At 33.5% G+C, this 115,343-nt stretch carries 107 protein-coding genes, 3 pseudogenes and 1 riboswitch (1 of these 111 running past the window's edge); of the genes and pseudogenes, 46 read left to right on the forward strand and 64 right to left on the reverse strand.

Annotated features, from left to right (window positions below):
* Positions 1–80 precede the first annotated feature (80 nt).
* From HMPREF3265_RS07210 to HMPREF3265_RS07235, 6 genes are all read right to left on the reverse strand, one after another.
* Entirely contained in the window at positions 81–842 is a 762-nt protein-coding gene (locus HMPREF3265_RS07210; RefSeq protein WP_037552600.1) for an alpha/beta hydrolase, read from the reverse strand.
* Between the two features lie 194 nt (positions 843–1,036).
* Positions 1,037–1,720, reverse strand: a complete 684-nt coding sequence (locus HMPREF3265_RS07215; protein WP_037552602.1) for a Crp/Fnr family transcriptional regulator — start codon at positions 1,718–1,720, stop codon at positions 1,037–1,039.
* 34 nt (positions 1,721–1,754) lie between these two features.
* Complete coding sequence (arcD, locus tag HMPREF3265_RS07220; protein WP_011274694.1) at positions 1,755–3,185, reverse strand: arginine-ornithine antiporter; 1,431 nt, start codon at positions 3,183–3,185, stop codon at positions 1,755–1,757.
* 168 nt (positions 3,186–3,353) lie between these two features.
* Positions 3,354–4,589, reverse strand: a complete 1,236-nt coding sequence (arcA, locus tag HMPREF3265_RS07225) for an arginine deiminase (RefSeq protein ID WP_011274693.1) — start codon at positions 4,587–4,589, stop codon at positions 3,354–3,356.
* Positions 4,590–4,945: 356 nt separating this feature from the next.
* Positions 4,946–5,410, reverse strand: a complete 465-nt coding sequence (locus tag HMPREF3265_RS07230; protein ID WP_011274692.1) for an arginine repressor — start codon at positions 5,408–5,410, stop codon at positions 4,946–4,948.
* A 186-nt stretch (positions 5,411–5,596) separates the two neighbouring features.
* Complete coding sequence (locus HMPREF3265_RS07235; protein WP_070440563.1) at positions 5,597–6,172, reverse strand: immunodominant staphylococcal antigen IsaB family protein; 576 nt, start codon at positions 6,170–6,172, stop codon at positions 5,597–5,599.
* A 385-nt stretch (positions 6,173–6,557) separates the two neighbouring features.
* On the opposite strand from HMPREF3265_RS07235, the gene HMPREF3265_RS07240 reads away from it, so the two are divergent.
* Entirely contained in the window at positions 6,558–6,971 is a 414-nt protein-coding gene (locus HMPREF3265_RS07240; protein ID WP_070581021.1) for a YolD-like family protein, read from the forward strand.
* A 110-nt stretch (positions 6,972–7,081) separates the two neighbouring features.
* Here the strand turns inward: HMPREF3265_RS07240 and HMPREF3265_RS07245 are convergent, their stop codons facing one another.
* Positions 7,082–7,612 carry an immunodominant staphylococcal antigen IsaB family protein gene (locus tag HMPREF3265_RS07245; RefSeq protein WP_011274688.1) on the reverse strand — a complete coding sequence of 177 codons (531 nt, stop codon included), beginning with the start codon at positions 7,610–7,612 and terminating at the stop codon, positions 7,082–7,084.
* A gap of 201 nt (positions 7,613–7,813) precedes the next feature.
* Here HMPREF3265_RS07245 and HMPREF3265_RS07250 point away from each other — a divergent pair, with 201 nt between their 5' ends.
* Complete coding sequence (locus HMPREF3265_RS07250) at positions 7,814–8,338, forward strand: hypothetical protein (RefSeq protein WP_070678306.1); 525 nt, start codon at positions 7,814–7,816, stop codon at positions 8,336–8,338.
* A 93-nt stretch (positions 8,339–8,431) separates the two neighbouring features.
* On the opposite strand, the gene HMPREF3265_RS07255 is transcribed toward HMPREF3265_RS07250, so the two are convergent.
* A complete protein-coding gene (locus tag HMPREF3265_RS07255) occupies positions 8,432–11,248 on the reverse strand; it encodes a YhgE/Pip domain-containing protein (RefSeq protein WP_070861210.1) in 2,817 nt (938 codons plus the stop codon).
* Positions 11,249–11,457: 209 nt separating this feature from the next.
* Here HMPREF3265_RS07255 and HMPREF3265_RS07260 point away from each other — a divergent pair, with 209 nt between their 5' ends.
* Positions 11,458–13,620, forward strand: a complete 2,163-nt coding sequence (locus HMPREF3265_RS07260; RefSeq protein WP_070581027.1) for an amidase domain-containing protein — start codon at positions 11,458–11,460, stop codon at positions 13,618–13,620.
* Positions 13,621–13,700: 80 nt separating this feature from the next.
* On the opposite strand, the gene HMPREF3265_RS07265 is transcribed toward HMPREF3265_RS07260, so the two are convergent.
* From HMPREF3265_RS07265 to HMPREF3265_RS07275, 3 genes are all read right to left on the reverse strand, one after another.
* Positions 13,701–15,275: a YfcC family protein gene (locus HMPREF3265_RS07265; RefSeq protein WP_016930623.1), complete on the reverse strand. Its 1,575-nt coding sequence runs from the start codon at positions 15,273–15,275 to the stop codon at positions 13,701–13,703.
* Between the two features lie 363 nt (positions 15,276–15,638).
* Positions 15,639–17,732: a hypothetical protein gene (locus HMPREF3265_RS07270; protein WP_080497793.1), complete on the reverse strand. Its 2,094-nt coding sequence runs from the start codon at positions 17,730–17,732 to the stop codon at positions 15,639–15,641.
* Between the two features lie 116 nt (positions 17,733–17,848).
* Entirely contained in the window at positions 17,849–18,460 is a 612-nt protein-coding gene (locus HMPREF3265_RS07275) for a metallophosphoesterase (RefSeq protein WP_016930621.1), read from the reverse strand.
* A 151-nt stretch (positions 18,461–18,611) separates the two neighbouring features.
* Between HMPREF3265_RS07275 and HMPREF3265_RS07280 the strand changes: the two genes are divergently transcribed.
* The 5 genes from HMPREF3265_RS07280 (at position 18,612) to HMPREF3265_RS07295 (ending at position 24,873) form a co-directional block, all read left to right on the forward strand.
* Positions 18,612–19,484 carry a LysR family transcriptional regulator gene (locus tag HMPREF3265_RS07280; RefSeq protein WP_070440538.1) on the forward strand — a complete coding sequence of 291 codons (873 nt, stop codon included), beginning with the start codon at positions 18,612–18,614 and terminating at the stop codon, positions 19,482–19,484.
* A gap of 330 nt (positions 19,485–19,814) precedes the next feature.
* Positions 19,815–19,982 carry a hypothetical protein gene (locus tag HMPREF3265_RS12605; RefSeq protein ID WP_174165701.1) on the forward strand — a complete coding sequence of 56 codons (168 nt, stop codon included), beginning with the start codon at positions 19,815–19,817 and terminating at the stop codon, positions 19,980–19,982.
* Positions 19,983–20,283: 301 nt separating this feature from the next.
* Entirely contained in the window at positions 20,284–22,965 is a 2,682-nt protein-coding gene (locus tag HMPREF3265_RS07285) for an MMPL family transporter (protein ID WP_070861211.1), read from the forward strand.
* Between the two features lie 23 nt (positions 22,966–22,988).
* Positions 22,989–23,933 carry a glycine betaine ABC transporter substrate-binding protein gene (locus HMPREF3265_RS07290; protein WP_070861212.1) on the forward strand — a complete coding sequence of 315 codons (945 nt, stop codon included), beginning with the start codon at positions 22,989–22,991 and terminating at the stop codon, positions 23,931–23,933.
* Between the two features lie 349 nt (positions 23,934–24,282).
* Positions 24,283–24,873: a TetR/AcrR family transcriptional regulator gene (locus HMPREF3265_RS07295; RefSeq protein WP_070678308.1), complete on the forward strand. Its 591-nt coding sequence runs from the start codon at positions 24,283–24,285 to the stop codon at positions 24,871–24,873.
* A 40-nt stretch (positions 24,874–24,913) separates the two neighbouring features.
* On the opposite strand, the gene HMPREF3265_RS12610 is transcribed toward HMPREF3265_RS07295, so the two are convergent.
* Both HMPREF3265_RS12610 and HMPREF3265_RS07300 read right to left on the reverse strand, forming a co-directional pair.
* On the reverse strand, positions 24,914–25,087 hold the full coding sequence (locus HMPREF3265_RS12610; protein WP_174165700.1) for a hypothetical protein: 174 nt from the start codon (positions 25,085–25,087) through the stop codon (positions 24,914–24,916).
* A gap of 65 nt (positions 25,088–25,152) precedes the next feature.
* Positions 25,153–26,322 carry an MFS transporter gene (locus HMPREF3265_RS07300; protein WP_176743863.1) on the reverse strand — a complete coding sequence of 390 codons (1,170 nt, stop codon included), beginning with the start codon at positions 26,320–26,322 and terminating at the stop codon, positions 25,153–25,155.
* Between the two features lie 234 nt (positions 26,323–26,556).
* Between HMPREF3265_RS07300 and HMPREF3265_RS07305 the strand changes: the two genes are divergently transcribed.
* The gene (locus HMPREF3265_RS07305; protein ID WP_070581034.1) at positions 26,557–27,609 is read left to right on the forward strand and encodes an LLM class flavin-dependent oxidoreductase; all 1,053 of its coding nucleotides are present in this window, start codon (positions 26,557–26,559) and stop codon (positions 27,607–27,609) included.
* Positions 27,610–27,627: 18 nt separating this feature from the next.
* Positions 27,628–27,987 carry a DoxX family protein gene (locus HMPREF3265_RS07310; RefSeq protein ID WP_037538195.1) on the forward strand — a complete coding sequence of 120 codons (360 nt, stop codon included), beginning with the start codon at positions 27,628–27,630 and terminating at the stop codon, positions 27,985–27,987.
* A 69-nt stretch (positions 27,988–28,056) separates the two neighbouring features.
* Here the strand turns inward: HMPREF3265_RS07310 and HMPREF3265_RS07315 are convergent, their stop codons facing one another.
* From HMPREF3265_RS07315 to HMPREF3265_RS07330, 4 genes and pseudogenes are all read right to left on the reverse strand, one after another.
* Entirely contained in the window at positions 28,057–28,896 is an 840-nt protein-coding gene (locus tag HMPREF3265_RS07315) for an SDR family oxidoreductase (RefSeq protein ID WP_070581036.1), read from the reverse strand.
* Between the two features lie 141 nt (positions 28,897–29,037).
* Positions 29,038–29,514, reverse strand: coding sequence for a peptide-methionine (S)-S-oxide reductase (locus HMPREF3265_RS07320; protein ID WP_070581038.1), 477 nt, complete (start codon positions 29,512–29,514; stop codon positions 29,038–29,040).
* 74 nt (positions 29,515–29,588) lie between these two features.
* Positions 29,589–29,941 (reverse strand): annotated as a pseudogene (locus tag HMPREF3265_RS07325) (hypothetical protein).
* Between the two features lie 67 nt (positions 29,942–30,008).
* Positions 30,009–30,953 carry a DUF4352 domain-containing protein gene (locus HMPREF3265_RS07330; protein ID WP_240565814.1) on the reverse strand — a complete coding sequence of 315 codons (945 nt, stop codon included), beginning with the start codon at positions 30,951–30,953 and terminating at the stop codon, positions 30,009–30,011.
* A gap of 217 nt (positions 30,954–31,170) precedes the next feature.
* On the opposite strand from HMPREF3265_RS07330, the gene HMPREF3265_RS07335 reads away from it, so the two are divergent.
* The 3 genes from HMPREF3265_RS07335 to HMPREF3265_RS07345 are packed head-to-tail and all read left to right on the forward strand — an operon-like array spanning position 31,171 to position 33,042.
* Positions 31,171–31,362 (forward strand): hypothetical protein, encoded by a 192-nt coding sequence (locus tag HMPREF3265_RS07335; protein WP_037538190.1) that lies wholly within the window; start codon positions 31,171–31,173, stop codon positions 31,360–31,362.
* Positions 31,363–31,383: 21 nt separating this feature from the next.
* On the forward strand, positions 31,384–32,040 hold the full coding sequence (locus HMPREF3265_RS07340; protein WP_053036069.1) for a response regulator transcription factor: 657 nt from the start codon (positions 31,384–31,386) through the stop codon (positions 32,038–32,040).
* Positions 32,041–32,043: 3 nt separating this feature from the next.
* Positions 32,044–33,042 carry a sensor histidine kinase gene (locus HMPREF3265_RS07345; RefSeq protein ID WP_037552131.1) on the forward strand — a complete coding sequence of 333 codons (999 nt, stop codon included), beginning with the start codon at positions 32,044–32,046 and terminating at the stop codon, positions 33,040–33,042.
* Positions 33,043–33,369: 327 nt separating this feature from the next.
* Here the strand turns inward: HMPREF3265_RS07345 and gtfB are convergent, their stop codons facing one another.
* Together gtfB and HMPREF3265_RS07355 are read right to left on the reverse strand one after the other, a co-directional pair.
* Positions 33,370–34,509 (reverse strand): accessory Sec system glycosylation chaperone GtfB, encoded by a 1,140-nt coding sequence (gene gtfB / locus HMPREF3265_RS07350; RefSeq protein ID WP_240570485.1) that lies wholly within the window; start codon positions 34,507–34,509, stop codon positions 33,370–33,372.
* Between the two features lie 827 nt (positions 34,510–35,336).
* Positions 35,337–35,819, reverse strand: coding sequence for a GNAT family N-acetyltransferase (locus tag HMPREF3265_RS07355; RefSeq protein ID WP_070861213.1), 483 nt, complete (start codon positions 35,817–35,819; stop codon positions 35,337–35,339).
* A 208-nt stretch (positions 35,820–36,027) separates the two neighbouring features.
* On the opposite strand from HMPREF3265_RS07355, the gene HMPREF3265_RS07360 reads away from it, so the two are divergent.
* Entirely contained in the window at positions 36,028–36,765 is a 738-nt protein-coding gene (locus HMPREF3265_RS07360; RefSeq protein ID WP_256323921.1) for an LPXTG cell wall anchor domain-containing protein, read from the forward strand.
* 129 nt (positions 36,766–36,894) lie between these two features.
* Here the strand turns inward: HMPREF3265_RS07360 and HMPREF3265_RS07365 are convergent, their stop codons facing one another.
* The 5 genes from HMPREF3265_RS07365 to HMPREF3265_RS07385 form a co-directional block, all read right to left on the reverse strand.
* A complete protein-coding gene (locus tag HMPREF3265_RS07365) occupies positions 36,895–37,272 on the reverse strand; it encodes a magnetosome magnetite crystal formation protein family (protein WP_070440521.1) in 378 nt (125 codons plus the stop codon).
* 458 nt (positions 37,273–37,730) lie between these two features.
* Positions 37,731–38,558, reverse strand: coding sequence for a phosphonate ABC transporter, permease protein PhnE (gene phnE / locus HMPREF3265_RS07370; RefSeq protein ID WP_048667839.1), 828 nt, complete (start codon positions 38,556–38,558; stop codon positions 37,731–37,733).
* Entirely contained in the window at positions 38,555–39,355 is an 801-nt protein-coding gene (phnE, locus tag HMPREF3265_RS07375; RefSeq protein WP_011274649.1) for a phosphonate ABC transporter, permease protein PhnE, read from the reverse strand. The genes phnE (HMPREF3265_RS07370) and phnE (HMPREF3265_RS07375) overlap by 4 nt, the downstream gene beginning before the upstream one ends.
* Before the next feature lies 1 nt (position 39,356).
* Positions 39,357–40,130: a phosphonate ABC transporter ATP-binding protein gene (phnC, locus tag HMPREF3265_RS07380; protein WP_011274648.1), complete on the reverse strand. Its 774-nt coding sequence runs from the start codon at positions 40,128–40,130 to the stop codon at positions 39,357–39,359.
* Positions 40,131–40,406: 276 nt separating this feature from the next.
* On the reverse strand, positions 40,407–41,366 hold the full coding sequence (locus HMPREF3265_RS07385) for a phosphate/phosphite/phosphonate ABC transporter substrate-binding protein (RefSeq protein ID WP_070581044.1): 960 nt from the start codon (positions 41,364–41,366) through the stop codon (positions 40,407–40,409).
* A 309-nt stretch (positions 41,367–41,675) separates the two neighbouring features.
* Here HMPREF3265_RS07385 and HMPREF3265_RS07390 point away from each other — a divergent pair, with 309 nt between their 5' ends.
* Positions 41,676–43,217, forward strand: a complete 1,542-nt coding sequence (locus HMPREF3265_RS07390; protein ID WP_070861215.1) for a bifunctional metallophosphatase/5'-nucleotidase — start codon at positions 41,676–41,678, stop codon at positions 43,215–43,217.
* A 73-nt stretch (positions 43,218–43,290) separates the two neighbouring features.
* A complete protein-coding gene (locus tag HMPREF3265_RS07395; protein WP_070861216.1) occupies positions 43,291–43,854 on the forward strand; it encodes a hypothetical protein in 564 nt (187 codons plus the stop codon).
* Positions 43,855–43,922: 68 nt separating this feature from the next.
* Here the strand turns inward: HMPREF3265_RS07395 and HMPREF3265_RS07400 are convergent, their stop codons facing one another.
* Entirely contained in the window at positions 43,923–45,092 is a 1,170-nt protein-coding gene (locus HMPREF3265_RS07400; protein WP_016930609.1) for an MFS transporter, read from the reverse strand.
* A 362-nt stretch (positions 45,093–45,454) separates the two neighbouring features.
* Positions 45,455–46,375 carry a DMT family transporter gene (locus tag HMPREF3265_RS07405; RefSeq protein WP_016930608.1) on the reverse strand — a complete coding sequence of 307 codons (921 nt, stop codon included), beginning with the start codon at positions 46,373–46,375 and terminating at the stop codon, positions 45,455–45,457.
* Between the two features lie 155 nt (positions 46,376–46,530).
* Here HMPREF3265_RS07405 and HMPREF3265_RS07410 point away from each other — a divergent pair, with 155 nt between their 5' ends.
* From HMPREF3265_RS07410 to HMPREF3265_RS07440, 7 genes are all read left to right on the forward strand, one after another.
* Positions 46,531–47,013 (forward strand): RrF2 family transcriptional regulator, encoded by a 483-nt coding sequence (locus tag HMPREF3265_RS07410; RefSeq protein ID WP_070581048.1) that lies wholly within the window; start codon positions 46,531–46,533, stop codon positions 47,011–47,013.
* Between the two features lie 144 nt (positions 47,014–47,157).
* Complete coding sequence (locus HMPREF3265_RS07415; RefSeq protein ID WP_053030654.1) at positions 47,158–47,361, forward strand: helix-turn-helix transcriptional regulator; 204 nt, start codon at positions 47,158–47,160, stop codon at positions 47,359–47,361.
* On the forward strand, positions 47,358–48,077 hold the full coding sequence (locus HMPREF3265_RS07420; protein ID WP_070440511.1) for a DUF3169 family protein: 720 nt from the start codon (positions 47,358–47,360) through the stop codon (positions 48,075–48,077). The genes HMPREF3265_RS07415 and HMPREF3265_RS07420 overlap by 4 nt, the downstream gene beginning before the upstream one ends.
* Before the next feature lie 90 nt (positions 48,078–48,167).
* Positions 48,168–49,013 (forward strand): ABC transporter ATP-binding protein, encoded by an 846-nt coding sequence (locus tag HMPREF3265_RS07425; protein ID WP_037537568.1) that lies wholly within the window; start codon positions 48,168–48,170, stop codon positions 49,011–49,013.
* Entirely contained in the window at positions 49,013–49,648 is a 636-nt protein-coding gene (locus HMPREF3265_RS07430; RefSeq protein WP_053016247.1) for an ABC-2 transporter permease, read from the forward strand. The genes HMPREF3265_RS07425 and HMPREF3265_RS07430 overlap by 1 nt, the downstream gene beginning before the upstream one ends.
* 164 nt (positions 49,649–49,812) lie before the next feature.
* Positions 49,813–50,598, forward strand: a complete 786-nt coding sequence (locus tag HMPREF3265_RS07435; protein ID WP_070440509.1) for an arylamine N-acetyltransferase family protein — start codon at positions 49,813–49,815, stop codon at positions 50,596–50,598.
* A 48-nt stretch (positions 50,599–50,646) separates the two neighbouring features.
* Positions 50,647–52,905: an ATP-binding cassette domain-containing protein gene (locus tag HMPREF3265_RS07440; RefSeq protein ID WP_070581050.1), complete on the forward strand. Its 2,259-nt coding sequence runs from the start codon at positions 50,647–50,649 to the stop codon at positions 52,903–52,905.
* A 61-nt stretch (positions 52,906–52,966) separates the two neighbouring features.
* On the opposite strand, the gene HMPREF3265_RS07445 is transcribed toward HMPREF3265_RS07440, so the two are convergent.
* Positions 52,967–54,742 (reverse strand): oleate hydratase, encoded by a 1,776-nt coding sequence (locus tag HMPREF3265_RS07445; RefSeq protein ID WP_070581052.1) that lies wholly within the window; start codon positions 54,740–54,742, stop codon positions 52,967–52,969.
* 196 nt (positions 54,743–54,938) lie between these two features.
* On the opposite strand from HMPREF3265_RS07445, the gene HMPREF3265_RS07450 reads away from it, so the two are divergent.
* On the forward strand, positions 54,939–55,445 hold the full coding sequence (locus HMPREF3265_RS07450) for a TetR/AcrR family transcriptional regulator (RefSeq protein ID WP_256323922.1): 507 nt from the start codon (positions 54,939–54,941) through the stop codon (positions 55,443–55,445).
* 167 nt (positions 55,446–55,612) lie between these two features.
* Here the strand turns inward: HMPREF3265_RS07450 and pbp4 are convergent, their stop codons facing one another.
* The 4 genes from pbp4 to HMPREF3265_RS07470 form a co-directional block, all read right to left on the reverse strand.
* The gene (gene pbp4 / locus HMPREF3265_RS07455; RefSeq protein ID WP_070581053.1) at positions 55,613–56,764 is read right to left on the reverse strand and encodes a penicillin-binding protein PBP4; all 1,152 of its coding nucleotides are present in this window, start codon (positions 56,762–56,764) and stop codon (positions 55,613–55,615) included.
* A gap of 213 nt (positions 56,765–56,977) precedes the next feature.
* On the reverse strand, positions 56,978–58,117 hold the full coding sequence (locus HMPREF3265_RS07460) for a polysaccharide deacetylase family protein (RefSeq protein WP_011274631.1): 1,140 nt from the start codon (positions 58,115–58,117) through the stop codon (positions 56,978–56,980).
* Between the two features lie 404 nt (positions 58,118–58,521).
* A complete protein-coding gene (locus HMPREF3265_RS07465) occupies positions 58,522–60,168 on the reverse strand; it encodes a phospho-sugar mutase (protein WP_070861217.1) in 1,647 nt (548 codons plus the stop codon).
* Between the two features lie 260 nt (positions 60,169–60,428).
* On the reverse strand, positions 60,429–61,406 hold the full coding sequence (locus tag HMPREF3265_RS07470) for an SMP-30/gluconolactonase/LRE family protein (protein WP_070861218.1): 978 nt from the start codon (positions 61,404–61,406) through the stop codon (positions 60,429–60,431).
* 276 nt (positions 61,407–61,682) lie between these two features.
* Between HMPREF3265_RS07470 and HMPREF3265_RS07475 the strand changes: the two genes are divergently transcribed.
* Together HMPREF3265_RS07475 and HMPREF3265_RS07480 are read left to right on the forward strand one after the other, a co-directional pair.
* On the forward strand, positions 61,683–62,645 hold the full coding sequence (locus tag HMPREF3265_RS07475; protein WP_011274628.1) for an oxygen-dependent tRNA uridine(34) hydroxylase TrhO: 963 nt from the start codon (positions 61,683–61,685) through the stop codon (positions 62,643–62,645).
* A 401-nt stretch (positions 62,646–63,046) separates the two neighbouring features.
* Complete coding sequence (locus tag HMPREF3265_RS07480) at positions 63,047–64,021, forward strand: choloylglycine hydrolase family protein (RefSeq protein WP_070581059.1); 975 nt, start codon at positions 63,047–63,049, stop codon at positions 64,019–64,021.
* A gap of 51 nt (positions 64,022–64,072) precedes the next feature.
* On the opposite strand, the gene HMPREF3265_RS07485 is transcribed toward HMPREF3265_RS07480, so the two are convergent.
* Entirely contained in the window at positions 64,073–65,449 is a 1,377-nt protein-coding gene (locus HMPREF3265_RS07485; protein ID WP_070581062.1) for an MFS transporter, read from the reverse strand.
* A gap of 568 nt (positions 65,450–66,017) precedes the next feature.
* Here HMPREF3265_RS07485 and HMPREF3265_RS07490 point away from each other — a divergent pair.
* The 4 genes from HMPREF3265_RS07490 to HMPREF3265_RS07505 all read left to right on the forward strand — a co-directional run bounded on the left by HMPREF3265_RS07490 (position 66,018) and on the right by HMPREF3265_RS07505 (position 68,880).
* On the forward strand, positions 66,018–66,722 hold the full coding sequence (locus HMPREF3265_RS07490; protein ID WP_016930593.1) for a DUF969 domain-containing protein: 705 nt from the start codon (positions 66,018–66,020) through the stop codon (positions 66,720–66,722).
* Positions 66,715–67,641, forward strand: a complete 927-nt coding sequence (locus HMPREF3265_RS07495; protein ID WP_070581064.1) for a DUF979 domain-containing protein — start codon at positions 66,715–66,717, stop codon at positions 67,639–67,641. Before HMPREF3265_RS07490 ends, HMPREF3265_RS07495 begins: the two co-directional genes overlap by 8 nt.
* 24 nt (positions 67,642–67,665) lie before the next feature.
* On the forward strand, positions 67,666–68,304 hold the full coding sequence (gene pcp / locus HMPREF3265_RS07500) for a pyroglutamyl-peptidase I (RefSeq protein WP_070581066.1): 639 nt from the start codon (positions 67,666–67,668) through the stop codon (positions 68,302–68,304).
* A gap of 192 nt (positions 68,305–68,496) precedes the next feature.
* A complete protein-coding gene (locus HMPREF3265_RS07505) occupies positions 68,497–68,880 on the forward strand; it encodes an ABC transporter substrate-binding protein (RefSeq protein WP_053036103.1) in 384 nt (127 codons plus the stop codon).
* 87 nt (positions 68,881–68,967) lie between these two features.
* Here the strand turns inward: HMPREF3265_RS07505 and HMPREF3265_RS07510 are convergent, their stop codons facing one another.
* Positions 68,968–69,630: a CPBP family intramembrane glutamic endopeptidase gene (locus tag HMPREF3265_RS07510; RefSeq protein WP_070861219.1), complete on the reverse strand. Its 663-nt coding sequence runs from the start codon at positions 69,628–69,630 to the stop codon at positions 68,968–68,970.
* A 157-nt stretch (positions 69,631–69,787) separates the two neighbouring features.
* Here HMPREF3265_RS07510 and HMPREF3265_RS07515 point away from each other — a divergent pair, with 157 nt between their 5' ends.
* Entirely contained in the window at positions 69,788–70,606 is an 819-nt protein-coding gene (locus HMPREF3265_RS07515; RefSeq protein ID WP_070581070.1) for a CPBP family intramembrane glutamic endopeptidase, read from the forward strand.
* Between the two features lie 134 nt (positions 70,607–70,740).
* Here HMPREF3265_RS07515 and HMPREF3265_RS07520 read toward each other — a convergent pair whose 3' ends face one another.
* From HMPREF3265_RS07520 to HMPREF3265_RS07535, 4 genes are all read right to left on the reverse strand, one after another.
* Entirely contained in the window at positions 70,741–71,349 is a 609-nt protein-coding gene (locus HMPREF3265_RS07520; protein ID WP_070581072.1) for an NDxxF motif lipoprotein, read from the reverse strand.
* 164 nt (positions 71,350–71,513) lie between these two features.
* Positions 71,514–72,332, reverse strand: coding sequence for a CPBP family intramembrane glutamic endopeptidase (locus HMPREF3265_RS07525; protein ID WP_070581074.1), 819 nt, complete (start codon positions 72,330–72,332; stop codon positions 71,514–71,516).
* 103 nt (positions 72,333–72,435) lie between these two features.
* Positions 72,436–73,968, reverse strand: coding sequence for a sodium:solute symporter family protein (locus HMPREF3265_RS07530; protein WP_053036111.1), 1,533 nt, complete (start codon positions 73,966–73,968; stop codon positions 72,436–72,438).
* A 51-nt stretch (positions 73,969–74,019) separates the two neighbouring features.
* Positions 74,020–74,901 carry an N-acetylneuraminate lyase gene (locus tag HMPREF3265_RS07535; RefSeq protein ID WP_053036113.1) on the reverse strand — a complete coding sequence of 294 codons (882 nt, stop codon included), beginning with the start codon at positions 74,899–74,901 and terminating at the stop codon, positions 74,020–74,022.
* 242 nt (positions 74,902–75,143) lie between these two features.
* Between HMPREF3265_RS07535 and HMPREF3265_RS07540 the strand changes: the two genes are divergently transcribed.
* Positions 75,144–76,007, forward strand: coding sequence for an ROK family protein (locus HMPREF3265_RS07540; protein WP_070861220.1), 864 nt, complete (start codon positions 75,144–75,146; stop codon positions 76,005–76,007).
* Positions 76,008–76,068: 61 nt separating this feature from the next.
* Here HMPREF3265_RS07540 and HMPREF3265_RS07545 read toward each other — a convergent pair whose 3' ends face one another.
* Positions 76,069–76,875, reverse strand: a complete 807-nt coding sequence (locus HMPREF3265_RS07545) for a MurR/RpiR family transcriptional regulator (RefSeq protein WP_070581078.1) — start codon at positions 76,873–76,875, stop codon at positions 76,069–76,071.
* A 173-nt stretch (positions 76,876–77,048) separates the two neighbouring features.
* On the opposite strand from HMPREF3265_RS07545, the gene HMPREF3265_RS07550 reads away from it, so the two are divergent.
* Positions 77,049–77,720, forward strand: coding sequence for an N-acetylmannosamine-6-phosphate 2-epimerase (locus tag HMPREF3265_RS07550; protein ID WP_070581080.1), 672 nt, complete (start codon positions 77,049–77,051; stop codon positions 77,718–77,720).
* Positions 77,721–77,744: 24 nt separating this feature from the next.
* Complete coding sequence (gene nagB, locus HMPREF3265_RS07555) at positions 77,745–78,473, forward strand: glucosamine-6-phosphate deaminase (protein ID WP_070581082.1); 729 nt, start codon at positions 77,745–77,747, stop codon at positions 78,471–78,473.
* Positions 78,474–78,541: 68 nt separating this feature from the next.
* Here nagB and HMPREF3265_RS07560 read toward each other — a convergent pair whose 3' ends face one another.
* A complete protein-coding gene (locus HMPREF3265_RS07560) occupies positions 78,542–78,790 on the reverse strand; it encodes a hypothetical protein (protein ID WP_070581083.1) in 249 nt (82 codons plus the stop codon).
* Positions 78,791–78,920: 130 nt separating this feature from the next.
* On the reverse strand, positions 78,921–80,078 hold the full coding sequence (gene nagA, locus HMPREF3265_RS07565) for an N-acetylglucosamine-6-phosphate deacetylase (RefSeq protein ID WP_070581085.1): 1,158 nt from the start codon (positions 80,076–80,078) through the stop codon (positions 78,921–78,923).
* Between the two features lie 218 nt (positions 80,079–80,296).
* Between nagA and HMPREF3265_RS07570 the strand changes: the two genes are divergently transcribed.
* Both HMPREF3265_RS07570 and HMPREF3265_RS07575 read left to right on the forward strand, forming a co-directional pair.
* Complete coding sequence (locus HMPREF3265_RS07570; protein ID WP_070861221.1) at positions 80,297–81,919, forward strand: BCCT family transporter; 1,623 nt, start codon at positions 80,297–80,299, stop codon at positions 81,917–81,919.
* Positions 81,920–82,192: 273 nt separating this feature from the next.
* Positions 82,193–82,978, forward strand: a complete 786-nt coding sequence (locus tag HMPREF3265_RS07575; protein ID WP_070861222.1) for a putative hydro-lyase — start codon at positions 82,193–82,195, stop codon at positions 82,976–82,978.
* 64 nt (positions 82,979–83,042) lie between these two features.
* Here the strand turns inward: HMPREF3265_RS07575 and HMPREF3265_RS07580 are convergent, their stop codons facing one another.
* Positions 83,043–84,242, reverse strand: coding sequence for a DUF819 family protein (locus tag HMPREF3265_RS07580; RefSeq protein ID WP_070861223.1), 1,200 nt, complete (start codon positions 84,240–84,242; stop codon positions 83,043–83,045).
* 191 nt (positions 84,243–84,433) lie between these two features.
* Between HMPREF3265_RS07580 and HMPREF3265_RS07585 the strand changes: the two genes are divergently transcribed.
* Positions 84,434–85,852 (forward strand): anion permease, encoded by a 1,419-nt coding sequence (locus tag HMPREF3265_RS07585; protein WP_070861224.1) that lies wholly within the window; start codon positions 84,434–84,436, stop codon positions 85,850–85,852.
* Between the two features lie 135 nt (positions 85,853–85,987).
* Positions 85,988–86,608 carry a hypothetical protein gene (locus HMPREF3265_RS07590; RefSeq protein ID WP_070861225.1) on the forward strand — a complete coding sequence of 207 codons (621 nt, stop codon included), beginning with the start codon at positions 85,988–85,990 and terminating at the stop codon, positions 86,606–86,608.
* A 374-nt stretch (positions 86,609–86,982) separates the two neighbouring features.
* Here the strand turns inward: HMPREF3265_RS07590 and HMPREF3265_RS07600 are convergent, their stop codons facing one another.
* The 3 genes from HMPREF3265_RS07600 to HMPREF3265_RS07610 all read right to left on the reverse strand — a co-directional run bounded on the left by HMPREF3265_RS07600 (position 86,983) and on the right by HMPREF3265_RS07610 (position 90,970).
* Positions 86,983–88,185, reverse strand: a complete 1,203-nt coding sequence (locus HMPREF3265_RS07600; protein ID WP_070861227.1) for a hypothetical protein — start codon at positions 88,183–88,185, stop codon at positions 86,983–86,985.
* Between the two features lie 395 nt (positions 88,186–88,580).
* Positions 88,581–89,546 carry a biotin synthase BioB gene (gene bioB, locus HMPREF3265_RS07605; RefSeq protein WP_070861228.1) on the reverse strand — a complete coding sequence of 322 codons (966 nt, stop codon included), beginning with the start codon at positions 89,544–89,546 and terminating at the stop codon, positions 88,581–88,583.
* 230 nt (positions 89,547–89,776) lie between these two features.
* Positions 89,777–90,970, reverse strand: coding sequence for an NADH-dependent flavin oxidoreductase (locus HMPREF3265_RS07610; protein ID WP_070861229.1), 1,194 nt, complete (start codon positions 90,968–90,970; stop codon positions 89,777–89,779).
* Positions 90,971–91,208: 238 nt separating this feature from the next.
* Here HMPREF3265_RS07610 and HMPREF3265_RS07615 point away from each other — a divergent pair, with 238 nt between their 5' ends.
* The 5 genes from HMPREF3265_RS07615 to HMPREF3265_RS07635 are packed head-to-tail and all read left to right on the forward strand — an operon-like array spanning position 91,209 to position 95,303.
* The gene (locus HMPREF3265_RS07615) at positions 91,209–92,210 is read left to right on the forward strand and encodes an LLM class flavin-dependent oxidoreductase (protein ID WP_083327736.1); all 1,002 of its coding nucleotides are present in this window, start codon (positions 91,209–91,211) and stop codon (positions 92,208–92,210) included.
* Between the two features lie 21 nt (positions 92,211–92,231).
* The gene (locus HMPREF3265_RS07620) at positions 92,232–92,573 is read left to right on the forward strand and encodes a glycine cleavage system H family protein (protein WP_070861230.1); all 342 of its coding nucleotides are present in this window, start codon (positions 92,232–92,234) and stop codon (positions 92,571–92,573) included.
* On the forward strand, positions 92,574–93,371 hold the full coding sequence (locus HMPREF3265_RS07625) for a protein-ADP-ribose hydrolase (protein WP_070861232.1): 798 nt from the start codon (positions 92,574–92,576) through the stop codon (positions 93,369–93,371).
* The gene (locus tag HMPREF3265_RS07630; RefSeq protein ID WP_070861233.1) at positions 93,355–94,269 is read left to right on the forward strand and encodes an SIR2 family NAD-dependent protein deacylase; all 915 of its coding nucleotides are present in this window, start codon (positions 93,355–93,357) and stop codon (positions 94,267–94,269) included. Before HMPREF3265_RS07625 ends, HMPREF3265_RS07630 begins: the two co-directional genes overlap by 17 nt.
* A gap of 11 nt (positions 94,270–94,280) precedes the next feature.
* Positions 94,281–95,303 (forward strand): lipoate--protein ligase, encoded by a 1,023-nt coding sequence (locus HMPREF3265_RS07635; RefSeq protein ID WP_070861235.1) that lies wholly within the window; start codon positions 94,281–94,283, stop codon positions 95,301–95,303.
* Positions 95,304–95,555: 252 nt separating this feature from the next.
* Here the strand turns inward: HMPREF3265_RS07635 and arcC are convergent, their stop codons facing one another.
* The 3 genes from arcC to HMPREF3265_RS07650 all read right to left on the reverse strand — a co-directional run bounded on the left by arcC (position 95,556) and on the right by HMPREF3265_RS07650 (position 98,809).
* Positions 95,556–96,485, reverse strand: coding sequence for a carbamate kinase (gene arcC / locus HMPREF3265_RS07640; RefSeq protein ID WP_053024404.1), 930 nt, complete (start codon positions 96,483–96,485; stop codon positions 95,556–95,558).
* 18 nt (positions 96,486–96,503) lie between these two features.
* On the reverse strand, positions 96,504–97,502 hold the full coding sequence (argF, locus tag HMPREF3265_RS07645) for an ornithine carbamoyltransferase (protein ID WP_037550791.1): 999 nt from the start codon (positions 97,500–97,502) through the stop codon (positions 96,504–96,506).
* Positions 97,503–97,807: 305 nt separating this feature from the next.
* Positions 97,808–98,809 carry a PTS sugar transporter subunit IIC gene (locus HMPREF3265_RS07650; RefSeq protein ID WP_371106709.1) on the reverse strand — a complete coding sequence of 334 codons (1,002 nt, stop codon included), beginning with the start codon at positions 98,807–98,809 and terminating at the stop codon, positions 97,808–97,810.
* Between HMPREF3265_RS07650 and HMPREF3265_RS13135 the strand changes: the two genes are divergently transcribed.
* Entirely contained in the window at positions 98,748–98,885 is a 138-nt protein-coding gene (locus HMPREF3265_RS13135; protein ID WP_370591667.1) for a hypothetical protein, read from the forward strand. The genes HMPREF3265_RS07650 and HMPREF3265_RS13135 overlap by 62 nt on opposite strands.
* 647 nt (positions 98,886–99,532) lie before the next feature.
* Here the strand turns inward: HMPREF3265_RS13135 and HMPREF3265_RS12255 are convergent.
* The 7 genes from HMPREF3265_RS12255 to HMPREF3265_RS07685 form a co-directional block, all read right to left on the reverse strand.
* The gene (locus HMPREF3265_RS12255) at positions 99,533–99,937 is read right to left on the reverse strand and encodes an NINE protein (RefSeq protein ID WP_080287549.1); all 405 of its coding nucleotides are present in this window, start codon (positions 99,935–99,937) and stop codon (positions 99,533–99,535) included.
* 152 nt (positions 99,938–100,089) lie between these two features.
* Complete coding sequence (locus HMPREF3265_RS07660; protein WP_070861241.1) at positions 100,090–100,947, reverse strand: CPBP family intramembrane glutamic endopeptidase; 858 nt, start codon at positions 100,945–100,947, stop codon at positions 100,090–100,092.
* An 18-nt stretch (positions 100,948–100,965) separates the two neighbouring features.
* On the reverse strand, positions 100,966–101,820 hold the full coding sequence (locus HMPREF3265_RS12440) for a CPBP family intramembrane glutamic endopeptidase (RefSeq protein ID WP_141764275.1): 855 nt from the start codon (positions 101,818–101,820) through the stop codon (positions 100,966–100,968).
* A gap of 96 nt (positions 101,821–101,916) precedes the next feature.
* Positions 101,917–102,471 (reverse strand): NAD(P)H-dependent oxidoreductase, encoded by a 555-nt coding sequence (locus HMPREF3265_RS07670; protein ID WP_053024403.1) that lies wholly within the window; start codon positions 102,469–102,471, stop codon positions 101,917–101,919.
* Positions 102,464–102,874: a MerR family transcriptional regulator gene (locus HMPREF3265_RS07675; RefSeq protein ID WP_053024402.1), complete on the reverse strand. Its 411-nt coding sequence runs from the start codon at positions 102,872–102,874 to the stop codon at positions 102,464–102,466. Before HMPREF3265_RS07675 ends, HMPREF3265_RS07670 begins: the two co-directional genes overlap by 8 nt.
* Before the next feature lie 76 nt (positions 102,875–102,950).
* The gene (locus HMPREF3265_RS07680; protein WP_053024401.1) at positions 102,951–103,787 is read right to left on the reverse strand and encodes a CPBP family intramembrane glutamic endopeptidase; all 837 of its coding nucleotides are present in this window, start codon (positions 103,785–103,787) and stop codon (positions 102,951–102,953) included.
* Positions 103,788–103,823: 36 nt separating this feature from the next.
* A complete protein-coding gene (locus HMPREF3265_RS07685; protein WP_070861245.1) occupies positions 103,824–104,162 on the reverse strand; it encodes a helix-turn-helix domain-containing protein in 339 nt (112 codons plus the stop codon).
* A gap of 179 nt (positions 104,163–104,341) precedes the next feature.
* A riboswitch (TPP riboswitch) is annotated at positions 104,342–104,445 on the forward strand.
* Between the two features lie 58 nt (positions 104,446–104,503).
* Here HMPREF3265_RS07685 and HMPREF3265_RS07690 point away from each other — a divergent pair.
* Positions 104,504–105,415, forward strand: coding sequence for an ABC transporter substrate-binding protein (locus tag HMPREF3265_RS07690; RefSeq protein WP_070861248.1), 912 nt, complete (start codon positions 104,504–104,506; stop codon positions 105,413–105,415).
* 51 nt (positions 105,416–105,466) lie between these two features.
* Here HMPREF3265_RS07690 and HMPREF3265_RS07695 read toward each other — a convergent pair whose 3' ends face one another.
* The 9 genes and pseudogenes from HMPREF3265_RS07695 to HMPREF3265_RS12930 all read right to left on the reverse strand — a co-directional run bounded on the left by HMPREF3265_RS07695 (position 105,467) and on the right by HMPREF3265_RS12930 (position 114,319).
* Positions 105,467–108,670 carry a choice-of-anchor I family protein gene (locus HMPREF3265_RS07695; RefSeq protein WP_070861250.1) on the reverse strand — a complete coding sequence of 1,068 codons (3,204 nt, stop codon included), beginning with the start codon at positions 108,668–108,670 and terminating at the stop codon, positions 105,467–105,469.
* A 127-nt stretch (positions 108,671–108,797) separates the two neighbouring features.
* A pseudogene (locus HMPREF3265_RS07700) lies at positions 108,798–109,229 on the reverse strand (mannose-6-phosphate isomerase, class I); the annotation flags it as partial.
* Positions 109,230–109,274: 45 nt separating this feature from the next.
* Positions 109,275–109,376: pseudogene (locus HMPREF3265_RS13140) on the reverse strand (hypothetical protein); the annotation flags it as partial.
* Positions 109,354–109,665 (reverse strand): helix-turn-helix domain-containing protein, encoded by a 312-nt coding sequence (locus HMPREF3265_RS07705; RefSeq protein WP_070861252.1) that lies wholly within the window; start codon positions 109,663–109,665, stop codon positions 109,354–109,356. The pseudogene HMPREF3265_RS13140 and the gene HMPREF3265_RS07705, both read right to left, overlap by 23 nt.
* A gap of 224 nt (positions 109,666–109,889) precedes the next feature.
* Positions 109,890–110,228 carry a nucleotide pyrophosphohydrolase gene (locus HMPREF3265_RS07710; protein ID WP_037550799.1) on the reverse strand — a complete coding sequence of 113 codons (339 nt, stop codon included), beginning with the start codon at positions 110,226–110,228 and terminating at the stop codon, positions 109,890–109,892.
* On the reverse strand, positions 110,221–111,951 hold the full coding sequence (locus tag HMPREF3265_RS07715; protein ID WP_070861255.1) for a DUF2075 domain-containing protein: 1,731 nt from the start codon (positions 111,949–111,951) through the stop codon (positions 110,221–110,223). Before HMPREF3265_RS07715 ends, HMPREF3265_RS07710 begins: the two co-directional genes overlap by 8 nt.
* Before the next feature lie 228 nt (positions 111,952–112,179).
* Complete coding sequence (locus tag HMPREF3265_RS07720) at positions 112,180–112,785, reverse strand: stage II sporulation protein M (RefSeq protein ID WP_070440457.1); 606 nt, start codon at positions 112,783–112,785, stop codon at positions 112,180–112,182.
* 239 nt (positions 112,786–113,024) lie between these two features.
* Positions 113,025–114,137: a CDP-glycerol glycerophosphotransferase family protein gene (locus HMPREF3265_RS07725; RefSeq protein ID WP_371106710.1), complete on the reverse strand. Its 1,113-nt coding sequence runs from the start codon at positions 114,135–114,137 to the stop codon at positions 113,025–113,027.
* Positions 114,119–114,319, reverse strand: coding sequence for a hypothetical protein (locus tag HMPREF3265_RS12930; RefSeq protein ID WP_070440454.1), 201 nt, complete (start codon positions 114,317–114,319; stop codon positions 114,119–114,121). The genes HMPREF3265_RS07725 and HMPREF3265_RS12930 overlap by 19 nt, the downstream gene beginning before the upstream one ends.
* A gap of 247 nt (positions 114,320–114,566) precedes the next feature.
* Between HMPREF3265_RS12930 and HMPREF3265_RS07735 the strand changes: the two genes are divergently transcribed.
* On the forward strand, positions 114,567–114,755 hold the full coding sequence (locus HMPREF3265_RS07735) for a hypothetical protein (RefSeq protein ID WP_070440452.1): 189 nt from the start codon (positions 114,567–114,569) through the stop codon (positions 114,753–114,755).
* 232 nt (positions 114,756–114,987) lie between these two features.
* Here the strand turns inward: HMPREF3265_RS07735 and rarD are convergent, their stop codons facing one another.
* A protein-coding gene (gene rarD, locus HMPREF3265_RS07740; RefSeq protein WP_070440450.1) for an EamA family transporter RarD crosses the window boundary here: on the reverse strand, positions 114,988–115,343 show its 3' end. 550 nt of this gene lie beyond the right edge of the window; the window shows 356 of its 906 coding nt (coding positions 551–906); the start codon falls outside the window, past its right edge; its stop codon occupies positions 114,988–114,990.

Consider the following 115,343-nt stretch of genomic DNA (forward strand, 5'->3'; position numbering starts at 1 on the left):
ATAAAGTAGGCTGAGACATTTTATTTTGTCCCAGACTCCTGCTATTATTCATCATTTGGATTCCAAATTCTTTTTCATTCCTATTCTTCTACTAACCATTCAATTGTGCGTTTGATGGCTTTATCCCAGAACGCATAATCATGTTCACCTGGACCTTCTTCATATTGATAGTCAATTCCTTTATCATCCAAATATGTCATAAATTGTTGATTATCTTCATATAAGAAATCTTCTGTACCACATTGAATCAACAACTTAGGTATGGTCAATCCTTTTTCGATTGCTTCATCAACTAAATGATATGTATCGAGTTCAGTACCCTTGATAGTTGTATCTTCCCCAGTAATTGCTTTTGGTGCGAAATCAGGATAATCAAGTTCCATTAACCCTTGCGCTTGAAAGACAGAAGACAATGGCGATGCTTTAGAGAAGAGTCTTCCTTGTGTTAATGCAAATTTCATCGTGCCGTAACCACCCATCGAATGACCTGCAATAAAATTATCTTCACGTTTTGGTGATAATGGAAGTAGCTTATGTGCGTAGTGATACACTTCCAATATATGGTCATAATAACTATGACCGTACGTCATATTTGCATAGCCACTATGATCTGCATTCGGCATAATAATGGCTAATTGATGTTCATTTGCATATCGCTCAACACTGGTAAAGCGTGTATACGACGTTGCATCACTTGATAATCCATGCAATAGCATAAGTGATTTATAAGATTTAGGTGATTGTGTTTCGTCGAAGAAACTGGCGTCTTCTGGAATAATTGCTACAAATGATTGTTGCATACCTAAAGATGGTGATAAGTAATTGATTGTCATGAGTGCCATGTTGATTGTCGCCCCTTCTAATAATAAATGATTATATCTATTTTACACTTTTTCTGAAAAAGGTGTTACCCAAACATACAAAAAGACGTTAGTAATGTCACCAACGTCTTAAGTAGCAATTATTGTGTTTATATCGGTTTGGTAGTTTAATATAAACGCTTTTTGTATATAAAGGGGGCTTTGTGTCTTATTTATTACTTTATAACCATCCAGTTTTTGCCATTTTTTATTAATTTTTTCTCTTCTTTTAATTCATGTACAATATGGCCAGTTGTTTCACGTGAAATACCTGCTAAATCACTCAGTAATTGAATGGTCATGATATGTTTAATTTCGTAGAATTCATCATGATCGTATCCTATTGCATGACATAAATAATATAGTACTTTCTCAATACGTTCTCTCGCCAACTTTGTGGTTAATGCCATATTGTATTCCCTTAGCAGTTCAAGTTCGTTATTTAACTTTTCGAACAGTGTAACAAATATGTCGTCATGATTTTTACAAAGATATTCCAACATATCTTTAGGTATTCCTATTACATTACATGGTGTTATAGCTGTGCACATCTCGTTTAATTCAATTTTACGAAAGAGATGATTTAACGGAAATAATAGTTGCTCTTTATTAAGCTTACGATAAGCGTCCCCATCTTCATTAATTGTTTCACGCAAAACAATACCGTCTAGTAATAAATACACATAGGTGGGCTGATCAGATGAATAATATATGATTTGTCCTTTATTGTAACGTCGCACGAAACATTCACTCTTGAATGCTTGAATGACACCCGTTGGAATATTTAAGTAAGACGCTAATTGTTTGAGCCCTTCACTTAAATCATTGTCTCTGTTGTTGATATATGTCTTTCCGGCCATTGAGATACACTCCTAAATCTTTTAAAACTTTTTATTAGAATACTGAAACGCTTCCCATCGCTAAGCGAATGATACCTATTATTGCAAGTATGATAATGACTGCAAACAAGATATAGTCACCTTTCGTTAATGGTTTATGGTTATTACGTTGTACGAAACGATAAACAAATAGACCAGGGATGTAGAGCAACATGGTTAATAACAAGTAATCAATACCTGCAGCGTACACAAGCCATATCGCATAGATTGATGCAATAATACCGATTGCCCATTGTTTCACTGTAGCGTGTCCTTTATGCTCAATTGTGTATTTCAATTGATAAAAGGCACTAAACATATACGGAATTAAAATCGCGCTTGATGCAAGTGAAAACGCAAATTGATATGCACTGTCTGTAAATAACATGCTAATTAAGAATATTTGTACTAGAATGTTTGTAATTAATAATGCATTGATTGGTGCTTTATTTTTATTTTCTTTAGCAAACCATTTCGGGAACAAGCCATCTTTAGCCACTATAAATGGTAGCTCACCAGCTAGTAATGTCCAACCAAGCCATGCACCTAAAACAGAAATAATTAATCCAATGTTAACGAGTACTGAACCCCAATGACCAACGATATGTTCTAACACTTGTGCCATTGATGGGCTTGCAAGATCAGCAATTTGATTTTGTTGAATGACGCCTTGTGCCAATACAGTCATTAAGAAGTAAATAACAAGTACTGAAACAAGTCCAATTACTGTAGCAGTGCCTACGTCTTTTTTCGATTTAGCACGACCTGAGAATACCACTGCACCTTCAATACCAGTGAATACCCATACGGTTACAAGCATTGTACTCTTAACTTGAGACATTGTATCGCCCCAACTAAATATACCTGTACCACCGCTTGTCATTCCGTAGAACCCTGCTTTAAATGTATCGAAATTAAATACTACAATCATACAAATGATGACTAAGAATATAGGAATTAACTTTGCAACAGTTACAATACTATTGATAAAAGCTGCGGTTTCAACACCTCTAAGTATTAAGAAGTGCACACCCCATAATAAGAAAGAAGCGACGATAATACTTGGTAGCGTATTACCACCTTTGAAGATTGGGAAGAAGTTACCTACTGCTGACATCAATAATGTTGCATAGGCTACGTTACCTAGAAACGCAGCAAACCAGTAGCCCCAAGCACTTGAGAAACCAATAAAGTCGCCAAATCCAGCCTGTGCATAACTGTAAATTCCACCTTCTAAGTCCGGTCTTACATTAGTGAGATTTTGGAAGACAAATGCGAGTGAAATCATTCCGATTGCGGTGATAATCCATCCAATCATAATTGCTAAACCACCGGCTTGACCACCCATATCAGAAATGATATTAAATGCACCGCCACCAATCATAGAACCAATGACTAAGCCAATAAGTGACGTTTTACCAAGTTTGTTTGTGTCTGATTCATTCATAATTCATTTCCCCTTCTAAGGAGGATTACTTTTAAATTAAGGGCTTGAAGCATCATTATTCAATTGTCTGGTAACCCTGCTTCAAACCCTTCTCCTTGTGTTATATTTCTACATCACTTTCCCTGCGATGTATTTTTCAAAAAAGTCCTTACGTTTGCTCGAAATACTTTAAATATCTTCTCTAAATAATGGTTGGCTCATACATCTTGGGCCCCCACGTCCACGAACAAGTTCACTACCAGTAATTTCAAGCACTTTAATGCCTTTATCACGAAGTAATTGGTTTGATACGTAGTTTCGGTCATAAGTAACGACCACACCTGGGCGTATACATAGCGTGTTTGAACCGTCATTCCATTGTTCACGTGCGCCGTCTATCACGTCACCATTACCAGTTGGGATAAACTCGATTTTTTCAACGCCAAGTACGTCTGCTAGCGTTTCACGTAGTTTATTAGAATGTGTAATTTTGATATCATCTTTTGCTTCATCGTATTCAATCGTAAATAAATTCATGTTATTTTCTTCTTTGAAAATAGCTGAATGCACTGTGAATTTATCGTAGTCAATCATTGTGAATACTGTATCTAAATGCATGAACGTACGACTATTTGGAATTTCAATCGCAATTACTTTCTTGAATGTCGTAGATTCATCTTTAAATATATTACGTGCTAAGCGTTCAATTGCTTGTGCTGATGTACGTTCAGATATACCAATGGCTAAAGCTTCTTTAGATAGAATTAATTCATCTCCACCTTCGATATTAAATGGTGAGTTTCGGTCTAACCATACTGGTACATCTGCATCTTTAAATCTTGGATGATATTTTAAAATGTATGTCATAAATAGTGATTCTCTGCGACGTGCTCTCCAATACATTCTGTTAATTGTCATACCTCTACCTACTGATGCTTGAGGATCACGTGTAAAGTAAAGGTTAGGCATTGGGTCTAAATAGAATGGATATCTATCATCCATGTATTCAACGAGATGTGTTGTTTTTAGTTCAATTTCTTCTTTTCTCACACCAGCCATAATTTTATCGATTAATTCTTGATCTGATAACTTCGCAAAAAACGTTTTAATTTCAGCTTCATGTCCTAATACTGTTTTTTGAGATTCTGCAAGAATATCGTCAATGAACTGTTCTCGCACATCTTTATCTGCAATTGCTTCAGCTGCTAGTTTTTCTAAATAAACAACTTCCACACCTTCATCACGAAGTGTTTGTGCAAATTTGTCGTGCTCTTCTTGCGCCACTTTTAAATAAGGAATATCATCGAATAGCAAGCCACTTAAGTGATCTGGTACTAAATTTTCTAATTCTTTACCAGGTCGTTTGAGTAATACTGTTTTTAATCTACCGATTTCACTGTTTACTTGAATAGGTCCTTGTGTCATATTCATTTCCTCCTTTATTTATCTACAATTAGAGTATAAAGCGCTTTCAAAAAAGTTTATGTGATTGTTTTCACAATATGAACGTGTGCTAGTTCATGCTTTCTGGTTATTCAATGCATATTTGTGATTGAATATACAAAATCATTGGGCATTTGGTGCTTTTTATGTATATTCCATTTATTTTCGTATGATAATATTTTTAAGAAAAGTTTTTTATGCATTATTCTGTATTTATAAACACCCGTGATTTGTATCTACAATTATATAACCACTTAGGTTATGAACATTATAAATTAGGTGTGTTACACTCTATTATAGATAATATAAAAAAGTAAATCCACATTATATTTTATACATTAATTTGAATATTTATGATTAAATAATTTATAATGCACATATTTAGCCATTTCTTCAGAATTAGTTAGTACCATCAATGTGTCATTGCCACCTACTGTCCCTAATATTTCATTAATATTCATTCGATCAATGAAATAATTAATGCATTGCGCAAATCCTGGAGATGTTTTGATAAGTATGTAGCTATCTTTTATTATGATACTTTTAATTTCACTGTCATAATAATGTAGCAGTTTCGTTTTAGCATCCATTTGTTGCGTATTATCTAACTTCTTATAATAGGATTGATTACTTACAGCTGGAACTTTAAAAATCTTTAATTCTTTCAAATCTCTTGAAATCGTAGTTACGCTATAGCGCACCCCGAAATGCGTATCAATGTAATCTGCAATCTCTTCCTTTTTGTTAAATCGGTTATTCTTAACTACCGTTGCGATGAGATCTAGACGTTTATTCTTTTTCATATTATAAACTCCCTCTATCCCTATACAGCCTACTGCTATATTTATGTTTTACTTTTAACGTATCATTTTTTTGTCTTTCTTTGTGTGGGGTATTTCATAAAATCTGTTATAAATTTAATTATTTACATAAAAACGCCCCAAAAGTAAGATTTATCATCCAACTATTGAGGTGTCTTTCAAGTTATGCTATTTTGATTCTTTCATAGCTTGTTTTACAGTGCTATAGCCCATTACCACGCGATCAACTTTACCGTTATCTACATCAAACCATACCGTCATTCCTTTTGAATTTGGTTGGTAGAAATAGATACCTGTTGTATTATGCTTTTGGTTATTTACCTTTTGTAAATCTTTACCGTAAGTTTTATTTAATTGATCCAATGTCATTTTACCCGTTACGTTTAAATCAAGTAATGATGCTGTTTTACCATCTTTCGAAACGTTTCTAAAATATTGATCATATTTTTTCACATTTTTAGATGATGTTGTTGCTTTCAATTTAATACCGTTGAATGTGACATTTTCAGCTTTTACCGCATTTTTAAAATGTTTATCTAATACAAAAGATACGTCTTGACCTGCATATCCTTTATAATTGTAATATGCAGATGTCGCATTCGCTTTAGAATGAGTAGTGTTTGTTGTAGCTTTAGATTCAGCATGTGCAATAGATGTTTCCGTCAATGCACTCGTAACACCTACACCAAATAATGTGCTTAGTGCTAATGTCGTTGCGACTAATGTTTTTGTAGTTTTTCTCAAATTAGAAGCCTTCTTTCTTTATAACTAAACATATCATACGCCATTCTTGATTGTTATACAATTTTGGTTAACTAATTAGAAGTGTTTAATATTTGATGTAATGTTGTTTATAATTACACAAAATTAAATTTCACAAATAGTTAAATAATTTTTTATATAAATTATGTTATACTAAATATAGGAGTAACATCCCCATTAACTCCTTCACAAAAAGTTATATTATGTAATAACTATAGCCATAAGTTTACTTCCCCTTTGTTAAACTTATGGCTCTTTTATATAGTCTTTTTCACTTTTCCAAAATAAATATAAAATTACTTTATATTGTAGAAAACCACTTCCAAAATGCGAACATATGTTCTATAATGAATTTGAGGTGGTTAACATGATTCCAAATCCTAATGCGCCAGATGAGTATAAATATGAAACAGATTATCGTAAAATACCAAGACAATATCTAGACGCTAACATTCCTCAAGGACGTGGCATGGTGAAGTGGGCTCCCTTTGCGACAATGCCAGAACAATATCAACGATTGAATGATTTTATTGAGGAACAGAATAAAATTGCCATGCCTTCATTGTCAGATGATCAATTCGAAGATATCAATCGACAGCTCACTTGTAAATTCACACAGCACCAACTGGCAATGATTAGTTATTGGAGAAATGGCTATATCCAATCAATTGCAGCGTATATACGTCGTATCGACTCGCTAAATCGCTGTATCACAATTAGTAACGAGAACGGTTCACAAACGATGAAACTCGATTTTGAGGTTATTTGTAATGTAGAGTAAGTGTGCTGCGTAATTAGTGACTCATATCATTGAAACATGAGTTTTATTTTAACTAGAGATAAATTAAAGCGCATAGATGAGGAAGTCCCATTTATGCGCTCTTCTAAATATTATTTACTTGTTGTAAAGCCTACGTAACTAATATCTACTTCTACAACTTTATTGTTATTAAGAACAAATGATGTTGCTAAACCATCTTTATTTGGTTTATAAACGTAAATACCGCTACCTTTAACATTATTGTTGCCTTTTACTTTTTTCAAATCTTTACCATAAGCTTTTTTAAGTTGACTGTACGTTAAATCGCCTTTAACTATAAATTGTAATTTATTCGCTTTTTTGCCATTGCTTGTTACGCCAGTAAATTTCTGATTATACTTTTCTTTTACAGTTGTGCTATTTGTTTTAGCAAGTTTGATACCATTAAATTTAATGTTGTCGTGTTTGATTGCGTTAATAAAGTTCTTGTCTGTTAAGAATTTAGCGTCTTTATCAACGTAACCATTATAAGAGTAGTAATACCCTTTAGTTTGCGTTGCTGCATGGGCAGTATCTTGTACTGGTAATACAGCGCTACTCACTCCTAAAAGTGTTCCAAATGCTAATGTTGTTGAGGCAATAGTTTTAACTACTTTATTCATGTTAGTCCTTCTTTCTATATTAGAATTACACTTCATTTATATTATCGCACAATACATACAAACATTCACTGTACTTAAGACCTATTTATCAAAAATTTTAGTAAACAAAATTTAATATTATAAAATTGTGTAAATACTATCTATTTTATGAAGTTTTATTATAATAAGATAAAGAAATGAATTAAGGACGGAGGATACACCTTGAAAAAAGTATTGGCAGGTAGCGTCATTTTATTACTTGTTGTTGCTTTAGGTTTTTCAATATTCTTTGCAGCAACTGGTACTAAACAATCAAATTCAAGTGATGATCATAAAACTGAGAAGCATGATAAAAAAGAGAAGAAAGATAAAACGAAAGAAGAACAAACTGATGAGCAATCTACTACATCTGATAATGGAGAAAATGCACAATCAGACCCAACGTCAAACAACACTGTAAACACGCAACAAAGTTATTCTACACAACAAAATAACTCGACGACAACTCGAACACAAGAATCTAAAACAAAAGAAAGCAGTTCAAGACAAAAGAGTTCAGAAAGTGCTACTTCAGAAAAAAATACTAAAGAAACTCAAACAACACAACAACCAAGTACACAACAACCTTCTACGCAACAGCCATCAACATCACAACCTAGCACACAGAATAAAACGACAACTAATAATAGTTCAACACAAAGTTCAAGTAGTTCTGGTAGTTCAAGTGATTCTAAAGATAAAAATTAAACATAGTAACAATAAATATATAGCACATAAAAAGCATTCTAGCCCATTTATAAGGTTAGAATGCTTTTTATAGTACAAATATCGTTTCCGTAACTACTCAGTTACTTTACTTTCAGCCACGCGCTTAGAAATTTTACGCATAATTGGATCTAAGACTGGTTTGACTAAGATACCTAAAATAAAGAATCCTAGTCCAAATAGTATTAAGATAATCATTTTCGTAATTAAAGTTTCTGGTACAATGCCACCTACCGTTTCACGTAAAGAATCTATCACATACGTGAATGGTAAATATGGTGAAATCGTTTGGAAGAACTTAGGTGCAGTTACAACTGGGAATGTTCCTCCACCACCAGCAATTTGTAATACTAGTAAAATGATTGCAATAGCTTTACCTGGGTTTCCAAGTAATGACACGCATGTATACACAATCGTATTAAAGACAATAGCACCACACAGTGCGACTAAGATAAACAATGTCGGCGATTCAACCTGCGCTTTCAAAATAACCAAGTCACCAATCGTTACAATCAATGCTTGAATGATACCCATCATTATAAAGAAAGCACCTTTACCTAAATAAATTTGACGTTTCGTTAACTCATCTTCCAAGGCTTCATGTTTATTATCTACAGACAATAAACTTACTAGTAATAATGCCCCTACCCATATAGATAATGACGTATAGAATGGTGTCATACCTGAACCATAATCTTTAACTGGGAAGACATCTACTTGTTTCTTATGAATAGGATTCGCAACCACATCGGCTTGTTTCTTCAAGTCATTCTTCAACGCATCAATCACTTTATCTACCGCATCATCTTCATCTAATTTTTTAAATATTTTATTCGCTTTGTTTAAATCTTTTTCAATATCTGGCAAACGGTTTTCAGAGAAATTAGCTAAGTTTGCTAACGCTTCTTTCGCACGTGGTTGATTTTGATTTAATAAATCAACGGCATTGTCATACTTATTGAACAATGTCGGTAAGTTCGTATTTACTGTTGCTGTAGCATTCGCAAGTTGTTGCTCTAAATCTGGCAAATCATTACGAACAAAGTCAGCTGCATTCGCTACGTCTTTTTTCACTGTAGGGAAATATTTCTGAGCAGTTTGCATAGCATTAATATAGGTTTGTTCTAAAGCAGGTAATTCGCTTTGAATGTTAGCTATACGATTCTGTCCATCTGTAACTATATCCTGACCAGCAATGATAACACGATTAATCGTATTTAATTTAGATTGAACGTCTGATAACGTATTCTGACCTCTGCTTAATTCTTGTGTAATTTGATTAGATACAACTAACAAACGATTGTTTAAGTCGTTTTTAATGAAATCACGATAGTTACCTAACGCTTTATTTAAATCTGGTAACGAACGCAATACGTTAACTGCTTCTGCTTTACCTGAACTACCATTTTTTAGTGCATCAATGAGTTGATTCGTTGAACGTAATGAATCGCTGATACGATTATTGGCACTCTCAACTTGTTTAATTTGAGACGATAAATCGACATGTTCTCTTTTTTCTAATTCTTTTAACACGTCTATCAATTGTTGATTACTTTTCGAGCTATTTTCAAGACGTGTTTTTAAGTTACGTAACATATCATTAAATTCAGTCGGTCGATTAGAACCAATAACACCATAAGATATATCTTTCAAGGCTTTAATGTCTGACTGTGTTGCTTTCGCTTGATTATCAGAATTACTTGAAAGTGTTAATAATGCTTCTGCAAGCGCACTATTCATAGACTTCACGTCATTGTTTGAGACAATTTGATTATCATTCACAGTGTCCTGGCTACTATCTGTGCTCAACTTCTGAATTTGATATTGAGGAAGTCCCGACGTACTTTGTTGACGCAATGCACTATTGGCTTGGTTATTTACTTCTTGAGCACGCCCTGCCGCTTCTTGATAATCACCTACACGTTGCTGAGCAGATGTAAGATAACCTTGTGCATCATTTAAACGCGTATTCGCTAAATCAAGCCCCTCACTAGCAATATCCACGCCTCTATTAATCTTAGGAAATTGTGACGGTATATCATTAGAAGCTACATCTAATAGTTTCTCAATGTTCGGCATATATTCATTAAGTGCTAAGATGAGTTTTGCCTTTTCGTTAAGTGACGGAATGGCTGCATTCACATCATTAAGCTTTTGTTGGGCGTCTAAAATATCGCCTTTGTAATTACCTAATTCACGGAATTGATTTGCATATTTATCAAGATCATCCTGATGATCATTCAAATATTCAATACGATCCGCAATTTTATTGATTTGTGGTAATGAGTCATGTGCCGCATAAACTGCATTTTTTATTTTATTAATTGTAGGTACTTCATCTTCAAGTTGAATACCCACTTTATTCGCTTCTTGTAGTAACGCTTTCGTGACGGTTTCATTGAACTGTTTATTTGCTTCGTCAACGATGACCGTTGAACCTGTATCGGTCATTTTCGGTGCGACGGCATTGATTTTTTGATTAACTTTATATTCGATATCGGCTTTTTGTGGTTTATTTCTTAATGTGCCAGTAATTTGATGCGAGAATTCTTTAGGTATGTATATGCCAGCATAATATTTACCCATTTTAATTTCATGGTCTGCCTTTTCCCGGCTAACGAATTGCCAATCAAATTTATCGTTTTTCTTAAGATTGTCTTCTAATGTATTACCAACATTAATTTTCTTGCCACGAACTTTGTCACCCTTGTCCTCGTTCACAACGGCAACCTTGATATGACCTGTATGACTATAAGGATCCCACATAGCCCATAAGTTGAACCAAGCATAGAAAGACGGTAATATCGCAAGTCCTGCTAGTATAACCCAAACTGCTGGCGTCTTAGCAATTCGCTTCAAGTCCGTTATAAATAATTTTAGTGCGTTTTTCATTTTCACACTCCTAAAAATGAAATATTAAGATTTTATCTCAAAATGATGTTAAGTATTGTTTTTTTCTTTATAGAGTTAGTATAATACTTTTATTAAGCAAAGTAATAATTAGTTGATACTTATCAACTAAAAATCATAATAAATATTATATCAAATTCTGATATATTCGCATACCACCATAATTAATTTGATAGGAGGAAAAGAGCGTAATGTCGAAGCATAAATTCATGATTTACTTTTTAACAACAACGCTAGTATTACCAACATTTACGACTAGCATTGCACATGCTGAAGACACAAACGAAGATGCTAAGATGAAATCATCTAGCACACAAGAGGAACAGACTGATCATAATGAAGATGTAAATGACAATAATATTAATGAAGCATCTCAACCAGACGATACTCAGTCCGATAACACATCTTCTGAAGCACCTACTAAAGAAGATTCGAAGAACAAGATAAAACGAGAAAAGTCTAAGTCATCAAATACGTCATCAGAGGAGAAAGATGATGACAACACAAGCGTATCTCGCAGTCATCAAAAGCGTGATAAAAATACAAATAACACTTACCGTACACCCCTTTCTCCAATCTTTGACGCAACTCATTCTAGTGGTTTACCTGCTTCTAACTTTTTAAATCCTGATTTATATCAAAATGGATTTAGCCTAACTCATTTAATTGCATCATTATTTAATTTCGATAGTGATATTTCAGATTATGAGCAACCCGCAAGCACTAATGAAGCAGATGATGACACGCATTCTACAAATGAGCAAGATACTGATTCACAAGACCAAGATCAAACAGAACATAGCGCTTCATCTTCTGACACAACGGATCGCGAACATGATGACATACAGCAAAGTAGTGAGCAAGCTAACCAATCAGATAAGACTTCACGACAAGATGATATAGATACAAATCAACAATCAACTGCCAATCAAGATAAGGACGATGCAAGTGTTAGTAAAGCGTTAGATGCCATTGATGATTTCGTCTCAGATGAAACAGATGATGATAAAGATAATCAAGGAAGTAATAATACAGATACCACTAATCATCAATCAGATAATGACGATACAAGCACTGACTCAAAAAATGATTCTAGTAAAACATCATCTTCTGATAGTAATAGTCTATCTGAATCTGCCTTAGACACTGTGCTCGATAAGTATAGTGAAGATGCTAAAAAGACGCATCAAGATTTCGAATCATCTAAAAAGGATAACGAAACAAACACATCTAAGGGTGAAAAAACAAAAAACAACACGACTAAAGCAAGTAACCCTCAGTTGCCAACTAAGAAGGAGCTTGAACATAAAACTACACCTTCACAGTCATTTGAAGATGACTTTAAGCAAAGTAATACGCGTTCAACTAGTCTGTTCCAAACATTACCTCAACTTAATGGTAGTGATATAACGGATGGCGATATAACAGTTGTTGAAAATAAAGGTACGCGTGACTTTATTAAGTCTATCGCTAAAGATGCACATAAGATTGGTCAAGATAAAGATCTTTATGCCTCAGTTATGATTGCTCAAGCTATTCTTGAATCTAGTTCAGGAAACAGTACCTTAGCACAAGCACCTAATTATAATTTATTTGGTATTAAAGGTAGTTATAAAGGACAATCTGTAAACTTTAATACGCTAGAAGCTGGTAATGACAACAGTATGTTTAGTATTAATGCTGGGTTCCGTAAATATCCAAGTACTAAAGCATCATTGGAAGATTATGCTGATTTAATTAAAAATGGTATCGACGGTAATCCAACAATTTATAAACCTACTTGGAAGCATGAAGCTATAGATTATCGTGATGCGACACGACATTTAAGCCGTACGTATGCTACAGACCCTAACTATGCTACTAAATTAAATAGCTTAATCAAACACTATCACTTAACTGATTTTGATAAGAAAAAAATGCCAGATTTAGATCAATATACTAAACAAACATCTAGTGGAGAAGATACTTCAGGTAGTGAGTTTAAATCATTTGAAATCACAGATTCGTCATCACCTTATCCTCAAGGTCAATGTACATGGTATGTATACGAACGTGTTCAACAATTTGGTAAGAAAGTAGGTAGCGACTGGGGAGATGCCCATAACTGGGATAATCGTGCAGAACGTGACAACTATGATGTCAGTCAAACACCTTCTACACATAGCGCAGTCGTCTTTGAAGCAGGACAAGCTGGTGCGCATGATGTATATGGTCATGTTGCCTTTGTTGAAAAGGTAAATAAAGATGGCTCTATCGTCATCTCAGAATCTAATGTCAAAGGTTTAGGCATCGTGTCATATCGCACAATTGATGCTAGCACAGCTGAAGCCTTACACTATATTCAGCCTAAATAATGCTGATGTGAGTTAAATAAGATAACATATAAAAAAGGTGGTGCACCCGATTTGGGTGAACCACCTTTTTAATTCATCTATTATGAATAAATTAATACTTGAGTGATAAGCATGCCACCACCGAAGATGAATACGAAGGCAACGACTGGCCATACGAATTTCAACCAGTGAGAGTACTTCATGTCTAACATTTGTAATGTTGCCATTATCAATCCTGTTGGTGCTAAGAATAACATTGCATATTGACCAAATTGATATGCTGTTACGATAACAAATCTAGGAATACCTACTGTATCAGCAAGTGGTGCAAAGATTGGCATTGCAAGCACTGCTAAACCAGAAGATGATGGAATAATGAAACCTAGGAAGAAGAAGATAATCAACAATATTACAATGAAGATTGGTCCACTTACACCTTGTACAAGTGATGAACTGAAGTTCAAGATTGTATCTGAGATTAATCCATCATTCATAATCATATTGATACCACGTGCCAAACCAATGATTAGTGATACCCCTACCAAACTTGATGCACCTTCTACAAATGCATCGACGACCACTTTCTCGCCAAGTCCATCTTTACCTAATGCTACCATTAACATGATTACAATTGTAAATGCTAAGAACATTGAGGCCATGATTGGGAACCACCAACCTTGTGTCATAACGCCCCATACCATGATTGGGAATGGTAAGATGAATAAAATTAAAATGATTTTTTTGCGTAGTGTAAATGGTTTTTCTCCGCCATCATCGTTAATAACTGACCATTGATTTTCAAATTTAGTTTTATCTTCATATGTGTAAGATGCTTTAGGATCTTTTTTAATTTTTTTAGCGTACCAGTATAAATAACCTACTGTAAATATTGTTGCCACAATTAAGCCAACAATTCTCCAATATAAACCATCTACGAATGTTGTACCTGCTGCATTTGATGCGATAACAACTGAGAATGGGTTAACTGTTGAGAATGTACTACCTACAGAACTTGCTAGGAAGATTGCCCCAACACAGATAATTGAGTCATATCCCATGGCAATAAAGATGGGTACGAGTATTGGATAAAATGCTACCGCTTCTTCTTCAATACCACAAAGCGTACCACCTAGTACCATTAATACTGACACCATGAATACAAGTAAAAATTCATGACCTTTAGTTTTTTTAGTAAGTGCTAAAAGTCCTGATTCAAATGAACCACTCTTTTGTACAACACCAATGAGTCCACCTAATACTAAAATAAATACCATTACATCGACTGCTTCAATTGTACCGTTAACCATGCTTGATGTAATTTGATCTGGTCCAGCAGGTTTTTGTTCTAATCGTTCGTATGTTCCAGGAATTGAGATAGGTTTATTGATGGCACCTGATTTAAATTGGTCTACATCAATTTTTACACCTAATTTATCTAATTGTTCTTGTGTTCCAGGGACTGTTTTTGATTTATTATGAGCATCGACAATTTTAAATTCATGAGCACCGCCATCATAGGATAACTTAGAGTATGCACCAGCTGGTATCATCCACGTTGCCATAACAGCGATTACAGTTAAAATAAATAAAATTGTAAATGCGCCAGGCATCTTAAGCGAGAATCGTTTTTTCCGTCCTTTGCTAGTACTATTAGTAACTTCGTTAGTGTGTGTCATGCTTTTCAACCCCTTTAAGTATTTTTTATCTATGAAAATGCTATACACATTTAAAACGTATACTTTGTGAAAATTTGTTAATTAAGCAACTTTGTGAAAAATTTCTCAATTTCTTTTTCCACTATTAGTGTATGTCTAATGCACTTTACAATCAATATGAATATTAAATAAAATGTAAATATTTTAGATTATTCCATAATTATTTCACATAACTTTACCAATAATTTCTCAAAATTCACTTGCTATTTTCTAGGAATTGTGCAAGCGCTTTCCTAACCGATGTTGAGCCTCTTTTTCAAAAAATAGGCGTAGATAACATAAGTAAGTAATGATTACTCAGTTATCCACGCTTTAAGTTTGTATTTAATGTTTAGTGTTTTGTTGTTTACGACGACCTAACCCTATTAAAGTACCCCCAGCAATCACTAATAACACTGTTACTGGTAGCCAAGACTTTTTAACTACTTCTCCAGTATTTGGTAAAGATAGATTCCCTTCATCATCAAATAAGCCACTTAAAAATCCATCATCATCGCCTAATTGTCCCAATGATAATCCTTGTACAGGATTAGGAATATCTTCAATATTGTCTAACAGACTTCCTCCTGAATTAAGACCATCTAATAGACCACCACCAGTTAGTCCATCTAGTAAATGAGACCCTTGATTAAGAAGATTAGAACTTGATGTACTACCATTAATGCGATCAAATAGTGAAGGTCTATTGGTAATAGGATCTAAGATATAATTCAAATTATTTTTTGCAGTGTCGAGTTTATTTTGCAACTGTAATAAATCTCCACCTGTACCGTTTAATGCATTTTTCACTAAATCTAACGCATCAGCTTTATCCGTTTGAACTCTAGCGATAAGATCTGCCAACGCCTTCGCTTGTGTTTGATTTAACTTTGTAGCTAATAACGTTTCAATGGTTTGTTTAGGGGCTGACGATTTATCTAGTACGTCTTTAAGAATATCATCAGCTGTTACTGACTGATTTGCATTAATTTTTTGCTTCACTTGATTTACTAATTCTGAACTAGATAAATTCTCTTTAGCAAGCTGTTTAGCTATTTGTGATGCTTCATTATTTCCTAAACGTGTTGAAAGCAATGTTTTGATTAAAGCCTCTTTATCAGGTGTTTGATCAAACATGGATGCCAAAATATCATCACTTGTTGTCGTTTTGAGGTTGTCGATATGTTTCATCATTTGATCTGCTATTTGCTTATCTGACTGACCGTTAGTTTTAATCTGCTTGGCTATCTTTTGAGCTTCGTTTTTACTAAAGACACTTCTTAAGATTTGTTCGACTGTTGCTTGCTTATTTGAAGATTGTTCTAAGCGGCCACTTATTTGATCTCGGTTCGCTTTAACATTTTGTCGAACATTTCTAATATCTTTTTCAACATTTTGCTTTTGCTCATTAGTCAAATTGTTGTTTTGCTTTACTTGTTGTTCTAACTGTCTCAATTGCTCAAGTTTATGGTCACTGTAACGTTTCGATGTGTTATTTTGTTTATTTTCAACTTTTGTAATGGCTTGATCAATTTTTTGATTAGCAGATAATTCGTCAGTTAATGCATCAATATGACCCTCTTTTGAATCAATCTTGTTTGACTTATGGCTGATATCATCTTTATCTATCTGTTTGATACCACTTAGAATACTTTTATCTGATGCAGTATTAGTATTATCTTTTGAATGCGATTCTGTTGAATTGTCATCTTGAATGGATGAGTCAGTTTGATCTCGAATATCTTCTACAGATGAATGTGCACTTTCTTTAGTTGATTCTATGTCATTTTTAACATTATCCATTTCATCCAATATTGAGGTATCATCATTTTCTTCATTCATGTGATTCGTAATGTCTTGAGAAGATGCTGATTGTCCACTACTTATTTGGCTATTTTCACTATTATTTGTGGAACCTTGTTCCGACTTCATATCTTCACTTTGTTGATGGGTATCAACCTTTTCAGATAGAGAATCTAAATCGGCTATTATTTTATCTAATTCATCTAGCTTATCTCCTTCATTCGTTGATGATTGCTCAGCAGTTGAGAGTGAAGATTCATTAGAAGTGCTTGCTTTTTCACCAGTTTCTCTAGTACTTTCCTCATTTGATATACGGTCTTCTTCCTGTGCATCCCTTAAAATTTGATCAATTTCAGACTGATTACGTGCATCTTCAATATCTTCTTTATAACTTTTAATATCAGTGGCTTGTAGGTACTTCAAACGGTCAATTTTTGTTTTCGCTTTATCTATCGCTTTATCAAGTTTATTTTGAACAGATGTCATTTCACTTGAAACGTTGTCGATGCGGTCATTTGATTGTGCAACTCCATCTTTGGTAAATCCATAACCCACTAATGTTCCACTCATTAACAACACTGAACATGACACTTTTAAATACGAATTAAATTTAGAATGTTGTCTAAGCTTCTTCACGCATATCACCCTTTTTATTAATATTCCACTTCATTATATAACATTTAATTTAAAACTTATACTTCTGTTTTTTGAAAATTAATTAAAGGTTCCAAACATTGACCAGTCATAGATTTTTATAGTTTTATACGTTTAGTGTTGATTTTTTTAGTATCTGTAACCTTAACAGAGTATTGGTACGCATTAGTTAAATCAATAAGAGATAAGAATTTATTATGACCAGCACCTGTATCAATATCTAGTATATTTTTCTTTTTATATAATTCATCGTTTTTTAACCCATAGCGATAATTAGGAATATGTCCATGTATCAAATATTTATTTTTAGGGATGTTTCTATTTAAATTATGGTTATAATGACCAGTAGTATATTCCTTAATCTGTTTATTTAAAGGTTTAGACGTATCTATACCAGCATGCGCAAATATGTAATTATCTATGACCTCGATTGTCGACAATTCTCTTAAAAATTTGTGCCAGCGTTTGATTTTTTTATCTTTACTTTCTAACCAACGCATCTCATGATTGCCAGCCAAGGCAAGTGCACCTCGACGTTTTAAGCGTTTCACTAACTTCAAAGTCCCAAATGAATCGGGTCCATTATTAACATAATCTCCCATTAAAACGAGTTGATCTTTTCTCACATTAAAATTAACTGCCTTTAAAAGAGTGACGAGTGCCTTCCGATGACCGTGTATATCAGAAACCACAAGTATCCTTTCTTTCATACTTCCTTCTCTCCTAACCTACGACTTATTGCATATTAATATAAAATCACTGTTTAACTAACTTTAAACAAATTATTAACGTGTCCTCAAAATTCTTTATTTATTATAGAAAATAGTATAAACAAAATATATATTTTGGGGAAATCAATTTATGAATACAAAGCAATTACTCATCTTTAAACATTTCGTTGAGGCACAAAACGAAAACGCCGTCGCTGAAAAACTTGGTATCACACAACCAACGGTAACTTTTCATTTGAAAAACTTAAGCAAAGAATGTGGGTTACCTCTATATTTCAAAAAAGGTAAACATTTCAACCTCACTGAAGCTGGTGAATTACTCTATCGGAATGCGAATAAAATGCTTAATTTAATAGAAGAAACAACAGATATGATGGAAGATTTCAAACAATCTAAACGAGGAACTTTAAGAATTGGTGCGAGTCACGCTCCAATCTATAGCATTTTACCGTCAACATTTAAAAACTATATGCATGAACATCCAAATATAGATATTAACTTAACAGTAGATACTGCGCCAATTATTATCGAGAAAGTTAAAGACCGTAAGATTGATATTGCTGTCATAGCTGAAAAAGGTTTTAACGAGGGTGAACTACAAGTCAAACGTCTTCATGAAAATCCATTAGTGCTTGCTATGGACAAACGTCACCCACTTGCTCAAAAAGATCATCTTACTTTAGAAGATATTAGTAGTTACCGTTTTATCATTCATAATAGCGGAGCAACTCGAGACAGTATAGACGAATGGCGTAACAAGAACTTTATCAACTTAGACGTTCACATGGAAACCAATAGTATTAGCAGTATCCTTACAACAATAAAAGATTCAAATTACTTAAGTTTAGTCAGTGAAAATGCTATAAGTCATCATCCAAGCATTATTAGTAAGACTTTGCCTAATGCCCCAACCACAAGTTACATCTCACTCATATACCGTAATGATAGACATCTCACTTCTATTATCCAAGATTTCATCACATTAATATATAACACTAAATAGTTCCTGCAAATTTGAGCAATCACGTTGATTAAATATTTATTAACATGATTGCTCTTTAATACTATCCGTCCTTCTACAGTTGCTTTCTGTTTCTTTTCTCAAAATAATTCAAATACGTATAGTTTGAAAAGTCAGTTTATTATTACCTTTATAAAATATTAAGAATGTATAAATTTTGTTAATAAACTTTCCAAAAAGTTATAACAATTTTACAATATATTAATAAATCGCTATAAAAAAATACGCTTACATAATATAATAGATTTGAAAGAAAGATATACATATTAATCAATTTGCTATTTGTACTTTTTTGATTAGGAGGTACGGTTAATGCTCGTTCTTTCCATCATTTTATTACTTTTAGGTCTAATTTTAATCGGTATTAGTAGATTTGTTGCATACCAACATGACATTGACCTCAGAGAAAAAATTTATATTCCTGGCGTAATTTTTGTCTTAATAGGTGCATTACTTCTCCTGTTTTATTTAATGAACTAACTACATCGCAAGTCTACATACCAAATTATTTTCAGGTATACCATCATCACGAGGTTACCTGTTTTCTTATATATCCCCTTAATACACGCTATTTTCACCAACAATTTTTCCAAAGTGTTGCATTTTCCAACGACGTAAAACTTTTAATGGTACCGAACGTGGGTATAACTTGTTACATTATCAAATGTAACATTTTAAATATGCTTAATTTGAGGTATCGATTTAATGTAATTGCTCACAAATCATCAACACATTACCCATACTTTAAGCGATATAAATTAATGAAATAGGGGGAAATGTCTTGGCAAAGCTATTATACAAACTAGGAAAATTTATAGCTAAGAACAAATGGCTAAGTGTTATAGGATGGCTTGTTATACTAGGTGTCATTATCATGCCATTAATGATAAACTCACCGAAGTTTGACAGTGACATCACTATGAACGGCCTTAAGTCATTAGACACAAACGATAAAATTAGTAAAGAATTTCATCAGGACAGTGAGAAAGCCTCGATGAAAATAGTCTTCCATTCTAATAAGAATGATGGACTCAATAATAAAGATACGAAGAAAGATATTGAAGATGCTTTAGACAATATCAGACAAAATGATGATTATATCCAAAATATCTCTAATCCATATGACAGTGGACAAGTTAACGATGAAGGCGATACCGCTATCGCTAACGTAAGTTATGTAGTTCCACAAACTGGATTAAAAGATTCTTCTAAACATATCATCGACAAAGAATTAAAAGATGTAACTGACAACCACAATGTGCAAATTGAAAAAACTCAAGGTGGCGCTATGAATGCTGAACCTGGTGGTACATCAGAAATTGTCGGTATTGTCGTAGCATTCGTAATCTTACTTATTACCTTTGGTTCACTTATCGCAGCTGGTATGCCAATTATTAGTGCAATCATCGGTTTAGGTTCAAGTGTTGGTATCATCGCATTATTAACATATATCTTTGATATTCCAAACTTCACTCTTACACTAGCTGTAATGATAGGTTTAGCTGTTGGTATTGACTACTCACTCTTTATTCTATTTAGATTTAAAGAACTTAAGAAAAAAGGTGTCGATACTGTAGAAGCTATCGCAACAGCAGTGGGTACAGCAGGTAGTGCTGTAATATTCGCTGGTCTTACAGTTATGATTGCTGTTTGTGGTTTATCACTTGTAGGAATCGACTTCTTAGCGGTTATGGGATTCGCTTCAGCGATTAGTGTGTTATTTGCAGTATTAGTATCATTAACACTATTACCTGCCCTAATCAGTATCTTCCATAAAAGTATTAAAATTAAAGATAAACCATCTAAAAGTAAAGACCCTAAAGATCATCCTTGGGCAAAATTTATTGTTGGTAAGCCAGTTATCGCTGTTATTGTAAGTTTAATTATTTTAATTTTAGCTGCTATACCAGTCAGTGACATGCGTTTAGGTATTCCAGATGATAGTTTAAAACCAACTGACTCATCAGAATACAAAGCCTATAAATTAATCTCAGATAATTTTGGCGAAGGTTATAACGGACAAATTGTCATGTTAGTAAATACAAAAGATGGTGGAAGTAAAAGCACTATCGAACGTGACTTAAATAATATGCGTAGTGATTTAGAAGACATTGATAATGTTGATACAGTTTCAAAAGCACAACTAACTGACAACAACAATTACGCATTATTCACAATCATTCCTGAAAAAGGACCGAACTCACAGTCAACAGAAAATCTAGTATATGATTTACGTGATTATCATAGCCAAGCGCAAGAAAAATATGACTATGACACTGAAATTTCAGGACAAAGTGTTATTAACATCGATATGTCAGAAAAACTAAACAACGCTATTCCAGTATTTGCAGGCGTTATCGTTGTATTAGCATTCTTCTTATTAATGATTGTGTTCCGTTCAATCTTAGTTCCATTAAAAGCAGTACTAGGCTTTATCCTTTCATTAATGGCTACATTAGGTTTCACAACATTAGTCATTCAACATGGCTTTATGGGTAGTTTATTTGGTATTGAAAACACAGGACCATTACTTGCATTCCTTCCAGTAATCACAATTGGATTGTTATTCGGACTTGCCATCGACTACGAGCTCTTCTTAATGACACGTGTACATGAAGAATACAGTAAGACTGGCGACAATGATCATTCAATCCGTGTAGGTATCAAAGAAAGTGGACCTGTTATCGTAGCTGCTGCACTTATTATGTTCAGTGTATTCATCGCATTCGTCTTCCAAGATGACAGTGCAATTAAGTCAATGGGTATCGCATTAGGTTTCGGTGTGTTATTCGACGCATTCGTCGTACGTATGACATTAATTCCAGCATTGACGAAACTCTTTGGTAAAGCTTCATGGTACCTTCCTAAATGGTTAGGTGCAGTATTGCCAAACGTTGACGTTGAAGGTAAAGCTTTAGAAGAAGATAATCATCACGACACATATTCTGAAAAAGGTCATGTCAACGATAAAAATAATGAATACGCTAGACAAGACAAAGATAACTATGTTTATCAAAATGACAAACGTAACCACAATCGCAATTATAATGACGAAGATTATAACCGTTCTGTGCATTTAGATAATCATCATGACCAGCATCATCGCCAACATCATTATGATAATCAACCTGATGATATCGACTATGAATCACTTTATACTCAAGATGGCGACCATACTCATCATGATGAACGTAATTATAATGATCGACACTATCAAGACATTTACGATAGAAACGATGATTATCGTCATAACAATCATGATCAACAAAATGATAACCATGATTATCATGATTCAAATTTCGATAAAACAACAAACTTATACAAAGAATTAACTGATAGCAATATTGATCAAGATGTATTATTCAAAGCATTAATGTTATACGCTCGTGAAAACAACAAAGGTGTTTACGATAGATATAACCGATCATCTCAACATCGTCATGATGACGAACTTAGAGACTAATATTAAAAAGGAGGAAACACGTTATGTTAAAACGACGTAGTTCGAAATTCTTAGGACTGCTAGCCACACTAGCCTTAGCCATAGTGTTAAGTGCTTGTGGTAATAGTGGTAGCGGTAGTGGTTCATCAGACGATAGTCAAACATCACTTGGTAATAAAGAAATCGAAATACCTTATATCGCGAGTGATAATTCAACACCACGTTCACTAGTTATAGCAGAGGTTTTGAAAAAAGCAGGTTATGATGTAACAACTACACCAGTAACAGCAAGTGGCCCGTTATATGCTACTGTATCAGAGAACTCTGATTCATTCCATGCATCAGGTATCTTCCCTACTACTGATAAAAGTTACTACGATAAGTTCAAAAGTAAATTAACAATTTATGATGATAAACATTTAATTGATAACACAAAAGTAGGTTTAGCCGTACCTAAGTACGTGCAAGATGTCGACTCAATTAGTGACTTAAAAAACAGTGACTTCGGAAAATCTGTAGATTGGACAATTCAAGGCACAGACGCACGTAATGGCGTTATGCAAGAAACTAAAGATGAACTTGATAGTGACAACTTGGATAAATATAGCTTGAAAGAAAGTTCTGACCAAGACCAATTCAAGAAAATTCAATCTGCTTTTAAACAACAAGAACCTATCGTCTTCACATCAATGGAACCTAGCTGGTTCTCTAAAGAATTAGACGTTAAAATGTTGAAAGATCCAGACAACATTTATGGTAATAATAATCAACATATTGACTTAGTATTTAACAAAGACTTTAAAGAAGCACATCCAGCTGCATACACAATTGCAACACGTATGGCAGATGATTGGAGTAAATCTGAAGAAGACAAATTAGCTAAAAAAATCTTTGTTGATAACAAAAATCCAGAACAAGTAGCTAAAGACTATGTGGATGATAATGATAATAAAGTAGATGAATGGTTAGAAGGTATTGAGACTAACTAATTACAAAGTTAAGAAAGATAAATAAAGAATATGCTCGTTTGGTGTAGCATATTTAAAACTCATAATGCAAATTTACAGTAGCAAACCGAGTTGAGAAGGCACTTAAGACAAACTCTTCTCAATCGTAGCTATTATTGCGAGGGAGTGAAACTAAACTCAGTTTCGCTCCCACTTTTTTATATCGCTCTTATAGTATTAAACGTTTCAAATAACTTATTTACTCTTTTTTTATAAACAAATTTAAACGTAGTATCAGTTGTTATGTTTGGAAAAATCAACTTTATTGTGATAAATTACTCTTATTACGTCAAGCTATCTGACTAGATTAAATAAATAGGAGAATCAGATAATGCCGTCAGCAAATCAAAAGCGTATGATTAAACATATTCATGAAACTGTATTTATACTTTTACATGATTATCATTTTGATGAAATCACCGTACAAAAAATATGTGATATTGCAGAAATCAACCGCAGTACGTTCTACAGATACTTCCAAGATAAATATGAATTACTCTACACTTTACCTGACTTTATTACACAACAAATTATAGCTAAAGGTGACACATCAGCAGACATTACAACCCCTGAATCATTTGAAGACTTTATCTATTACATTGGTAATAATAAAAAGATTTTCAAACATCTATTAGTTTCGTCTCGACAGGCAGATGTATTTAGAAGTTTAACGAATGTGAGTCGCGAAATGATGTTAAATAACTCAACTCGTAAGCGTGACCCCTTAGCGCAAAAGATTAGAGAAAGTAAACATCCTGAAATTGTAGCTGATTTTTACAGTAGTGGCGTAATAGAAGTACTACGACGTTGGGTAGAAAATGACTATAACTATACAGTTGAAGAAGTGTTTGAAACATTAAATAAAGTGTTTGAAACATTAAATAAAGTGCTTGAAACATCATTATATTGTTATGATAAATAAAAGCAATCTCACATAAATTAAGAGTGAGATTGCTTTTTTGTCATTTGCGTTTTTTAACGTCTACTGTCTTGTAAACCATAAAAATACTATTAGCTATGATTAATAATGCTAGAATGACCATTGGCCAAATACCTATATTAATCATATTAAATATAATGAGTACTATCATCAAAATAAGATTTAATGCGTTTGAAATCATTAATGATTTATCCACTGAAACCACCTCTTATTACGTTATAACCTAATTCACTAAATTTAATTAGAAATTGGTTACCTCAATTAATATTTCCTACGTGGCATGCATAGTGCAATCATAATAGCGATAATACCAATCATAGCTATAATATTAAATTGTACTGTGAAACTTGAAATCGTATTTAAGACAATGCTTAGAATAGGTGCAATCGCAGTACCTAAGAATAAAATAAATGTGTTTACTGATAAGAAGAACCCTTGGTTACCTCGAACAGTTAAGCCTACTTTAGAAATTGTTGATGGAATTGCGAAGGCGATACCACTTACAAACAGCACACTCCAAATAATTAGTAACACGATGTTTGTTGTTACAGACATTAAGATAAGTGCTACTGTACTCACAACTAATGAACTTAAAATAAGATTTTTAACACCTATGCGATCACTGATTCGTCCTGCAATTAGGGACAACAACATACCAATAATACCAAACAGTTTAGCATTAATCGCAGTTGTTTCATCCCCACCAATTGTATCGGAAGTGACGTAATGATTAAACACTGTATACATACTAATAAACATCGTCAACAATGTTAACGACACCCCATAGCATAAGAGCACGGATTTATTCGTTTTAAAATCACTAAAATTATTAAAGAATTTAAGTAATTGGATGTTGGGGTTCTTCACAGGACTTTCAGGAATTTGTCTATGAATAACAAAAGCTAAGATGATATATAGCACCGTTAAAGTGAAATAAACCATATGCCAATTTGAAAAACCTACTATGATCTCACTTAAATTTTGACCAATAATCCCTGATAACATGAAACTCGTACTAATGAAACTAATCGCAGTCATACGTTTGACCGATGAATAAGTTTCTGTCACGTATGTGATAGATACTGGTGAAAAGGCAGCAGCAAATATACCTTGTATCGCTCTTAAAACGACCAGTATTGCGAAAGAATGTACAAAACCTATGACCATACAAATCATTACAAGCCCACAAATTCCAAATAATATGGTGCGAATTCTCCCATATTTTTCTGAAATAGTCCCATAAAACAAACAACTTACTGAATATGTAACGGAAAATGCAACACCATTTAAAGTTGCAACTGATTGTGGAATTTTAAAGTCTTTAGCAAACTCTGCAGTTAATGGAATAGCCGTATATAAACTGCTCATTACTATAATTCCCGCAATAAAGAATATGGTTGTTATTTTGTTGTAATTCATTGTTTTTTGGATAGACATTTGCTTCTCCCTTCTTTCTATTTTCTACAACATTCCTATTATGACACTTTCACTTATTTTTCAAAAGACTATTTGAAATTGACAAAATACTTTTAAAGTTCTTTCATTTAAAAATCACATATTCGCTTTTTAAAATAAAAAATCTCTAATTCGAAACATTTCTATTGACTAATCTTAAAATAAGGACTACAATTCTAGTATAAAATTTATACCAATGGAGGTGACGTGTTGAAAATAGAATTAGGATTGACTTCATTTGCAGATAATGGGGATATGGTTATGCCTGATGGTACACAAGCTGCTGTTTCAAATGCTCAGAGAATTCGCGATATTGTAGAAGAAATTGAACTAGCTGATCAATTAGGATTAGATATATATGGATTGGGTGAACATCATCGTCCTGATTATGCTGTATCAGATCCAGTGACCGTACTTGCTGCTGCAGCATCAAGTACTAAGCATATTAAATTGTCATCTGCAGTAACTGTGTTATCATCAGATGACCCAGTACGTGTGTATCAACGATATGCGACATTAGACGCCGTATCTAATGGACGTGCTGAAATTATGATTGGACGAGGGTCATTCATCGAATCTTTCCCATTATTCGGTTATAATTTAAATGACTACGAAGACCTATTTAATGAAAAGTTGCAATTATTACTAAAAATCAACGAACATGAAGTTGTAAGTTGGGATGGTAAATTACGTCCAAGTTTCGACCCAACAGGTATATATCCACGTGTCGAACATGGTAAGTTACCTATTTCCATTGCAACTGGTGGTACACCTGAATCATCATTAAGAGCTGGTGCCTTTGGGTTAACAATAACGTATGCGATTATTGGTGGTAATCCTAGACGATTTACACGCAATATTGAGATTTATAAATCTGTCCCAGAATCTTACGGTCATAATCCAGACGAATTATCCGTATCGGTACACTCATGGGGGTACATCGCTGAAACAGACGAGAACGCTAAGAAAGAATTCTTCCCTTCTTTAAAAGCACACCATGATATTTTAGGTCGTGAACGTGGATGGCCTAGCTTTGACGAGAATATGTTTGAAAGAGAAGTAGGAAGTCAAGGCGCAATCTATCTGGGTAGTCCTGAGACGGTTGCTCAAAAAATTATTGAAACTGTTGAAACGTTAGGTCTTAACCGTTTTATGATTCATACACCTGTAGGTTCAATGCCTCATGAGTATGTAATGAAATCAATCCGTCTATTTGGCGAACGCGTTAAACCTATTGTTGATAAATACTTTGAAAACAAATAAAAAGGAGTTTTTTAAATTATGATTTTACGTTATGCTGCAAACTTAAAACTTGCTAAAGAATTATACACTGCTTCAAAACCTAAATTAAAAGGTGACCAAGAAATGAAAGATACATTCCAAAATGTATTCGGCTTACCAGAAAGCTCAGTTAAATTAGCTGGTACTGTAGAAGCTGCTGCCGCTGCTTTTTATGCTGCTAGTTTCTTAAACAAAAACTTATCACGTTTAGGTTCAATTGCTACTTTCGGTGTATTAGGCGTTGCTGCTTACAAACACTTTGAAGCTGGACATGGTAAAGAAGGTGCTCAACACGCTTTAGACTTATTAGGTTTAGCTGCATTAAGCTTTGCTGATACTTTCGATTGCGATAACAAATAGTATCGTTAAACTTTATAATGTAAAAGTAGGACGTGCGATGACTATCATCACACGTCCTATTTTTAATGTTCACTTTTTTAAAAATTCTGGGAAAGTTTTTGGTTTATCATGCACTAGTTGTTCAAAATCATTTGAATGTTGATCAAGTAACCCTCTTGCACCTGCTTCGTACATTGATGCAAGCAATGCACCAAACCCTTTAGGTTCATCATACATTTCTGAGAACTTTTCCAAAGAAACAGGACTATATTCAATCTTAGAACCTGCTGCTTCAGACAAAATTGCTGCTAATTCTGTCATAGAATAACTATAGCCAGAAAGTAAATATCTGTGTCCAAATTTATCTGGTTGTTGTAATAATGCTACGATACCTCTAGCAATATCATCTCTAGAAATATAATTAATACGGCCATCACCCGCTGGATAAATGAGTTTCCGCATATCTGCAAGTTCTGGTAAATAAGGTTTCAATGGATCCATATACATCGCCATTCTGACATAAGTATATTTAAGACCACTAGATGCAAGTAAACGTTCAGCGTAGCCAAAGTATGGACTCATATGGAAAGGATTATTATGTTGATCTGCATAGTATCCAATAAACATAATATGTGAGACATGTGCTTTATGAGCTGCACTAACTAAATTCTCCACTTCTGGGAGTCGCTTAAATGACGGATGAATAATACTCGGAATAAATATAACCGTATCAATACCTTTGAATGCACGAACCATACTTTCCTCATTAAAATAATCTAATTCTCTAACGCCTACTTTATCTTTCCAGTGTGATGGCATTTTATCTGGATTACGTATCCCAATATTAAAATCAGACACCTGTTCTTTAACTGCATGTTCAGTGATATGTGACCCAAGATGCCCGGTTGCGCCTGTAAGTAAAATTGTCATTACTATCGCTTCTTTCTTTTATAATTTAATTACTTTCTATAGTACTGTATTGCCCAAATTTGTCTGGATATACGTATTCTTAATGACATTGTTTCGAACTAACCTACACAAAATAGTGATTATTGTAACAGCTCATATTTTTCAAAGATATTTTTTCAACATGTCAGGCGTAACATGACAGTATGAGATATCCTCTGGATGTTTATCGAGTCTGTCTTGATGTTCCTCAGCACTTGCAACGTAATTATTTAAAGGTAACACTTCTACGGCAATTCGCTCTTTATCAGGTCGTTTTGAGATGAAGTCGCGTGCTTCTTCAAGATGCTTCTGTTCATCACTATAAATACCTGTACGATATTTGGGGCCTTCATCAACACCTTGTTTGTTAATACTATATGGATCTATAATCTCAAAAAGATAATTCATTAAGTCAGTAATTGATGTCTGCATAGGGTCGAATGTCGTTTTGGCACATTCTGCATAGCCGTCATATTTGTCACTAAGTGTTTCAGATATCCCATTTGCACGTCCCGCTTCAGTCGATAAGACACCTGGCAATGTTTTTATAAACGCTTGAACTCCCCATAAACATCCACCTGCAATGTACACAATTTCCATCTTTAACACCTCATTTCGAATCATAATTAAAAAAATAAAAGGAACTTTGTCATAGTTCCTTCTATTCTATCAAATTATTTCCTAACTAATGCGATAATTCCAGCAACGAGGATTAGAATACCTGATAAATAACCAAAAAATCCTAATATATATGAATTATTGCAGCAACAATAAGTATAATACTAATTAAAACACGTCTTTTATTAATTAAACAGCTTAATGTTAAAGTTATTGCTGATAAAATAATAGAGCTGGTTGCCACAATAGTCATTAATCCAACTAGTTCTGAACCATAACTTTTATCATAGTTTGTTAGAATTAGTGCAATCAATCCACCAATAATTCCAAATATATTTCCTGTTATTCCAAGAATCATTTCAATAATTCTGTTAGTTGGCTTAGGTTCATTCATATAATTATGTTCCATTGTTGTCTCCTTTTCTATGCTGCGTCATCTTCAGAAGAAGTATCTTCTGTATCTTCTGTTCCACTGTCTAATGATGAATCATCAGAACCAGGACCATTTGAAATGTCATCAGATTCAGATGCTTCATTTTCAGCTTATTCTGCTTGTTGTTGTTCATATTCTTCTTGAGCCAATTGGTCTTCATAATCTTGCATTGCTTTTTCGTATTCTTTTTCGCTTTAGCATTTTCTTTCTCATACAATGCTTCTACACGATCTTCTAATTGATTATACTCAATTTCTAACACATCTTTAGATACATGGTTCATCTTTTCACCATCAGTGAGTGAATTATATTCATCTACTAAAGCATTATACATATAAGCAGGATATGTCACGCCCAAGCCCGCTTGATCAGAATCATCATTTTCTTTTTTACTAGAAGATGTTGTATCTGATTCGTCCTCAACATCTGTAGTTGAGCTAGCCGAAGTATCTTTAGTGACATTTAAATTCTTAATTTCTGATTTATTAATAATCCATTGTGCCCTAACTTTGTTGAAATTAGGTACGGTATCTAATTCTAAAGTATAATGATCACTATCCGGTACATCATAAGTAATGTAGCCTGATGCAGTGTTATGCTGATTTAATTGGTGGCTAAATCCTTCATGCATATCTTCACTACCATACCATTCTTCATAATTCTCGTTATTTACTTTCATACTGAAATCAGTATTATCCATTAAAACTTGATCATCGTTATTATTTCTAAACTTTATGTATACTCTCAAGGCTTTGCCATTTACAGGCGCACTATACTCATCATGGTTATCTACGAATTCTACTTTAACTACTTTAATATCTACACCGTCATCATCCACGACTTGACCTATTTTAAATTTTTTCATTTTGTCTGTAGCTTTAGCCTTGTTATTGGCTTTTTCACCTTCTGCTTTATCTTTGTTGTCACTGAAGGAACATCTTCCTAAAAATACTAAAAATATAATACTTATAAAAAATAATCTTTTCATATTAGCCTCCTCATCTTTTTGTAAATTGAAAAGATACTATTTACATATATTTTTTTATACTTGATTTAAATTTTTTAGTGACATAAATAATTAATTGTTATCCCAACCTTTCATACTCTTTTATATGAATTTAAGAAGATAATACGAATTATTCATAACTTTTTCAGAATTAGTTTTTAAACTGGAATTACAAATTCAGATAAAGGAGTGCATATGAATGACTGGTATCATATCATCAGTATTATTACTCATTTCAATGGGGAGTTTAGCAGTAGCTTTTTTAACAGGAATATACGAAATACTTTCATGGTTAAGAGATAAAGATTATTCTCCTACATTTAAAATTCCCGTATTATTCTTTGGTTTATACGTGCTATTCTATATACCAACATTTATATTAATTAATTAATAAAACATGGAGGTGAAATATATGGAGGGGTTTCATATTTTATTAGTAGAAGACGATGAAACCATCGCTAAAAATTTAAAACAAATATTACAACAAAAAGGTGCACAGGTGACATTAGATAGAACTGGAGATAGCGTTTTTAACGTATTGAATGACGTTCATATCATTATTATGGATATTATGTTACCCAATAATGATGGTTTGTCTATCACTGATGGGATAAGAAGCATTTCTACTATACCTATTATTTATTTATCAGCAAGAGTTGATATCGATTCTAAAGTTAAAGGTTTGAATAATGGCGATGATTACCTTACCAAACCTTTCAATCCGAGAGAACTTATTTCTAGGATTAATAATCTTTTAACTATCCATTATGCTGATAAAGAGGCTCAATTTTATGAGTTTAAAGTTAATGCTAAAGACAAGATAATCAAATCTAATGATGGAAAGCAATTATCTTTAACTAAAACGGAACGTCGATTATTTTTCTATATGTATGAAAACAGAGATTTGATTTTAACTAAGGATCAAATTATTGATTACGTTTGGCAATTTGAATCCGCTTCTGAAAATACTTTGAACGCTTATGTAAAAAAATTAAGAACTAAGTTATTAGATTCTGGAACAATTATTGAGACAATTTATGGTATTGGTTATAGATTAAATGGGGGCTAATTTATGAGACTATTAAAAAAATACTATATGTTCATGGGATTGGGTTTATTATCGATACCTCTAGTTTTTTTAGCTATCAATAGTATGATACTACTATGTATTCTATTTATTGAAAAAGTCTTGGGTTATCCAATCGGTTTAAATTTTAAATCCAGTGGTCTTACAATAATTTTTTATATCTTTTTCTTCTTAATTCTAATTACTTTAGTTATTATTGCTTCACGCTATGTATATAAAATTGTGGATCGTTTACGTTTACTTAATGATAAATTATTAGACATTGCTAATAGTGACAAATTACCTAATAAATTAGACATACCTACTCATATAAATGACGAAATTGATGAAGTTGGCCAATCTATAAATATCTTAATAGACAGACTAAGATATAGAGAGTTAGAAATCATCGAAAACAAAAAGCAAGAACAAAATTACATTAATCAACTTGCCCATGATATTAATACGCCTCTAACTGCATTAAATTTAGAGTTATACCAACTCGGATTTCAATACCAAATTAATGATAATGATATAGAGTTATCTTATGAAAAGATAAACTATATTTCTAATTTAATTAAAGCATTACCTAACAAAGATGATATTTCTAGATTTTATACGTTTAACCACCAAGTTGATATACAAGCATGTATAAACACAACAATTGATAAATGGCACTATCTATTAGATTCAAAGAACATTCTAACCATTCTAAATGTTGAAGGTAACCCTATTTATTGGCTTGGTGACCAATTATGGTATGAGCGCTTATTTGATAACATTATTTCTAATATTTATAAACATTCTGATTCATCGCGTATTACCATTTTTCTAAACGAGGATTATATTACTATTCAGGATAATGGTATTGGCTTTAATGATATGTCTACTAAATCTAAAGGTTTAACTATTATTAAAGATATTTGCGAAAGATTCTCTTTAAAATTAAATATTAAATCTGATTCTAACGGTACTATAATCACTATTGAAAACAACAGAGAGTAATTATTTATATAAATCATTTATTTGTTAAAACTAGATATACTTTCTTAAAAATTGTTTTAAATTAAAACTACATAAGAAACATAAGCGTTCACATTCTTTCGTGTGTAGTTCTAAGATAGATTACGAAACATAGTTGCGAAGACTCCTAGGGGAGCATCCCAACTAAAGTGGAATGATGAACCTAAGTGCTATGACACACCAGGAACGCGTATCAACTTATTTGAGTAATCATCTATCTAAGAATACCTTTACAAAACAAAAAAGCTTTTGAGTAAAAGTAGACTTTTTGTAAGTCTTCATTTATCTCAAAAGCTTTATTATCCTCATTTAATGATTTAACGCATTCGTAATGACATTTTTAAACGTAGTTTCTTCAATACGATTATTCTGTTCTTGTTGTGCATTGACTCGCTCTTTAAATACACTTGGTTCCTTAACAATTTCATTTAATATATCAATTAATTGTTGAGGTTCGTCTTGCTTTGCAATATTCTTTTTAGCAATAAATGAACGACTATGCGCAGTTTCATCATAAGCCAAAATTAATTGATTATGGAGCATTGCACGTTCAATAGCATTAACGATTTCTCCACCTTTATTGATATCTAAATAAACATCACATGTTTGGAATAATTGATCAATCTTCGCTTGGGTGATTGTTGGATAAAGTTTAACGTTATCATATTTACCCAAGCCCATTAATTTAGCTGACATTTCGGTAATAGCACCAATATGAAATTCATAATCTTCACACTGTCGTATAATTTCTTCTAAATTGGGAAGATCATCAGAATTCGTTAAATTAAGTACTTGCTTGTTATAATTATTAGACTTCTGATAATCATACAAGTAGCCCAATTGACTGATGAAAGGACGATACTGCGCCTCAACATTTGATGTAATAGCCTCAAATTCTGCACTATCTGGGATAATTACTTTTGAATTCAGCGTCTCTTTATCTAACAATAACTTCATATTTCCCGGGACATTACTATGACTTTGTTCTTGCCAGAATAACACTGCATTCGACATATGATTCGATTGATATAACACGAAAAATGGTGTTGCCAATGAATTGATGAAGACAGTTGAAGTATCAACATCTATTTGGTCTAAATAGAAGCTAATGAAGTCTTGTTTTGACGCAAAGAAATGCGATTGACCTTGCCAATCTAATATAATATCTTTTGTGACAAAGTTTTCATATAATACTTCTTTCCCTTGACGATCGACGTAAGTCTTCAAGATGGGCTTTTTATTTAAATCATATACCGTTTCCGCAAATTTAAATCCATCTTTGTTATAAAAATCGACCGAACGCAAACGGTCCTTTGTATCAAACCACTCCACAAAACTCACAATTCGATTTTTAAAATGCTCGCGATAAAATATTCGCCCTCTTACATTACCATTATCTATAATTTCTGCATGATTATAATTACCTTTAATTTCCCATAATGGTGGCACTTGAACCTCATTAAAAAAGCTGGTTTATCGTCATCGTTTCGTTTATAATTTGCAAAAAATTGATACGGCGTCATGACGTTATCGGGTAAAAAACCGTCATCATCCATTACAATGGTCTCATGTTTAAATCCTGCAAATTGAAGTGATTGTTGAAGTTTTTGTGATGCTTCATCAAATATTTCAAATAAATTACACTTACTTCCCAATTGACTAATTGACCACAATTAATTTGAATGTACATCATTATAATTCACTTTACATGTAAATTGCAACAGAATTAGAACATCTATATATATAGTTTTTCTAGGTTTCATTGCACAAAACTCAATAACATTCAATCATCTATTCAAAATTGATTTTAGTGTTAATCTTGCAATACGTATATGAAGCTTGATTTAATAAGATATAATGGCAAAAATAACCTCAACCAATAAACATAACCACTTCAATGATTAGGGTTAAAATTCATTAAACTGCATGTAAATACATAGAATTAAACTATATAACAATTTTGTAACTATCCTAATTTTATTCATCGTATTTAAAATAAGAATGTATTGAAGAATTATTATTGAATACAGAATATTTAAGTTGAAATAGAACTAGTTTCCTCTTATTAAAATATAGTTTTCTTATACTTTTAAAATTGAAATTTAAAAATTAATCAAAAAGCTTTAAGAAGAAAGTATTATTTAATTACTGGAGTGAATGTCCAAAGAGGGAAATATCTATTTAAAATGTGAGAATAAAAAATGTTAGAACACTCAAGAAATAAATTAAACATAATATAGATTTAAGGTTGAAACGTATTCGTCTCAACCTTATCCTTACACTTCTTTAACCATGTTATACCACTTTATACCAGCATGTTGTGAGGTTGACTCTCCCTCATTGTTGTAGCCATAACGTTCATACAATGACACTAAAGCTTCTCGACATGTGAGTGTCACACCGCATCTTAATTGTTGCTTCGCCAGTTTCTCAGATTGCTCTAACAGTTTGCCCGCAATCCCTTGTCCTTGATAATCTTTGTTAACGACTAGACCTAATACACTAAGATAACCACCACTGTTAGGGTTGGATTGAATCTCTTCAAATAAGTCGTCGGTTATATATCGTTGATTGATTACAGGTCCATTAATATATCCGATTATGCGTCCTTCCTTTTCAGCGATAATGAATGTATCAGGTATTTTATTGATTCTCTGTTTCAAAGTTTTTGGCGTTGCCGCTTCATCTGGCGTAAAGCTCTCATTTTCAAGTTTAATAAGTGAGAACAAGTCTTCTTCTGTAACTTTGCGTAATTGCATTAAAACACCCTCTCTTAGTTTCAAAAAGTTGATTATATAATAGCTTACGCTTGTCTTAAATAAATGTATGACAAAACTGTCATTCAGTTGATAGAAGATATTAAGGTTTAAATTAAATTATTATGTTAAGTTATAAATATACATATTTATGATATTTTTAATTATTAAATAATCATCTTTATGTATGAAGAATGCTTTTTACTAAGGAGTGAATAAATTGATTAAAAGACGTTTTAAATATGCTTTTGGAACAACATTGGTAACATCATCACTATTACTTATGTCACACGGCCATGCTTTTGCAGCAACAAATAACATTGACCAAGCGTTCAACCATGATAACAATGGTCAACCAATTACATCCCAAGATAATAACAACAATGTAGATCCTGGATTTAACCACGATGTTGATGACAATAACGATACTGATCCTGGGTTCAATCATGATGTAATTAACAATAATGACGCTACTAAACACCAAGCTGAAGATAACGACATGGGATTCAATGGCTATGCTGAGCAAAATGGTCTAGTTAAACAAACATCTAAGTCTAATTCTCAACAAGACCCTGCTAAACACCAAGCTGAAGATAATGACATGGGATTCAATGGTTATGTCGAGCAAAACGGTCTAGTTAAACAAACATCTAAGTCTAACTCTCAACAAGATCCTACTAAACACCAAGCTGAAGATAATGACATGGGATTCAATGGCTATGCCGAAAAGCATCATTTAGTTAAACAACAAGATCAATCACCAAAATCACAAATGAATTCGACACTTAGTAAACAAGCAACTCGTTCTCAAGAAACGAGTCAAACTTCATTACATCACGAATTACCTATGACAGGTGAACGCGCCTCAACGACAACGTTTGTTTACAGTTTTATAGCTTTCATATTAGGCGTAGGTGTCATTAGCCTCAGACGTAAATTTTCGAAATAAGCAATAACTATATTTTTCTAATTATCTGTTACTTTTATTACTAGAGCATTTCTTTTATGCATATGAAAATGAAGAGGCTATCATTAAAGGTGTATTAACCTATAAGCGATAGCCTCTTTTTTATAACTTCTAAACTAATAATAATTTAATGCCTCTAATAATATTTTTAATGAACAAATAAACGCCTACTACCACCAATACAACTGCAATTGTCCATGAGCCAAATACAATCCAGCTTTCTGTATTAGTTGATGCATTGCCCATAACACTAGCAGATAGCATCAATGCTAATGGCGCTAATGTAAAGCAAACCCAAGTAAGTATATGGTTAAATAAAGCTTTACGTGCATGAGTTGATACAGATTTGTCAGCGATAATCCACATTACAATAGGTAATAGTATCGGTGCAAAAAACACACTTAAATAACTTATAGATGATGCAATATTTTCATTTCTACTACCATAGAATTCATCGTTTCTATATTTATTACTATTTACATTTTCCATATTTACTCACCTCACTTATATATTAACATATAAAATAGGAGACTTTTAGGAAAAGCGTCCAAAATTACAACTCTGTAAGTTTCGGATAGTTTATAATTTTGTAGAAATGTGAGACATAACTATGGCAAATAAATTAGTGAATGAATGCTTAAAATTTATATCTTAATGCAATAACATTTCAAAGCAGTTAGAACACAATGCTGTAATTCATCGACAAGGTTATAATGCTGACAAACGTGATGCTTATGCTGCGATGTCAAAAAGGTTCGTCATTCCTACAATGAAGTCAAAATCATTTTTGAAAACACTTTACATAGGGTTTTTAAAACATAAAAAATAAACCATGGTAATGGGACGCCACTCATATCAAATGCATTGTCCTATCCCCATGGTATATTTTAAACATTTAGAGTATCGAGCCGATTAAATATACTTTAATATTTACTCGACTCTCTCATCTATACAATTCGCTTACGTATTGCTCCTGAAATTAAGTCAACAATTGCTACCATAATAACTAATCCGATTAATATGATACCTACCCTGTCCCAAGAACGTGTTTGAAGTGCAAAAATTAATGGTGTACCGATACCTCCAGCACCGATAAGTCCTAGAATCGAGGCAGAACGTAAATTCAATTCAAAGCGATATAACACAAGCGATAAAAATGATGGTAATATCTGTGGTATAACTGCAAAGATCAAAGTTTTCGTCTTGTTAGCACCACTTGCTTTCAATGCTTCGACTGACGTGAAATCTAACCTTTCAATATCTTCAACGAATAATTTTCCTAGCATCCCTACTGAATGTATACCTAAAGCTAGTACACCTGAAAATGACCCCGGACCAACCGCTTTAATGAAAATTAGAGCCATAACAATCTCTGGAAATACACGTATCACACTTAATATAAATTTAGTGATACCGGTTACTGGACGAATTTTGATTAAATTCTGTGCACCTAGAAAGGCAAATGGAATACAGATAATAGCTGCAATAAACGTACCAATCACCGCAATCGCAAACGTTTCAAGTAATCCACGTAATAAATCTTCACCAGCAGGAATATATACATAACCCCAATCCGGATGAAAAAGTCCGTGAAAAATAGATTTTAAAATTTCAATGGATTTGGATTTTAATTCTAATGCGGGCATTCCTACAAAACCCCATGCAATAATAGCCAAAACAACAATTGCAATCATCCAATTTTTAATTATTTTTTGCTTATGCTTTTTTGATTTAATAGGAAACTTTTGTTCTAAATTATCTTTATTTTGTGTCATGCGAGTTGTTCCCTCACTTTCGAGCTTACATAGTCAATTATGACAACAATAACTAATGTAAATAGAATAATCATCGCAGTTTTAGGATATTGGAATAAGCCTAAAGTAGAATCATAGAACAATCCAATACCGCCAGCGCCTACAAGACCAAGTACCGCTGAAGCACGAATGTTAATTTCAAAAGCGAACAACACATATGAGAAGAAAGTTGATAATATTTGTGGCACAACGCCGAAGACAATCCATTTCGTTTTATTTGCCCCAACTGCCGTCATGGCTTCCATTGGTCCTGGATCTATGGTTTCAAGTGCTTCATATAATAACTTTGCAATAACACAAATAGTTAAGATAAATAGTGCTAATACACCTGGAATTTGACCAATACCAAAGACAGCTACAAATATAGCTGCTAGTAATAAATCTGGTATCGTACGCACAATATTTAAAATAAAACGAGCGGGAATTGAAATCCATTTCGTTTTAACAATATTACTTGCACAGATTAAAGCAATTGGGATAGATACAATCGCGCCTAGAAATGTCCCAACAATAGCCATGCGAATGGTATCTAACATAGGTTTCAATATTGTATGTATATATGCCCAGTCTGGCGGTACCATTTGTCCAAAGAATGAACCAATTTGAGGTAAACCTACCATTAAATCGGCAAAACTAAAGCCAGTATATAAGAAACTCCATATTATTAAAGCTAATACTAGAAAAATAGTAAAACTCGTTTTAAGCGAAAACTTTTTATTCAAATATTCATCATATTTACTCGTTGTAGGTGTCGTCATATTATTCAACCCCTAGCTTCTCATCATCTTTAAGTTTACGACCGTAAATATCATTAAACACTTCTTCAGTTGCTTCACTTGCAGGGCCATCGAATACAAGTTCACCAGCACGAAGCCCTATAATACGCGTACCGTATTCAAGTGCTAAATCTACAAAATGCAAGTTAATAAGAATCGTAATACCTAATTCTTCATTTATCTTCTTTAAATCATCCATCACTTGTTTTGTTGTTAGAGGATCCAAAGATGCTACAGGTTCATCAGCTAAAATAATTGCTGGTTCTTGTGCTAATGCACGAGCAATTGAAATACGTTGTTGTTGACCACCAGACAATTCATCAGAACGTTGGTCGTATTTATCCAGAATATTCACTCGCTCTAAAGCATCCATGGCTTTTACTTTATCTTCTTTTGGAAAAAGACCTAACACCATCTTCCAAGTTGGATGATAGCCTACTCGTCCACTTAACACATTGCGTAATACAGATGATCGTTTTACAAGATTAAAATGTTGGAAGATCATCCCAATATTACGGCGCATCATTAGTAGATCATTACCTTTAGCTTTCGTAATCGATTTACCTTCAATAAGAATATCACCAGATGTTATATCATGAAGTCGATTAACTGATCTTAATAGCGTTGATTTCCCTGCACCTGACAAGCCTACGATAACTGCGAAATCTCCCTTTTCAATATTCAAATTGATGTCTTTTAGTCCTACATGCCCATTTGGATAAACTTTATTGACATCTTTAAATTCAATTTGACTCATTTAAATAGCACCCTTTATTTTTGCAAAGAAAGACGTGAGACAGAATTGTTAACGAATTCGTTTTCTTACCCCCGCAAGGAACACAAGAACTGAGAAAGCTAGATTTAAGAGCTATCTCAGTTCAGTCAGCTACTGCGAATTTGTTGAGTAGCCTCAAAAATATTATTTTCGACCTTGCTCCTCTTTGCTTTTATTAATCTACAATGTTCATTAGTCTAAGTTTAGATATATTGTGATAATATTAAAACTTCAATTTCGTTTAATGATGTTCTAATATTATTTCATATCTTGAACTTGTTTTTCATATTTTCTTACAATATCAAAGTCTGAATCTTTGGCATCTGTGTATCCTTCATGAGAATATACTTCACTGATGATTTTGTGACCTTCTTTTGTTTTTGCGATATCTTTAAATGCTTTTTTAAGTTTATCTTGGAATTCTTTATCCATATCTGGACGAACTGAGATTGTGTCATTTGGAATAGGTTCTGTTAACTTAATAATCTTAGTGTCTTTAAATACGTTAGGTTGATCTTTTTTAACAATGTTACGTGCATCTTGGAATACTGCTGCCGCGTCAACATCACCATTGAGTAATGAAATAACCGCTTGGTCATGCCCTTTCACATTTACAATCTTCATATCTTTAGTAGCGTTAATGCCAGTCGCTTCTTTAAGTGTCGCAATTGGGAACGTGTAACCTGCTGTAGACGTTACATCTTGTAATGCGATTTTTTTACCTTTTAAGTCTTTTAAATCTTTAATTCCAGAATCTTTTTTGACCAAAATTTCTGATTTATAATCTTTAACTAATTTGTCTGAGTTAGACCCATCTTTGTTAACGCCATAACGTTGAGCTTGTAACAATAAATCTGCTGCTTTTTGATCATGTGCTAAAGTGTAAGCTGTTGGAGGTAAGAAACCTACATCTACTTTTTTAGACTTCATCGCTTCTACGATTGTATTGTAGTTAGTTGATACAGATACTTTTACTGGGATATCTAATTTTTTAGATAATAATTTTTCAAGTGGCTTTGCTTTCGCTTCAAGTGTGTCCGCGTTTTGAGATGGCACGAATTGCACTGTTAATTCTTTAGGTTTGTAACCATCTTTACCAGAATCAGAACCGCTGTCAGAACTTTTGTTGTTGCTATCTAATGAGCTATTATTTCCACATGCTGCCGCAAAAATAATAACTGTTAAAGCTAGCACTAAAAGATACTTCATTTGCTTCATAACTGTATTGCCCCCGTTCGATATGTATAAAATCGTGTAATTTGTCAATTTATATGACAATATAAGATTATCACAATATTAATTCAAATAATATTTAATTAATGTGAAATTTATATAAAATCTATTTATATCATTAAGATATTGTAAATAATTCCTAAAAATTCTTTTTAAATCTATTCTGTGTAGCTTTTATACTATAATTTTGCTATATAAAGATATAATTATTTTGAAAACGAATAATGATTGATTAACATGCATACCTTATAATTATAAATATTAATCACTGTCATTAATGAAAGGATGGTACTTATGACTCAACTTAGCTTTTATATCGTTAGTGATGTTCACGGCTACATATTCCCAACTGATTTTTCAAAGACGAATCAACAGTTACCTATGGGTTTATTATATGCTAATCAACTTATCGAACAATCAAGCAAAAACGACGATATTTACTTCAAAATAGATAACGGGGATTTCTTACAAGGGTCACCTTTATGCAATTATTTAGTATCTGAGTTACGCTCTAGCAAACCGTTAACAACGATATATAACCGCTTAAATTTTGATTTGGGAACGATTGGTAATCATGAATTTAACTATGGCTTACCATACCTTATAGACACACTACAAAACCTTAACCATCCAGTGCTTTGTGCTAATATTTTAGACTCAAAACAACAACCCTTTACAAGTGAAGGCGTGCATTATTTTGAAAAGGAAGGACTAACAGTAGGCGTCATCGGTTTAACTACGCAATACATTCCCAACTGGGAACAACCACATCATATCGAAGGCTTAACTTTCAAGAGTGCGATTGAAACACTTACCCAACTATTACCTAATGTCCGTGAAAAAGCTGACATCGTCGTCGTTTCATATCACGGCGGATTCGAACGTGATATAGATACAGAGGAACCAACTGAAGATTTAACTGGTGAGAATGAGGCTTCCGAAATTCTACATCGTTTCCATGAAAGCATCGATGTATTGATTACAGGTCACCAACATCGAGATATCGCGACAGTTAAATATGAAACTGCCGTTATTCAACCTGGTACACGTGCAACACAAATAGGTAAAGTAACGCTAACGATTGGCGACAATAATCAGATTATTGATACGCAAAGCGAATTGTTACCTGTAGTGGGAGACTCAGAATACAGTCTATTATCGGAAGATTCTAAGCTATTAACACATCTAGAAGACTGGCTAGATACTGAAATCACGACCTTACCTGAACCGATGTTAGTAGAAGATCAATTTGAGGCACGAATGAAACCTCATCCACTTATTAATTTAATAAATGTTATGTTATTGGAGAAAAGTGGTGCTGATATTACAAGTACGGCACTCTTCGACTCAGCAGCAGGATTTAATAAACGTATTACTATGCGTGATATTATTAATAATTATCCTTTTCCCAATACATTCCAAGTTTTAAAACTTACTGGTGCAGGCATTAAAGACGCTTTAGAAAAATCAGCAAGCTACTTCACGCTTAACGATAAAAATGAAATAACAATCAACGATGCATTTTTATATCCGAAACCACAGCATTTTAACTATGACATGTATGGCGGTATCACTTATACCATTCATGTAAGAGAACCTATTGGTCAACGCGTAACTGATATTAAGGTTGGCAATGAACCACTTATCAGTGATAAAACTTATACCATTTGTGTCAACAACTATCGTGCTGTAGGCGGTGGTAATTATGACATGTTCGCTGAAGCACCTGTAGCTAAAGATATACAAGAAGAAGGTGCACAACTTTTAATTGATTTCATTACCAATAACGATATATCTAACATACCTCAAGTTCTTAACTTCAAAGTCGAACTATAATTTTCCTCTTACATTATTTAAATAGTGTACAATATAAATGTAAATATTCTCACTAGAAAAGGAGTTCATTATTATGAGTGAATTTTTAGCTGCCATTGTCGGAGGTATCTTTGCGCTAATTGGGACATTTTGGGGGATTAAATATCAAATCACTAAAGAGAAAGAAGAAAAACGTGAAGATTATAAAAATGATATTTTGAGTATGATAGATTTAACTGCTTATAAAGCATCTAAAATAAGTAAAATTCATTTAAGTGAAACCAATGCTCTAATAAACAAGCCGCAAACGTTAGAAAAATGCGATGACGTGGAGGAACTTTTTGTAAAATTAGACGATCAAATTCAAGAATTATTGGGTACTATGAGTCACCATGAAGAAGAATCTAATAAGCCTATTCGTGATTTGCTAAATTGCTATGAATCACTGGAGAATTATATCTCTAAATTTTCTATAGCTGCAAGAATCTATAATGATAAATACGAAACAAACTCTGACGATAAGCACGTTATCATCGTGAGAACCAAAGAGAAATTAGATCGTAACATAAATACGTTCATAAATGATTTACGTCAATTTTCTAAACATCACTTCAATCACGATATGTACGAACCAACATTAAAATTCGAATCTGAATAACTATAATAGAACACCTCCAACATCGGTATAAAGATATACTGACATTAGAGGTGTTTTCAATTTAACTATTATTCTTCAAATTGAATGTGTTTCTTTTCATAAAAATAATTAATTGCATTAATTAAAATACCTAAAATAATTATTCCCCCTGACACAAAGGTAATCATTAAATAAGGTAAACCGATTGATAATAAAATTGAACCGATAATGGCACCTAAAAAATTTGCCACATTAAAGATAGACGCCGCTAATGTACTCGCAAGTAATGGTGCTTCTTTGGCACTTAATATAATCTTACTATTTAATAACGGTGTCGTACCAAATGTTCCAAATCCAAATAAGAAACATATAATAATGGCTAAAATCGCATTATGCACGAAAGTGACAAATAATATGATAGTTAAAAATAGTAATAAAAACGTATAAAATAGATATTTTGTCAGTTTAGGTTCTGGCACATTCCCTGTGATTAAATTGCCTAACACACCGCCTAACCCAAACATAAATAGACAAATTGTTAAGCCTACTATTTTAAAAGGTGCGAAGTCATGTATCATTGGTTCCATAAAAGTATATGTTGTGAATACGCCAGAATAACCAAAGACGATAATAGACATCACGATTAAAATGTGTGGATTTTTAAATACTTTTAATTCATTTTTTAAATTAGATTCTGTACTTAGAGATACATCTGGTACAAACTTCAACATACCTAGCATTGTAATAATCGCTAAACCAATCATAACGCCAAATACAGCTCTCCAATTCGCAAAGCCACCTAAGAATGAGCCGAATGGCACACCAATCATAACCGCAATTGTTAATCCTGCTTGGACTAATGCGATGGCTTGCGGTTGTTTACCACGAGGTGCAACGGCTGCAGCCACACTCATACACACGCCAAAGAATGGTGCGTGCATTGAAGCTGACAACAATCTTGATAACAGCAATACTTGAAAATTGGGTGCCAACATCCCTACCACATTACTACCTATAAATATGGCAACTAAAATGGGTAATAAGCGTTTGGCACGAACATTCATTGTGAATATACGCATAAATGGTCCAATTAACGCAACACTCACAGCATATACACTGATTAATAAACCTGCACTTGAAATAGACACTTTCATATCACTTGCGATTTGAGTTAATAATCCCATTACAACATACTCTGCCATTCCTACTGTAAATGTACCTAACATGAATATGAAGAACATCATTCTGTTACCTTTCATCATTGCTACCTCCTTTTTTTATCGCTCTCAAAAATAATACGAGTGCTATATTACAAAAAATTAGATACCATGTGAAGAGGTTTGTTCAGACTCTTTTATTTTCTTACGTCAGTGTTCGCAAGTTTTCATATATTTTCATTGTATTAAAATTAAGACAATTTCAAGTATGTAGTATTTCGAAAACCTTCCATATATGTAACATTTTCAATCAAAATGTCGCTATGTTAATCTAACTAGCATAGGAGTGAAATGATGTCTGAATCTAAAAAAGATAAATCCAAACAGCCACTTTGGGAACTCATAATTAATATTATCCTAGAACTATTTAGTGCGATCATTCGATTTTCCAAACATTTAATACCTTAATTACTTAAGTGATGTGGTGAATAATTAATTGCAATCAATGCGACCACAACACATAATCCACCTATCATAATGTGCACTGTGAAAGGTTCACCTAACCCTATAATTGAAAAAATAGTCGAAAATAAGGGCACTAAAAATAGAAAACTGCTCGAAATCGTAGCACCTCGTAAATTTAAACTGGTAAACCATAATCCAAATGATCCAATAGACGCAGGAAATACAAGCCACCAAAACCATAACCATCCCCAACCATTCAATTGTCCAATGTGATAGCGCTCTCCTAACAATTGGCTAATCAAGAACATGATGATGCCACCAAATAATAGCTGCCATCCCGTTAATACCCAGGCACCTTTATCAAACTTAAATTGCTTAGTCACGACAGTATTACATGACCAACATAGTGAACCAAGTAATGCGACACACGCACCCCACCCTAGCAATGAACGGTCTAACCCTAGACATATCGTAACCCCAATCACACCAATCACGAGTGCAACCACTTTAATCATTGTTAAACGCTCTTTCAGTATAAAATGCGCAAGAACAGCTAACCATAATGGATTGGTAAACAGTAAAACGGCAGACATTGAAGAGGATACACCCAATGACATTGCTATATTTAACAATCCCATTGTTCCTGCCGTTTGTAATAATCCGATGGTAGCGACAAATATAAAGCCTTTATAACTATTATGATCAATTGATGGTAATACATATTTAACGCCCCTTTTCAAAAATAAAACCAATAAGATAATGAATCCCGCGATGGTAAAACGCCATCCGCCTAGTAACATAGGTGGCACGTGTTCAATTGAGATGAGGTACTTCCCAGTTGGAAAAGAAGAGCTCATACATATGGTCGTTAAAATAATACATATATAGAAGTATAAATGCGAACGTTGATGTAAATTCATAGATGTCATCTCCTAGTCATTTATTAAAGATAATTAAGATATTCGTTGTCTTTAAATAGTATTATAATGCACCCTTTCTATTTTTCAATCTTAATATATAAAATTTTTATATTATATTTTATAATAAAAGAAACGTCTATCATTGGAGGAGTATTATGAAATTATCTAAAGGATGGGAGCAAGCTGTCTATGTTCTATTAATGCTGAATCTACTACCAGAACATAGCGTGATGACCTCTACTGCTTTAAGTGATCGTTTAAATGTTTCTGATTCTTATTTAAAGAAGATTATTAAAGCACTTGTTAAAGAAGGACTTGTCAATTCTACTACGGGCAAGCATGGTGGTTTCTCGTTAAGCAAACCTTTAAATCAGATCACGTTTTATGATATTTTTCTAGCAATAGAAGGTCGCGATACGATTTTTGCAAGTCAGCAATTATTGAAACCCTTCTTAGGTGAAAATGAAGGCCAAAAAGCTGAAATGTGTGTAGTTAGTCATGCATTAAATACAATTCAACATACACTTATCTCCACTTTATCTTCGATTACATTGGATGAAGTAAATCAAACCATCGTCACAAAATATCATCTTAACGATCTTAATCAATGGGTCTTAACAAATAGCAAAACACTGTAATACAAGCCTTCAGGATGTCTTACTTCAGACAACCCGAAGGCTACTTTTTATATCTAATTTGACAAAAATACAAGTCTTTTTGACTAATATACTAGTCAAAATGACAAAGATAATGTAACACAAAAGCCAAGGAGTTGATGAATATTGCGAAATCGTCTTAAAGAATTACGTGCTCGCGATGGCTTCAATCAAACACAACTCGCTAAACAAGCCGGTATCTCACGGCAAACAGTTTCTTTGATTGAACGGAATGATTTTATGCCGTCCATTTTAACAGCCGTTAAAATTGCACGTATATTCAATGAACCAGTTGAAAATGTCTTTATATTTGAGGAGGAAGATTTATGAAAGTGGGCAGATATTTACTCTATTTATTGATAGGGGGTATTATTGGTGGAATGATAGGAGCCTCAATAGGAATGCTAAGTGATGGGAACATCTTTGATATCTTACATTTCGCTTCATACAATTTCACGATTATCGTTACCATTATCGCTTCATTAATTAATATTGGACTTATCTTAGCGATTTGGAAGACCTCTCAGACATCTTTAAAATACAAACATAAAACTGAAAATGCCAATGATGCCAACCTCGATCAACATGAACAAAAAGCTAATTTAACTTTCATGAGAACTGGCACATTATATTACATTACAGTATTAGTCGCTTTATTAAACATATTTATTATTGCCTTAGGTAATGGCCCATCGTCTATTTTATTTTTAGTCATTGTGCCTTTTATATTGACATTAATTCCGTCAACCATGCTTGGTTTCTTTTATAGAAAATTTGATACCCGTATGCCTAAACAAGGCGAAGCCAATTATACAGAACGTATTTTACAAAATATGGATGAAGGTGAGCGTCATATTGCACTTGAATCAATGTTTAAAGTATATCACGTCAATATTTCCTTAATAATGGTAGGCGCTATATTCTTAGGTATCTTTTCAATCATTACAGGTATTAACCAAGCAGTTGGCATTGGCATCTTAATCATTTTATTCGCTTACAACACATTTGGTTATATGTTAAAAGTACGTAAATTTTACAAATCTTAGTTATTTATTAATTAATCTATATTATGATAAAAGTAACTAATCTTTAATTGAATTAAATCTAATACTAATCAACAGAAAGAGAGGATTACTATGGAACATCTATTGCAAGTGCAACATCTCAACAAGTCTTATAAGAAATCGAATTTCCATTTGAAAGATATTTCTTTAACACTTCAACCTGGCGAAGTTATTGGTTTAATTGGTAAGAATGGTTCAGGTAAATCAACATTGATTAATACATTAGTTGGTAACCGTTTTAAAGATTCTGGAGATATTTCATTTTTTGATCAAGTTGTCTCAGATAAGGATTATGCATACAAAGAGCATATTGGCGTTGTATTTGATGACTTACGTGTGCCTGATAAACTCGAAATTAAAGATATGGATAAAGTTTTTGCGAATATTTTCAAAACATGGAACAGTGATCGTTTCTTTGAAGTCATTCAGCGTTTCGAATTACCAACTAACGCACAAATTAAGACGTTCTCAAGAGGAATGCGTATGAAAGCAGCCTTAGCCATGGCTCTAGCGCATGATACAAAATTACTCATACTGGACGAAGCAACTGCTGGTATGGACGTATCAGGACGTGAAGAAGTCATTGAAATGTTGGAAGACTATATTTCTGAGGGGAATGGCATACTCATTTCATCTCATATTTCCGAAGATATAGAACATTTAGCTACAAAATTAATCTTTATGCGTGATGGTGAAATTGTACTTCAAGAAAGCAAGGAAGAATTGTTAAATCAATATGGTATTGTCGAAGTTGATGAGCATGTTGATTTAGACATTCCACAAGACATCATCATTGCATCAAGAGTGAGACAAGGTCAACGCCAAATCTTAATCAAGGATTGGTCTAGTGTAACGAACGCTCACCCACTTAGCACTATTGATGACGCAACAAAATTAATTATGAGAGGTGATAAATAATGAAAGGTCTAATTTTAAGTAGTTTCTATGCATCTAAAAAGTCACTTATCACATATTTAATTGTAGCCATTGTAGCAAGTTTCTTATTCGCTTTTATAAATCCAGCAATGGCATGTTTCTTACCAATGATTTTCTTATTGTCACCAGTGACGGATAACTTAAAGCGTGAAAAAGATTCTAAGTGGATGTATTATATTTCAACATTGCCAACACATCGTAGTGCTTATATTAAAAGCTATTTCGCATTTTATGGCATACTCATCTTTATCGGATTAATTATTGGTTTAATTGCAGTATTAGCGATACATCAGAATTTAATGTTAACACTTATTTCAGGTTTAGTAGGTATTGGTGCTGCAGGCACATACGCTATCATGTTCCCGTTAACATTTAAATTTGGTCCTGAAAATTCAAATGTCATCATGATTTCAACATCGGTTATCGTTCTTATTTTATTCTTTATTACTTACTTTGGTGTTATTATGTCTGCCATTGTACGTTCAGGTTCATTCTCTGATTTAGGAACAAATCCTACAGATATCCTCTTCATCGGATTATATGCAATACTCGGTTTAATTTGTTTAGTGGCTTCTTATTTCATTTCAATAGCCATTTTCAACAAACAAGAACTGTAATTTTGAATCATAACATAGTTTAATATATTAATACTGGTTCTAAACACGAGGCATCAACTGCTATCAAGTGTTTAGAACCTTTTTCGTCTCTATTCTTACATGCGTCATTTCATCATTATAGGGTATGGATTACTAAAAGCTTTTAACAAAGGAGACCTCATCTTATGGATATTCAAGCTATCGAACACTATTTAAATATAGATGCATCAAAATATAATGAACCTTCACTTGAAGCGCTCAATTATTACATTAAACGCTATATGTTGACGGTTCCTTTTGAAAATATCAATGTCCAAAATGGCGTACCTATATCTGTAGAAATTAATGATTTGTATGATAAATTGATCAATCAGCAACGAGGTGGTTTCTGTTACGAAATGAATCATTTCTTTGGGACTTACCTTGAAGAAAAAGGCTTTACCGTATATCGTATGTCTGCGACTGTTGAACAGCCTAATGGCAATCGCAGTCCAGAAGGTTCACACATGTCACTTGTTGTTCCAATTAATGATGTAAATTATGTTGCAGATGTAGGCTTCGGTGACTTACCTTTACAGGCCTTACCTATTACAAATATAGATCCAACTCATCCAGTTACAGATATTACAGGTGAATTCCGAGTAATTTCAGAGCATGAAGGAACTTATAGCATTCAGAAACTCGAAGACGATAGTTGGAGCACACGTTACGAGGCTCGCTTCCAACCTAAGCAAATAGAAGATTTTGAAGATATGATTCAATATAATTCACAACATCCAGATTCTATTTTTGTACAACAACTTATCGTTACTCAACCACAATCATACGGACGTGCTACGATGTCCTTACAACATCTAACGCTAAGTAAACAGGATGGTAAAGATAAATATGATGTAACTTCAGATAACTACCGAAATATTTTAAAAGAATACTTTAATCTTGATGTTAAAATCAAACCACTCGAAGCATAATTTAATATGACCAACATGTGAGTTAATCTAGGTTTAAGAGGTGTAATTATGACTAATATAGAAATTATCGGTGCCAAACAAAATAACTTAAAAAATATAAATGTAACGATTCCAAAGCATCAATTAACAGTATTTACAGGTCGTTCAGGCTCGGGGAAGTCTTCCCTCGTCTTCAATACTGTAGCTGCAGAATCTGAAAGATTGTTAAATGAAACATATTCAAGTTATGTGCAACATCAACTGACACAATATGAAAAACCAGACGTCGATCAAATTAAACATCTTCCTGTCGCAATGATTATTAATCAGAAACGTCTTGGCGGTAACTCTCGTTCAACTGTAGGTACAATTTCTGACATTTACGCGTCTGTCCGACTGCTATGGTCACGTATTGGCGAACCATTTGTCGGTTATTCAGATATCTTTTCTTTCAATAATCCTAAAGGTATGTGTCAAACATGTTCAGGACTAGGCTATGTTGAAGATATTGATTTAAATGAATTGCTTGATTATGATAAATCACTTAATGAGGATGCAATTAAATTCCCTTCATTTAGACCTGATAGTTGGCGAGGTAAACGTTATTTATATACAGGTTTATTTGATAATGATAAGAAATTAAAAGATTATACGAATGAAGAAATGGATACGTTTTTATACACCGAACCAACTAAATTAAAGAATCCACCGTCAAATTGGCCTAGAACTGCCAAATTTGAAGGATTAATTCATCGATTCCGCCGTTCATTTTTACTTAATGATAATTTCGAAAAGAAACGTTTTAAAGAAGATATTGACCGAGTGGTATCGAAACATGATTGTCCTGATTGTCATGGTCAACGTCTTAATGACACTGTATTAAGCTGTAAAATCAATGGCTTAAATATTGCAGAATTCACAAACCTACAAATTGATGAGGCGTTAGCCTTTTTAAGAAAAATAAAATCAGGCAAAGCACGTGTGATTATAGAGCCACTTAAGAAACAACTAGAAGCATTAAGTTATATTGGGTTGAATTATTTAACACTAGCGCGAGAAACAACTTCGCTATCTGGTGGTGAGTCACAACGTATTAAGCTCATTCGTCACCTTAATAGTCCTTTAAGCGACTTAATCTATATTATTGATGAACCAAGTGTCGGACTACATCCAGAGGATATTCAGCGTATCAACGATATCATTCAATCCTTAAAAGATAAGGGCAACACAGTCCTCGTTGTAGAACATGATCCAGATGTTATAAAGACCGCTGATCATATTATTGATTTAGGACCTTTAGCAGGCAAAAATGGTGGTGAAATTACATTTACTGGCTCTTATAATGAATTACTCAGTTCGAACACAAGTACTGGTCAAGCGTTGAACCGACAGCATCAACTTAAAAAAACGCCACGTAAATCGAAAGACATGCTTCAAATTGCTAATATTAGTCGCAATAACTTACAAAATGTCTCAACTAAACTACCTAAGCATGCAATGACTGTTGTTACAGGTGTTGCAGGTTCAGGTAAAAGTTCACTCATCACTGCAGGATTTGAACGTGAACAAGAGGCTATCTTTATTGACCAGAAACCTGTCCATGCATCAAATCGTTCTAATCTACTTACTTATTTAGATATCTTTGATGATGTACGTAGTTTCTTTAGTCAACATACTGGTCTTAAGAAGAGTATGTTCAGCTATAATTCAGAAGGTGCCTGTCCGGAATGTCATGGTAAAGGTGTTTTAAAAACGGAACTTGCATTTATGCCAGACTTTTCACAAGTATGTGAATTATGTGGTGGTACAAGATATCGTCCAGAAGTGTTAGAAGCTAAAGTAGAAGGTTATTCTATTGCGGATATTTTAGCATTAACCGTGGATGAAGCCATTGAGAAATTTAGCGACAGTCCAGGTATTATACGACCGCTTCAAGCATTAGCGGATACAGGATTAAACTATATGACTCTCGGACAATCATTAGATACCCTTTCAGGTGGTGAAATTCAACGAGTGAAACTAAGCCGTTACCTGACACAAGATGTGACCGATAAGATCTTTATCTTTGATGAGCCAACAACTGGGCTACATGAAGATGATTTGCCAATTCTAATCGATTGCTTTAACCATCTTATTGAAGAAGGCAATACGGTTATCTTGATTGAACATAATTTAACGATGATGACTCAGGCGGATTGGTTAATTGATATTGGGCCTTATGCTGGAGATAAAGGTGGCCAATTACTTTACGCGGGTGAACCTGAAGGCATCTTTGACATCGACAATTCCATAACCGCTAAACATTTAAAACGATATATTGGCCAATAAATAAACTAAACAAATATCCCCACATGCTAATTCGTCATGTGGGGGTGAATTTTATCTACACTTATAGTAACTTGTGTTGGTGCAACAATTCTTCGATATAGGTACCTTTTATTTTCTTCAAGAAAGCGTTAAGAGCGAGTTTCTGTATTTTGTTATGTTCTGAGAGTTCTGATAGATTTTTACCATCATTAAGTTCATATAAGGCATCCATCAATATACGAAGGTCGAATTCTGTTGCAACCACTTCAGGGACACCTCTATCTATGTCCAATAATTGGTATACTGCTTCCATAGCAGTCCTTACCGAATATTCAGTGGTAAATACAGTATCTCTTTCTGTTTCTGCAAAATTACCAATAAAGGCTATGTTGCGAGCATTTTCAGGCACGACAAGTGGTCTGTCTCCAATGGATCTAGGCATAAAATAAGAACAGATATATGGCATATAGACTGGTATCGTATTACATTGCGTTTTAGCGAGGTCTTCAATTTGATTGATAGGAACGCCCATATGATATAACCATTCTTGGCAAATTTCATTTCCACTGCACTCAGTGATAGGTTTATGGATGTAATCCCCGTTTACGTTTGAGTATAATGCATAGATCCAAACGCTCACCTCGTCTTCGGGTTGGCTTTTAAATTGTTGTTGACGATTAACAGTAAAACTCATTTGCCATTTAGAATCATTAACAGTAACAATACCACCTGTCACTGTCTTGCCGGCTAGAGGGTCTCGTTTACAAATTTGCTCGATTGTATTAATAATTGTCATGTTATTTGTCGTCGCGGTTGCTGATACAAACCAACTTTTGTCTGGTAAACGATGATAGAACTTTTCGGGACAACCAAACTCAGGGCTCTGTTTGGCAAGATTACGCCATAACGTCCAACTACCACCGATTTCTTTTGTAGGGGGTGCGGGTGTGTTGTTATCTCCATAAGTTGAACTTTCAGTGATACTACCATTTGTAACAAATACTAAATCATCTGGCGTTAGAGGAATGATATCATCTTTACCTGAACGCTTAAGTTGTATTTCACGCGCAACCTTCTCTTTTGTTGTGATATCTACTTTTATATTCAACACTTGAACATCATATTGAAATTGCACACCGTGGGACTCTAAGTAAGCAATCATCGGAAGAACTAGTGATTCATATTGATTATATTTGGTGAACTTAAGGGCACTGAAATCTGCTAATCCTCCAATATGATGTACAAAGCGCATTAAATATCGACGCATCTCCATTGCAGAATGCCATGGCTCAAATGCGAACATCGTTTTCCAATAGATCCAGAAATTCGAATGCAAAAAGTCATTTGAGAAGACATCCGTAATCTTCACGTCGTTTAATGTCTCTTCTTTCATTAAACATAAATGAATGATTTCTTTAATGGCTTGTGGCGTCAAAGTAAAATCACCATCAGTAGATAACTGATGCCCCCTTTTCTCAATAACACGACAACGTGAGTAATTAGGATCTTCTTTATTTAACCAATAAAACTCATCTAGAACGGAAGCATTATCCATTTCAAGTGACGGGATGGAGCGAAATAAATCCCACAAACATTCGAAATGGTTCTCCATTTCTCTTCCACCTCTCACAACATAGCCTTTCAAAGAAAGTTCATCTCCATCTAAACTTCCACCAGGTTTAGATAATTCTTCTAAAACATGGATTTTTGACCCATCCATTTGTCCGTCTCTAATCAAGAAACATGCAGCAGCTAGAGATGCTAATCCGGAACCAATAAGATAAGCTGATTTAAGCTCTACATTTTCTGGTTTTTTAGGACGTGCAAATGCTTCATAATTTCCATTACTATAGTACATACGTATCACTTCCCAAGTTTTCATAGTTTTTAATTTTTAGATTGAAAAGTAGTAAACTATAAGTAATCTTAAAGAAATTAATCTACCCTTCGATAGTATTATAAAATGACGAGGGGCAAGAATTGTGTGTCACTTATGTGTGTTTGTAACATAAGCGACATTTTATTCAAACTGTCCGATATGAGGAGTGATTAAGTTGAACAAACAAGATTTACGCGTCCAAAAAACACATCAAGCCCTAATTACTTCATTTTCTGATTTACTACAAACTAAATCTTTTGAACAAATAACGGTTCAAGACTTATGTGCAAAAGCAAATGTACGACGATCAACCTTTTATCGTCATTTTAATGATAAGTATGACTTGTTAAATCATGTTGTCGGCACGTTGATTGATCATTTTAGAGAGCTATATTTACCCGACATTAATCCCGACAACCCACGACAATTTTTTGAGAAATTGATGAGAGATGTTTTGACATTTATTCACGATAATAAAGACATTGTCCGTAGCGTTATAACACTCAATTTTTACGGCGAAGTTTATACTATTTTTTATGAACAAATCTATAAAGCAGTTCAAAAGCAAATTGAATTTGATCGACAGAGTGGTCAATTTTATGTAGATGTAACAATATATGGAGAATTTTTAACTGGAGGTATTTTGAGCGTCATCACGAATTGGATTCAACATGGACAATAGCAATCGATTGATAAAGTGACGAAAGAAATTGTTAATATGATATGTGGCGCAAGAGAAGTACATTTGAAGAAACTGAGCTAAAACGCCTTTATTAAAGATATTCATTATTTGAAAAATGTCGCCAAGATGAAAACTTAGCGACATTTTTTCTAATTTAATTTATTGATTTAGAACCATTTCCATTTTTTATCAACAGCTACACGTGGATACTGACTGCCTGGTAAGAAGTCCCTATAATAATGAACATAAACTTTGCCTTTACTATTGATAGCCAGATGCCATTTGGATTTGTCTTTAGGGACAACATCATATAAATCTTTTTTTACATGATATTTCTTGCCATCTATCTCATGGTCTCCTTCAGTTAACACTTTCTTATATTCATATTTTTGACGATATTGTTTAATGATTTGATTACCTATTCTATTTCTATTGTACTTCGCATTTACATCACCAAAGGGTTTCACATTCATTATTGTTTCATTTAGATGTAATTGATCTTGCTTATTTGTTAGTGCAATGTTATAACCCTTATTACTTGTACCTGTCTTTAAGCCATCTGTACCAGGTAAATATAGTGGTTGTCCTTTTAAAGATAGATTCGTACTTTTAAAAGTATTTCCTCTTTGAGTATCCCGTGGCAACTTAGATATTTGTAATATCTGAGGATACTTCTTAATTAACGCTTGCATTAAAAGGTTCATATCTTTAGCGGTACTTTTAGGGAAATCTTGTTTTTTAAATTTTGAAGGTGCATATTGATCTAACAAACTATTTTGCGCACCTGCCGGATTGACAAAGTTTGTATTAGTCATATTAAACGATTTAGCTTGTTGATTCATTTTATTAGTAAATGTATTATTATCGCCACTTACTTTCTCACCTAATATCATTGCTGCGGCATTACTTGATGCTAAAGTGGTTTGTTTAATTAATTCTTCAATAGTATACGTTTGACCTTGTTTCAATGATACTGATGATAGGTTTGGTAGGTTGGACATGGTAGCATACTTATTTGTAATTTTCACTTTGTCATTGAGCTTTAACTTCCCATTCTCAATCGCTTCATAAGTTAAATATAAGGTCATCATTTTAGACATAGAAGCAGGGTCAACCTGATTATTTCCCCGGTAATTATATAGAATTTGCCCTTGATCAGTAGTAAGCATGACACCACTAGGCTGATATTTCGTACTAATACTACTATTCTTTTCTTTATTAGCAATAGTTACTGGCGATTCACTCGCATCACTTATCGAAGTATGTAATAACGAAATCGTAGTGATAATACCTATTCCTTTTACAAATTTACCAAACAAAATATCCCCTACTTTTTTTAATATTAATAATGTTGCACAATACCTTTTATAACAATATTATAGGAATAATACAACTATATTCAAAATCATAATCCCTTAACTATATTGTTGTTACTTACTATACATTTTGATATCCATTAAACTTTACTTGCTTTTTAATGAAAAATTGAAACTCTGAGAACTACCATAATGCAATTCTCAGAGTTCGACTAATTATTTATAACCTTTCTCACCTTTAAAATAACTACGATCTTCTTTGCTATAAACTTTGTCTGGATCTACAAATGGTTTCAACTTGTATTTAAAGTCATATAGATTCAAACCATCGATAGCAACACGGTCTTGATAAACGCTATCTTCACCAATATCAGTAAAATTATTCGGACCTACCCCAGCTAAGAATTTAAATCCTGCTTTATTCTCTAGGTACTGATAGCCTGCTGAACCTCTATCTTGCGCACCATGAGGGAAAATAAATAAATCCGTTTTGCCAATAATTGGCGTTACTTCTTTCTTCCAACGTTCTGTATCCTTCACAATACGATCATATGAACTATTTGCAAAATCAATGTGCCCCCAAGAATGACTTGCGAATGTCCAACCATCGCGTTTCATTGCATTTGCAACTTTTATCGCTTGTTCTTTACGCTTAGAGTAGTCTTTACTATCCAACTCATTCGTGCGATATCCGAGTACCCCATTGTATCCAGTTAAACCAACTACACCTTTTTGTCCATTCAATGAAAAATCTGGATGTTCTTTTACGAAACGATTTAGAATCGGAACAATATCATTCGATTCACTTTGAGTAAACTTACCATCTTTGCCTTTCGTTTGAGATACAACATGATTATATTTGTCTAATACTAAACGATCTGCATAACCATTTCCTCTCATATATTCATAATAATTCATATCATCTATTGATAAGATTAACGGTTTCTTTCCTTTAGGCAACTTAAGTGATTTCTTTTTAATAGGTTTAGAATTGAAATCATATGCATCATGTGGATCAATCAATATGTAATGATGCTTATATAATTCATCAAGTGAGCGTTTAAATTCTTCAACGGTAATCATCCAATCATTATTGCCTTTGGCTTGATTCGCTTCACCAGTAAACGCCACTTTAGGATCCGTAATTAAAGGATGGAAGAAGATATGTGCTACATCACCCTTATATTCAACCCAATCATTTTGACCAGAACTACGCTTTTTCGCATAAATATTCTCTTCTTTATTATGCGTTTCTTCTTTAGCTTTTTTCTCATGCGTTTGCGATGTCGATTGACAAGCACATAAAACAATGGCTATTAAAACAGTGAATACACTCAACAAATATTTTTTAATCATGTATTGGCTCCTTTATGTAAGAAAGTGATTTTATGCCGATCACTAAATATTATATAACATTTTTATACTATGCATAACATATCATTTCTAACTTAACGGAATTTTTACATGAAATTAATTTTATTCAGTATTAAATTATTTGTTTCTTCTTTTCGCGAGAAATTTCATACTTACATTAACTACAATCGCTAAAACGAATAAGCTTTTCAATATTAATTCATAATAAGTTATATAATCGACAAATAGACTTTTTAAGAAAATATTAATTAAGAAAACAGCTTATGGTGCACTTTGTGATATGTACCATAAGCTGTTTTATATTATTTTTTAATTTTGAAAATGAACGATTGAGGTGGAATGATATTTAATACTGCTTACTTGCATATAAATGGTTTTTTGTCACGCTATTCGCTATCACTAAATATATAATCGTATATGTCTTGTGAGACTTGTTCGAAGTTATCGACGTTAAGTGATAGGTAGAATTTGAGTTTAGGTTCTGTACCTGATGGTCTCAAAGCAATAAATCCTTCTTCTAAGAGAATTCTAATTACATTCGCTTTTGGTAATGATATTGCTTCTTCCGTGTTGTCTTCTTTATAAATGCGTTTCAATGTCTCATAATCTTCTACTGCAACAACTTTTAATCCTGCAAAGACATCAGGAATATTACGTCTTAATTGATCCATTAAAGCGTTAATTTGTTGTTGCCCTTCTCTACCTTCAAAGACTTTAGACATCGGTTTATCACGATAATAGCCTACTTCTTTATGGATTTCTTTTAATTCATCGTGCAGTGTTTTGCCTTCATTTTTCAAAATAGAAGCATACTTAATAATCAATGGCACAATTTGAATGGCATCTTTGTCTCGCACGAAGTCGTCAGCTAAGTAACCATAGCTTTCTTCATAGGCAAATAAAAATGATTCTGTATCATCTAACTCACGAATGGCTTTAGCAATGTGTTTAAAGCCGATTAAGACTTCCTTCACAGTCACACCATATTGTTGTGCAAGTCGTTTACCTAACTCGCCACTTACAATAGATTGAATGACAACCGAATGATTCGGCACATTCGTGTATTCGAGCAGATATTTAATGAGTAATGCGCCGATTTCACTGCCACCAAAGTAGTATATTTGACCATTTTCATTTCGTTCTACAAATCCCATGCGATCGACGTCAGGATCTGTTGCAATAATTAAATTAGCGTCGATATCGTGAGCTTGTTGAATTGCTAAATCAAAGGCTTCTCGCTCTTCGGGGTTCGCACTTTTAACGGAACTGAAATTTGGATCTAGCTCACTTTGCGATTTGACTAAACTTACATTCTGAAAATTAAGATGCTTTAAAACGTCAGGAATAATCGGCACACCAGTACCATGCAAACTCGTATATACGACCTTCAAATCAGATTGTGGAATATCACCTATAAGATTTGTAAGTTCGTTTATGTAACTATCATAAACCGCTTCTGGTAAATCAAAGGTGTTCTTCTCAATAAGTTCTTGATTTAAGTCAATATTCAACTCAAGTGGATTACCTAAGTTATTGATATATTGAGCAACTTCTAATGAAGTATCCTCATCTAATTGCGCACCATCTGCACCATAAACTTTGATGCCGTTATAATCTTTAGGGTTATGACTTGCTGTAATCATGATACCGGCAGATGTTTGCAAGTATCGGACAGCAAAAGATAGTTGTGGCGTTGTTTTATATACATCTGCCAGATAAACTTTAATGCCTTTCGAAGTCAAAATTTGCGTAATAATATGTGCGAATTCTGAAGATAAATGACGAATATCATAGTGAATGACAATTGAAGGATTATCTTCTTTATCTTTTAAGTAATTAGCAATTCCTAATGCCAGACGTTGTATGGTATAGCGATTTAAACGGCCAGGACCAAGTCCAAACTGGCCACGAATACCTGCAGTTCCAAAAGCTAATTCAGTTTCAAATCCTTGTTCTTGAAACGTTGTGGTCTGACTATCATAGAATGATGCTACAAGACTGTCATCTTTATATTTCATCCAATTGTCTTTCATTATATACTCCTTTCATACTTATACGGATGTCTTATTATTCTATTTCAGTATACTGGATATTTAAAAAAGTTTCATTTGATTAGGAGATAAGCATTATTTAGTTATCGTTGATGCTCAACGAATCAAACTCGCAATAAGTAACCCATAATGATAAAATACATTTATAAATTAATTCCATTGGCAACACCAACCCCCCTCACTATTGCGCTAGTGAGGGGGTTTTATGGTGTGTTAGACGATGTCGCTTATTTCTCTATTACTTACTGAAATTGATAGCTTTCATGACCTTTCGCAAAAGCTTCAACGGTATAAATCATTGAACCACCCTCTGAGTCGTTCTCAATGTCATTGGTACAAATAAGCAATTGGTTTGTTCCTGGAATAAATTGTGGATGTGTTGAACGTAACATTTTACCTTCATCACGCCCTGGCATTAAGATTTGACCAATAGGATATCCACGTCTGTTGAAGACTAGAACACGCCCTTGTCCATACATTGCTACGTATAAATTATCATCGCTATCAATACAAACTGAGTCTGGTCCTTCATGGCCAGTAAAGTAATATGGAATCGTTGCACCAAACGGTGCAATTGTCACGCCATCGTCCTCTAATTGAATACGATGTAGTCGGTTAGTCGTTGTTTCTGTAACCCATAATATTTTTTCATCCGTACTTAAAGCTACACCATTCGCTACTGAAATGTTCTGAATGACTGGTGTCACTGTCTTGAAGTCTGGTGAAACATAGTAAACGCCACCTTTAGGGTTGGTAGAATAACCTCTAAAATCAGTGAAATAGAAACCACCTTTACTATCAAAGACCATGTCATCAATACAATATTCAGTATTGAGTTCCGAAATGATTTCTTCAAATTGTTCACCATGTTCATCTGTGGCGAAGATACCACCTGTTGACTCGAAATCGCCTAAATAACAAGTGAATAAACGTCCATCTTTATGTATTTTGATTGCAGCTGGATTTTGTTTTGTTGATTGAAACGCTGTTGAAACCTCTTTTGTGTCTATGTCGACTTTAAAGATTTTACCGCCAAACACTTCACATAAAAATAAATTATGATCTCTATCAAAGACAAGACCTTCAAGTTGAAGTCCTTCATCTGAAATTTTTAACCAAGGTTCTGCCGTTACCGTTTGTAATTCACTTTCAGAAATAATAGGTACCGCACTTTTTGATACCCCAGTATATGTTAATTTTGGTAAAGATTGATTTGTCATAATTAACAATTCCTCCCTTTTCGAAAAGTATAATCTTAATTCATTATAATCCTTTACTTCACTTTCTACTTATCGTACTACATGTAATCGTTTTCAAAAAGTAATTGTACTTCTAACATAGGTCTGTTGCCCTATTTTCAAAACCGAAATATTGAAAGTTATTGTAAATTTGGTAAAATAATATAATGTTGATTTTTATAAAAAGATAAATTATTGAATAACTAAATGATATGGCTTGCCTTTACGATAAATAAATTTTTAGAGGAGAATTAGAAAATGGATTATAGAGTGTTATTATATTACAAATACACAACAATTGATGACCCTGAAACATTTGCAGCTGAGCACTTAGAATTCTGCAAATCAAATAATTTAAAAGGTAGAATTTTAGTTTCTACAGAAGGTATCAATGGTACATTATCAGGTACGAAAGAAGATACTGATAAATATATCGAACATATGCATTCAGATGAGCGTTTCGCAGATATGACGTTCAAAATTGATGAAGCTGAAGGACATGCCTTCAAAAAAATGCACGTGCGTCCAAGAAATGAAATCGTTGCTTTAGGTTTAGAAGACGATGTTGATCCACGTGTTACAACTGGTAAATATTATTCACCTAGCGAATTTAAAGAAGCACTTGAAGATGAAGATACTGTCATCTTAGATGCTCGTAATGACTATGAATTTGACTTAGGTCACTTCCGCGGTGCCATTCGCCCTGATATCACACGCTTCAGAGACTTACCAGACTGGATTCGTGAGAACAAAGATCAATTAGATGGTAAAAACATCGTAACTTATTGTACAGGTGGTATTCGTTGCGAAAAATTCTCTGGTTGGTTAGTTAAAGAAGGCTTCGAAAATGTAGGACAACTACACGGTGGTATCGCAACTTACGGTAAAGATCCTGAAACTAAAGGTCAATATTGGGACGGTAAAATGTACGTCTTCGATGAACGTATTAGTGTTGACGTTAACCAAGTTGAGAAGACAGTTATCGGTAAAGAACACTTTGACGGTACACCTTGCGAACGTTATATTAACTGTTCAAATCCTGAATGTAACAAGCAAATTCTTGTTTCAGAAGAAAATGAAGACAAATATCTCGGTGCTTGTTCATATGACTGTGCCAAACATGAACGTAACCGTTATGTAGCTAAAAACAACATTAGCGATGAAGAATGGAATCGTCGTTTAGAAAACTTCAAAGACGTTCCAGAACATGCACATGCTTAATATCTAAATCATATCCCTTATGAGATTTAATTAGCTCATAAGGGATATTTTTTGAAGTGGCTTAGAATTCTTCATGAAGTCATTGTCCACCGCAACTTACTTTGCTTATATGATTTCTTTTTTGAGATTTTCAATGTTGGAATATAACTAGAATTGAAATATCTTTATACAAGCGTCTAAGCAATTATTTAACAGCATTTTCTTCGCTATTGGCACTTTTATTATTTCTATGATAGTTGACTATTACGGTATAATTTGGGCCTATATTATGTGTTTTAGTATGTATATAGCAACTTTTATTTTAGGACTCTTTTTCCGAAAAACTTTAAAAATTGAAATGAGTAATGAGAAATCTTATAATTGATAATAATTCTCACTTTAAATACTGGAGGTTTCTACATATGTGTACAGGTTTTACGTTTCAAGCTAAAAACGGTGACGTTATTTTAGGACGCACGATGGACTATGACTATCCATTAAGTGGACATCCTGCTGTGCAACCACGTCACTACTATTGGGAATCTCGTGTAGATTATAAAGGTACAACGTCGTATGGTTTTACTGGTGCCGGTTCTGATATGGAAGGCTTTATTTTCGGTGACGGTGTAAATGAGCATGGCCTCGCAATATCTAATCAATATGACCGTGGTTATGCCTCATACGCTAATAAAATACGAGATGGATACATCAATATTTCACAAACTGAAGTATTAACATGGGTACTTGGTTACAACAAAACGATTGAGGAACTTGTTGAACAAGCAGACCAAGTTAATGTCGTTGCACATACATTGAATGATATTAATGAAGCGCCACCATTACATTATCATGTATCGGATGCGACAGGCCGAACTGTAGAGATTACGTTTGTAGAAGGTCGCATTGTCGTTCATGATAATCCAGTCGGTGTACTAACAAATAGCCCTGATTTAAATTGGCATTACGAGAACTTGAAGAATTATGCGAATGTGACACCTTACAAACCACAATATAAACGCTATAAAAATTTATATATCGGCAATGAAAGTGGTACCTCTGGACTACCAGGTGGTTATACGTCAGCAGAACGTTATGTAAGAGCAGCTTATCTTGTAAGTAATATGTTGCCTGACGATGGTGATGATGCAGTATTAGATGCGTTTAGAATTCTTGATAGTGTAAGCATTCCTAAAGGTGCAGTTCGCCCTTCTGAAGATGAATTCCACTATACGCTCTACCAAACTGTATTTAACTTAACATCGCGTACATTGTATGTGAAATACTATAATTCTAATCGTATTGCTGAATTACAATTAACTGAGGATTTATTAAATAGCGACGAATTAGTTATATTTGATCCGATTCCGCAAGGATTGTCTACCGATAAAGTAAATTAATTATCTATAAACAAACAAGCGTGGCTGATTAAAAAGCCACGCTTGTTTTTATTATGCTTTAACATTTTTAGGAATCAGAATAAATGCTGATATAAGTCCAAGTATCATAATAATTGCCCCGACTAAGAATGAAATCATTGCTGACATTTCTACTGAATAGAATTGTTGGCATACTGTAAATACGGTCGTATTTAACGCGATACCAAAAGCTCCTCCAAGTGTAGCGCCCATCTTATATAAACCTGTCGCAAAGCTCACTTTCTCTTCTGGCATATTTAATACTGCAATCGTTAAGCCTGGTGTAGCAACTAACCCATTACCAATCGCACATACAACAAATGCGAAAGTTACAATACCTACATACCAACTTGGCGATAAGAAAGTGAAACTAATTAGAATGATACCAATTGCTGGAAATAGCGGCCCTGCAATTAACATACTTTTACCACCATATTTTTGAATTGCTTTTTCACCTAAGCGTATCATCGCTATCGCCATGAAGACATACGGCACTGTAACCAAGCCAGTTTGTGCTTCGCTCATACCAAATTGTTTTTGAGCGTAACCATTGAAGACTACTGTGGTACCTACCCCAGTGTTAAGCACAAAATTATTGATTGTTGAGCCCAAAAATGCTCGATTTTTTACAATTGAAAAATCAATAAATGGTGTGGGTCTGCCTTTTTCAAAAATATAAAATACAACTAAAGCAATGAGACCAACGATTGCAACAATTAACGTGAATCGACTTGCCCAACCGTATGTAAAACCTTGAGTCATCAATAGCATTAAGCAAGCGATAATTACGCCAAAAATCACCATTCCTACATAATCGAAGGGCTGGTAATCACGTTCTTGACGTGGCACTTCTTTTCTACGACTTAAAATAAAAATCGCAATAATTGATAAAACGATAGAAAACACAAAGATAAATTGCCAACTTAAAAAGCTAGAAATAAGACCACCGACATAGGAAGAAAATCCTATTCCACCAACTGTCGCAATCATCATAAAACTATAAGCTTTACGGAGTGATTGACCTTTAAAGTTATCTGATACTAAGCCAATTGTAGAAGGTAGTAATATGGCAGCTGATAGGCCTTGAAAAATGCGCCCAATAACTAAGAATGGCGTAGCAGGAACAATAATAAGACTAAGGCAACCAATAATACTAAAGACGAGACCTATTATTGTCATCTTGAGGTTTCCCACTTTATCTGCAATATCTCCTGCACCCACCATGAAAATACCTGTAACGAATGATACAAGGCTGATAGATAGGTTAAGTGTAGAATCTGTAGCACCAAACGTCTTTTGTACACTAGAACCAATATTTATAAATGATTGTGCAAACAACCAATATGTTAACACTGCAAAACTAGCTGCAATGATTAATTTACCGTCGAACCTACTTTGATGTGAACTCACATCTGACACTCCTTTACTGATATAATAAAATAGTTATTGAGAATTATTCTCATATAACCCAAGATATTATATCATGCCCTTGAAGAAAATATATAATTTAAAATTTTAATGAAGGCAACTAATAATCAGTTTATTTTAGAAACTTATCATAAATATCGTAGTTTTATATATTTATTTAGCCGAACTGTAATAAATAAACACAGACCTAACTTAATTGAAGAACATAAAGAAATAGTCTCGGAACTCGCAAAAGGTAATGTTCAAATGCTACTAATTTACTTGAAAATCATTTAAAAAAAGACTTAGAATTTAGTCTCTATTATCTTGAATTTTTAAACCTATTTATCATCTAACATTCCAAACAATATCTAAATATAAAATATTATTCAATTTATTTTAAATTCACTTTAATAGCAATTTTAGTTGTGCTAATATTAAGAAAATTACATCTATTATTCACTTATCTTTTACATATTAATTAGATAGGGTTACAGAGATTAATTGTAACTCTGAATCTCATCAATTAAATATTAAAAGTTAATTTGAATAACTGTTAAGGAGTGTTTCTATGGAATGGATTAAATTGATTGGTATTTTAATCATAATCATCGGCTTCATTCTTAAGTTTGACACTATAGCAATTATTTTAATTGCAGCAGTAGTCACTGGTTTAGTTGCTGGTATGGATATCGTTGAAGTACTTTCAACACTTGGAAAAGCCTTTGTAGATCAACGTCTTGTAACTTTATTTATGCTTACACTTCCTATGGTCGGTTTAATTGAACGTTTTGGTTTGAAGCAACAAGCTTCTAAACTAATTAGTAACGTTAAGAAAATAACAACCGGTCGCCTTCTTACTTTATATTTAATTATTCGTGAAATCGCCGGCGTAGCTTCAATACGTATCGGTGGCCATCCTCAATTTGTTCGACCTTTAATTAACCCTATGGTTCAAGGTGCACTTCGAACACGTTACAATCTTACTGATAAAGACATCGATGAGAAAGATATTGAAAAACTAAAAGCCGAAGCATCTGCCATGGAAAATTATGGTAATTTCTTTGGACAAAACTTATTTGTTGGTGCTGCTGGTGTGTTATTGATGGTTGGGACTTTCCAATCTTTAAACATTAAAGTGAATGCGATGAGTTTAGTGCTCGCTTCAATTCCTGTTGCTATCATCACACTTATTTTAGTTTGGATTAAAAATATTTTACTCGATCGTTACTTCAATAAAAAATATGGAAATAATGAGGTGAAAAGTCATGAGTGAAGCAACTTTAAACCATATTTTAGAAATATTTTACATACTGATTGGACTTCAATTTTTATATACAGCTTATCGCGCTTTACGTTCACAAGATAAATCTAAAAGTTTAGGTACAGCAGCATTTTGGACCATTTTAGCTATTTTATTTATAGGTGGTCCTTATATACCAAATGCAATTAATGGTCTGCTAGTTTTAGCAATGGGTGCTTTAACACTTTTCAGACAAGTGAAAATCAAAAACATTATCGATGTTAATGATGAGGAAGTTGAAAGAGGTTCTGCTAAATATGAAAATAAGCTTTTCATTCCTGCAATTGTCTTAGCTGTGGTGGCAGTAGTTGTTTCAAACTGGACTCCACTTGGCGGTGCCATCGGTTTAGGTATTTCATCTATTGTAGGATTAATCGCAGCACTACTCATTATCAAACCAAAATTATCTTACACATTGTATGACAGTGACCGATTAACGCAACAAGTTGGAACGACAGGTATATTACCACAATTCTTAGCTGCACTTGGCGTACTCTTTACTGCAAGTGGTGTGGGTCAAGTCATTTCAAAAGGTATCTCTTCATTTTTACCTGAGGGCAACCATTTAATTGGTGCAATTGCTTATATATTAGGTATGGTTCTTTTTACAATGCTTATGGGAAATGCTTTCGCAGCATTTACTGTTATAACAGCAAGTATTGGTATTCCATTCGTTATTGCCCAAGGTGGCGATCCAATCGTTGCAGGTGCGCTTGCCATGACTGGTGGTTTCTGCGGAACATTACTTACACCTATGGCGGCAAATTTCAACACATTACCAGTTGCACTACTTGAAATGAAACAAGAATTTGGCGTTATTAAAGCACAGGCGCCTATAGCATTAGCACTTATAGTAATTCACATTGCTCTAATGTATTTCTGGGCATTTTAAATAATTCTAAGGAGGAAATGAATAATGAAAATTTTAGTTACAGCATTTGATCCATTTGGCGGTGAAAAGATTAATCCTGCACTAGAGGCAGTAAAGCAATTGGAGAATACGATTGGCGAACATACCATTTCAAAGTTAGAAATTCCAACCGTCTTTCATGAATCTAAAGACGTCATTGATAAAGAACTGTCTAAAGGCGATTACGAAGTGGTCTTGTCTATTGGTCAAGCTGGTGGCCGTTATGACCTTACTCCAGAGCGTGTAGGTATCAATATCGACGATGCACGTATTCCTGACAACAAAGGAAATCAGCCTATTGATGTGGCCATTCAAGAAGATGGCGCACCTGCCTACTTCTCAAACTTACCTATTAAAACAATGACTGAAGCGATTAAAGCAGCAGGCGTCCCTGCAAGCTTATCGAATACAGCGGGCACATTTGTTTGTAACCATGTCCTATACCAATTAGGTTATCTCGCTGACAAGTCTTATCCGGGGCTACTATTTGGATTTATTCATGTACCATTTATCCCTGAACAAGTGACAGATAAACCTGAGAAACCGTCGATGTCTATTGAAACAATTGCGAAAGGTTTAACAGCGGCTATTAAAGCCATTTCTAAAGAAGACGACTCCAAAGTTGCACTAGGAGAAACACATTAAAAAGAGGGTCCCCACCCTCTTTTTTTAATTTCAAAATTGGAAAACTTCTACGTACCTATTCACAAATTTATCATTTCAAATAATTTGTATAGGGTGTATCATATAATAATGTTTATTGATGGAAAAATATTTTCAATAACTAAACTCTATTATAAAAAATAATGATGAATACAATAGAAAGAAGGTAAAACATTGAAAAAGCGCATATTCTATTCACTTTCTATATGCGCGATGCTTATGTTAAGTGGTTGTGCTCAGTATCATAATGATGACAAAGAGGTTAAAGTCTCATTACCTCGTGAATTTAATACAAATCAACTAGATGCACAAGGCTTTGATGCGCCTATGCCTGTGTACAATGCTATCTATCAACCGCTTGTAACTTATGGTAAAAATGGCAAGATTGAACCAGGTCTTGCTACATCTTGGGAAGCTTCAGAAGACGGTAAACACTACCTATTTCATTTAAAGAAGAATGTAAAATTCAATGATGGTTCTGATTTTGATGCATCGGCAGTTAAATTCTCAATTGAACGTGCGAAGGCAACGGATACAACCGACCCTATAAACATTTAAGAATTGAGCATATTTAAGTTAAAAACAATGCCTATCAAAACTTAGGCATTGTTTTTATTGCGTATATACTATGTAATTAGAGCATTTCTACCAAAAATAATTTTGAAATGTAGCTAATATATTACCAAACATGTGTATGATGATAGGTATTTCGAGCCGTTTTGTTTTTAAATATGCAACAACGAAAATGAAACCTGAAAAGCCGTAAATAAACCATTCACCTATGTTGCTTGGGCCATGAGCGCCAGCGAATAAAATAACAGATACTATGCCACCAACTATAGGTGCACCTCTAAAGATACCTTTAATTAACAATCCTCTAAATATAATTTCTTCTAAGATAGGACCTAAAATACCTACCGCAATGAGTTGTAAATACAGTGGTACATTGCGGTAACTTTCCTCTAACTCCTTCTCATTCCCTGTCGTAGGCATGAATTCAAAATAAATATAATCTGTACCATTTGCAAGAATGAATCCAATGATAATGATTAGCCATTGCTTTTTAGTTATTCGACTAAATTGAAATAGCTTCAGCTTACTTAATTTTAAAATTAGAAATGCAATAATGACCCCTACAATAGCAATCCAAAAGTATCTTGGCTTCTCTACTAAGAGTAAAACCATTGATTCGGCAACAAATAAAATACAAATTAAAAATAGAGATTGTAATATCAACTTCCAATAAGGTTTTTGAGAAATTTGAAAATCTCCTGTTATATGGTCATGTGATATTTCATCTTTAGACATAGTTAACCTCCTAAACATATAATTCGAAATTTTAATTTTTAGTTAAGATAACGCATTTTTATGAAGTGACCTACAATAAATGTCAAATATATGTTACATTCATATAGAAGTATTCATTTTTCAAAATCTTATATTTCTAGACAAAGGTGGGTTTATTATGATGAATCATCAGAATATGGATACAATTTCTAATACTACATCTTCTTCAAATGAAGATAATTCAACTAAAGACCACATACATACCGAAGAACGTCGTCCAACTGGTAATAAGTTTGTACGTGCCCTTATTTTCATTGGCTGGATGTTACTAATTCAAATTCCTATTGTGAGTAGTATGTTTATCTATAGTTTTTCTATTTATATGGATACATTAACTTGCACATTAGTGACCATCATTTATTTCATACTAGCTGCTGTAGTAATATGGCTAGTTAGAAGTTATTACAAACGTCATACCTATGAAAAGTCTAAAAAATTTACAGGTAAGGATATTGCAGTTAATGTTGGTTGGGCCGTACTTCTTAGATTAATCGTTATTGGTATGTCATATTTAATGCTATTTGCGACAGGTTCAATGCAAACACAAAACGACAAAATGTTATTAGGTGATATGAACACTGCCAAACCAACGCCTGATCAATTGGGCCAAGTCTTCCCGCTAATTGTCTTCGTACTGACGATTACATTTGTAGCACCTTATTTAGAAGAACTTGTTTATCGTGGCATTTTTAAAGAAACATTATTTAAACGTACACGATTCTGGTTACCGTTCATCCTATCATCACTTATCTTTGCTTCTCAGCATGGTATTTCAAATTGGGTAGCAATTCTAATGTATACCATGATGGGAATGATATTCTACCTTGCTTACCATCGTCGTAGAAATGTTCGTGACAGCATGATGGTTCATATGATTCATAATGGTGTGAGTGGCATCATGGTTCTAGTAAGTTACTTTATGGTATTTTTTAGTTAAACATTGAACTCTTAAAATAGTTCCAACATAACAAATATTGTCGCAATTTAATCTTAAATATTTCTTAATTTAGAATATAGCACTTATTAACACTATAAAAGCAGGACTTCATTACGTCGAAGTCCTGCTTATTTTTATTTATCAAATGCAATGGTCTTTATATTTTTCTCTTTCAAGAAATTCTCAATTTTGGCTTGTTCTCGACCATTCGCAATATTTTTATCTTTATTGATATCGAGAATATCTTTTAATGATGCATCTTCATCTAAATTTAACGCACGTTGATTTGTTTGATATGTTGCTATCATATAATTACTTATCTTTTTAGTGTATTGTTCATATTCTTTGTTAGGCATCTGATTATTTTTTATGTACTTGGCAAAGTTATTTAAATTTTGTTCTTGTAAGTCTACAATATGATTGAATTTTTGTTCTTTTTTCTTAGATAACTTTTCGTCAGAATCTAACTTTTCTTCATAAGGCTCTCTTGCATCCGTTAGTTTTCTATCGGTATCTAAATATGTTTTAATATCTTTTTTTATCGTACTCTCAGAGATCTTCTGACCTTTGATTGTTTTATCAAAAATATGTTTAGGAATCTTGTCATTATGTTTAGAACTATTTTGTGACTGCTTGTTATCATTTGATGTATCTTTAGAATCATTTTCTTCTGACGATGACGAACAGCCAACTAATGTAAAAGTAAGAATAATTACAGGAATAACTAATAAGTATTTCTTCATATTGATGCTCCTTTATAATGTAAGTAATTCTTTCCTTATTTTAGTATAAGCAAATACATAAATAATTTAAATAAACCATGTAAAATAACAACTACTTTTAAAGTAACTTGTTTACTATGCCTAATTTCATGAGAGAATATCACTCTTTAGAAATCTGAACCCTTCTATTGAATACCTCTATGTTTAATCATTAGTAAAATAAAAATAACGCCTATGTATCCTGCGATAGATATAATGGATGCTTCATAACCAAATTGATTGCCTGTGATGGCTATGTTGTTCGTATGTACGACATATTGCCAAATACTATACTGACTTTCCTTTTCCGTGATAAGTAAAAGTTGGGATAAATTCCAACAAAAATGTAGTGTAATGCTTGCCCAAATCGTATTGAATTTATAAGTTGCCAAACCGAACATGATGCCTACTAGTGAACCGCTAATTAATAATAAGAAGAAACTACTTACATTTAACCCACCATTTAATAAATGGATTGCTCCAAAAAATATTGCCGTGGAAATAATGGCAATCTTAATGTTCGTCTTCTTCTCAATGTACCCCATCAATAAACCTCTGCATACCATTTCTTCAACGACCGCGCCACCTAAGGCTGTTACAAAGATAGACCAGAAAAATGAATGCAACATATCATTTAAATTACCAAAGTGGTGCACAGTAAAATCACCTGGAACAAAAATGAAACAAATGCCATAAACTACTATTGGTAAGCTTAAGCCTAATATCACATAGAGTTTATTAAACTTAGGTGTTGTTATACGATATGCGCTCAAGCGATCTTTTAATACACGTTTAATGAATAATCGAACGACTAAAAAAGCAAAAATGATATATAAAATCCCTTGTAAAATAGCGCCTATACCTAGAAATGGAATTAAATCACTAAAGATGGATGCAATGCCTTGTGTAACGACCATGATAAGTAGTGCTAATAAGAATATACCTGCAATTTTCAATATTTTCATGATAATACCCCTATCTTTTTATAATTATTATTATATTAGCACAATGTTAAAGATATAAAATACGAGTCGAACAATCAATGATGTCCAACTCGTATACTAAATATTATTTTTTCTCTATTACTTTAGAAATATATGTTGATGGTTTATCTTTATCAAATATAGTTAGCCCAGTAATATCTTTTGCATTTTTAGATGGTACGACAAGACTTACTAAATATCCGAAGACGAAAGCAACGACGAATGAAATGATTGATACGTAGAATGGTGAGTTACCTCCACCAACGCCATTTAGTAGGTATGCAATGATTACACCTGCAATTAATCCTACTAAGACACCAAATGTATTCGCACGTTTCGTAAAGATACCTAATGCAAAGATACCAGCTAATGGTACACCAAATAATCCAGTGATCAATAAGAATAAATCCCATAAATTGTTTGAATCAGCAGCAATTAAGTAAATTGAAATACCATAGCTTAATAAGCCTGCCACAACAATGACTAATCGTGCAAAGTTAACTTCTGATTTATCTGCCCCTTTTCCAAAGAAGCGATGTTTAATATCTTCAGAAATACAAGCAGAGATAGAGTTCAAGCTTGATGAAATCGTCGACTGTGCAGCCGCAAATATAGCTGCAATCAGTAATCCGCCCACGAATGGTGGCATTTCAGTTAGAATGAAGTAAGGCACGATAGATGATGTATTGAATCCTTTAGGCAATACCTGTTCATGTTGATAGAAAGAATACATCATAGTTCCCATTCCATAGAAAATAGGTGCAGAGATTAACGCTAAAACACCATTTGTCCATAACGATTTCTTCGTTTCATCCATAGAGTCAGATGCTTGATAACGTTGAACAACATCTTGACTCGCAGTATATTGGTGTAAATTGTTAAAGATATTTCCAAGGAAGATAATCGGAATCGCTGCCGCTGCGCTATTTAATTTCCAGTTATCTACACTAATAATCTTCTTATTGGCAATTGCATCACTGACAATTGTGCCGAAACCACCTTTGATTTCAAAAGCACCGATGATAATTATCATTAATGCGCCACCAAGTAAAATAACACCCTGGATAAAATCGCTCCATACAACGCCTTCGAATCCACCTAAGAAAGTATAAAGAATACATAAAATACCCACTAAACTAGCTACGATGAATGGATTCATATCAGATACAGCTGTGATTGCTAATGTTGGTAAATAAATAACAATCGCTATGCGTCCTAAATGGAAAATGACAAATAATAATGAACCGATGACACGTATACTTGGTCCAAAACGCGCTTCTAAATATTCGTACGCTGATGTTACGCGTAACTTTTTAAAGAATGGTACATAAAATGCGATTAAAATTGGAATAATTGCGACAATCGCAATATTACCAGCGATGTATGCCCAATCTGTTAAAAATGCCTTTTCCGGTGTAGACATAAAGGTAATGGCACTTAAAGTCGTCGCATAAATCGAGAACCCAATGGCCCACGAAGGCAAACGACCACTTGCCGTGAAGAAACTATCCGTATCTTTACCAGCCCTTTTAGTAAAGTACGCTCCAATTAATAACATAATGACAAGATAACCAATAACAGCTACCCAATTCCATGCCCCAAAACCGACTTGATGCATAATCAACACCCCTTGTGTTACATATTCTGTTGTTAAATATTCTCAGTTTGTCTATAAATCGTATTTCTTAATTAATGTGTCCAATGCATCACGATGTCTTTCATCAAATGGTCGGAATGGACGTTTAGGCAATCCGCCATCGATACCACGCGCTTTTAATATTTCTTTTAATGTAGGGTAAATGCCCATACTTAATACCGTTTCGATGATGTCATTCGTATCATGTTGTATTTGATATGCTTCAGCAATTTTGCCTTCTCGTGCTAAATCAAATATTTGTCGTGCACGGCGACCATTCACATTGTATGTTGAACCAATTGCTCCATCGACACCTGAAATTATCGCTTGCACTAGCATTTCATCAAATCCAGATAATATGAGTTTATTAGGAAATGCCTTACGGATACGTTCTAATAAGAAGAAGTTCGGTGCAGTGTATTTCACGCCTACAACTTTTTCATGATTAAATAACTCGCCAAATTGTTCGATGCTAATATTGACACCTGTTAAGTCAGGAATCGCATAAATAATCATATTGTTTTGTGTTGCTTCGATAATGTCGAAATAATATTGCTTAATTTCTTCAAAAGAGAATGGATAATAGAATGGTGTCACTGCTGATAGCGCATCATAACCTAGTTCTGTTGCGTATTTCCCAAGTTCAATCGCTTCATTTAAATCTAATGATCCAATTTGCGCAATTAAGTTCACATCGTCTCCAACAGTTTCTTTCACTACTCTAAAAATTTGTTTCTTTTGTTCTTTACTAATTAAGAAGTTCTCCCCAGAACTACCATTCACATATAAGCCATCAAGTTTCTCAGTCTCAATCGCATTTTTAGCAATTTGCTTTAATCCTTCTTCTTTTATTTGTCCATGTTCATCAAACGGTACAAGTAATGCGGCGTATAATCCTTTTAATTTATCTTCCATGTCATGTTCCTCCAAATCAATTTTTATTCAAATTCATTTTTATAAACTTTGAGATAAATTCAATTACAATAAATTTCTATTTACACCTCGAATTGTAAACGTTATCATTTTCTTAAACAACTATTTTTGAAAATATTTAACAAAATATTGCGAATTTGATGAAAATATTTTTCAAAAAGAATGATGACGATTACTTTAATTTGAAGTGTCGTTATAATAAAAACGACTAAGGAGGTACCTCAATGTATAAAATAGCTATAGATATAGGTGGAACAAATATTAAAGTGGCAGTCATTAATGATGACCTAGAAATGATTGATTATAAAAAGATTAAAACGCCAGATAATATTAATGTGCAAATTGTAGATGAAACATATCAATTAGTAGCAGCATTTATGAAACAATATCAACTTAAAAATCCATTTATTGGTATTTCAAGTGCTGGTGTCGTCGATTCAGATTTAGGTCAAATTATTTATACGGGGCCAACCATTCCTAATTATGACGGTACACAATTCTTCGAAGTCTTCAAAGATTTATCGTCTGATATCGCTGTTTATAATGATGTGGATGCGGCATTGTTAGGGGAACTTAAACTCCATCATTATGAAGAAGATAATATATTCTGTTTAACTTTGGGGACAGGTATTGGTGGTGCATTTTACAGTGAAGCTTCTGGCATTTATCAAGGTTCGCGTCACCGTGCCAATGAAATTGGTTACTTACTTTATCGTGAAGAAGATGGTAAAACATTTGAACAACGTGCCTCAACATCAGCTCTTAAAGATTTAATGACTAAACATCAATTTGAACATGGTACGGATGTACCTAGATTATTTAATCTAGCAGAAGATGATAATGAAGAAGCACTTAATATTCTCAATGAATGGAGTAATTATGTTGCAGAAGGTATTGCTCAAATTCAAATTATTTATGATCCAAGCTTGATTCTTATTGGCGGCGGTATTTCATCTCAAGGTGAAACACTTCTCAAATATATAGAACCTAAAATTCATCATTATTTACCCTCAGACTATGGCATTGCTAAGATTCAAACAACTCAAACAGAGAATCATGCTGCTTTATTCGGCGCAATCACTAAATAACGGCTGGATCTAGATAGGCGTGGGACACTGAATTCATAACGAATTCTGTCCCACTCCTCACTCATTCCTTCTCATTTCCTAAAATGACGTCTCGTGTTTGTTGATATACTTGGTGCATATGTGTGTCATTCAATAATAAATAACTCACGATATCTAATAAAAATAGTGTTGCGATTTGTGAGTTGATGAATTTTGAATCATTGTTACTTGATTGAGCCGTCGTAATTAATACTAAATCTGCATTCTTAGTAAGCGCACTACCTTCGAAATTTGTTATGACTACGACATACGCCCTTTGATTGCGAGCAATCTTCGCAGCTTCAATTAATTCTAAGGTTTCCCCACTATTTGAAATAGCGACAAACATATCCCGTGATGAAAGTAGCGACGCCGATATCTTCATTTGGTGCGCATCTGTTGATACAGAACCTTTGATACCCATACGCATTGTGCGATAGTAAAATTCACTTGCCGTTAATCCTGAACTTCCTAATCCTGCGAAATTGACTTGTCTACACGTTTTTAAATTGTGTGCTAGACGTTTAATCTTTTCCTCGGAAATAAATTCACCCGTTTGTTGGATAATGTTTTGATGATAACGATGAATAAGCTGAACAAGCGGTGCATTTTCTACTACCTTTTCTGATTTTTCGTGTTGCAAATTAAACTTCATATCTTGAAAGTTGGCATAATTTAATTTCCCACTAAATCTTGTAATGGTAGCTGGTGATGTCCCGATAGCATAAGCTAAGGAATTAATTGTAGAGAAATTTTCATCAAGTTCATGTGTTTGTATATATTCAATAATTTTTTTATCCATTTTCGTTAATAAATGACGACTTCTTTGAATACGATTTTCAAATTTCATGACAACACCTCGTAATTAAGTTAGTTAAACTGTATTATATTTGAAAATATTTTTCAATTACCAATTATAAATTGATAAATATTTTCTTAATGTTATGATATGAATGAATAAACGAATCAATTATAAATACTATTTCTATTTACAATTTTGAAAAAGACGGAGCGTGTTTAAAAATGTTACCAAATGGATTAATCGTGTCATGTCAGGCGTTACCTGACGAACCATTACACTCATCATTTATTATGTCAAAGATGGCTCTAGCAGCTTTTCAAGGTGGAGCGGTTGGTATACGTGCGAATACTAAAGAAGATGTTTTAGCGATTCGAGAAGAAGTATCACTACCGGTTATCGGAATTGTAAAACGAGATTATGAAGGTTCTAATGTATTTATTACAGCAACTTCTAAAGAGGTGGATGAACTAATTGAAAGTGGATGTGAAGTAATTGCTTTAGACGCGACAACGCAAACACGTCCTAAGGAGTCCCTTGAAGAATTAGTTCATTACATTCGAGAGAAAGCACCCCACGTTGAAATTATGGCGGATATTTCAACTGTTGAAGAAGCCATCAATGCAGATCATTTAAACTTTGATTACATTGGCACAACATTACGTGGGTATACGTCTTATACAAAGGGACACATTCTCTTTGAAAATGATTTTGAATTTTTAAAAGAAGTATTAGAAAAGGTCAACGCGAAAGTTATTGCAGAAGGTAATGTCATTACACCTGAAATGTATAAAAAGGTAAGTGACTTAGGCGTACATTGTACAGTTGTCGGTGGCGCAATTACACGTCCTAAACAAATCACTGAACGTTTTATAGAAGCTGTCCAACAAAAATAATTGCTTAATTTGGAGGCGTAAATCATGAAGATAACGAACTTAGTAGATAAAAAATTAGGGAGTGATTATGTTGCAATTGAACTATTGAAGTTAATTAAAGATAAGCCTGATGCTATATTAGGGCTTGCTACTGGTGGCACGATGACAGATGTTTACCCACGCTTCTCAGAATTAGCATTGGCTAATCGAGTAAATTTAGCAAAAGTTCAAACATTTAATTTAGATGAATATGTAGGGTTAGCACCTGAACATGCTCAAAGTTATCATACGTATATGCATCAATTATTATTTGATCACAATGCTAGTTGGAATGCCGATAACATTCATATTCCTCAAGGCCATGTTGATGATTTAGAGCGTGAGGCACGTCGTTATGAGAATCAATTGAAACAAATTGATCAACCGGACATTCAGTTATTAGGTATTGGTGAAAATGGACATATCGGCTTCAATGAGCCTGGCACATCTTTTGAAAGTGAAACGCGTGTGGTTGATTTAACTGAATCAACGATTAATGCTAACAGTGTTCATTTTGATCATATTGATGATGTGCCTAAACAAGCCGTTTCTATGGGATTGAACTCTATTATGCGTGCGAAACGAATCATCTTATTAGCATTTGGAGAACGTAAACGTGATGCAATTCATCAACTCTTGAATGGTGAAACAACTGAGTCATTACCTGCATCTATCTTGCACCAACATCCTAATGTAGAAATCATTGTTGATGACACTATTTTCAAACATTTATAGTTGACTACCCAAATAAAATAGAAAACAGAAAGTGGATTGATAGCCAATCCACTTTCTGTTTTTTCATTTTATGAATGTTTAAATAGTTTTAAAATTAAATACATAATAATACTAATAACCGCAATTACTGAGAAAGTAATTAAGAATATTAATTCTGTTTGGTGAAATTCAAATGCTAAAGTAAAATTATTAAAACTTTTGAATGTGCTATAAACGATTAAATTAAGTAGGATTAATGCGGTTAAAGCAATAATAGATAACCATGCTAACCAACTAAAGAAATGCTTAGCGTTAGGGAATCTGAAATCATTATTCATGAATGGACACCTCTCTTCCGTCGCTCGAGTTTCGTATCAAACATTTACTACATATATACACTAGAATGTATATCTTTAAACGCGAATAGAGGTTAGAGAGAATTTATAATAACTACATCAACCACTTTTTTTAATATTGATGTACAACTCCTGATTTAATTGTTTTATCAATACGAATCGTATCATGTACCACAACGATATCAGCATCTTTACCGATTGCTAAACTACCTTTATGGTCATCAATTTTCAATGCAATGGCTTGATTCAAACTCGTTACTCGCCATAAATTCTCTAATGAATCATGTGTATATTCAATTAAATTATACAAACCGTCATTCATTTTCAAGATGCTACCTGCTAAAGCGCCACTTGCTAAGCGAGCCTCTTTTCCTTTAACGATGACATTCTGTCCGCCTAAATCATATTCACCGTCTTCCATCCCTTTCGCACGCATTGCATCTGTGATGAGATACATGTGTTCATTTCCCTTTTGCTTATAAGCAATATGTACAGAAGCAGGATGTGAATGAATACCATCAACTATAATTTCCGTATTTAATTGTTCATTCGTCCACGCCGCACCAAAGACACCTGGATCGCGATGTTCAAATGGTGTAGCAGCATTATATAGATGTGTTACGTGTTTAGCACCATGGTCGACCGCTTCATTCGCTTGATCAAATGTTGCCACAGTATGCCCCATTGAAAAAATAATATCTTCATGTAATTGATTTAGTGTATCATGTGCACCCTCAACTTCAGGCGCAAAGGTAATAATTTTGATTTGCTGATTCGCAATTTCTTGGAAATGTTGAATCTTAGACGCTGACGGACGTTGCACATATTTAGGATTTTGAGCGCCAACTTTATGCTCTGAAATAAATGGACCTTCTAAATGAACACCACCTACTTCAGCCGCTTCTCCTCGTTGTTGATCAGCTTGATATGCCACAATATTTTTCAATGCCTTTTCAATATTAACATCAGATTGTGTCATCGTCGTTGCTAAAAATGTTGTCGTTCCCTCTGATAATAACTGTTCAGCCAAATGTTTCAAACCTTCATAAGAAGCATCCATTGCATCCTCGCCATAACCACCATGAATATGAATATCTATGAAACCTGGTAATACATTTTGACCTTTCACGTCGACTTGTTCTAATTCTCCAGTATACGTTCCTTGTTGAATATCACTTATTTTGCCATCTTCTACTACAAGATATCCATTTTCAATAACTTGCTTTTCCGTATAAATTTTACCATTTGTAATGACATAGTTTGTTGACATGATATACCTTCTTTTCTATTTAATTCTTCAAATTTTCATCTCAATTATAGCATTTCATTAGGTCGTATTTAGCCAATTTTCTCTTTTGGAAAAAGTTTTCAAAACAGAACACTATTACTTAGAAATCAAGATATTTCAAAAAAATTGAATTTTGAAAATATTTTATATTATAGGTATACTCAAACTAAATAAAATATAAAGGATGACTTAATTGAACAATGAATGACAAGCGAAAGAAAAACAATTATTTAGTATATGTGATATCCGTAACCATCATTGTACTTATTACTGCTATGGCCGGATTCTTTCCTAAAGCATTTGGCGTCTATGCACAGCATATTTATAATTTTATTTCTAATTCATTTGGTTGGCTGTTCTTACTTATTATATTTATTTTAGATATCTTTTTAATCTCGTTAGCAATTTCTCGTTACGGTCGTTTCAAATTAGGCAGTGATGATGAAGAACCTGAATTTTCATTTTTATCATGGTTAGGTATGTTATTTTCTGCGGGACTTGGTGTCGGTATTGTATTCTGGGGTGTTGCTGAACCACTCACACATTACCTTCACTCACCGTTTCCAAAAGATGTTCCGAATCAATCAGCAGAGTCAGCGCGTGTAGCTATGGGCTATACCTTCTTCCATTGGGGTATTTCACAATGGTCTATCTTCGCCATGGCTGGACTTATCGTGGCATATTTTCAATTTAGAAAGAAGCGAGATGGTTTAATTTCTACAGCAATGGAACCTGTCTTTGGTCAAGCTTACAAACGTCCATTTCGAAATGTGATTGATATTTTAGCAATTATAGCTACAGTTATGGGGATTGCCACTTCTATAGGTCTTGGTATCATGCAAATTAGTGGTGGATTGAATCATGTCTTCCATGTACCAAATAATAACGTTACAAAAATTGCTATTACGGTACTCATGGTTTGTATTTTCTTAGGTTCTGCGATAACTGGATTAAATCGAGGCGTTAAATGGCTAAGTAACATCAATATTATTTTAGGCGCTGTTTTACTACTATTCATGCTTATCTTTGGAGACTTAAAATTCATCTTTGAATCTTATACTCTAGCAATCGGAGACTATATCAGACACTTTGTTGAATATAGCTTACGTATCAATCCATATTCTGGCAATAATGCTTGGATACAACAATGGACTGTCTTTTACTGGGCATGGGTAATCTCATGGTCACCATTCATAGGAGGATTCGTCGCTCGTGTATCTCGTGGACGTACAATTCGTGAATTTATCATGTGTGTTTTAATCGTACCTCCACTCATTTCATTCGTATGGATTGCAGGATTTGGTGGTATGGCCGTTAAGTTTGCTATGGGTGGCGATAACATCGCTAAATTAGTAGATAAAGATTACACAGTTGCTTTATTTGAATTACTATCAAAATTTCCATTAGCTGATATTACGAGCATAATAGCAGTCGTCTTAATATTCTTACTCATAGTGACAAGTGCAGACTCAACAACACATATTGTTGCTGGCATGGCAACAGGAGGTAGCGAGAATCCAAAGGTGAAACATAAAGTGATTTGGGGATTGCTCATCGGCGCTATTTCAGTTGCAATGACGATTGCAGGTGGTTTGACAAGTTTACAAACTGCATCCGTTGTAACAGGATTACCATTCTCTATCATTCTATTACTAATGACACTTTCTATTATGCGTGCGCTTCGCAGAGAACATACGAAGCACTTCCAAATGTCTTATATTGATGATGACAAAGATTATTCTATTCCATTAGAACAACGAGAAGATCATAATAAATCTAATGTAAAGGAACAAGACAAGGAACAAAACAATGAAGAAAAATAACAATATGGATCTGTACTTTAATTTACTGCCTTTAATAGGACTAATCATAAGTACATTTTTATTCATACTATAATTTGTCATTTATCGCGTAGATGATAATTGGGATATTGTAAGTTTATATTGTTTATTACCAATATTTGTGAATAGTTCGATCACTTTAGCATACAAACTTTTTAATAAATAGCGCATAGACTGCTCTTGTAATATGTGTAATTTTAAAATATTGTAGTAATAAGCACTTTCTATCATTAAGGGGAAACAAGGGGGATTATAATGAATTACAAACAGGCATCACCTGAAGTCTTACGTCAATTAATTCGAGATGGAGAACTTGTCGGTCACACAAGCGGTATGGCAGAGGGTTATATACAAGCTAATGTGGTTATATTGCCATCGAAATATGCTTATGATTTCTTAAAGTTTTGTTTTAGAAATCCAAAGACTTGCCCACTCTTAGATGTGTCAGAAATTGGCGCACATTCCTTTCCATATTATGGGCCCAATGCAGATATACGCACTGAAGTTCCGAAATATCGTATTTATGAACATGGTCAATTGATTAAAGAAGTTGATGATATCACTGACCTTTATACAGAAGATATGGTTAGCTTTCTAATTGGTTGTAGTTTCACTTTTGAGCATGCCATGTTGGAAGCTGGCTTACCTGTACGTCATATTGAAGAGGGTCATAATGTACCTATGTATCGTACAAATATACCAGCACATTCAAGCGGATACTTTAAAGGTAATATCACAGTTAGTATGCGTCCTATGACTATGACTCAAGCGATTAAGGCAACAGAAATCACTTCACATTTTAAGAACGTTCATGGCACGCCAATCCTTATCGGCACACCAGAAGAACTAGGAATCACTGATATCGATAATCCTGATTATGGAGAAGCTGTCACGATCAAACCTAACGAAGTTCCAGTCTTTTGGGGATGTGGCGTGACACCGCAATCTGTTGCACTTGATGCCAAACCTAAGTTAATGATTACACACTCACCCGGACACATGTTTATTACAGATATTAAAGATAGCGAATTAAATGATTAATTTTTTAAAAAGGGAGATACGCAGCTAAAAATTATGCTGAGATATCTCCCTTTATGTATTTATATTATCCAATGTGTATTAAAAGTTGATAAATAAGTGTGCCCGCATAGTTCCCTATGACATAACCCAATGTACCTATAATTAGTATCGGTCCAACAAGACCTTGCCATCCTTTACTGATAGCTAAAGCTGCTGCCGTTGTAGGACCACCAGCAGTAGCATTACTTGCCAACAGTATTTCTTCAATCTTAAAGTTAAATAACTTTCCTAGTATTAAACTTAAACCTAGATTGAAAATTAATATAATCATCACAAAGACAAATAATAGTGGTGCTGTTTTTATAATCGTCATAAATGAAGCAGGTGTTCCTATCACTACAAAGAATATGTAAATAATAAATGTTCCAATTTCTGAAGAACCGGCTAATTTATCAAAGAAATCTCCCCAAATAGCCACTGCCAATAATGTAAGTGTTGTAAGTAACAGGTATTGATCGCCAAAGAAAGAAACCAGTATCGTAAGTAGTACATTAGACTGCGGTATCACATGTTGAATGACCTCAGATAATTTAAAACTGATTGCTACTAATGCCACTGCAATCGCTATCGAAAGTGCAATATCTAATAATTGAATTTGCTTCGGTTGCCAATAAGATTGTTGCGTTTCTGGTGTTGACTCAGTTTGATAATCTGTCTTAAACCATCTTTTTATAATAGGTAAAGACGGTATTGCAATCAACAACATAAAGTACAATGCCATGACACTATTATCTGCAACGACTGTTGATGAAATCATGTCACTCGGTGTTTTAAACTTCGTGCTTAAAGCTGCAAAGTTCACGCCACCTCCTATATAACTTCCTGTCATCATCGCGCCAATTTTTGATAAATATGGAATCCATTGATGAAGGAAAATAAATCCTACCGTTGTCCCTATCAATGTTCCAACTGATGCAATTAAGAAGATATATAGTAATCGACGACTTTCCTTCCAAATCTTTAAAATATTAGAACTGAACAATAATAAAGGAATTGATATTGGTACCGCGTAATCCCATACCGTATCATAAACCGGCGATTCAGTCGGGATAATCTTAAAATTGGATAATAACATAGCCCCTACTAAAGCAATGATTGCTCCTGAAATGGTGCTTGCCCATTGATATTTCTGTTCTAAGAAGATACTGACTGTCGCCCAAACTATAATAATGGCCCATAATATCCACGTATCATCTTTTGCGATTAATATCCCTATTGTAAACATCATCCCATCCCCCTTCTTTAGTAACATTTTATATTATTCATAATTTAATTTCGATATTCTATGCCATTTTTATAACGTTATAATCTACTGATAATAATTCTCAATGGAACGTAAAAATGCTCTGTACATTGCTTAAAAATAGGACTATTCTATGTATGAAAATGTTCGAAATTTGGAAACAAGGTTTCTAGATGAATAACTCTGTTAAATATAAAAAATTTATATTACCTCTAGTCATAGGCATACTTATAGCTGTGCTTGCCCCTTTCAGACCTGAATCATTAAGTCTGGATGCATGGCTTATGTTTGCTATATTCGTAGGTACCATTATCGGCTGTATCACACAACCTATGCCTATTGGTGCCGTATCGATCATAGGGTTCACACTAACCGTTTTAGTTGGTGTTATCGATACAAAGACTGTCGTTCAAGGTTTCGGTAATCCAAGTATTTGGTTGATTGCAATGGCATTCTTTATCTCTAGAGGATTCGTTAAAACTGGACTCGGCCGTCGTATCGCACTTCAGTTTGTAAGATTATTTGGAAAGAAGACACTCGGTCTAGCATACTCACTTGTCGGTGTGGATTTGATTTTAGCACCAGCAACACCTAGTAATACTGCTCGCGCAGGTGGGATTATGTTTCCAATCATTCAGTCGCTTTCTAAATCGTTTGATTCTGACCCGAAACAAGGTACTGAGCGTAAGGTGGGGTCATTTTTAATATTCACTGAATTTCATGGCAACCTTATTACTGCCGCGATGTTCTTAACTGCAATGGCCGGTAACCCACTTGCTCAGAACTTAGCTGAGAAGACTGCACATGTTCACGTTACTTGGATGAACTGGTTCTTAGCAACCATCGTTCCTGGCATTGTGTCACTTATCGTCATACCATTTATTATTTATAAAATGTATCCGCCAACAGTCAAAGAAACACCTGATGCGAAAGATTGGGTCGAAAATGAATTAGCTGATATGGGGTCAATTGCTAAAGCCGAAAAATTCATGATTGGTGTATTTATTATCGCATTACTACTTTGGGTAGTAGGTAGCTTTATTGGTGTAGACGCAACATTAACTGCGTTTATCGCATTATCTTTATTACTTATCACAGGCGTATTAGATTGGAAAGATATTTTAAATGAAACTGGTGCTTGGAATACATTAGTGTGGTTCTCAGTGTTAGTGATGATGGCAGATCAACTGAATCAATTAGGCTTTATTCCATGGTTAAGCCATACTATCGCAAACAGTTTAGGCGGTCTAAGTTGGCCAGTCGTCCTTGTTATTCTAATAATCTTCTATTTCTATTCACATTATTTATTTGCCAGCTCAACCGCTCACGTCAGTGCAATGTACGCAGCATTACTTGGTGTAGCCGTTGCTGCAGGTGCACCACCGTTATTTAGTGCATTAATGCTTGGTTTCTTTGGTAACTTAATGGCCTCTACAACACACTACAGTAGTGGCCCTGCGCCTATTCTTTATGCAGCTGGTTACGTCACTCAGAAACGTTGGTGGCTCATGAACCTAGTCTTAGGCGTTGTGTACTTTGTAATCTGGCTCGGTTTAGGTTCATTATGGATGAAACTGATAGGATTGATGTAACTATATTAAGGGAGAGAAACTTATACAAGTAAGAGTTTCTCTTTGTGAATTTTTCAGAATTTTCTATTTATTTTATAAATATTAACGGTATAATGAATTTATCTAAATACTTATTACAGAATAAAAGTGACAACTATGAATGAACCTCAAGAAAGCACTCTAAAAGACTTAACGTTATGTATTAAGGCTAGTCAAATGGTAAATGAACAAAATAATATAATTGATGAAGAAAATATCTATATTAGAGATAAAGTAATTAAAATTATACGTAGAAATACATTAATATATCGATTAGTTATTTTTATATTATTTTTCTTATTATTATCATCTATTTATTTAAAATTCAGATATGTACTACTTGGTTTAATAGTGTATATAATATATTTCATCAGAATTAAAAAATATTCTAAAAATAATTCTGCTTTTCTCAACTCTATGAAATACTCGTTTACACGTAATAGATTAATTCATAAAAATCATTTTACTTCTTCAATTAATAGAATTAATGAAGCCAATAAAGTTAAAAATGAAGTAGCAACTGTTTTAAATGAAATAGATATATATAAACGTATTCCAGAGAAATATTGTAATGCTTATGCTGCATCTAAAATGTATGATTATTTTCTTACATATCGTGCTGACAACATAAAAGAGGCAATTAACCTGTTTGAGCTTGAAGAACATCAATCAAGATTAGAAGCCAAACAAGACTATATTATAAAGCAAAATGACCAAATACAAATTGAGATGTTTTAGCTTCTAGATACGCTGCTGAACTTGCTACACGTGAATATAGAAAAGCCAAAATCAGTGCTTCAAATGCAAGTTTAAACTCGTTCTTAAATTTATTAAAAAAATAATAAAAATACAATTGTGTGGTGTGCAAATATGCACCTTACAATTGTTAGCGCCGTCATTACCTTAATCGGTAATGGCGGTTTTTTGCGCACTCTTCATTTTCTTTTTTCCCAATCACATACCGTTCTTTTGAAAGTCAGAGAGGTCTCTGAAGCAAATCGTAAAGTACGTTATGCAGCATCTGATGCTCACAAAGTACGTAAAAACATAGAACGTTTATAAAATAATAGAAGCCACTTATCTAGTTACATTGATAGATAAGTGGTTTTGTTTTATTCTTCATTATTTTCCAAAATAAGCGTGTCATGGTTACTTTTTAAATTTAAAAATTCTTCTTCTGTCAAATTTCTCTGACATTTACTTACGCTATTATCGCTTTTTTTCAAATTACCTTTTGATATTTTTCCACTTGAAACCTGATTATTATGTCTACTTTTAAAGAAATAAAAATATTCATCTTCAATTTCTTTTAACATTTCTTTAGTATCTTCATCATTAACTCTATAATCATTTTTTAATACCGTCTCAATAAGATTTTTCCATACTAAATCATATCTTCTAAAGATGAATATAGGTTGGACTTTATTGCTTAAATCACCTTGAAGATATAATGCTATTCTTCTTAAAATAATACGAGCACCTAATAGTACCGTATTTACTTCTGTTTCAACTAGCTCTCTACCGAAGTTATTTTTTCCAAAACCTAATTTGGGTTCTTTCGAACGAAATGGAAAAATTTCAAGATTACACGTCTTTAATTTTTCAGCATTCTCTTTTACTGTGTAATAATTCTCTTCTTTTCCTAACTCTTTTTTTAGCTTTCGAAAAACTTTAGTACTCTCGTTATCACTTGTTAACAGAGGATAAAAATACTCGCCTAAATAATAAAACCTATTCGTTAATTTTTTTACACCACTCATTAATTCTTTGAAATTGGATTCATCTAATTTTATTAAGTTCAATAGCTCTTTACTTAACATTGAGCTTTCAGTATCCACAATATGCTCTTTAATTCTTTCTTCATTTGAATAGTTTGAAAATTTTGCACTTAAATCCCCAGTATCTATGATTTCAAATTCATCAAAAAAATCTTCTAGATTTTCAGGTTCACTTTTATTATCCAAAATAGCAATATTAGGATTAAGTAAGCATTGAAAAATTGTTGATTTATCAATATCTCCATGTATTTGGTTTGGTAAACCATAATGTATATTTTTAGGAAATTGATTTCTATTATCTGTTTTTAAATACTTATTTTCTAAATTCTCTTCAATCGCTAGCCAAGAAAAGTTTTCACTGTTGTAATTGAAATCACCAGTAAAATAACTAGATTCATTCTCTTTATCCATTAGCTTTAAATAATTATTAATAAGATGTGTAGCTCTCTCTTGTTCCCATGGATTGTATTTTTCCATAAATTCTTTTTTATTAAATATTGTATTATCTAATAAGATCTTTTCAAATTTCTCTTCCATTTGTCCTCGCCCCATTCCTAATAAGTGAGACTTCTACGATAACGTTTATGTTTAGTGATAGTCGTCTCATCACTTACATTTAATCATTTAACAAGGACAATATATGGGGTTATATTATTAATTCGTAATTCAGTGATTTCTGTCGTCTTTTTCTCTAAGTTTGCCTAAATTAACTATGCCTATAGTAAGTGGCACATATGAAAACATTAATGCATATGCCACATTAACACCCATTACAAAATAAAATATACAGAATACCAATATACCCACTAATATTAATAAAATGTTATGCCAACGTTTATCTCCAAATTATGATTATTTAGATGACATGTTATTTTTATCCTTTTCTAAATATTATTCTCTTTTATCTTATCAAATATCAAAGTCTTCCTAAATTACCCATCAATCTCAAATCCTAGATCTTCAATCATTTGATAATCGAGTTCATTCGGTTGTCCCCCTGTAATCAGATAATCACCTACAAAGATGGAATTGGCTACTTTTAATGAGATGGCTTGTAAAGAACGTAAATGGACTTCACGCCCACCTGCAATACGTATTTCTTTAGATGGATTGATGAGTCGAAACATCGCGATAATTCTCAAACATTTCATCGGTGATAACAAATCGAGTCCGCCAAATTTTGTCCCTTTGATTGGATGTAAGAAATTAATCGGAATACTATCAGCGTCAATTTCCTTCAACGCAAATGCCATATCAATAATATCCTCATTCGTTTCCCCCATCCCACATATCACACCAGAACATGGTGAGATATGATTCGCTTTCATGATTTCAACCGTACGTACACGATCTTCATATGTATGTGTCGTCACGACTTCGCTATGGTAACGTTCACTCGTATTTAAATTATGATTATAGCGATCTACACCCGCTTCTTTTAACTTCTCAGCTTGTGCTTCATTCGTTAACCCTAGACATGCACAAATTTTAAGTTGAGGATGCAACGCCTTAATATCATGAACCGTCTCACAGATATGATCAACCTCTCTATTTGTAGGCCCACGTCCACTCATAACAATACAATATGTGCCAATGTGATTCTCCGTCGCTACCTGTGCACCAGCTTTAATTTTGTCAGGTTCAACTAACGCATAGCGCTGTTTTTCTTTCATTTTCACCGATTGACCGCAATAGCCACAGTCTTCTGGACAAATTCCACTCTTCGCATTTAATATCATATTGAGTTTCACTTTTTTTCCGAAAAAGTGTTTTCGAATGATATATGCCTCATTTAATAATTCAAATGTATCAATCGTTTCATCTTCAAATAATGCTAAAACTTCTTCTTTACTTAGTACGTCTTGATTTAAGATACGTTCTGCTAAATTTAATCTCATGTTGTTAAACTCCTTACTTTAAAAAATCCCGTAAAAACCTAAATGTAAACTTTATATATAAGTAAGTTTACATTAACAACGTGAAAAATTAAATATTTAGCTAGAAATTAACCAAAACAAAAGGCTGGAATGTATTAAAACATCCCAACCTGTATCAACATATTCTCCGTACTAGTCATCATTGCAAGGCAACCAAATCTTTTTAACACATTCGATTTATGCCTTGCGCCCTACTCTTCATCGTAATTTTTCTCTAATTTACGCAATTCATCGCGTGTTTTCTTCTGCAGTCCTTCTCCGTAATCCATCATTTGAACGATGTCTTTAAACGCCGCATGTGGAATGGCAAGTTCATCTAATTCATCTGGATGTACATGTAAATCAATGTCATCTTCACGTCCTTCTGCCAATTTATGAACGAAGTCAGGTTCTGTGACAAATGGTGATGACATGCCAACCATATCAGCGTTATTTAAAGCATCTAGTGCTGTTTCAGGTGTATTAATACCACCACTCGCAATCAACGGCACACGTCCATTTAAATACTCATATACGACCTGATTGACGCGACGTCCATAATTATCGCCTGGTGTACGCGTCTTATTCTGATAAATATTGCGTCCCCAACTTGCGATAGCCAAATAATGAATATTTGCGACTTCCATGACCCAATCTAAATGTTGATTAAATTCATCAACTGTATAGCCTAAATCACTACCTCTTGTCTCTTCAGGTGTCGCTCTGTAACCGAATATGAAATCACTTGGTGCCTCTTCATCGATGACTTTTTGTACTGCCTGCATGACTTCTAAGCCAAAGCGTGCTCGGTTCTCTAACGAATCTACACCATATTGATCATGTCGTTGATTGGAGAACTTAGAGAAGAAAGTTTGAATGAGTAAACGTTGTGCAACGGAGATTTCAACGCCATCAAATCCCGCTTGAATTGCTCGAGATGTTGCATCGGCATATTGTTGTATGACGTCATGAATTTTCTCCACCGACATTTCTAAAACGTCATGTTTAATTGGAGAGTGTAACGTCATTGGACTTGGGCCATAGACTTCCCCATAATTCATAATCGCAGTATTTGAGAATCTTCCAGCATGTGCAAGTTGAATTATCGCTTTATGGCCATCTTGTTTCATAGCTTGAGCCACTTTTCTTAAACTGGGAATGCAGGCATCATCAGAAATATTAAATCCATACTCAAACAACTGACCATATGGCTCAATATATGCTGCGCCAGTCACTTGCAATCCTGCTGAATCAGCACGACGTTTCGCATAACGTATGTCTTCCTCTGTAATATGGCCTTCTTTAGTAGAAGAATTCGTCGTCATGGGCGAAAGGACAAATCGATTAGCTAATGTAATGCCATTAGGTAATGTAATAGGTTCTAGCAATGGTGCGAATTTCGACATTTATGACATCCTCTTTCGTTCTTTATGTATTATTTTCAAAGTATCATGCTTTACGACATTACTCAATCGACTTGTTTGTGAACTGTTTGGACACCCCTTTTCAGGAAAAGAAGAAAAGCATTAGAACATTTGTGTGACGTATAAACTAAATTCCTACAAAATTTCACTAAACACGTTAAAATGGTGGTGGGTATTATAATTAAGGGACTAAACAATTAACTTTGGAGATGAGCGCCAAGTGGATTTCAATATATTAGATTACGCCATGATTGATGAAGGCAAGAATGCGACACAAGCTTTACAAGATACCACAAGACTTGCGAAACTCGCTGATGACTTAGGCTACAAGCGTTTCTGGTTAACAGAACATCATGATGTTCCAGCGTTTGCGAGTGGTAGTCCTGAACTCTTAATGATGCATTTGTTAGGGGAAACGAAGCGTATTAAGTTAGGCTCTGGTGGCGTCATGTTGCCTCACTATAGCCCGTTTAAAGTGGCCGAAAATTTTAAAATGCTAGAGGCACTCCATCCTGGCCGGGTTGACTTGGGTATCGGCAATAATCCAGGTACAGCGGTGGTCAAACGTGCAATGGATGAGGACAAACGTGACTATCTTGATTATTCACAAAGCATTGAAGATATTCGTCATTATTTGACGCGAGCACCAGAGGAACAACGTGTAGGACAAGTCATTAGTCAACCTCATCTATCACGTCATCCAGAAATGTGGCTCTTAAGTGCGAGTCAACGCTCAGCTAAATTAGCTGCTACACAAGGCATGGGCTACACCTTAGGAACATTCTTATTACCTAGCCAAGATAAGATTGATGCAGCTAAAGCGTCAGTAGAAACGTATCGTGAACACTTTCATCAAACTGCGTTAAACATGTCACCCACAGTCATGTTAACAACGTTTGCGATTGTAACGGACACTGAAGAAGAAGCGCAAGACCTACTACACGCTCTTGACGTATGGTTATTAGGGAAACGTCAATTTGCCGAGTTCGATCGCTTCCCATCTATCGAAACAGCAAGACAATACAACTTAAGTGACCGTGATAAACGTGTCATAACTCAGCACCGTGCACGTATCTTAGCTGGTACAATCGAGCAAGTGAAACCCCGCTTGGACGCAATGATCCAAGAATTTAAGGCGGATGAGGTCTTAGTCGTACCGCTATTACCAGACATCGATCAACGATGTCGAACGATTGAACACATAGCACAAGCGTATTTATAAATAGAGAAAGGATGAAATGAAATGGCTAAATTAGCAAATTATTTATATGTCGAAAAGGTAGGAAACCAATATATTTATCGCATGACACCTGAATTACAAGATGACGTAGGTACAGTAGGTTATGTAGAATTTATAGGACCAGACGACGTTAACGTCAATGATGAAATTGTAAGTATCGAAGCATCGAAAACTGTATTAGATGTGCAATCTCCACTTGCAGGTAAAATCGTCGAACGTAATACGAAAGCTGAAGATGAACCAGCGATTTTAAATTCTGAAAAACCAGAAGAAAATTGGTTAGTTAAATTAGAAAATGTAGATGAAGCAGCATACGACGCATTACCAGATCCAAATGAGGATTAAATGCCAGTGAACCAACAAGAACGCTTAGCTTATCTTATTGAAACGATGTGGAAGGAACAATATGGCGACAAGCCTTTAGACTTCCCCCACACTGACACAGAACAATGGGAACTTTATCGAGGTTTAGCCAATGTGCGCCCTCCAAAGCCTGTCAGTTCTGAGTACTTAGATATTCAAGATGCCTATTTATCTACATTAAACAACCAACAAGACATTACACATATTGATGATTTAACGCCTGTTTCAGATGAGCCATTATATTTATGGCAAGGTGACATCACAACACTTGATATTGACGGTATCGTCAACGCAGCGAATAGCCGATTCTTAGGATGTATGCAAGCGAATCACGACTGCATAGATAACATTATTCATACCAAAGCTGGTGTACAGTTACGTTTAGATTGCGCTCATATAATTGAGCAACAAGGACGTAAAGAAGGTGTTGGTAAAGCAAAGATTACCTCTGCTTATAATTTACCAGCCAAGTATGTCATTCATACGGTTGGCCCGCAAATTCGTAAACAACCTGTATCTCAGATGAATAAAGATTTGCTTGCACGTTGTTATCATAGCTGTCTAGCGCTTGCCGATGAAAAGGGGTTAAGACACTTAGCATTCTGTTGTATTTCAACAGGTGTCTTTGGATTCCCACAAGATGAGGCAAGTCGTATAGCGATTGAAACGACACGTCAATATTTACATGAAACTGGCTCAGAGTTGAAAGTACTCTTTAATGTATTTACAGATAGAGATTTAGAACTATATAAGGAGGCTTTCAATGACAACAACAGATAACCCAACGCATAACGAGAATTGGATAGCGCTTGATAAGGCGCAACAACAAGACGCCACTCAAACGGATATCTTGGCACAAGCCATTGATGAAGCTGATGCCATTGTTGTTGGCATAGGCGCTGGTATGTCTGCTTCAGACGGTTTCACTTACATTGGTGAACGTTTTACGCAGAACTTTCCCGACTTTATTGAGAAATATAATTTCTTCGATATGTTGCAAGCGAGTTTGCACCCGTTCGATAGTTGGCAGGAATATTGGGCATTTGAAAGTCGTTTCGTGAAGTTGAACTACTTAGACCAACCTGTCGGCCCTTCTTACGTTGCACTTAAAAAGATACTTGAACACAAGGAATATCATATTATTACGACCAATGCAGATAATGCCTTTTTAGTGGCAGATTATGATTTAAATAAAGTATTCCATATTCAAGGAGAATACATTCTTTGGCAATGTAGCCAACACTGTCATGCACAAACATATCGTGATGATAATGCCATTCGCAAAATGGTGGCTAAACAAGAAGACATGAAAATCCCATATGAGTTGATTCCACATTGTCCAAAATGTGATGCCCCTATGGAGATTAACAAACGTAAAGCACAAGTTGGCATGGTTGAAGATGCAGATTTCCATGCACAATTAGATCGCTACAATCATTTTCTAGATACTCATAAGAATGGCAAAGTGTTATATCTTGAAATTGGTATTGGTTATACGACACCACAATTTGTGAAACATCCTTTCCAACGTATGACGCGTCACAATCCCAATGCCGTGTTTATGACGTTAAACAAGAAAGCGTATCGCATCCCTAAATCAATTCAAGATAGAACCATTCATCTCACTGAAGATATAGCATCATTAATCATTAACGCACAAAGACAATTAACAACTTAGGAGACGAAAACATGTATTTAATAGAACCTATTCGTAATGGTAAATATATCGATGATGGCGCCGTAAACTTGGCGATGCAAGTATATATTAATAACAATATCTTTCTAGACGAAGATATTTTACTTCCTTATTATTGCCAACCTAAAGTAGAAATCGGTCGTTTCCAGAATACAGCGGTTGAAATCAATCAAGACTACGTCGATGAGAACAACATTAAAGTCGTACGTCGTGATACAGGCGGTGGCGCAGTTTACGTCGACGATGGTGCCGTCAACGTATGTTGTATTTTAGAACAGGATACATCCATTTATGGTGATTTCCAACGCTTCTATCGCCCTGCTATTCAAGCGTTACATAATTTAGGTGCAACTGACGTCATTCAAAGTGGTCGTAATGATCTCGCTTTAAATGACAAGAAAATTTCAGGTGCTGCGATGACATTATTGAATAACCGTATTTATGGTGGTTATTCATTACTATTAGATGTCGATTACGACGCCATGGTCAACGTATTGAAACCAAACCGTAAGAAGATTGAATCTAAAGGCATCAAATCAGTACGTGCCCGCGTCGGTCAAATCCGCGATGCATTAGACCCTAAATATCAAGACATCACCATTCATGAATTCAAAGATCTCATGATTAAGCAAATTATGGGAATAGATGACATTAAAGATGCCAAACGCTATGAATTAACAGACGAAGATTGGGCTGGCATCGATCAATTAGTCGCTGAAAAGTATGATAATTGGGAATGGAACTATGGCCGTTCACCACGATATGAATACAATCGAAATGAGCGCTTTAGTTGTGGCGCAATTGATATTTCCCTATCAATTGAACATAACCGTATTGCCGCTTGTCGTATTTATGGCGATTTCTTTGGTCAAGGTAACATTCACGATGTTGAAGAACATTTAATTGGTACGCGTATGGTCAAAGCTGACTTGATTGAACGTTTGAATGACATTGATTTAAAGTTCTACTTTGGCAATCTTAGCGTAGAAGAATTTGTGGCATTTATATTGAGTTAATTACAATAAAGTAATTTGAAGTCGCATTTTACACTTTCTGATATTGAAATATTTTAACAAGTTTCATAATACATTTAGTAAACATCAATCCCCTCACTACGCCAACTAGTGAGGGGGTTTTTAATACCCAAACGACCACTAAAAAACCTGAGCTTACGTATGTAAATCACATACATTAAGCCCAGGTTCAACTTATTTATTAAAATGTATTGAGTGTTATTGTATAACCATGTCAAAAGTCAATCGCGTTTATTATTTTTTTATTAATGTACCAATTTTACCGTCTAGGGCATCTCCTAAATCTTCAAGAGATGTGATTAATACACTACCTTCCGGATTTTTCTCGATAAATTGTAATGCCGCTTCTACTTTAGGTAACATACTACCTTTTGCGAATTGACCGTCAGCAATATGTTGATTCATTTCATCCACTGTTACTTCACCTAAAGCTTCTTGATTATCTTTACCGTAATTAATATAAACATAATCTACTGCTGTTAAGATAATTAATTGATCTGATTTTAAGTGTGCTGCAAGTAAAGCGCTTGTTTTATCTTTATCGATAACAGCATCGACGCCTTTATAGTTACCTTCTTTTTTAACAACTGGGATACCGCCACCACCAGCTGCAATAACTAATGTACCGTGTTTAATTAATGTTTCAATGCTATCTAGTTCTACAATGTTGATTGGCATTGGAGAAGGTACAACACGACGATAACCTCGTCCAGAGTCTTCTACGAATTTGTAACCTTTTTCTTCCATTGTTTGTTCCGCTTGTTCTTTTGTATAGAATAAGCCAATTGGTTTCGTAGGATTATTGAATGCTTGGTCATCACCATCTACTTCAACTTGAGTCACTAATGTAACCACTTGTTTATCAATATTTAAAGCATGAAGTTCATTTAATAAACTTTCTTGTAATTGATAACCAATATAAGCTTGACTCATTGCGCCACATTCTGGGAATGGAAACGCTGGTCCTTGACCATTTTCAGCTGCATAATTTAATCCTAAATTAATACTGCCGACTTGTGGTCCATTACCATGGCTGATTACAACTTCATAACCTTTTTGGATTAAGCTAACTAATGATTTAGCTGTTCCTTTAACTAATTCTAATTGCTCTTCAGGTGATTGTCCTAAAGCGTTACCACCTAAAGCCACTACGATTTTAGACATAGGTAGGTCTCCCTTCAATTATTCTCCTAAAGTTGCAACCATTACAGCTTTAATAGTGTGTGCTCTGTTTTCAGCTTCTTGGAAGACAACAGATTGTTCACTTTCAAAGACTTCGTCAGCAACTTCCATTTCAGTTAAGCCATATTTTTCTTGGATTTCTTTACCAATTTTAGTTTCAGTATCGTGGAATGATGGTAAGCAGTGTTCAAAGATGGCACGTGGGTTACCAGTTTTTTCCATCATTTCTTTAGTTACACGATATGGTTCTAATAACTTGATACGTTTTTCCCAAACTTCGTCAGGTTCACCCATTGATACCCAAACGTCTGTGTAGATAACGTCTGATCCTTTAACACCTTCATCGATGTCATCAGTTACTAAGATTTCGCCACCATTTTTAGCTGCGATTTCTTTACAACGTTTTAATAACTCATCAGTTGGATTTAATTCTTTAGGGCAAACTAAGTGGAAAGTCATTCCCATGATAGCTGCACCTTGCATTAATGCATTTGCTACATTGTTACGTCCATCTCCAACATATGTGAAGTTGATTTCATGGTAAGGTTTTTTCAATACTTCTTTTGCTGTTAAGAAGTCAGCAAGTACTTGAGTTGGATGATCTTCATCTGTTAAGCCGTTCCACACAGGCACACCTGAATATTTCGCTAATTCTTCAACAGTACGTTGTGAGAAGCCACGGTATTCGATTCCATCATACATCCCACCTAATACACGAGCAGTATCTTTCGCAGATTCTTTTTTACCCATTTGGCTTCCAGTTGGTCCAAGATATGTCACGTGAGCGCCTTGATCATATGCTGCAGTTTCAAACGCACAACGTGTACGAGTAGAATCTTTTTCAAAAATTAATGCGATGTTTTTACCTTTAAGTTTTTGCTGTTCTATACCGGCGTATTTCGCACGTTTTAAATCCTCTGATAGATTTAGTAAAAACTCAACCTCTTTTTGTGAAAAGTCTAATAGTGTTAAAAAACTTCTGTTTCTTAAATTTTGCATCTTGTACAACTCCTTTGTGATATCTTTCACATGTATTGTAAGCGATTGCAAAATATAATACAACACTTTTCAAATAACTTTATAAATTATTTATGTATAATTGACAAAATGTTTACAATAACATGTTTTTTGATATATTTACAATTTTTAGCGCTATAATGAAAGTGATTACTATGATTTTTACGATTTTATTATTACACATAAAACAGTATTATTAAACTTATTTAGTAAATACTTTCTTTTAGGGATTTATATACCAAAAACCTTCTTTGTAATGACAATACAAAGAAGGTTTATTTTTAATACTATGCGTCTTTAGCACCTCGATCAATCATATCTTGTTTAGTAACAATTGGATATTTCTTAAATACGAGTGAACCAATCCAACCTGCAAGTCCACCAACGATAGCCATGACAACGCCATAAATAACGACTGTCATTGGATTGTTAAAACCAAACATTACAAGGAATCCAGCAATCGGTGTTGCTGTACCTGTCGCATCATTGATCATGCCAGATAATGCGATTATTAAACCTGCAGCTGCTCCACCAAAGAAATTCGTTATGTAAATTGGAATTGGGTTAGCTGACACTATATCTGCTTGTGACAAAGGTTCTATGCTTACTGAAATCGTTGACTTGCGATCACCTAATTTTAAACGATGGAATAATGTACCGTTTATAAATGCCGAACTAAATGCTGCCATTGCCCCGATTGCCATAGGTATACCTGTTAGTCCTAATAAAGCTGTTAATGCCATTGAACTTAATGGCGCAGTACCAACAACTGTAATAATACCGCCAAGAACGATACCCATAAATATTGGATTCGTATCTGTACTACTTTGAATAATGTCACCAATTTTTAAAAGTGTATTATTAACGACTGGCGTTAAACCTGCTGCAATCAATCTTGCAAGTGGCGCAAGTAGAACTACTGAACCAATCAAATCAACGCCATCTGGAACATATTTCTCTGTATACTTCATAACGTAACCGATAAGGTAACCTGCGAAGAAACCTGGTAAGAGATCCATACCACCACAGGCAGCACCAATAACTAGTGCATAGACTGGAGATACACCAATCGCAAGCGCAGTTAATCCAGCTGCAGCAACACCGCCAAGACCTCCCGCAGCATCCCCTAACTCTTCCAGAAATTTGATTCCGAATACTTCTCCACCAACATACTTGTTGAATGCTTCGACTAAGAATGTCGCAATAGCCGCATTTGCCAGTGCTCCCATCGCACGCATTCCGTTAGGCGCTTTATACGTAAATAATGTAAAAATAATAAGAACTAAAATTAAGAATAAAGTACCAATTAGTAAATCCATAAAATTTTTCCATCCCCTTGTAGATAATAAAAAAATGAGAATATAAGTTAACTGTTTTAGACGTTTAAAGTTATCTTTCATCCTCGTTTGGTGACTATTTTACTAAAAAAACAAATTATATTCCACGGAATTTATTATTTTTTATGTAAAAAGCAAAATTAATACTATGCAAAAGAATATATACGAATTTCGCATTTAATATTATTATCTGTTAATTGGAATGACTTTTTATTCATTATTAGCGTAGCACAATTTAAAGTAGATTACTTTTGATTTAAATAAAGTTAATATTTTTATTCTTTTGTTTGTAAAAAGAATTTTATTTTAATTTGACTGGGTATTTATTAAAAGTAGATACATAATTGATGTATTTGTTTTGGGGTAATCATTGCATTAGTAATTTCTTACGTGTTGAATTACATGCTCTTTTCTTTTCAATTTAGATTGAATTACTCACACTTCCTTAAATTATAGAGTACATTTATGAATCACTAATGATCCCATGCCGATAAAATGTATCCTTACTATACATTTTATTAAAAGCCAATAATTGTATTTTCCCAAAACGTCAATATGGCCGTTAAAGCACTTATAGTTCCCCCAATGCTATAAGTGCTTTTGCTATGTATAAAACAAGGGAATGAAACTGAATTCAAGTTAAATTCTGTCCCACTCCCTACCCCATATTATGTCTTAAATATTACCTTGGGCATCTGCAGTTTTTATAAATGCTATAACTCCCTCTATTATTCCAATTACACCAGGAATACCTGTCCAACAAAATAATATATATAATAGTGCTTTACCATATTGTTTTCTATAAAATCTATGTGCCCCCAAGCCACCTAAGAAAAATGCTAACGCTGCATAAACATATTTATTCACTATAAGTTCATCTCCTTTAACCAAATGATTTAAAGAAACGCCAAAAAGTTCTGTCATCTCCAATAATGAATGTATGTCTGGAGAACTGACATCCCTTTCCCAATTTGAAATAGAATGTCGAGAAACATTTAGTTTTTCTGCCAACCTCTCTTGAGACATCTTTTTAGACTTCCTTAAGTTTCTAATACGTTCTCCTACACTCTTGGTTTTCAAATTGATCCGCTCCTTTACGTTGCCATCATATGGTTAAAATCTTGTTTATTCTAGCGAAAATTGTGAACAAATACGTTATTTTTGTAGAAATTTTGCGATATGCAATTAATTTTGTAATTTAAGACCTTCCGGAATAGAGGGTCAGTCTAAAATTAAAAATTATAAATATGGTTTGATTTCTTGATAGTTTTAATTAAAAATAAAGCAATTAAACTAAAAATCACTATTCCAACAAGTCCAGTTGAACCATAAAGTAATGGATTGAATTGTGATTCTTTTATAGAGAAAGTAGTTACAGTACTTGAAAATTGATTTAAAATTCCGTGCATTATCGCTGGGACAAAGATATTTCCAGATTTGATATATGAATAAAATAGAATAATGCCAAACGGAATACACACTAATATCATCATTATATTTCCTAGAATTGGATGATTAGGATAATTATGTCCCATTAAGATAAGAGGGAGATACCATAATCCCCATATAAAGCCGCCTAAAATTAATCCTTTTGTTACTCCAATATTGGTCAATTTAGGGTACATGAAAGCTCGCCAACCTAACTCTTCACCTAGATAAGCAATCATACTAAATAGTATACCTATTGATAGATTAAGTATTATTGGAATCAATAAGTTGATAAATAGTGGTACATCTGGTAGGAAAATAAAAATATCTTTCATTCTATCTTGTTGTTCTGTGCTATTTAGAAATTGATTGGGATTCAACATATAAGAAACTAAGTATATAATTATCAAAGCCAATAGCATCATCAATGGATGTATAAACCAATTTTTAATTTTACCTAATCTAAGTCCGAAGAACTTCCAAAATTTTTTGTCACGATAATAAATTGCCCATACAATGATTGCCGTAATAGCAGGAAACAACATCGTTAAACTCGCAATTATTGAGAAAGATTGAAGTCCGCCGATTAAATAAACAAGACCTTCAATACTATAGGTTAAAACGAACACTAAAATAATATATGTAAGTAATGAACGACGCATCGTTGATTTGGTACCTCCTTATTGTTGATTTAGTTTTTGGTACTTTCTTTTTCTGAACCAAAGTAGAATAGCTAAAATAATCGCACTTCCTATGTATAATCCAATCATTAATCCTAATGTGCCAAAAACGCCTTGTTGTGTTTCATGAAATTTAATGATAGATTGGCTTGAACTCATAAAGATAAATCTAGTCGTTTCTAGACAAACTAAATGAAACAGCATATTCGCCCATAAGGAACCTGCAAATTCTCTATATAGTTGTAACGTGATGCCAAATATAAAAAACTGAATCATTAAACCTACAACTGACAATAGTTCTGGATTACCTAAATGTATTAAGTTTGAAATAATATGTACTGAACCGCCAATAATCGCAAATAATACCGGTTGGATAAATAATGATGGAATAAATTTAAACTTTTTTCGTAACTCATTTAATATCAATCCACGAATCAACACTTCTTCTGGAAAAGCCTCATATAATACTGCGAAAAGACAGTTAAATAAAAACATTACCCAAATATGTATATCCGTACTTACGCTCACATTTTGCATTAGACCTGTACTAATACCTATTACTAATACGATAAATGTAATTAAAAATGGTAGTGCCAATGCTATGATTAAATCTCGCTTATTACTATACCCTTTTAATTTAATTTCTTTTAAAATGTCTGGGTTCTTTGAGTGAATGTACTTTAATGTTATCAATGTCCCAACGGTAAATATAATTCCACTTATCAGTTGACCAATAGGTTTCGCTAGACCATGATTCATAGCGAGCCCACCTAATTCTCCTGCAACTTCCAATATGGCAATTGTGAGAATCATATAAGCCAAAATTTTATAAATACTAAATTGCCTTACCGCCATAAATCATTATCTCCTTCAAGTTAAATTTTTATGAGTGCAATTTAAGGCTAACATACTAAAGCACAAAGCTTAATAACCGCTTTGTGCTTAGTTTATTTATATGGATTTCATTACCTTTTCTACAAGACTATTCACTTTTTTATTTACAGATTGCCTATTACTTCGGTTGAGTTGATCAATATAAAATTTTTTTATATTAGAAATACCAACTAAATTTAGTGGATACTTTAATACTCTATAACCTAGATTCAAATTTAATAAATTAAACCATTCACTTCCACCAATTGTATATATAACTATTGCTTTTTTATCTTTCCATAAACCGTTTTTATAATATTGTTTATTTTTGAAACTAAAAGCCTTATTAGGCCAAAATGTCATATCAATAAATCCTTTAAGCAACATTGGCATGTTTAACCAATATAGAGGATAAATGAATATTAATGTATCACTTTGATTAATAATATTTATAAATTCATTTTGCTTATCTGTTAATTCATGTTTATATCCTTTTTCTAAAATAAGTATGTCTTCTTTAATAAGTTGTAGATTGAAAATATACTTCTCTTTATTTTCCAATTTTTGAGTTAATAAGTTAAAAATTCCATAACATGTCCCTGATTGATTTCCAGCATATATAATACTAATCATACTCTTTAACTCCTGCTAACATATTCAAAATTTCTGTTTTATTTTCCTCAAATTTCATGTCTTGTGAGAGCTCCTTAACTTGTTCCAATCTATTCAATATATTAATTTGTTCATTAATATTTCTTTTATAATCCTTAATAATTCGATCTAAGTACTTAGTAGATTGGATGTTACACTCCTTTGAAATAGGCTTGTTAAATAAATTTACAATATATTTTATTTCTTCTAGGCTTAAGTTTAATCGTTTTAAATCTTTGATAAGTTTCAATGTTGTATAGACAGTCTGATTAAATTCCCTATAATTATTTTGATTTCTAGAAATGTTAATCAAGCCTTTTTCTTCATAATAACGAATCATTGATTTAGATATATTAAGCTTTTTGGAAACTTCATCTATTTGCATTTTCGCATCCCCTTTCCTTGTTTTTTAAAAGTTATCATTAAACTATACTTGAAGGTCAATAAAAAAAGAGACTAAATTAGTCTCTCAAGTTAATTCTTTGCACATTTTTCTTTTCAACTAAAATTATTGCTATTACGAATAATACGATTGCTACGAGGGAAGAGGTATTGCCGTATGCGCCACCCGTTAGGAGTATGTTTTTAACTTTAATAATATACTGAATTACGCCGTAGTCATCATTATGCGTTGTGATGTGGACAAAGTCTGACAGATTCCAACACATATGCATAAAAACACTTGGCCAAATTGAGTTAAATTTATACGCCGTCAGACCGTACAATATACCAGCGACCGTGCCGCTTACGACTAATAATATTAAACTAACACCAGACATCCCGCCATTAAACAAATGGACTAAAGCGAATAATACAGATGTAACAATGATGGCAAAGATAATATTCGCTTTCTTTTCAATGTAGCCCATTAATAAGCCTCGTACTGTTAATTCTTCAGCTATAGGTGCACAGATTCCACCTAAAACAATAATTTCAAATAACATTTCTAGATATTCTATTACAGTATCAGCTTTCGTTATTTCAAAATGACCTGGAATAAAGACGCAATAAATGATGATATTTATAATCGGAATCAGTAAGCCAACTGATAGATAACTGAGTTTACATTTAAGTAAGTTAATACGATAGTCACTTAATTTCTCTTTAAATCCTTTATTAATTAAAAGTTTAATGAATAAAAAGGTAAGTCCCACATAGGTGATACCATGTAAGATTGTTTCAAAAGATTTCAAATCTAACAAATGCCATAGTAAAGCAATATTTTGCGCAATGACTGTTAATACAAACGTCAAAATAATGACACCAATTATTTTTAAATACTTAATTATTAAGCTCATCATGTACCTCCCAAGTTGAGTTAGGAGACCTCACTATTAACTTGTAAAGATTTGTGTTATTGTACCGCACACGATAACTACCAAAATTAATACGAACCACCACTTTTGAGATAAGAAATCCCAAAAATTTAAATGTTCAGGATATGATTGTGATGCTTCTCTTTTATAAGGATGAGACGTTTCCCCTGTTAATAATTCGTCTGTGGAAATGTCAAAACGTTGCGCTAATTGCACAATCATTTGCGCATTCTGTTCAATCGTACCATGTTCCCATTTGGAAACGGTTTGTCGCGTGATATGTAATTCAGTAGCCAATTGATCTTGAGTTAGGTAATTCTCTTTACGGTGTTTCCTAATCTGTTCAGCAAGTTTCATAGTTATGGTCACCTCTCTTCTAACTTAGCAAGTTCATATGTAACTTTCCGCATACAAAATGGTGCATTTGCTTGAATTTCGCTAACATTTTGTTTCCAAAACTTAGCATATCATGTTAACTATATTTTTATCAGTCAATTTTCTACTATACAAATTTATGCTATGTTATTAATAGATAAAAAAATCACTAGGGGTGCATTTAATATGCTGAGAGAAAGTAAAAAACTTTCAACCCTTGAACCTGTTGGTTAGTACCAGCGTAGGAAAGTGAAATACATATATTGTTATTTCTTTCAAATTCACTTTTTTACGAAAAAATTGTCTATTGGAGGAATTTTTTTATGGAAAAATTAATTGTTGGTTTAGAATGGTTTTTAAATCCTGATCACTTACCTTTAATTTTAGGTATTGAAAAAGGCTGGTTTAAAGAAGAAGCGTTAGAAATTGAAATGATTGAACCAGAAAAACACTTCGATGCATTGGAAGAAATCGAAAATAATTCAATGGATATTGCAATTACTGAGCCTATTCATTTAGTTGAAGATAAAGCAACTAATCAAAATGTGGTAGGTTTCGCTAGATATCTACACACTAATGGCGGTGTTATGTATAACAAAGATAAAGGGATAAAGACACCTAAAGATTTAGTTGGTAAACGTCTTCAATATCCTGGAGCCCCTGGCCTAGGAGGTATTGCTATTGCTAAAACAATGATTGAAGCTGATGGTGTAACATACAAAGAAGGAGATATAACACCAGTTAATAATAGTTTTTATCATACTGACGCACTATTAAATGATAAAGCAGATGCTGCCACACTTATATTTGAAAACTTTGAGATTCTTGAAGCAAAAAGTAAAGGTTTAAATGTAGATTATTTTGCATTAAAAGATTATAACGTGCCAGACTTTTGCCAATTAATTTTTATTACAAGTCCTAATAAATTAAAAGCGGATAAAGAAAAAATCAATAAATTCCTTAAAGTCATTAAAAAAGCAATTCAATACATTAATACTCATCTCGAAGAGGCAGTCGATGTTTATGCTACATATACTCAAACGGATATAAGTAATCAATTAAATAAAGACACAATCATTGCAACTACCAAATGTTTTACTAATGATTTATCTATGAGCCCAGAATTTTATGATGACTTACAATTATGGCTTAAGGAAAATGGCAAAATTGAAACAACTATAGATGCTAACGAATACTTTAATAACCATTTATTATTTAACAGAACTTCTAAATAATAATGATAAGAGCACACTAGATTTCAGATTAGCGTGCTCTTAATTTATATATTATTTCTCAGATTTCGAAGCTTTGCGTTTTCTAATAAATGCTAAGCCTAAACCGCCAAGTAACACTGACCATAGCATTGTGTTTGTTTCAGTTTGACCTGATTTTGACAGTTCTTTTTTTACGTTATCAGTCGAAGTATTTGAATGGTTTGCATTCTCAGATACTACACTTCCATGGTTAGTTGCCCCTACGTGATGACTTAAAGATTTTGTGCTTACCACACTCAAGTTATGAGTGTTAGAATTTATTGTTTGCTTATCATGGCTTTCTTCTTGATGATTTGCATGGGCACCATGATTCATATTGTGTGAAGCATCTTTACTCTCTACATCTTCATGTGACTGTGCTTTTGTATCATTGTTATCTTCTTGATCTGAGATAACCTCGTCGCTATCATCTTCAAAAATGTCTCCGTCGATTTCATAAAGTGGTTCTAAGCCTTCATCATTTCCATTAGTGTCATCAGAAGAATGGTTGTCTTCATCATTATTTGAAGTATCGTCACCGTTATCAGGTTGTTCTCCATTATCTACATCATGATCTGTATTTGAACCATCATTTTCAGAAGGTGGATTAGGAGTTGTATCGTCATTATTAGACTCCCCATTAGTATTTCCCGGGTTATCATTAGATTGACCGTCGTTCTCATTCTGACCACCTGTTAAATCTTCTAATTCCCAAGCAGATGTTGTGCCAGACAATTCGAATGACGCGATCAACATTGGTTTGCCGTTAGGACTCCCTTCAGCACTTTCAAAAGTAATGCCCTCAGGTGAAATATCTTTATTATCTGGGTCGTATAAATATTTCACAAAATACGGTTCATTAGGATTTGTAATATCATAAATCATAATACCACCAACACGTTCTAAACCGACAAAGGCATATGAATGACTACCTACTTTACCAACGACCACATTTTCAGCTTCTGGACCTTTATCATCACTTCGGTCATCTACTTTAATGTCATCGGCTGATTCATAATTAGCATTAAAGCGTTCAGGTAACACGTCTAAAACGCGTTGCTCAATATCGCTGCCACTGTCATAAATCATTTCTAAATCAGAAGCTCTTAAAATAGAGAATGAACGACCACCATAAGATACAAGCGCATTGTATTTACCATTTGCATCTTTAAACGCATGCGATGTTGTAACTTTCAAACGACCCAATTGTTCGTCATCAAACAAGCCATTCTCCACCATATCATCTAGTTCTGCTTGCGTGTAACCTTGATAATAACGTGCATCCAATTGAATATCATCTTTCAATTTCTTCACACGTTTTTCTTCAGAATAACCCTCATAATCTTGAGAATCGCCTTCGTTCGCAATCAATAAATAGGTTTCGTCATTGTAGTCATACGTATCGATGCCATCTGGTTGTAACAGTCCTAATACTGGCACACGGCGCAACTCAGATTTACCATCTTCATCTGATGCATCCATTGCATTTTGTGCTAGTGAATGATCTTTGTAAGGTAACCCTTTCACTTGAACGATTTGTCCTTTTGCGATATCAACCTTTGCAATGGCACTGACTTCCTGTAATGTTACATAGGCATATTTACTTTGACTATCTACCGCAATATATTCTGGTTCAATATTCAAGTAAGCATCTTCCGAATTATGACCTAACGCACGAATACCTTCTTGATGTTCTTTCGTGAACATTGCTGTACGCACATTATTGTCAGTCACATTAGCTGGGCCACCTGTCACATCAATGACTGACACAGATCCTGGTGGGTTAACAGTGTAATCGTCGCTCGGTTCCCCTTCATTAGCTACTAATAAATATTTACCATCTTTAGAAAAAGTGACCATATCAGGAAGACTGCCTACCGTCACATTATTGATGTAATCACCATTTGAACCATAGAATACAACATGTCCTGGATTCGTCTTATCCACTGCTGGCGCAGACACGGCTACATAGTCTCCACTCGGATGTACCGTTACACTTGTTAAATCACCCGCTTCAATTTCATTATCTTGTAGATAAATACGCTTCACTAAATTAATTGCGCCATCTTTTCCAGGATGTTTCACATCAATAATATCCAATGCTTCTTTATCGCCATTTACCGAATACGCATAGCCATTCTTCGGATTGTACTTCACAATTTCTGTGCCACCATTCCCGAAATCCGCGCCACTTGTATAACGACCTTTATGCGTAATATTTAACTGATCTTGACCAGTTCGAGATGCATTCTTTGTACGTTGTGCTGACGTCCATTCAGGCGTTGTAGATAGAATCGCTTTTGGTTGTTGGTCTTGCATGTTCGCATCACGTTGTAACGCATTGAAGAACACTTGTTTTTGTTTCGTAGACATGTGCTTCATTTGTGTTTGAGGTAAGTCCGAAACTGCTACATCACTCTCTTCTGCAGCAGTTACTTTATTCATTTCTTCTTTTGAAAAAGGTTGAGCGTTAGTACGTGTCGCATTAATATTTGAAACTTCTTCAGATGACGTTACGTTGGATTGAGATACCTCAGAATTTGCTTTTTGGTCAGTTTGTTGTGTCGTATTACTTTTTTCTGATTGTTTGTTTTCAGTAGTTAGTTGTGTTGAATTTTTAGTTTCTTGTGTAGGTGCTTTTTGCGTGTTGCCTTGTGAAGATGTTTCTTTAATTTCATGTTGAGGCTGTACTTCAGTTTGTGATTGTTCTTTTTTAGATTGAACTTCAGTAGTTGATGTCTCTTGTGTCATTACTTCTTGTTTAGAGGTGGGTTGTGTCTTTTCCTGTGTAGGTTGCTCAGTCGAAATTTTTTCTTGTTTCATTACATCATCAGATGCTTTATTTTGTTGTGTTTTTTGTTCTTCTTTAGATTGTTCTGATGCTTCATTACTTTGAGTATCATTATGTATAACTTCGTTTGACTCAGTATCCGATTCGTTTGACTGTGTTTCCTCAGTAGAAGAATCCTCGTTAGTCTTTGTCTCTTGTGTAGCTATCGTCTTGTTTTGTGGTTGTTCAACACGTTGCGTTGAGGCTTCATGACTCGGTTGATCTTCAGTTGATTGCGCTTGTTCCATTGATACCTTTTCAGAAGTGTTAGTCTCATTACTTTCGGTAGCAGACGCTTGGCCCCCACCTAAAAATAATAAACTCCCAACTAATATAGATGCCGCTCCGATAGAGTATTTACGAATTGAAAACGACTCACGCTTATTCCCTAACTGCTTCTTATCCATAAAAAATCCCCCTGTAAGATAAAAGTGTATACACCACCATCTTACAAGAGGAATATTTATGGATTATTTGGAGTGAGTAAAGAAATGGTAAAGTGCAAATAATCACACTCACAACAATTTAATACAATTATTCTACACTAGAATAACTCACTATAATACTTAACTCACCTTCAAATTTAATTTCATTATCTTCAGTTGTCAAAATAAAATGTTTACCTTTTTCTATTTCAAAATTTTCACCATCAATATTAATTTTACCATTACCTTCTATTACTGTTATTAAGCAATAGTCATGTGGTTTCTCATAATCTAAAACACCTTGTATATCCCATTTTTCCACAGTAAAGAATTCATTAGATACAAATTGAGTAAATTTCTGACCGTTTCTATGTTTCTCAATAGGTTCTGTGTTAGGGTCTTGATTCGAAATATCAATAACATCTTTACTTTGTTCTAAATGTAGGTCACGCGTATTTCCATCTTTATCTTTTCTATCATAATCATAAATTCTATACGTAGAATCCAAGGACTGTTGTGTCTCTAGAATCATGATACCTGACTCTTCAGAAAGACTTTCAATAACTTCAAATAAAATATTAAAAATAAAAGGATAAAGCTTTTTAATATTGCTTGCTAATGGGTTATTTAAATACACTTTTTTAACGATTCTTAAATATGTTCTGCTAAAAGGTAAACTCTTTATCATTCATTAGAAGTTTGTAAGCTAAATTAATCATAGCCTTACTATCTGTTTCTATAATAGGATTTAGCATAGCCTGAATATATTTAATATCGTATTCTTGAGTGTTTAATACATATCTCTTAGATTTAGCACTCTTAATTATTGTATTTTCAAATTTGTCATTCAAAATTTTTATATCGTTTCTAACTGTTCTATTGGACACATTTAGATACTCAGCAATTTTATTAGCGCTTAAATAGGTATAAGGATTGCTTAAAAATAATTTGATTAACTTCTTATGTCTTTCAATCATCCTCACACCTCCTTAACATTCTCCTTGTGCTTGATTATTTTAATATAATTTTATATTCCAGATTTGATAATAACAATATACTTAAACTTCAGTGTTCATTATATAAATTATTCAATTGTGTAATGAGCTTCTAATCATACGTAATAAAATCCCCTTGTAAGATAAAAGTTTATCGACTTTTATCTTACAAGGGGATTAATTTCAATATTGATTATTAACTCTTTTTATAACTCATCGTATTTACTATTGTTATTTTTACTTTTTTCAACAGGATATTTCTCAGCATTTTTTACTAGTTTTTTTCGAATAATGTCATTAATATCAAAATCTAAGTTATCTGCTAACATATAACTATAAATCAATACATCTGCTAATTCTTCAGCTAGTCTTCCTTGTTTATTTTCTACTACTTCTTCTGGTGTTTTCCATTGAAATAATTCTAATAATTCAGCAGCTTCTAAACTGATAGATAAAGATAAATCCTTTTCATTATGAAATTGTCTCCAATTACGTTCATCTCTAAATTGATTTATTTCTTTTAATACTTCATGTATTTCATTCATCATTCTCACCTCGTGAAGCTTTTTTAAGTGCCTCTCTCAATTGGTCGTCTACAGCATAAATATATAGTCCATTTACCCCTCGAGTTAATAGAACGTTTAATTCATTTCTCAAAAGCATATTTGAATAATATTCTTTCGAACCGTCTTGCAATGTTCTTCTTTGAGTTACTTTCTTATTAGCACTGCAAGATTTGTCAAATACAATTTGTCCATCCCTATATTTAACTGAAGGACCAATAATAACTCCTGCATAATTCAAATCCAATCCTTGAATAGAGAAAGTTGAACCTATTTCATCTATTGTCTGTTCCTGCTCAACCCAAGGTAAATCTTTAACTTTTCTTTTAGGTTTTATTTGATAGTTCCAAGGCATTGACCAATTATCAACTTTTACTCTCCAATAATCTTCATCTTTAGGCGGTTTACTATTATATTTCCAATCAAATGTAGCAAGCATTCTTGATATACCACTATCTGTATTTTGAGCTTTATTTTTTATCGCAACTTCTAACTCATTAGGTGAATCAAATACTTTAATTTCATAGCCTTTACTGTCTTTTGGAAGTTTGTTTATAGTTTGATTATCAATTAAATTTCTTATCCAATTGAAAGTAGTTTCATCACTATTGATACGCATTTGATTTCTTAATATAACTCGATTATTTATATTTTCCGATTGATTATAGTATTTTTCTAACTGTTCTTCTTCCCATATTTGTCCGGTTGTTAATACTTGCTTTAAATCTAATACAATAACTACGACTTTAGCTCTTTGTAATAAATCATCTAAATGATTTTTTCCTTGATAACTCTGCTGTCCTTGCGTTAGTAGCAAATGTGCTTCATCAACTATTACTACATCTACTTTATTCTCTGGATCATGGCTATTGATAAAGCTAGTTGGTTTTCGTACTATTTTATTAGATTTACTAGAAATCCCTAGTTTTTTAGCTATTTGATCATAAATAGTTACATGTTCATTGTGATTTACTAAAAGATTTATATCTAAATTCTGATTTAAATCTAAGTTATACTTACCTAGTTCGTATAATAATGTACTCATTAGTACAGTTTTACCTGACCCTGCTTCACCTTCAACAATTATCAATTGACTCTCTTCATTTGATAAAATTGCTGCTTTAATTTTATTTAATATCTCCTCTTTTGCATTTATTTGTTCTTGAGTTAATTTGTGAAATGGAGAAGCTTTAAATATAGCAGAATCTTTTATTATACTTTCAATTGGGAATAAAGCCCCATTCTTTTTATGTAGTGATTGCCAAATATTTGAGAAAATTTCATCTAATTTTTCAGAAGTATAATATTCATTTTGTTGATTAGTCCTACTGTTATGCACCATTGAAATATTATCTACACTGAGCAAATATTGCATGAGTCTATTTTCAATATCTAGCGTTAATGACTTATTAAATAATTCATGACCAATGACATACATTGAAGAATTATCTGATTCTGAAAATTCTTCCCAAAATGCTTTGACTTTTGTATCCGCATTAAGATGCTGTCTTGTCCTACTTTTAATATCTCCAGTCTCACCAACATAAACTTCAAAATCATTTTTCTCTTTTTTATCATTTATTATGTAAACCGTTGGATATCTTAGTAAAAACTTTCCATCTTTAGATGTTTCCCATTTTTGCACTGATTCATTTAGTTTGTCTATTGAATATTTTATATTTTCAATTTTTAATAATTGTCCCATCTCATCACCTATATAGCATATCGTCTGATAATCCCATTTTATCAATTTTCGGACTAATTTTATCAAGTTTTCACCAAATTTTATATATACAAACCGAAATTCAAAAGAAAAAGAGATTTCTACACTAAGTAAAAATCTCAACTACTATTCAATTATGTTTAATGAACTTAACATTATATTTTAAATGATACTGAAAGCGTGAGCTTCATTTGGCTTTATGTATGAGGATCAACTCATAAGATTAAATAAATAGTTTGATACATAGGTTTCTAGAAATGCTGCAATAATGATTAATGGTAATGCGATCAATACATAGGATTTGATTACATTGATTAAGTTAACTTTTATCGCGTAGTTTTCTTTTTTACTTTTCCTAAAGAGATTGGTAAACCGACGTGTGATGGCTTTGTTTAGCATATACAACGCACTTGTTAAAATACAAAAGCCCATGATTTCAAATGTATAATGTGGGATAAATGCTATACTCCCTATCAACCCTTTATGTAAATCAAAGCTCAGAAGAAAGCCTAATAGAATTCCGGGCATAATAATGGTAACCACTAGATTAATCAAATAAAGATAAGGTATAGGTAGTAAGGCTAAGATAAACATTTGTAGTGGAACTCGGAAACCATTATTAACGATATACTTCCAAACTTTTTCAAGTCCTTTAGTGTTGCCAATTTTTTCACTCGCATTTCCCATATTTTTCAAGTCATTGAAAGATGGATGAACAAAATAACAGAATATCGTAGTAATGATTAAACAAATGGTAGCAACTACAAAGATTTTCACGGCACGTTTAATAATTTCCAAATCGAATGATTTTAGCATAAGCAACCTCTCTTTTATCTCTTATACTAACAAACATAACATGAGCCTGGGACATAAATAATAGGATGATGCTATTTTGCAAATTCGCAGTAGCTGACTAAACTGAAAAGGTGCTTAAATCAAGCTTTTTCCAGTTTTAGTCATCCTTGCGGGGGGTGGGACGACGAATTTAAAAAGAATTCTGTCCCACTCCCCCTATAACTATTTCTAGCAAAGGAGTCAAAATATATTTAGCAGTCTTATTTAAAGAATTTTTCTACTATCGTTTTAGACGTTATGCCCTTTTCAAAGGTACAGAAACGATTGTAAAAGGCTTTATATTTCTCTCTATATTCTTCTTGTATGTCATCAATATTTTTTATTGCTTCGATTAAGCCATCATTTGTTTTAATTTGTGGACCTGGTGCTTCTTTTTCAAAATTAAAATAAAAGCCACTTAATCTGTTCTTATAAAATTCTAAATCATAGGTGAAGAATAATAATGGTTTCTTTGTATTTGCAAAATCAAACATGACTGACGAATAGTCTGTGATGCATATATCTGTAATTAAGTATAGATCACTGATTTCATGATATTTGGTACCATCGACGACAAAATCATTTAGTGATTCACTTAAATTTAACGCGTTACTAATAATAATATGTGGGCGTAAAATGAGAATATATTCATCCCCAATACTTTCCTTCAATCTTTGTAAGTCAAGTTTTAGATTGATGATGTGTTTTTTGGCTTTATTAATTTCATCATCTCTAAATGTCGGTGTGTATAAAATGATTTTTTTATTACTTTCAATACCTAGTTGAGCTTTATATGATTTTTCACCAATTACCCACACTTTTTGATTTTCCTTTTTTAAGAAGTTGGGACATTTTGATCTTTTTAACTCATCCACATATGTTAAGTAACTATCGATGTCATACGTATTAATTCTAAAAGATAAATTACGACCTTTCATCGTGAAATAAGGTGTAAGTGACACTATATTACCGTTAAACTCAGTAATAATTTCACTTTTTAATAGCTTTTCCGCCATTATTCTAGGATTTCCGATTTTTATTCTTAAATTCTGCGATGATTCTAGTACTTTAATACTTAAGTAAATATCTATAATATCCTCATTTTTGTATTCATACTTCATGAATTCTATCAAATCTTTATAGATTTCTACCGAAAAATTATAAGTAGATGCATTTTTCGTCTTTCCAATTTCTTCATGATTGATATTTACGAATGTTTCTCTATCAGTCAGCCTCGTTTTTATTAATAGTTGCACAGTTTCTAATGTGAAATTCAGTATCGCAAACTGACCTTTTATACACGCTGCAGTGTTGTTTATTTTAATATTATCAATATGTCTTCTTGAAAAATATGTTTTTTTAAATCAACCTCATCCAATGATAAATGTAAATCCTCATTAGTGTCTTCCACATCTATTGAATTAAATTCGTTTTTTATGTAGAGCTTTTCAATCTTATTAATAGGATTCTCAAAATAGATATGTAGTATTGATCCATCATGTTTAATAGTTTGCAATTAAACCCCTTCTTTCAGCTAAAATCAAATTCCCATAATATTACAGTGATTTTTTATTATTTTTTTAATTATTTATAAATATATCTACTTTCGAACGGTAATATGCGTTACAATATAAATACAATAATTAATAGTAACTAAAATATATATAAGTCTTTATTTATTATATTGTAATACATGTAATTACTTTTAATGTTTTTATAAATATAATTTTTTATATTTACTACAATTTAAAGGGGTTAGTAAAGTGAAAAAGTTAATTTTAATTTTCAACAGTGTCTTATGTTTAATGTTTTTAATTAAATATAGACAACTTAAGAAAGATCACCATTTTTACTTAACAAACATTGAATTTGAAGATGATAAATTGAATGAAATGAGCATGTATAAAGATAAAGATGGAAATATTTATCCAATAGAAGAGGCAATTGAATGAATCAAACAGTTTAATTAATCTCACTTATACATAACTAAGTTTTGAAATTATTAACTTTTATTCCAATAAAAAAGAGAGTTGAACAGAATTCATATTGAATTCGTTGTTCAACCCCCGCAAGGATGACTAGAACTGAGAAAAGTTTAATTTAAGTGACTTCTCAGTCCATTCAGCTACTGCGAATTTGTAAAATAGCACCATTATATTTTTTATTCCCAAGCCTTATTGTAAATTATTCAGGTCTAGGGTTACGTTTCATTTTCACGTATTGAGAAATACTGTATAATACGATACCGAACCAAATGAGCGCAAATGTAACCAATTGTTGCGCATCAAAATGTTCTTTAAAGGCGAAGATACCTAAGAAGAACATGATTGTTGGACCAACGTATTGAATGAATCCTGTTAGAGATAACGGAATACGTTTGGCACCCGCTGAGAATAAGATTAATGGAATGGCAGTTACTGCACCTGAGAACATTAACCAGAATGTGTCCATATTCAAACCTACTGATGATGTTCCAGTATTCCATAAATAAATCATATATATTAATCCGGCTGGCGCTGTAACGATACATTCAATTGCAA

Source organism: Staphylococcus sp. HMSC62B09 (genome assembly GCF_001839115.1).
In the GTDB taxonomy this organism is placed as follows: domain Bacteria; phylum Bacillota; class Bacilli; order Staphylococcales; family Staphylococcaceae; genus Staphylococcus; species Staphylococcus haemolyticus.

Excerpts from the sequence above, each read along its gene's own strand:
- HMPREF3265_RS07275 (WP_016930621.1), bottom strand. The coding sequence starts at position 18,460 with ATGAAAGAAAGGATACTTGTGGTTTCTGATATACACGGTCATCGGAAG.
- HMPREF3265_RS07400 (WP_016930609.1), bottom strand. The coding sequence starts at position 45,092 with ATGAAAGGTAACAGAATGATGTTCTTCATATTCATGTTAGGTACATTT.
- HMPREF3265_RS07440 (WP_070581050.1), top strand. The coding sequence starts at position 50,647 with ATGACTAATATAGAAATTATCGGTGCCAAACAAAATAACTTAAAAAAT.
- HMPREF3265_RS07465 (WP_070861217.1), bottom strand. The coding sequence starts at position 60,168 with ATGAAAGACAATTGGATGAAATATAAAGATGACAGTCTTGTAGCATCA.
- HMPREF3265_RS07545 (WP_070581078.1), bottom strand. The coding sequence starts at position 76,875 with ATGAAATTTGAAAATCGTATTCAAAGAAGTCGTCATTTATTAACGAAA.
- HMPREF3265_RS07580 (WP_070861223.1), bottom strand. The coding sequence starts at position 84,242 with ATGTTTACAATAGGGATATTAATCGCAAAAGATGATACGTGGATATTA.
- HMPREF3265_RS07690 (WP_070861248.1), top strand. The coding sequence starts at position 104,504 with ATGGAAAAATTAATTGTTGGTTTAGAATGGTTTTTAAATCCTGATCAC.
- HMPREF3265_RS07420 (WP_070440511.1), top strand. The coding sequence starts at position 47,358 with ATGAAAGTGGGCAGATATTTACTCTATTTATTGATAGGGGGTATTATT.
- HMPREF3265_RS07695 (WP_070861250.1), bottom strand. The coding sequence starts at position 108,670 with ATGGATAAGAAGCAGTTAGGGAATAAGCGTGAGTCGTTTTCAATTCGT.
- HMPREF3265_RS07365 (WP_070440521.1), bottom strand. The coding sequence starts at position 37,272 with ATGGAAAATGTAAATAGTAATAAATATAGAAACGATGAATTCTATGGT.
- arcA (WP_011274693.1), bottom strand. The coding sequence starts at position 4,589 with ATGACACAAGGACCTATTCAAGTAAACAGTGAAATCGGTAGATTAAAA.
- HMPREF3265_RS07685 (WP_070861245.1), bottom strand. The coding sequence starts at position 104,162 with ATGAAACTTGCTGAACAGATTAGGAAACACCGTAAAGAGAATTACCTA.
- HMPREF3265_RS07470 (WP_070861218.1), bottom strand. The coding sequence starts at position 61,406 with ATGACAAATCAATCTTTACCAAAATTAACATATACTGGGGTATCAAAA.
- HMPREF3265_RS07430 (WP_053016247.1), top strand. The coding sequence starts at position 49,013 with ATGAAAGGTCTAATTTTAAGTAGTTTCTATGCATCTAAAAAGTCACTT.
- HMPREF3265_RS07315 (WP_070581036.1), bottom strand. The coding sequence starts at position 28,896 with ATGACAATTTTACTTACAGGCGCAACCGGGCATCTTGGGTCACATATC.
- HMPREF3265_RS07720 (WP_070440457.1), bottom strand. The coding sequence starts at position 112,785 with ATGCTAAAATCATTCGATTTGGAAATTATTAAACGTGCCGTGAAAATC.
- bioB (WP_070861228.1), bottom strand. The coding sequence starts at position 89,546 with ATGAGATTAAATTTAGCAGAACGTATCTTAAATCAAGACGTACTAAGT.
- HMPREF3265_RS07345 (WP_037552131.1), top strand. The coding sequence starts at position 32,044 with ATGAGACTATTAAAAAAATACTATATGTTCATGGGATTGGGTTTATTA.
- HMPREF3265_RS07215 (WP_037552602.1), bottom strand. The coding sequence starts at position 1,720 with ATGGCCGGAAAGACATATATCAACAACAGAGACAATGATTTAAGTGAA.
- nagB (WP_070581082.1), top strand. The coding sequence starts at position 77,745 with ATGAAGATAACGAACTTAGTAGATAAAAAATTAGGGAGTGATTATGTT.
- HMPREF3265_RS07245 (WP_011274688.1), bottom strand. The coding sequence starts at position 7,612 with ATGAATAAAGTAGTTAAAACTATTGCCTCAACAACATTAGCATTTGGA.
- HMPREF3265_RS07310 (WP_037538195.1), top strand. The coding sequence starts at position 27,628 with ATGATTTTACGTTATGCTGCAAACTTAAAACTTGCTAAAGAATTATAC.
- HMPREF3265_RS07460 (WP_011274631.1), bottom strand. The coding sequence starts at position 58,117 with ATGATTAAAAAATATTTGTTGAGTGTATTCACTGTTTTAATAGCCATT.
- HMPREF3265_RS07445 (WP_070581052.1), bottom strand. The coding sequence starts at position 54,742 with ATGTACTATAGTAATGGAAATTATGAAGCATTTGCACGTCCTAAAAAA.
- pcp (WP_070581066.1), top strand. The coding sequence starts at position 67,666 with ATGAAAATTTTAGTTACAGCATTTGATCCATTTGGCGGTGAAAAGATT.
- HMPREF3265_RS07550 (WP_070581080.1), top strand. The coding sequence starts at position 77,049 with ATGTTACCAAATGGATTAATCGTGTCATGTCAGGCGTTACCTGACGAA.
- HMPREF3265_RS07495 (WP_070581064.1), top strand. The coding sequence starts at position 66,715 with ATGAGTGAAGCAACTTTAAACCATATTTTAGAAATATTTTACATACTG.
- HMPREF3265_RS07330 (WP_240565814.1), bottom strand. The coding sequence starts at position 30,953 with ATGAAAAGATTATTTTTTATAAGTATTATATTTTTAGTATTTTTAGGA.
- HMPREF3265_RS07260 (WP_070581027.1), top strand. The coding sequence starts at position 11,458 with ATGTCGAAGCATAAATTCATGATTTACTTTTTAACAACAACGCTAGTA.
- HMPREF3265_RS07210 (WP_037552600.1), bottom strand. The coding sequence starts at position 842 with ATGGCACTCATGACAATCAATTACTTATCACCATCTTTAGGTATGCAA.
- HMPREF3265_RS07515 (WP_070581070.1), top strand. The coding sequence starts at position 69,788 with ATGATGAATCATCAGAATATGGATACAATTTCTAATACTACATCTTCT.
- HMPREF3265_RS07405 (WP_016930608.1), bottom strand. The coding sequence starts at position 46,375 with ATGAATTTACATCAACGTTCGCATTTATACTTCTATATATGTATTATT.
- HMPREF3265_RS07480 (WP_070581059.1), top strand. The coding sequence starts at position 63,047 with ATGTGTACAGGTTTTACGTTTCAAGCTAAAAACGGTGACGTTATTTTA.
- arcC (WP_053024404.1), bottom strand. The coding sequence starts at position 96,485 with ATGTCTAAAATCGTAGTGGCTTTAGGTGGTAACGCTTTAGGACAATCA.
- HMPREF3265_RS07535 (WP_053036113.1), bottom strand. The coding sequence starts at position 74,901 with ATGGAAGATAAATTAAAAGGATTATACGCCGCATTACTTGTACCGTTT.
- HMPREF3265_RS07340 (WP_053036069.1), top strand. The coding sequence starts at position 31,384 with ATGGAGGGGTTTCATATTTTATTAGTAGAAGACGATGAAACCATCGCT.
- HMPREF3265_RS07255 (WP_070861210.1), bottom strand. The coding sequence starts at position 11,248 with ATGAAAAACGCACTAAAATTATTTATAACGGACTTGAAGCGAATTGCT.
- HMPREF3265_RS07475 (WP_011274628.1), top strand. The coding sequence starts at position 61,683 with ATGGATTATAGAGTGTTATTATATTACAAATACACAACAATTGATGAC.
- HMPREF3265_RS07240 (WP_070581021.1), top strand. The coding sequence starts at position 6,558 with ATGATTCCAAATCCTAATGCGCCAGATGAGTATAAATATGAAACAGAT.
- HMPREF3265_RS07320 (WP_070581038.1), bottom strand. The coding sequence starts at position 29,514 with ATGGAAATTGTGTACATTGCAGGTGGATGTTTATGGGGAGTTCAAGCG.
- phnC (WP_011274648.1), bottom strand. The coding sequence starts at position 40,130 with ATGAGTCAAATTGAATTTAAAGATGTCAATAAAGTTTATCCAAATGGG.
- HMPREF3265_RS07335 (WP_037538190.1), top strand. The coding sequence starts at position 31,171 with ATGACTGGTATCATATCATCAGTATTATTACTCATTTCAATGGGGAGT.
- HMPREF3265_RS07530 (WP_053036111.1), bottom strand. The coding sequence starts at position 73,968 with ATGCATCAAGTCGGTTTTGGGGCATGGAATTGGGTAGCTGTTATTGGT.
- HMPREF3265_RS07230 (WP_011274692.1), bottom strand. The coding sequence starts at position 5,410 with ATGAAAAAGAATAAACGTCTAGATCTCATCGCAACGGTAGTTAAGAAT.
- HMPREF3265_RS07395 (WP_070861216.1), top strand. The coding sequence starts at position 43,291 with ATGAGTGAATTTTTAGCTGCCATTGTCGGAGGTATCTTTGCGCTAATT.
- HMPREF3265_RS07410 (WP_070581048.1), top strand. The coding sequence starts at position 46,531 with ATGAAATTATCTAAAGGATGGGAGCAAGCTGTCTATGTTCTATTAATG.
- phnE (WP_048667839.1), bottom strand. The coding sequence starts at position 38,558 with ATGACACAAAATAAAGATAATTTAGAACAAAAGTTTCCTATTAAATCA.
- HMPREF3265_RS07355 (WP_070861213.1), bottom strand. The coding sequence starts at position 35,819 with ATGCAATTACGCAAAGTTACAGAAGAAGACTTGTTCTCACTTATTAAA.
- HMPREF3265_RS07575 (WP_070861222.1), top strand. The coding sequence starts at position 82,193 with ATGAATTACAAACAGGCATCACCTGAAGTCTTACGTCAATTAATTCGA.
- HMPREF3265_RS07570 (WP_070861221.1), top strand. The coding sequence starts at position 80,297 with ATGAATGACAAGCGAAAGAAAAACAATTATTTAGTATATGTGATATCC.
- HMPREF3265_RS07705 (WP_070861252.1), bottom strand. The coding sequence starts at position 109,665 with ATGATTGAAAGACATAAGAAGTTAATCAAATTATTTTTAAGCAATCCT.
- HMPREF3265_RS07560 (WP_070581083.1), bottom strand. The coding sequence starts at position 78,790 with ATGAATAATGATTTCAGATTCCCTAACGCTAAGCATTTCTTTAGTTGG.
- phnE (WP_011274649.1), bottom strand. The coding sequence starts at position 39,355 with ATGACGACACCTACAACGAGTAAATATGATGAATATTTGAATAAAAAG.
- HMPREF3265_RS07525 (WP_070581074.1), bottom strand. The coding sequence starts at position 72,332 with ATGAAAATATTGAAAATTGCAGGTATATTCTTATTAGCACTACTTATC.
- HMPREF3265_RS07295 (WP_070678308.1), top strand. The coding sequence starts at position 24,283 with ATGCCGTCAGCAAATCAAAAGCGTATGATTAAACATATTCATGAAACT.
- HMPREF3265_RS07290 (WP_070861212.1), top strand. The coding sequence starts at position 22,989 with ATGTTAAAACGACGTAGTTCGAAATTCTTAGGACTGCTAGCCACACTA.
- HMPREF3265_RS07520 (WP_070581072.1), bottom strand. The coding sequence starts at position 71,349 with ATGAAGAAATACTTATTAGTTATTCCTGTAATTATTCTTACTTTTACA.
- HMPREF3265_RS07660 (WP_070861241.1), bottom strand. The coding sequence starts at position 100,947 with ATGCGTCGTTCATTACTTACATATATTATTTTAGTGTTCGTTTTAACC.
- HMPREF3265_RS12605 (WP_174165701.1), top strand. The coding sequence starts at position 19,815 with ATGCTCGTTCTTTCCATCATTTTATTACTTTTAGGTCTAATTTTAATC.
- HMPREF3265_RS12440 (WP_141764275.1), bottom strand. The coding sequence starts at position 101,820 with ATGGCGGTAAGGCAATTTAGTATTTATAAAATTTTGGCTTATATGATT.
- HMPREF3265_RS07625 (WP_070861232.1), top strand. The coding sequence starts at position 92,574 with ATGCCAGTGAACCAACAAGAACGCTTAGCTTATCTTATTGAAACGATG.
- HMPREF3265_RS07385 (WP_070581044.1), bottom strand. The coding sequence starts at position 41,366 with ATGAAGCAAATGAAGTATCTTTTAGTGCTAGCTTTAACAGTTATTATT.
- HMPREF3265_RS07620 (WP_070861230.1), top strand. The coding sequence starts at position 92,232 with ATGGCTAAATTAGCAAATTATTTATATGTCGAAAAGGTAGGAAACCAA.
- HMPREF3265_RS07510 (WP_070861219.1), bottom strand. The coding sequence starts at position 69,630 with ATGTCTAAAGATGAAATATCACATGACCATATAACAGGAGATTTTCAA.
- arcD (WP_011274694.1), bottom strand. The coding sequence starts at position 3,185 with ATGAATGAATCAGACACAAACAAACTTGGTAAAACGTCACTTATTGGC.
- HMPREF3265_RS07630 (WP_070861233.1), top strand. The coding sequence starts at position 93,355 with ATGACAACAACAGATAACCCAACGCATAACGAGAATTGGATAGCGCTT.
- HMPREF3265_RS07675 (WP_053024402.1), bottom strand. The coding sequence starts at position 102,874 with ATGCAAATAGATGAAGTTTCCAAAAAGCTTAATATATCTAAATCAATG.
- HMPREF3265_RS07280 (WP_070440538.1), top strand. The coding sequence starts at position 18,612 with ATGAATACAAAGCAATTACTCATCTTTAAACATTTCGTTGAGGCACAA.
- argF (WP_037550791.1), bottom strand. The coding sequence starts at position 97,502 with ATGCAAAATTTAAGAAACAGAAGTTTTTTAACACTATTAGACTTTTCA.
- HMPREF3265_RS07610 (WP_070861229.1), bottom strand. The coding sequence starts at position 90,970 with ATGTCGAAATTCGCACCATTGCTAGAACCTATTACATTACCTAATGGC.
- HMPREF3265_RS07600 (WP_070861227.1), bottom strand. The coding sequence starts at position 88,185 with ATGGAAGAGAAATTTGAAAAGATCTTATTAGATAATACAATATTTAAT.
- HMPREF3265_RS07425 (WP_037537568.1), top strand. The coding sequence starts at position 48,168 with ATGGAACATCTATTGCAAGTGCAACATCTCAACAAGTCTTATAAGAAA.
- HMPREF3265_RS07590 (WP_070861225.1), top strand. The coding sequence starts at position 85,988 with ATGAATGAACCTCAAGAAAGCACTCTAAAAGACTTAACGTTATGTATT.
- nagA (WP_070581085.1), bottom strand. The coding sequence starts at position 80,078 with ATGTCAACAAACTATGTCATTACAAATGGTAAAATTTATACGGAAAAG.
- HMPREF3265_RS07435 (WP_070440509.1), top strand. The coding sequence starts at position 49,813 with ATGGATATTCAAGCTATCGAACACTATTTAAATATAGATGCATCAAAA.
- HMPREF3265_RS07635 (WP_070861235.1), top strand. The coding sequence starts at position 94,281 with ATGTATTTAATAGAACCTATTCGTAATGGTAAATATATCGATGATGGC.
- HMPREF3265_RS07710 (WP_037550799.1), bottom strand. The coding sequence starts at position 110,228 with ATGAATGAAATACATGAAGTATTAAAAGAAATAAATCAATTTAGAGAT.
- HMPREF3265_RS07390 (WP_070861215.1), top strand. The coding sequence starts at position 41,676 with ATGACTCAACTTAGCTTTTATATCGTTAGTGATGTTCACGGCTACATA.
- HMPREF3265_RS07670 (WP_053024403.1), bottom strand. The coding sequence starts at position 102,471 with ATGATTAGTATTATATATGCTGGAAATCAATCAGGGACATGTTATGGA.
- HMPREF3265_RS07490 (WP_016930593.1), top strand. The coding sequence starts at position 66,018 with ATGGAATGGATTAAATTGATTGGTATTTTAATCATAATCATCGGCTTC.
- HMPREF3265_RS07680 (WP_053024401.1), bottom strand. The coding sequence starts at position 103,787 with ATGAGCTTAATAATTAAGTATTTAAAAATAATTGGTGTCATTATTTTG.
- HMPREF3265_RS07540 (WP_070861220.1), top strand. The coding sequence starts at position 75,144 with ATGTATAAAATAGCTATAGATATAGGTGGAACAAATATTAAAGTGGCA.
- HMPREF3265_RS07585 (WP_070861224.1), top strand. The coding sequence starts at position 84,434 with ATGAATAACTCTGTTAAATATAAAAAATTTATATTACCTCTAGTCATA.
- HMPREF3265_RS07715 (WP_070861255.1), bottom strand. The coding sequence starts at position 111,951 with ATGGGACAATTATTAAAAATTGAAAATATAAAATATTCAATAGACAAA.
- HMPREF3265_RS07265 (WP_016930623.1), bottom strand. The coding sequence starts at position 15,275 with ATGACACACACTAACGAAGTTACTAATAGTACTAGCAAAGGACGGAAA.